Below are 98,948 nucleotides of genomic sequence, written 5' to 3'. Positions count from 1 at the left end.
TACACCTGCGCCTACTTCGAGCGCGACGACATGACGCTCGAAGAAGCTCAAATCGCGAAGTTCGACCTGGCGCTGGGAAAGCTGAACCTCGAGCCCGGGATGACGCTGCTGGACATCGGCTGCGGCTGGGGCGGCGCCCTGAAGCGGGCTGTCGAGAAGTACGACGTCAACGTCATCGGAATCACGCTGAGCCGCAATCAGTTCGAGTACAGCAAGAACAAGCTGGCCGCGTTGCCGACCGACCGCAACATCGAGGTGCGCCTACAAGGCTGGGAAGAGTTCGAAGACAAGGTCGACCGGATTGTCACGATCGGCGCCTTCGAAGCTTTCAAGATGGAGCGCTACTCGGCATTTTTCGAGCGCGCGTACGACATCCTTCCCGATGACGGCCGCATGCTGTTGCACACGATTTTGGCGTATTCCCAAAAGCAGCAGCATGAGCGCGGTGTTTCGATCACGATGAGCGATTTGCGCTTCATGCGATTCATCGGCCAGGAAATCTTCCCCGGCGGACAGCTGCCGGCGCAGGAGGATATCTTCAAGTTCGGTGAGGCTGCTGGCTTCTCGATCGAACGGGTGCAGTTGCTGCAGAAGCATTACGAGCGGACCCTCAACATATGGGCGGCCAATCTGGAAGCCAATAAGGACAAGGCGATCGCTGTCCAATCGCAAGAGGTCTACGACCGGTACATGCACTACCTGACGGGGTGCGAGAACTTCTTCCGCAAGGGCGTCTGCAATGTGGGGCAGTTCACGATGGTCAAGTAGGACAAAGCAATTCAGCCCCGAACGTGATTCGTTCGGGGCTGATTGCTCGTTGTGGTCCGGTTACTTTTCCAGCGTGAATTGATTGACGTCGGTGTATCCCTCACGGAACAGCTTCGCGCAGCCGGTCAGGTACTTCATGTACCGGTCGTAGACCTCGTGGGACTGGATCGCCAGGGCCTGCTCGCGATTGGCCTCGAGGGCTTCGGCCCACAGGTCCAGGGTTCTGGCGTAGTGCAATTGCAGCGACTGGACGCGGGTCAACTCGAAGCCCGTCGTCACCCCATACTCGCCGACGGTCTGCGGGGTCGGCAGCCAGCCGCCGGGGAAAATCTCGGCCAGAATGAATTGCGAGAACTGGACGATCTCGTGGGTCAGTGTCATGCCCTTGGCCCGGGCGTCCTTGAACGACGGACGAACGATGGTGTGCAGCAACATCACTCCGCCGGGCGGCAGCGCCTGGTAGGCCATCTTGAAGAAGCGGCCGTAGCGTTGCCGGCCGAAGTGCTCGAACGCGCCGATCGACACGATGCGGTCCACCGGCTCGTGGAACTTCTCCCAGCCTTCCAGCAGCACACGTCGGGTGCGGGAGGTATCCATCTGGTCGAAGGACTGCTGCACGTGCTCCGCCTGGTTCTCCGACAGCGTCAGGCCCACGACGTTGACGTCATATTTCTCGATGGCCCGCCGCAGCGTGGCGCCCCAGCCGCAACCGATGTCCAGCAGCGTCATCCCGGGCTCGAGCTTCAGCTTCCCCAGCGCCAGATCGATTTTCGCGATCTGCGCCTCCTCGAGCGTCATGTCGTCACGCTCGAAGTAGGCGCAACTGTAGGTCTGAGTGGGATCCAAGAACAGACGGAAGAAGTCGTCGGACAAGTCGTAATGGGCTTGCACATTTCCGAAATGCGGCGTGAGCTGCACAGACATGTCGACAAAAGCCTTTCTATATGCCGGGGACAAGGGGAGGCAGCCAAACGACAACCCGCGATATCCCCCGATACCCCCACTGCATGCTAATCGCTGCGACGGTCCGAGGCGCCCGCACACGGCGCGTCCCAGCCTCACACGGAACGGGTGAAATTCCCAAAAGCGCCTACCGGGCGCCGGGCCGTTTTAGAACGCGGACCCGTTGTCCAGCTCTCGGGGCGGCACGATCGGTGACGGGTGCGGCTCCTCGCGAAACTTCTCCAGCGAGCCGCCGACTTCGACGATTCCCTTGAGCGCATTCCAGCTCAGCATCGTCAGATAGTCGATCAACTCGTCGCGACTCATGCGCGGGTTCGACATCCAGGAATGGGTGGCCAACTGCACGCCGCCGACGATCAAATATGCCCACGGTTCGACGCCGCCGGTGTCCATCCCGGCATGCTGCATGCGGCGGCGCATCATCACCGCGAGCATGCGGGCGATGATCCGCTCGGAGTCGGCAAGGACCTTGCTCTTGCTGGCCGAGCTGTTGGCCATCACGAACCGGTAGGGCTCGGGCTCGTTGGCGACCGTTTCGACGTATACGCGGATGATTTCGCGGGCCAGGTCGAAGCCGTCGAGGTTAGAGGTAAGGGCCGCAGCCATGTTCGGAATCAGGGTGGTTTGGGTGAACCGCATCATCACGGCCGTCGTGAGGTCGTTCTTGTCGACGAAATAGCGGTACAGCACCGTTTTGGAGACCCCGATCTCGGCGGCGATCTCGTCCATGCTCAGCGCGCCGCCCAACCGGCGAATCGCGTCAATCGTGCCGTCGACCAGTTCGTTACGACGCTCCACTTTGTGTTGATGCCAGCGCCGCTTGCGCCCATCCATTTTGACGCTCACAGCCGTGATGTGCTCTGCCACTGTCGCCTAATTCCCATTCCCTAGACGCCCCTGATCTTACGGCGTGAGGGGGTGCGTTTCTCGCTCTGGCCGGGCGTGGGTGAGACGTCGCGAACAGTGTCGTACCCCGATTGCGGGGAAAGATAGATGATGGAGTGGTGTCACACAGAGCCTCGGTGCGAGGCGAAACGTCGGGCCCGCCGCGGGCGAGGCCCGATTCGGCGACGCCGTTGACTTCCCCGCGCGCGGGGCGCGCTTCCCTTGCCGAGACCTTCGCCGGCGCCGATCCCGAAGCCGACGCGCAGCGCCGGGTTGCGCTGCGCCGGATGAAGATGGTGGCACTGAGTTTCCTGATCGGTGCCACCGGCGTGTTCCTCGCCTGCCGGTGGGCCCAGGCGCATGCCAGCTTGGGGGCCTGGGTCGGATACGTCGGCGCCGCCGCCGAGGCCGGGATGGTGGGCGCCCTGGCGGACTGGTTCGCGGTGACCGCGCTTTTCCGGCACCCGCTGGGTATCCCCATCCCGCACACCGCGATCATCAAGCGGAAGAAAGACCAGCTGGGCGAGGGTCTGGGCACGTTTGTACGGGAGAACTTCCTATCGCCGGAAGTGGTCGAAACCAAACTGCGCGACGCCCAGGTGTCCGGCAGGCTCGGTAAGTGGCTGTCGGAAGCCGCACACGCCGAACGGGTGGTCAGCGAGACGGCCACGGTGCTGCGGGTGCTGGTGGAGTTGCTGCGCGACGAGGACGTCCAGCAGGTGATCGACCGGATGATCGTGCGCCGCATCGCCGAACCGCAGTGGGGCCCGCCGGTCGGGCGGGTGCTGGCCACCTTGCTGGCCGAGCACCGGCAGGAGGCGCTGATCCAGTTGCTGGCCGACCGGGCGTTTCAGTGGTCATTGAAGGCCGGTGAGGTCATTCAGCGCGTGGTCGAGCGCGATTCACCGACCTGGTCGCCGCGCTTCGTCGACCATCTGGTCGGCGACCGCATCCACCGCGAGCTGATGGATTTCACCGACAAGGTGCGCCGCAATCCGGACCACGAACTGCGCCGGTCGGCCACCCGTTTCCTGTTCGACTTCGCCGACGACCTGCAGCACGATCCGGACACCATCGCGCGCGCCGACGCGATCAAAGAGCAGCTGATGGCGCGTGACGAGATCGCGAACGCCGCCGCGACCGCGTGGAAGACCCTGAAACGACTGGTGCTCGAGGGTGTCGACGACCCGTCCAGCACGCTGCGCACCCGGATCGCCGACACGGTGGTGCGCATCGGGGAATCGCTACGCGACGACGCCGAACTGCGCGACAAGGTCGACAACTGGCTGGTCCGGGCGGCCCAGCATTTGGTCTCGCAGTATGGGGTGGAGATCACGGCGATCATCACCGACACGATCGAGCGCTGGGACGCCGAGGAGGCCAGCCGGCGCATCGAATTGCACGTGGGCCGTGACCTGCAATTTATCCGGATCAACGGAACCGTGGTCGGGTCCCTGGCGGGTTTGGTGATCTACGCCGTCGCGCAGTTGCTGATCTAGCGGATTTCTAGCAGTGCTAACAAGTGCTTGCAATAGCAAGCACTTGTTGTAGTCTGTGTGCGTCAACATCAGCCACTCGACCAGGAGCACGCCATGACACCCGAGGAGAAGCTCTCCGCCAAGGTGTCCAACGCTGCCTCCGACATGGCCTCCGACATCGGTAGTTTCATCCGCAGCCAGCGCGAACTCGCGCAGGTCTCGGTGCGTCAGCTCGCCGAGAAGTCCGGGGTCAGCAATCCATATCTGAGCCAGGTGGAGCGCGGATTGCGTAAGCCCTCTGCCGATGTCTTGAACCAGATCGCGAAGGCCCTCCGGGTTTCCGCCGAGGTTCTCTATGTGCGCGCCGGGATTCTCGAACCCAGTGACAAAAGTCAGGTGCGGGACGCGATCGTCACCGACACCGCGATCACCGAGCGCCAAAAGCAAATCCTGCTCGACATCTACTCATCGTTCGCCCAGCAGAACGAATCGATCCACGAGGAGTGTTCGACGGAATCCGACAACTGATCAGCCCGTTCGGCCCTGCACCGTAGCCAGCTGTGCCAGGGGATTCGCGCCACGAAGCGGGCTTTCCACCTCGCGGTAGCGAGTTGATGATGTATAGACGACCGGCCGTCGCGGTTACCCAACGGGGGAGGACCTAACCGGTTCCAGCTGAATTGCTGGGCTAACCACCCGGGCACTGGCGGCCCCAGTTGCAAAGGAGACTTTTGCACCTAACTTATCGACCAGACAACTGATAACACCGAAATAACCGAAGCGAGACCAAACACCATGAAAGGAACGACCATGGCGGAAAACACCAACATCGAAGACTTGCGGGCCCCGCTGCTCGCCGCCCTGGGTGCGGCCGACCTGGCGTTGGCCACCGTCAACGACCTGATCGCCGGCCTGCGGGAGCGCGCCGAAGAGACCCGCGTCGAGACCCGCACCCGGGTCGGGGAGCGCCGCGCTCGCCTCACCAAGCTTCAGGAGGACCTGCCCGAGCAGTTCACCGAGCTGCGCGACAGGTTCACCACCGACGAGCTGCGCAAGGCCGCCGAGGGCTACCTCGAGGCGGCTACCACCCGGTACAACGAGCTGGTGGAGCGCGGCGAGGCGGCCCTGCAGCGGCTGCGTAACCAGACCGCCTTCGAGGACGCCTCCGCGCGCGCCGAGGGCTATGTCGACCAGGCCGTGGAGCTGACGCAGGAAGCGCTCGGCACCGTCGCGTCGCAGACCCGCGCGGTCGGCGAGCGCGCCGCCAAGCTGGTCGGCATCGAGCTGCCCGGCAAGACCGAAGCGACCACCAAGAAGGCCCAGAAGGCCGTCGCCAAGAAGGCCCCGGCCAAGAAGGCTCCGGCCAAGAAGGCCCCCGCCAAGAAGGCTCCGGCCAAGAAGGTCACCCAGAAGTAAGCCAGGTGCACCACCACGTCCGGCTCCGAGTCGCCTTCGGGTGACTCGGAGTCGACGTTTTGGCGGACGCCCGCCTACGCTTAAGGCGTGAGCCACCTCGTGGGAACCGTCATGCTGGTCTTGCAGATCGCCGTCCTGGTCACGGCGATCTACGCGTTCGTGCATGCCGCGCTGCAACGACCCGACGCCTATACCGCCGCCGAGAAGCTGACCAAGCCGGTGTGGTTGCTGATCCTGGGAGGGGCGGTCGCCCTGACATCCATCTTGGGCTTCGTGTTCGGCGTGCTCGGCATGGCGATCGCGGCCTGTGCCGCCGGTGTCTACCTGGTTGACGTGCGGCCCAAACTGCTTGAGATTCAAGGTAAGTCGCGCTAGCGGAATGAAGGCCCTGCTGACGGCGCCGATAGCGGCGCTCGTCGCCCTGTCCTGCCCGGTGCCGCCCGCCGCCGCTGCGCCCGACCCGGGCGGCGGCGCCGCCGACCCCGCCGTCCCGCCGCCGCCGTACATCGACCACACGCGGTGGGCGCAGTGGCAGGGCCGAAGCAGCCTGCGGGTCTTCCCGTCGCCGGCCGGCCGGACCGCCTCGAGAATCCCCGCAACCACGGCCCTGGCCGACGAGGCCTGGGCCGAGGTGCTCGCCTTGTCCCCGGACGCCGACACCGCCGGCATGCGCGCGCAGTTCGTCTGTCACTGGCAGTTCGCCGAACTCGGTCAGCCCGGCAAGGTCAGCTGGAACCTGGAGCCGTGGCGACCCGTCGTCGACGAAGCCGACATGGTTGCCTCCGGCTGCAATCCCGGCGGTCCGGAAGAATCCTTCTGATGGCAACCCAACCCAGCCGCGCTCAGTTGGCGGCCTTCGTCGACCACACTCTGCTCAAACCCGAAGCAACCGAGGCCGACGTGGCCGCCCTGGTCGCCGAAGCGGCCGAATTGGGCGTCTACGCGGTGTGCGTCTCGCCTTCGCTGGTGCCCGTCGCCGTGCGGGCCGGCAGCGGTGTGCGGGTGGCCGCCGTGGCGGGTTTTCCGTCCGGCAAGCACCTCCCGGCGGTGAAGGCGCACGAAGCGGCCCTGGCCGTCGCCTCGGGTGCCGTCGAGATCGACATGGTCATCGATGTCGGGGCGGCGCTGGCCGGCGACATCGAGGCGGTGCGCTCCGACGTGCATGCCGTGCGCAGCGCGATCGGCGGCGCCGTCCTCAAGGTGATCGTCGAATCGGCGGCGCTGTTGGCCCTGGCGGGCGAACCCACGCTGGCGCAGGCATGCCGCGCCGCCGAAGACGCCGGCGCCGACTTCGTCAAGACGTCAACGGGGTTTCACCCGGCGGGCGGCGCATCCGTGCGCGCGGTGGCGCTGATGGCCGAGACCGTCGGTGGGCGCCTTGGGGTGAAGGCCAGCGGCGGCATCCGCACCGCCGCGGACGCGCTCGCGATGCTGGATGCCGGCGCCACCCGGCTGGGGCTGTCGGGGACCCGCGGGGTGCTCGACGGCCTCGGGTGAACGGACTGGACGCCTGCCGTCAGAGGTTGGCGAAGCAGGGGTCGTTGTTGTTCCCGGCGGGGATGGTGGCGTTCCGCGTGGAGAAGTGGCTGGTCACACCCTTATCGGTGACCTGCACGCTGTCGGCGTGGATGCCCAGCGGGTAGTTCTTCGTCAGGTTCGAGGTGAAGTCGTCCAGCGTCGACTGCACCGACTCCTTGGGCATGGTGAAACCGAGCGCGTTGAAGCTGACGATCTGCAGCTGCAACCCGGTGCCCGACACCACCGGCTTGGCCGTGATGTTGTCCAGCATGCCCTTCAACTCGATCGTGCCGTCGGCGGGATGAGTGGTCACGGTGTTGGTGACGAACGGGCCCAGCACCGGGATCGCGTTCTGCACCGACTGCTTGATGCCGTCACTGGTCCAGTCGATCGTGGCGTCCAGCGAGCCGAGGGTGCCCTTCGAGTTGCCCGTGTCCTTGAGCCGGACGTCGTTGATGTTGATCGAGAGCTTCATGCCCTTGGCGTCGCGGATGTTGTTGCCGGCGGTCTGCACCGAGATGTTGGTGTAGTGCTTGGTCGCCTGCTGCCACAGCATCAGGGGTGTCACCCCGAAGGACGCGGTGGCCTGGTCCTTGACCTCGCATGCCACCGCCTCGGCGACCTTGGAGTCCGCGACGTGGCGCACGTAGAGTTCGGCCCCGATCAGCGCGGCGATGATCAGCGCGAACACGATGATGAAGATCAGCAGGATGGACACCGGGTCGCGACCGAAGCGGCGCTTCTTTTTCCCGGGCGTCGCGTCATCGCCGGGGGGCGTCGTCAGCCGCTCCGTCGGACCCGCGGGCGGGGTCGGCGGAGGCGGGTAGCCAGGCTGCTGCATGTTCGGCTGGGGCGTCCCGAATCGCTCGGTCTGGCCCGGCGGGGGACCGGCAGCGGGAGGCGGCGGGGGTACGTGACCCTGGCCGCCGGTGCTAATCCGCTCGGTCGGCCGCTCCGTGGGCGGCTGGCCGAAGGGTCCCTGGTTGGCGGGACGGGCCCACTTCGACGGGTCCGGGTTCGGTGGTCCTTGTGGGTTCGTCACCCGACCGATTCTGCCCTATCAACCTGAGCAAAGTCCGAGCGGTTGCTGAGGACTGCGATGGTCTTGCGCGCGTCGGCGACCCTGCCGACGTCGATGTCGGCCATCACCAGCTGCGGTTGCGGGCCTGCCGACGCGACGACTTCGCCCAGCGGGGAGACGACCAGGCTGCCCCCGACGCCGGTCGGTGCCCCCGACCCGGATCCGTACGCGTCGGCGGGATCCGCCTGACCCGCCGCCGCGACGTAGCTCATCGAATCGAGCGCGCGGGCGCGGGCCAGCAGCGTCCACTGGTCGAGTTTGCCGGGGCCCGCGCCCCAGGATGCGCACACGGCGATCACCTGGGCCCCGCGGCGGGCCAGCTCGGTGTAGAGCGCGGGAAACCGAACGTCATAGCAAATGGTCAGCCCGATTCGGACGCCGTCGACCGTGATCACTACAGGGTCGTGTCCCGGCGCGACCGTGCGGGATTCGGTGAAGCCGAATGCGTCGTAGAGGTGGATCTTGTCGTAGTGGGCGTCGGGCGCGGCGGGATCGTCCAGCCCCACGGCGATCAGCGTGTTTTTCACCCGCCCGTCGCCGGCCGGGGTGAACATGCCGGCGACGACGGCGATGTTCACCTCGGCCGCGATGCGGCGCACCCCGTCGGCCCAGGGGCCGTCGACCGGCTCGGCGACCGGGCCCAGCGGCACGCCGAACCGGCACATGGTCGCCTCCGGGAACACCACCAGCTTCGCGCCCGAATCGGCGGCCCGGCGGCTGTATTCGTCCACCAGCTGCAGGTTTGCTGCCGGATCGGTGCCGCTGAGGATCTGCGCCAAGGCGATTCGCATGAGCGCCAGCTTAGGCCCGGCGACGACGCGGCCCGGGCCCGGCGACGCATCGGCCTCAGGCCGTATTGGAGATCCACTCCGTGGTGAAGCGCTGCTCGGCGGCGACCACTTCCGCCAGCCTGGTGCCGATGATGTTCTCCAACTTGCCGCCGATGATCGGGACGCGCACCTGCACCGTGGCGCGGAACGTCAACCTGGCGCCGCCGGTCTCTTCGACGGCCTCCAGGACGGCGGTGCCGGCTAGTTGCACCGGCGCATCCACGATCGAACCCACGACCGACCCCGTCGCGGCGCCGTCGGTGACCGGCCCCCACGTCTCCTCGCGCCGGATACACAGGTCGCCGTTGTGCAGCTGGGTGACCATTCCGGGCAGCTTGTGACTGCGGATCACCTGCAGCGTGACGACCTCGACGGTGTCCTCGACGCCGACCCGCAGCGACTCCAGCGTGGCGAGGTCGACACCGGACCCGGCCAGCCTGGCCCGCCAGTATTCCGCGTCGGTGAAGGCGCGATGCACCTCCTCAACGCTGCCGTCGTAGTCGGCCGACAAGTCGAATGAACGCGGCATAGCAGGTCAGGCTACCGTTACGGGCCATGAAATCCAGCGGTGCCGGATCGGAGTTCGGCGGTGCGTCGGTGGCCGACGCCGCGCCACTGGCGCCCCTGACCACGCTGCGGGTCGGACCGACCGCGCGCCGCCTGATCACCTGCACGACCAGCGAACAGGTGATCGCCGCCCTGCGGCGGCTGGACACCGAAACGCCTGGCGGACAACGCGGCCCGGTCCTGGTCTTCGCCGGCGGCTCCAACCTGGTGATTTCCGACACGTGCGCGGACCTGACCGCGGTGCGGCTGGCCAACGCCGGCATCACCGTCGAGGGCAACCTGGTCCGCGCCCAGGCGGGCGCGGTGTGGGACGACGTCGTGGTCGCGGCCATCGAGCACGGCCTCGGCGGGCTGGAATGCCTGTCCGGCATTCCCGGATCGGCCGGGGCGACCCCGGTGCAGAACGTCGGGGCCTACGGCGCCGAAGTCTCCGACACCATCACCCGGGTCCGGGTGCTGGATCGCCGCAGCGGCGAGGTGGGCTGGGTGCCGGGCGGCGAGCTGGGCTTCGGCTACCGCACCAGCGTGTTCAAACGCGGCGACGGTGAAACCCCTTCTGTCGTACTGGAAGTGGAGTTCGTGCTGGATCCGTCCGGGCGCAGCGCGCCGCTGCGCTACGGCGAGCTGGCCGCCGAGCTGGGCGTGGGCGCCGGCGAGCGCTCTGACCCGCAAGCCGTTCGCGACGCGGTGCTGGCCTTGCGGGCGCGCAAGGGCATGGTGCTCGACCCGGCCGATCACGACACCTGGAGCGTGGGTTCGTTCTTCACCAACCCGGTGGTCGCCCCGGACGTCTACAAGCGGCTGGCGGCGACCGTCGACGGGCCGGTCCCGCACTATCCGGCGCCCGACGGCGTCAAGCTGGCCGCCGGCTGGCTGGTGGAGCGGGCGGGCTTCGGCAAGGGCTACCCGGAGCCGGGCCCACGCGGTCTCGAACGGCCCTGCCGGTTGTCCACCAAGCACGCGCTGGCGCTGACCAACCGCGGCGGCGCCCGCTCCGAGGACGTGATAGCCCTGGCCCGCAGCATCCGCGACGGCGTGGAGGCTGTGTTTGGCATCACATTGGTCCCCGAACCCGTTCTGCTCGGCTGCAGGCTGTAGCGGCAAAATTTGCCGACGCGCTCCCGGCGCCGATTTGTCGTGGCCGGGGTGGCCGATTTTCCCCGGTATCTTTGATTTTCGTGACCCCGTCCCGCGCCCCGCGGCCGTTCAACCGGCGTGCCGCTCTGGCGACCCTTGGGCTGGGCGTGCTCGCCCCCAACGTGCTGGCCGCATGCGGCGGCCCGACCGCGAAACAGGCCGAGAAGAAAGAGCAGCCGGCGCCCCAGCTCAAGTACCAGCCGGCCAACGCGACCGACAACGTGGTGCCGATCGCTCCGGTCAGCGTCGAGGTCAACGAAGGCTGGTTCCAGCACGTCACGCTGGCCAATTCGTCGGGCAAGGCCGTCGCCGGCGCCTTCAATCAAGACCGCACCGTCTACACGACCACCGAGCCGCTGGGCTACGACCAGACCTACACCTGGAGCGGCTCGGCCGTCGGGCACGACGGCAAGGCGATCCCGGTGGCAGGCAAGTTCACCACCGTGTCGCCCACCAAGAAGATCGGTGGGGCATTCCAGCTCGCCGACGGCCAGACCGTCGGGGTCGCGGCGCCCATCATCATCCAGTTCGACGCGCCGATCAGCGACAAGGCCGCCGTCGAAAAGGCGCTGACCGTCACCACCAACCCGCCCGTCGAGGGCAGCTGGGCCTGGCTGCCCGACGAGGCGGCCGGCGCCCGGGCGCACTGGCGCACTCGCGAGTACTACCCGGCGGGCACCACGGTCAACGTCGAGGCCAAGCTCTACGGCCTGCCGTTCGGCGACAGCGCCTACGGTGCCGAGGACATCTCGCTGAACATCCAGATCGGTCGCCGGCAGGTGGTGAAGGCCGAGGTCTCGTCGCACCGCATCCAGGTGATCCGCGACGAGGGCGTCGTCATGGACTTCGCGTGCAGCTACGGCGAAGCCGACAAGGCGCGCAACGTCACCCGCAACGGCATCCACGTGGTCAGCGAGAAGTACGCCGACTTCTACATGTCCAACCCGGCCGCCGGCTACAGCCACGTGCACGAGCGCTGGGCGGTGCGGATCTCCAACAACGGCGAGTTCATCCACGCCAACCCGGCGAGCGCCGGCGCGCAGGGCAACACCAACGTCACCAACGGCTGCATCAACCTGTCGACCGGCGACGCCGAGCAGTACTTCCAATCGGCGATGTACGGCGACCCCGTCGAGGTGACCGGCAGCACGATCCAGCTGTCCTACTCCGACGGCGACATCTGGGACTGGGCCGTGGACTGGGACACCTGGGTGGCCATGTCCGCGCTGCCGCCCCCCACCGCGCGCCCGCCGTCGACGCAGATCCCGGTCACCGCACCGGTCACGCCATCCAACGCGCCGACCCTGTCGGGCACCCCGACCACGTCGACAACTCCCGCCAGCACCGGCCCGGCTACCCCCGGCGGTTAAACCGGGAGGCCGACGCCTGGTCGCGCGGCTTCATCACGATCAGGTCCAGATCGACGTGTGACGGTCGCGAGGCGACGAACCCGATCACCTCGGCCACATCGTCGGCCACCAGCGGAGTGATGCCGGTGTAGACGGCGTCCGCGCGTTGTTGGTCGCCGTCGAAGCGGACCAGTGAGAATTCCGTTTCGACCGCACCCGGGGCGATCTCGGTCAGCCGCACCGGTTTGCCCAACAGCTCGCCCCGCAGCGTGCGGTGCAGCGCTCCCTGGCCGTGCTTGGCCGCCGTGTACCCGGCGCCGCCGTCGTAAACCTCAAGTGCCGCAACGGAAGTGACGGTGATGATCAGCCCGTCGCCGGAATCGACCAGCTTGGGCAACAACGCCCGGGTGACCCGCAGCGTGCCGATCACATTGGTCTCCCACATCCACCGCCAATGCTCCAGGTCGGCATCGGCGACCGGCGCCAGCCCCCTGGCGCCGCCGGCGTTGTTAACCAACACGTCGACGCGGTCCACTTTGCTCGCCAATGTTTCGACCGCAGCGTCATCTGTGACATCGGCCACAATCGCGGTACCGCCGATTTCACTGGCCAGGGCCTGAATCCGGTCCGCCCGGCGCGCCACGGCGACGACGTGAAAGCCCTGCGCAGCCAGGATTCGGGCGGTTGCTGCGCCGATCCCCGAACTCGCCCCCGTGACTACTGCGACTCGTTTATTCCTGCCAGTTTTCACCATCGAAACAACCTTAATGAACGTGCTAGATTTTTCGTGTGCTCCACAGCGCCCTGTCCAACACCACGACCGCCGCGTGTCTTTGCGCGGCGGGTGCGTGTTGTTGCTGCGCACTTTGCCGCTCCTGACCCAGCCAGGTGTGGCCAAGACGGCCAGCAAAAATCGGACAAAGGACGCTCGTGCGCACGAATACCCTCACCCCTACCCATCATTCGCCCGGTCGTGCCGTCGGGCATCTGCTGCCCGGTCAAAAAGGCCACCGCTCGGTGCGCCGGCAGATCGTGCCGCCGGCACTGAACATCCCCGACTCGGCGGCCGCCTCCGTGTTCCGGGCCGTCCGGCTGCGTGGCCCCGTCGGCCGTGACGTCATCGCCGGCGTCACCTCACTGAGCATCGCCACGGTCAACCGCCAGGTCATCGCGCTCCTGGAAGCCGGCCTGCTGCGAGAGCGCGCCGATCTGGCCGTCTCCGGGGCGATCGGCCGCCCACGTGTGCCGGTGGAGGTCAACCACGAGCCGTTCGTGACGCTGGGCGTCCACATCGGTGCGCGAACCACCAGCATCGTGGCCACCGACCTGTTCGGCCGCACCCTCGACACGGTGGAAACCCCGACACCGCGAAACCCCGCCGGGCCCGCCCTCGCGTCGCTGGCCGACAGCGCCCGCCGCTACCTGCAGCGCTGGCATCGTCGGCGGCCGCTGTGGGTCGGGGTCGCCATCGGTGGCACCGTCGACAGCGCCACCGGCCAGGTCGACCACCCGCGACTGGGCTGGCGGCAGGCACCGGTCGGACAGGTGCTGGCCGACGCGCTGGGCCTGCCGGTATCGGTGGCCTCGCACGTCGACGCCATGGCCGGCGCCGAGCTGCTGCTGGGCATGCGGCGATTCCTGCCCAGCTCGCCGACCAGCTTGTACGTCTACGCCCGCGAGACCGTGGGCTATGCGCTGGTGATCGGGGGGCGGGTGCACGTCCCGGCCAGCGGCCCGGGCACCATCGCGACCTTGCCGGCCCACTCCGAGCTGCTCGGCGGCACCGGCCAGCTGGAAACCACGGTCAGCGACGAAGCCGTCGTGGCCGTCGCCCGCCAGCAGCGCATCCTGCCGTTTGCCCCCGCCAACCGCGCGAACGGGCCTGCTGCCGGTATCTCCGATCTGTTGCGGGTGGCGCGAGCCGGCAACCAGCAGGCCCGGGACCTGCTCGCCGAGCGGGGCCGCGTGCTCGGCGAGGCGGTGGCATTGCTGCGCGACATGCTCAACCCCGACGAATTGGTGGTGGGCGGCCAGGCATTCACCGAATACCCCGAGGCGATGGAGCAGGTGGAGGCCGCGTTCGCGGCACGGTCCGTGCTGGGGCCCCGCGACATACGCCTGACCGCCTTCGGCAACCGAGTGCAGGAGGCCGGGGCGGGAACCGTGTCGCTGTCCGGGTTGTACGCCGACCCGCTGGGCGCGATGCGGCGGGCGGGGGCCCTGGACGCCCGGCTGCATGACGTGGCTCGCGACGAGTCGTCCGCCTGACGCGGCTTCGTGTCCAGCGCGCTTGAGCTGGCCGGCGAGCCATCCTGTAAAGATGACAGGGTGCGCCACGACGACGTTTTCCGGCTGAATGAACCGCGCCGGGTCGCAGTATTGGCGGTCCATACCTCACCACTGGCCCAGCCCGGCACCGGCGACGCGGGCGGCATGAACGTCTACGTGCTGCAAACCGCGTTGCACCTGGCGCGGCGGGGCATCGAGGTGGAGATCTTCACGCGCGCGACCGCCTCCGCGGACCCGTCGGTCACGCGGGTCGCGCCCGGGGTGCTGGTCCGCAACGTGGTGGCGGGCCCGTTCGAGGGCCTGGACAAATACGATCTGCCCACCCAGCTGTGCGCGTTCGCGGCCGGGGTGTTGCGCGCCGAAGCATCGCATGAGCCGGGCTACTACGACATCGTGCACTCGCACTACTGGCTGTCCGGGCAGGTCGGCTGGCTGGCCCGCGACCGCTGGGCGGTGCCGCTGGTGCACACCGCGCACACGCTCGCCGCCGTGAAGAACGCGGCGCTGGCCGAGGGGGATGCGCCCGAGCCGCCGCTGCGCACGGTCGGCGAGCAACAGGTGGTCGACGAGGCGGACCGGCTGATCGTCAACACCGATGACGAAGCCAGGCAACTGATCTCGATTCACAGCGCCGACCCGGCGCGCATCGACGTCGTCCATCCCGGCGTGGACCTCGACGTGTTCCGCCCCGGCGACCGCGGCGCCGCCCGGGCGGCATTGGGGCTCCCGCTCGACGAGGACATCGTGGCATTCGTCGGCCGGATCCAGCCGTTGAAGGCGCCCGACATCGTGTTGCGCGCCGCCGCGCAATTGCCCGGGGTGCGCATCGTGGTGGCCGGCGGGCCCTCGGGTAGCGGGTTGGCCTCCCCGGACGGATTGGCCCGGCTGGCCGACGAGCTCGGCATCACCGACCGGGTGACGTTCCTGCCCCCGCAGTCGCGCCCCAACCTGGCCACGTTGTTCCAGGCGGCCAATCTGGTTGCGGTGCCGAGTTATTCGGAGTCGTTCGGTCTGGTCGCGCTCGAGGCGCAAGCGTGTGGCACGCCGGTGGCGGCGGCCGCGGTCGGCGGGCTGCCCGTGGCCGTGCGGGACGGGGTCACCGGCACGCTGGTGGCCGGGCACGACGTCGGGCAGTGGGCGGATGCTCTGAGCCGGCTGCTGCGCCTGCCCGCGCCGCAAGCCGACGCGATGGGCCGCGCGGCCGCCGCGCACGCCGCCACGTTCTCCTGGGATCACACCACCGACGCGCTGTTGGCCAGCTATCGGCGCGCGATCCGCGAGTACACCGCCGAGCGCAGAGGAGTGGGCGCATGACGGCCACCGCCGGCGACGATGCAGAGCGAAGCGATGCTGAGGAGCGGCGCATGACGGCCACCGCCGGCGACGATGCAGAGCGAAGCGATGCTGAGGAGCGGCGCATGACGACCACAGTGGAGCGCGTGATCGAGGACGCCCTGCAGGCCAGTGGGCTGAACTACTCGAAACATGCTGGGGCGCATGGTGGTCTGTCGGGTCTGGTGGTCGAACTGCCCGGCGAGCGCAAGCTCAAGACCAACACCATCCTCAGCGTCGGCGAGCACTCGGTGCGGGTCGAGGCCTTCGTGTGCCGCAAGCCCGACGAGAACCACGAAGGCGTCTACCGCTTCCTGCTCAAGCGCAACCGCCGCCTCTACGGCGTGGCCTACACGCTGGACAACGTCGGGGACATCTATCTGGTGGGCCGCATGTCGCTGGCCTCGGTGGACGCCGACGAGCTCGACCGGGTGCTCGGGCAGGTGCTCGAGGCGGTGGACTCGGACTTCAATACGTTGCTGGAGTTGGGTTTTCGCTCGTCGATCCAGAAGGAGTGGGAGTGGCGGGTCTCGCGCGGTGAGTCGCTGAAGAATCTGGAAGCCTTCGCCCACCTGATCGACGACGAAGACGACGATGACGATGACGACCGCTGAATGACTGCGTGAGAGACTGACCCGCATGGGTGACACCGCCACGCTGGTACTGCTTCGCCACGGCGAAAGCGAATGGAATTCGCTGAACCTCTTCACCGGTTGGGTCGACGTCGGCCTCACCGAAAAGGGCCGGACCGAAGCCGTCCGCAGCGGTGAGTTGCTGATCGAGAACAACCTGCTGCCCGACATCCTCTACACGTCGCTGCTGCGCCGGGCCATCTCCACCGCGCATCTGGCGCTGGACGCCGCCGACCGGCTGTGGATTCCGGTGCGCCGGACCTGGCGGCTCAACGAACGCCACTACGGGGCGCTGCAGGGGCTGGACAAGGCCGAGACGAAGTCCCGCTACGGCGAAGAGCAATTCATGGCCTGGCGGCGCAGCTATGACACGCCGCCCCCGCCGATCGAGAAGGGCAGCACCTACAGCCAGGACACCGATCCGCGGTACGCCGACATCGGCGGCGGCCCGCTCACCGAGTGCCTGGCCGACGTGGTCGTGCGCTTCCTGCCCTACTTCACCGACGTCATCATTCCGGACCTGCGCAGCGGCAAGACGGTGCTGATCGTGGCGCACGGCAACTCGCTGCGGGCCCTGGTCAAGCACCTCGATCAGGTGTCCGACGACGAGATCGCCGAATTGAACATCCCGACGGGCATCCCGCTGCGCTACGACCTGGACGCTGACCTGCGACCGGTGGTGCCCGGCGGTACCTATCTCGACCCGGAGGCGGCCGCCGCCGGGGCCGCCGCGGTTGCCAGCCAGGGGCGCGGCTGAGCTGGGCGCCCGCGCCATTCCTGCGCGTTAAAGGCCATTTAGCCAAACATCGCGTGAACGGGAGCGGAACACCTGTTGCGCAGGGTGTGACTTGTCCGATTTTGGCCTCGTTCCGCTAGGGCAGCGTTCAGGAAGATTTGTAGGATTTGCTATGTGACTGTGTTCTCGGCGCTGTTGCTGGCCGGGGTTTTGTCCGCGCTGGCGCTGGCCGCAGGTGTACTGGTCGGGACCCGGCTGACACCGCGGGCGGTGCAGCGTCGCCAGCGGGTCAGTACCGAATGGACCGGGATCACCGTCGCGCAGATGCTCCAACGCATCGTGGCGCTGATGCCGCTGGCCGCGGCGGTGGTGGACGCCCACCGCGACGTCGTGTACCTCAATGACCGGGCCAAGGAGCTGGGCCTGGTGCGCGACCGCCAGCTCGATGACCAGGCCTGGGATGCGGCGCGGCAGGCCCTGACCGGCATCGACGTCGAATTCGACCTGCGGCCGGCCAAACGGGCGGGCGGCCGCTCCGGGCTTTCGGTGCACGGGCAGGCCCGGTTGCTCAGCGAAGAAGACCGCCGGTTCGCCGTGGTCTTCGCCCATGACCAGTCCGACTATGCGCGGATGGAAGCGACCAGGCGCGACTTCGTGGCCAACGTCAGCCACGAGCTCAAGACCCCGGTGGGTGCCATGGCCCTGCTCGCCGAGGCCCTGCTGGCGTCCTCCGACGACTCCGAAACCGTGCGGCGGTTCGCCGAGAAGGTGCTCGTCGAAGCCAACCGGCTGGGTGACATGGTCGCCGAGCTGATCGAGCTGTCCCGGTTGCAGGGTGCCGAACGGCTGCCCAACGTCATCGAGGTCGATGTCGATAAGGTTGTGAGCGAAGCGATTTCGCGCCACAAGGTGGCGGCCGACAACGCCGATATCGAGGTCCGCACCGACGCGCCCAGCGGCTTGCGGGTGCTGGGTGACGAGACGCTGCTGGTCACCGCGCTGGCCAACCTGGTGTCCAACGCCATCGCCTATTCCCCGCCGGGTTCGCCGGTGTCGATCAGCCGCCGCCGCCGCGGCGACAATGTCGAGATCGCGGTGACCGACCGCGGCATCGGGATCGCCCTGGAAGACCAGGAACGGGTTTTCGAGCGGTTCTTCCGGGGGGACAAGGCGCGCTCACGCGCCACGGGAGGCAGCGGGCTGGGCCTGGCCATCGTCAAGCACGTCGCGGCCAATCACAACGGCAGCATCGGGGTGTGGAGCAAGCCCGGTACCGGATCGACCTTCACCCTTTCCATTCCGGCGGCCATCGCGTCCGATTCGGATGAGGGTGAAGTCGAGCAACCGCAGGGTCGCGAAGCGCGGCCCAACCGCTCACAACGAGAGGAAGAACTAAGTCGATGACCCGCGCGTATGACGATGCAAAGCGCAGCGATGAGGAGGACTCGCGCCGATGACCAGTGTGCTGATTGTGGAGGACGAGGAGTCGCTGGCCGATCCGCTGGCGTTCCTGCTCCGCAAGGAAGGTTTCGAGGCCACCGTGGTGACCGACGGTTCGGCCGCGCTTGCCGAGTTCGATCGGGGCGGCGCCGACATCGTGTTGCTCGACTTGATGCTGCCCGGAATGTCCGGCACCGACGTCTGCAAGCAGCTGCGTGCGCGTTCGAGCGTGCCGGTGATCATGGTGACCGCCCGGGACAGCGAGATCGACAAGGTCGTGGGCCTCGAGCTCGGCGCCGACGACTATGTCACCAAGCCGTATTCGGCGCGTGAGTTGATCGCGCGGATCCGGGCGGTGTTGCGCCGCGGTGGTGACGACGATTCCGAGATCAGCGACGGTGTGCTCGAATCCGGCCCCGTGCGGATGGACGTCGAACGCCATGTCGTTTCGGTCAACGGCGACACGATCACCTTGCCGCTCAAGGAATTCGACCTTCTCGAGTATCTGATGCGCAACAGCGGCCGAGTGCTCACCCGCGGGCAGTTGATCGACCGGGTGTGGGGTGCCGACTACGTCGGCGACACCAAGACGCTCGACGTCCACGTCAAGCGCCTGCGGTCCAAGATCGAAGCCGACCCGGCCAACCCGGTGCACCTGGTGACGGTGCGCGGGCTGGGCTACAAGCTCGAAGGCTAGTCCGAAGGCGCCGGCGACGGACTGTTGGTTTCGAAGACAGTCCGGCCATCGCCGTTGGCGCTCAACGTAATTCGGCGATGCATGTCCGCCGTCATCGGTGGAAGCTCATCAAGGTCGAACCACGCGGCGGCGGTGCTCTCGTCGTCGGCCGCAAAGGGCTCTCCGGACAGCCACTCCATTCGGAACACGTGATCCAGGTATTGGGCGTGGTCGCCATTGGCGTGCACGGTCGGCCGGGTTACGTGCACCCAGGCCAGGCCGGTGGCCCGCGCGCTGACCCCGGTTTCCTCGCGCACTTCCCGGGCCGCGCAGTCGGCCGGATTCTCGCCGGGCTCCACGATCCCCGTCACGGCCGTCCAGGCCCCGTTGTCGGATCGCTTGACCAGCAACACTTTTCGGTCGCGGATCGTGACGGCCGTAATACCGGGCAACCACAATGGCGCATGGCCGATGGCCCGTCGAAGCTCGACGATGAAATCGGGAACCGGCACCCCCCGTTCTTAACACACGACGTCGCGAGAGCTGCTCGGCGCGCAGTCACTCAGCGGGCGGCGTCGACGATGTGGTCGGCGACGCCCAGGGCGAGCGCCATGATCGACAGCTGAGGATTCACCTCCGGGCAGCTGGGCAGGATCGACGCGTCGGCCACCCAGACACCGCGCACGCCGCGCAGCCGGCCCGTCGGGTCGACCGGGCACAACTGCTCATCGGCGCCTGCCGCCGCGGTGCCGGTCGGGTGAAACGCCGCGACGTGCAGGCTTCTCGGGTCGGCGCGACGCAGTGCATCCTGTAGCGCGGGGAGCGACGTGACCGTCTTCGCATGCGGCAGGCCGGTGAGGACCTCGACGGCGCCCGCGGCGAACAGCAGGCGCCCCATGGCCTCCATCGCCGCAACCAGCTTGGCGGCGTCTCCCCTGTCGATCGGGTAGCGCAGCACGGTCTCGCCGCGAACCGACGACACCGAGCCGACGCCACGGTCGGCCACCATGGCGCCGAACGTCGCGACCTGGGGCGCGCGGTCGAGCCAGCCGAGTAGTTCAGCGCCGTAGCCCGGAAAGACCATCGATCCCATACCCGGCGGGGTGGACGTGGCTTCGATGAGCACGCCGTGCGACTCGTGCAGCTCGTGGACGGCGGCGCTCTGCAGCACGCCGTGCCAGGCCGCGACGTCGGAGTCGAAACGCCCGGCGAGCACCGTCGCGGGATGCAGCGCCAGGTTGCGGCCGGCCCGCGGATGCGAACCAATACCACTGCGCCGCAATAGGTTCGGGGTCTCCGTGGCCCCGGCGGCGACGATGACCGTGTCGGCGAGGATGTCCAGTGCGGTGCCGTCGGGACGGCGCGCGCGTACCCCGTAGGCGCGCCCGTGCTCGTGCAGCACCCGTTCCACGCGGGCGCGCGAGACGATCCGGGCGCCCGCCGCGCAGGCCTGCGGCAGCGCGTTGAGGTGCACCCCGAACTTGGCGTTGCGTGGGCAGCCGATGGCGCACTGGCAACAGCCCTCACAGCCGGGGGCGTTGCGCGGGATGGGCGCCCCCTGCCAGCCCAGCGCCGTGGCGGCGTCGAGCAGCAGGCGCCCGTTGCGGCCCATGATGTCCATCGGCACCGGCGCGACCCGCAGCGTGCGTTCGACGTCGTCGAGGTGGTTGGTCAGCCGGTCGTGGTCGGCCAGGCCGAGACCGAACGTGTCGCGCCAGCGCTGCGCGACGGCGGGCGGTGGCCGGTAGCAGGTGCCGGAGTTCACGACGGTGGTGCCGCCGACCGCGCGGCCGATCGGCAGCACCACCGACGGGCGTCCCAGCGCGATCGTGGCTCCGCCGCCGCGGTACAGCCCGGCGTAACGGTCGATCGGGTGGGTGGTGCGGAACTCCTCGACCGTCCAGCGGCGTCCCTCCTCGAGCACGACGGTGTCGAGACCCGACCGCGCCAGGGTTCGGGCCACCATCGCGCCGCCGGCGCCCGAGCCGACGATCACCGCGTCGGCGGTGACGACGGACGGGCAGTCGATCGAGGAGGTGATGGTCAGATCCGCATCGGGGCGCGCCACGTCGTGCTCGCGGGCGCGGGCGAAGAGTTCGGAGGCATAGGTGTCGGCGCCGTTGGCGAGCAACACGATCGCCTTGAGCGCCTCGAGGGCGGCGCCGGCCTCCGGGCCCAGCGATGCCACTCGGCGCAACACCCGCTCCCGGCCGTCGGGGCGCAGTCGCGACAGCGAGCGGCCGGTGGTGAGATAGCTTGCGGCGCTTACCGATGCGAATCCGGCGCGCACGCCCAGCCGGGATGTCGCCGGCAGCTGGGTGAGGTAGCGTTCGACGCGCGCGGCCAGCTCAGCCGGCGGTGGTCCGCCGTGTTCCTCGGGCAGCAGCGCGGTGCCGAACGACGTGGTCGCCCGGCCGGCCGCACGGCTCATGCCAGCAATCCGAACCGGCGACCCATTTTGATGAAGAACGGATAGGTCGCGAAGATGGCGGCCGCCGCCGCGTGCAGCGGCCAGCCCCCTTTTTCGGTCTTGACCCCGAAAACCCCGCTGTTCCACATGAAGTCGCGCCCGTTGCGGGCGCGGAACGGGCGCCACAGCAGTCCGAGCCCGGGCACGTTGTTGTAGAGGCCGAACGACCCGCCGAAGAAGATGCCGAGGACCGCGGCCTCGGCGACGTCTCGCCGCTCGGGCGGCACGTGCCGCTCGATGAGCGCGCCGCTGGCCATCAGCAGCGGCGGGTCGAGAAGGAAGCTCATGTCGGGATCCTTTCGTTGATGTCGGGCGCCTCGGCGCCGCGCAGGCCTACCTCGGCATGTCCGAGCACCGACCAACGGCGGTCACCGATTTCGACGTGGACATCGGCCTGTTCGGTGTTGGTGCACACCGCGGTGCCGCCGTCGGGGTCGGTGTAGCCCAGGCTCACGCAGCGGTCCGGCGGCTGGTCGACCCGGATGAGCACCCGGCGACCGCCGATGCGTCCCTCCAGCTGCCAGTGCCGCGGGCCGAGCGTGGTCCGCATCCGCAGGGACGGCAAAGTGCTTGCGGGCCAGTCTTTTCCGTCGAGACGGAAGCGCACGAACGCCAGCGGTGCGAGCCTGCGCAATCCCGGCTTGTGTGACACGGCGGTGACCACCTCGAGGACATCGCCGCCGCCGAGGTCGGCGTGGATCCACCCCCAGCGCTTGGCGTTTCCGTGTCCGTAGATATGGGCGACGCCGCCGCGCCACCCCTCGATGGGCGCGGCGGCGCCGGCCACGGTCAGTGAGCCGGCGAAGTCGGCGGTGGGGGCGAGGACGACCTGGGCGCCGGGCAGCAGCTCGCGCTCCCAGGTCAGGCGCGGGAACGTCCACAGCGGGCGGGCGGCGTCCCGCCAGGACAGGTCCCAGGCGAGCGACCCGGCCCGGCCGGCGAGCTGCCCGTCGGCCACCCGGACCCCGCCGGCGTCGAACCAGTCGGCGCCGGCCGCGGGCCGCACGGGCTCGGGCCCGAAGCGCCCGGTGCGGGGCGACCCCTCGGGCGGAAACCAGGTGGTCCAGCCGTGCGCGTAGGCCGCGCCCCGCAGCGGCGCCACGGTCTCGCAGTGGATCCACAAGCCCGCACGTGTCCGTGGGTCGGAGAGGGTGGCGTACCAAACCTCGAGGCGTCCCGCCTTGCCGCGCCAGCGCGGTGCCGCGGCCGACCGATTTTCGTCGTCCATGATTTGCTCCCGTCGCCGACGCCGTCCACTATATTGGTTGAGCCAATGAACCAGTCAAGTCCGATTCAGCCGCCGGATCGCCAGCGGGTGGATGAGCAGATCGCCGCCTCGATCGCCGACGCCATCCTCGACGGCGCATTTCCGCCCGGCTCCGCCTTGCCACCGGAGCGCGACCTGGCGGAGCAACTCGGCGTCAACCGCACGTCGCTACGGCAGGGGCTGGCCCGCCTGCAGCAGATGGGTCTCATCGAGGCCCGGCAAGGCAGCGGCAACCTGGTGCGCGATCCCCAGGCGCTCACCCATCCCGAGGTGGTCGAGGCGCTGGTCCGCCGATTGGGACCCGAGTTCTTGGTGGAGTTGCTCGAAATCCGGGCGGGGCTGGGGCCGTTGATCGGCCGGCTGGCGGCGCAGCGCAGCCTGCCCGAGGATGCCGAGGCGCTGCGCACCGCGCTGGCCGCGGTCCGGGACGCCGAGAGCGCGGCGGCGCGCCAGGCCGCCGACCTCGATTACTTCCGCGTGCTCATTCACAGCAGCCGCAACCGCGCGTTGGGACTGCTGTACCGCTGGGTCGAGCAAGCTTTCGGTGGCCGCGAACATGAACTCACCGCGGCCTATGACGACGCCGCGGCGGTGGTGGCCGAGCTGGGGGCCATCACCGAGGCGGTGCTGGCGCGCGACGCGGCGGCGGCCGGAGCCGCGGTCGAGGCCTACCTCAACGCCAGCGCCCTGCGGATGGTGGTGGCTTACCGCGCGGAAGCCTGAGGTACCCGGCTACTCGGCGATACGAGTCGCCGGATGCACCGCGATAAGCCCTAACTTGCTGCGGCGCTTGCACATTGCGGCCAGTTCCGAGTACGCCTTGCTGCCCAGCAGCTCGATGAGTTCGTCGGCCAGGCTTTCCCAGACCTGCTTGGCGCCGACATGAGCGGCCGGATCGCCGGTGCAGTACCAGTGCAGGTCGGCGCCGCCGGAACCCCAACCGCGACGGTCGTATTCGGTCACCCAGGTCTTGAGGATCTCGGTGCCGTCGGGCCGGGTCACCCACTCCTGGCTGCGCCGGATCGGCAACTGCCAGCAGACGTCGGGCTTCATGGTCAGCGGGGGCACGCCCAGCTTGAGGGCCTTGCTGTGCAGCGCGCAGCCGACACCGCCCGCGAAACCCGGCCGGTTCAGGAAGATGCACGCATCCTTGTGCTTGCGGGTGCGGTACTGCTTTTGGCCGTCATGTTCGTCGAGCTCGAGATATCCCTTGCGGCCCAAGCCTTTTTCGCGAAATTGCCAGTCGGCGTCGGTCAGCTTCTGCACCGCGTCGTCGAGCCGGGCGCGGTCGTCGTCGTCGGACAGGAACGCGCCGTGCGAGCAGCACCCGTCGTCCGGGCGGCCTTCGACGGTGCCCCGGCACGACGGGGTGCCGAACACACACGTCCACCGGGAAAGCAGCCAGGTCAGGTCCGCCGCGATCAGGTGCTCGGGGTTGTCGGGGTCGTAGAACTCCACCCATTCACGGGCGAAATCCAGCTCGACCTCTTGTCCCGGTTCCGGGTGCGAATTCGCCACGCAGTCCACGTTAGACCACGGTTCCGCCCATCCGAGCCGCTGACACTCGGGGCCCGTATGGCCGCGATCACGGCGGGTTGACCGGGTCGCGCAAAGCACCGCCGGCGAGGCTTCGTTAGTTTGTTTACGTGCGATTGGGCGTTCTCGACGTGGGTAGCAACACGGTGCATCTGCTGGTGGTCGATGCCCACCGGGGCGGTCACCCGACGCCGATGAGTTCGACCAAAGCCACTCTGCGCCTGGCGGAGGCCACCGACAGCGCGGGCAAGATCACCAAACGCGGTGCCGAGAAGCTGATCTCCACGATCGACGAATTCGCCAAGATCGCCGACAGCTCCGGCTGCGCGGAGCTGATGGCGTTCGCCACATCGGCGGTCCGGGACGCCGGCAACTCCGAGGACGTGCTGAGCCGGGTGCGCAAGGAGACCGGCGTCGAGTTGCGGGTGCTGACCGGAGTCGACGAGTCGCGGCTGACCTTTTTGGCGGTGCGCCGGTGGTACGGGTGGAGCGCGGGCCGCATCATCAACCTCGACATCGGGGGCGGCTCGCTGGAGATGTCCAGCGGTGTGGACGAGGAGCCCGAGGTCGCGCTGTCGCTGCCGCTGGGCGCCGGGCGGCTGACCCGCGAGTGGCTGCCCGACGACCCGCCCGGCCGGCGCCGGGTGGCGATGCTGCGGGACTGGCTGGACGCCGAACTCGCCGAAGCGAGCGTGAACATCCTCGAGACGGGTAGTCCGGATCTGACGGTGGCGACGTCGAAGACGTTCCGCTCGCTGGCGCGGCTCACCGGGGCGGCGCCGTCGGGCGCCGGGCCGCGGGTGAAACGGACGCTTACAGCGAACGGCCTCAGGCAACTCATATCTTTCATCTCTAGGATGACGACCGCTGACCGGGCAGAACTGGAAGGAGTGAGCGCCGAACGGGCCCCGCAGATTGTCGCGGGCGCTCTGGTGGCCGAGGCAAGCATGCGAGCGCTGTCGATCGAATCCGTGGATATCTGCCCGTGGGCATTACGGGAAGGTCTCATCTTGCGCAAACTCGACAGCGAAGCCGACGGATCGGCCCTCATGGAGCCTTCGGTGCGTAATGCTGGAGGGCAGGTAGTTGATCGGAACCAGCACCGATCGAGAGGCGACAAATCATGACCGGACCGGACCCCGAGACTGAAGGCCCCGGCACTCGGCCGATCTCGGTCGCCGAACTGCTGGCCAGGAACGGCACCATCGGCGCCCCGGCGGTCACCCGGCGGCGCCGCCGTCGGCGCGGCGACAACGACTCGGTGACCGTCGCCGAACTGACCGGCGAAATCCCGGTGGTCGGCGATGACGACGAAGCCGACCCCGGAGCCACCGACACGATCGACGTTGTCGAACCGCCCGCCGGCGCCGCTCAGCCGGTAACCGAAGACGAGCCCGAAGCCCCGTACTGGTCCGAGCCCGAGCCGCGCTGGCCCAAATCCCCGCCGCAGCCCAAGCGCGCGTCGGGGCCCGAGCGCAGCGAATACCCGCGGCCGTTGCCCGAGGCCGGCCGGTCGGGCTCGCTGGCCAACGGCACCGGGGGACAAGCCTCCGGGGCGGAGGACATGAGTCCCGACCCGATGGACCCTTACGCCGACATCCCCGTGGACGTCATGGACTCCGAAGTGCGCGAGGCCGAACCGGCGTTGGAGGACTCCGCCTACGTGCGCTCCTTCCTGCGGCCCGCGGACTCGGAGCTGGACGAAGACGAGGACGGCGAGGGATCGCTGACCGCCGGGGTGCTCGGCCACGAGGAGCGCCTCGATGGCGAGGGCGGTCGCGCGGACGCGGACTCCGATGGTCACCCGGGGCACGGCAGATTCGAGACGGTGTGGCGCGGCGGCGTGGTCGTGCTGCAGTCGATGCTGGCCGTCGCGTTCGGCGGCGGGCTGTTCGTGGCCTTCGACCAGCTGTGGCGCTGGAACAGCCTGGTGGCGCTGGTGCTGTCGGTGCTGGTCATCCTGGGCCTGGTGGCGGGGGTCCGGGTGGTTCGCAAAACCGAGGACATCGCCAGCACGTTGATCGCGGTCGCGGTGGGTGCGCTGATCACCCTGGGGCCCTTGGCGCTGTCGTTGCAGTCGGGCTAGCGGCACCGTAAACAGTGCGCCCAGCCATCAAAGTCGGCCTTTCCACGGCTTCGGTGTACCCGTTGCGGGCCGAGGCCGCCTTCGAGTACGCGGCCCGGCTCGGCTACGACGGCGTCGAGCTGATGGTGTGGGCCGAAACGGTCAGCCAGGACGTCGCCGCCGTCAAGAAGCTGTCGCGGCGCTACCGCGTCCCGGTGTTGTCCGTGCACGCACCCTGCCTGCTGATCTCGCAACGCGTGTGGGGCGCCAACCCGGTCCCCAAGCTGGACCGCAGCGTGCGCGCCGCCGAACAGCTGGGTGCGCAGACCGTGGTCGTGCACCCGCCGTTTCGCTGGCAGCGGCGCTATGCCGAGGGCTTCACCGAACAGGTGGCCGCGCTGGAAGCGTCGAGCGACGTGATGATCGCGGTGGAGAACATGTTCCCTTTCCGGGCGGACCGGTTCTTCGGGGCCGGCCAGTCGCTGGAACGGATGCGCAAGCGGGGTGGCGGCCCCGGCCCGGCGATCTCGGCGTTCGCGCCTTCCTACGACCCGCTCGACGGCAACCACGCGCACTACACGCTGGATCTGTCCCACACCGCCACCGCGGGCACCGACTCGCTGGACATGGCCGAGCGGATGGGGGCCGGCCTGGTGCACCTGCACCTGTGCGACGGCAACGGTCTGCCCGCCGACGAGCACCTGGTGCCCGGGCGCGGCACGCAACCCACCGCCGAGGTGTGCCAGATGCTGGCCGGCAGCCATTTCGCCGGGCACGTCATCCTGGAGGTGTCGACGTCCAGCGCGCGGTCCGCCAACGAGCGCGAGGCCATGCTCGCCGAATCGCTGCAGTTTGCCCGCACGCATCTGCTGCGCTGACATGCCAGGAGAAACACCAAACAACATGACTGCGTTATTCACCACCGCGATGACGTTGCGGGAGGTCGGTTCCGGCGTCTACGAAGGCGAGCTCGACAAGCGCTGGACCATCGGCCCCAAAGTGCACGGCGGCGCGATGCTGGCGCTCTGCGCCAACGCCGCCCGCACCGCCTGCGGCGGTCAGCCGGACGGGCTCGAATCCATCCAGCAGCCGGTCTCAGAACCGGTCGCGGTGTCGGCGAGCTTCCTGTGGGCACCCGATCCCGGCCAAGTGCAGTTGGTGACCTCGATCCGCAAGCGGGGCCGCCGGATCAGCGTCGTCGACGTCGAGCTCAACCAGGGCGACCGCACCGCGGTGCACGCCGTCGTCAACCTCGGCGAGCCCGAGCACTGGGATCCGGACGGTTCGGAAGGGTCAGCCAAGCCGCTGCTGTCGGCCAACCCGGTGCTGGACCTGATGGCACCCGAGCCGCCCGACGAGATCGAGCCGATCGGGCCCGGCCATCCGCTGGCCGGCCTCGTGCACCTGGGAGAGGGCTGCGACGTTCGGCCGGTGCTGTCCACGATGGCGCCCCGCGCCGACGGCCGCCCCCCGGTGATCCAGATGTGGGCCCGCCCCCGCGGGGTGGCCCCCGACGCGCTGTTTGCGCTCATGTGTGGCGATTTGTCGGCGCCGGTGACCTTCGCCGTGGACCGCACCGGCTGGGCGCCCACAATCCAGCTCACGGCCTTCTTGCGGGGCCTGCCGGCGGACGGCTGGCTGCGCATCATCGCGACCTGCACCGAGATCGGGCACGACTGGTTCGACGAGGACCACACCGTCGTCGACAGCCTGGGGCGCCTGGTGGTGCAGGCCCGCCAGTTGGCATTGGTCCCTGCCGCTCGCTAGTGCGCTGTGTCTGCGATGCTGTCCGGCATGGCAAGAATCGCGATCGTCGGTGGCGGCAGCATCGGGGAGGCACTGCTCTCGGGTCTGCTGCGGGCGGGCCGGCAGGTCAAGGACCTCGTGGTGGTCGAGCGGGTTCCCGAGCGCGCCAAGTATCTGGCCGACACCTATTCGGTGCGGATCGGCTCGGTGCCTGACGCGGTGGAGAACGCGTCCTTCGTCGTGGTCGCGGTGAAACCGGCCGACGTCGAGTCGGTGATGGCGGAGATCGCCCGCGCGGCGGGCACCGCCGAGAACGACACCGCCGAACAGGTTTTCGTCACGGTCGCCGCCGGGATCACCATCACCTACTTCGAAGCCAAACTGCCGGCCGGGACGCCGGTGGTGCGGGCTATGCCGAACGCGGCGGCCCTGGTCGGCGCCGGGGTCACGGCCCTGGCCAAGGGCAGGTTCGTCACCCCGCCGCAGCTCGAGGGCGTCTCGGCCCTGTTCGACTCCGTCGGCGGCGTCCTGACCGTCCCGGAAAGCCAGATGGACGCCGTCACCGCCCTGTCGGGCTCCGGGCCGGCCTATTTCTTCCTGATGGTCGAGGCGCTGATCGACGCGGGCGTCGCGGCGGGCCTGAGTCGCGAGGTGGCCGCCGACCTGATCGCGCAGACCATGGCCGGCTCGGCCGCCATGCTGCTCGAGCGCATGGACGACGATCGGCGGCGGGGTGAGGCCGAGGCGCCGGGACTGCGGGTGGACGCCACGGCGACGCAGCTGCGGGCGACGGTGACCTCACCCGGCGGTACCACCGCGGCCGGCCTGCGCGAGCTGGAACGGGGCGGCCTGCGAGCGGCCGTCGACGCGGCCGTTCAGGCCGCCAAAATGCGCTCTGAGCAGCTAAGAATTACATCAGAGTAATCCAAGTTTTTTGAACTGATTGTCCCCCACCAGTACCAGTAACCCCATTAGTCCCGCTATTCTCCTCTTGTAAGCACGTGTGGGTGCCAGCGGAGGGGAAGCCGCTGGCATGCGCGTGCCTGACACGATTGGGTTGCGATGACGTCTAGTAACGGGCCATCAGCGCGAGATGCTGCAGGTAAGCGGGACGCCAGTCCCGTGGACGGCCAGCAGGGCAGGACGCAGTTTCTCACCGTCGCCGAGGTGGCGGCGTTGATGAGGGTCTCCAAGATGACGGTGTACCGGTTGGTGCACAACGGCGAGCTGCCCGCGGTCCGGGTAGGCCGGTCCTTCAGGGTGCACGCCAAGGCTGTCCACGACATGCTGGAGACGTCGTACTTCGACGCCGGGTGACCTGAATCGGCGCCGCTCTCGTGGGCGGCGCCCAGGCTCCGCGGTTGCGCGGCGAGCGCCCGACGCCGGTTTGGTGTTCGGTGCGTTGCGCCGGGTAAAGTGTCCGGGTCAAGCTTTGAAGCAGGTCACGGTCAGATAGCGGAGTTCATGGGTTCAGTAATCAAGAAGCGGCGCAAGCGTATGTCCAAGAAGAAGCACCGCAAGCTGCTGCGTCGCACCCGGGTGCAGCGCAGAAAACTCGGCAAGTAACCCCGTCCGCGGCGTAGTGCCGCCATCTCGCCTGGCCGCTAGGCTGTCCGGGTGGATCCGTCGAATGGGGACAACGCCGGCCCGGGCGACACCGCCGGCAATACGGTGCATTACCCCAAAATCGTGCTGGTCACAGGTGCCTGCCGGTTCCTGGGCGGCTACCTGACGGCTCGGCTCGCGCAGAACCCGATGATCAAGGGGGTCATCGCGGTGGATGCGATAGCCCCGAGCAAGGACATGCTGCGTCGGATGGGGCGCGCCGAGTTCGTCCGGGCGGACATCCGTAATCCCTTCATAGCCAAGGTGATTCGCAACGGCGACGTCGATACGGTGGTGCATGCCGCGGCCGCGTCCTACGCGCCGCGATCCGGCGGCACCGCGGCGTTGAAAGAGATCAACGTGATGGGCGCGATGCAGCTGTTCGCGGCCTGTCAGAAGGCGCCCTCGGTACGCCGGGTGGTGCTCAAGTCGACGTCCGAGGTGTACGGCTCGAGTGCGCACGATCCGGTGATGTTCACCGAGGACAGCACCAGCCGCCGGCCGTTCCGCGGCGGTTTCGCCAAAGACAGCCTCGATATCGAGGCCTACGCGCGGGGATTGGGCCGGCGCCGGCCCGATATCGCCGTGACGATCCTGCGGCTGGCCAACATGATCGGCCCCGCGATGGACACCACGCTGTCACGGTATCTAGCTGGGCCTTTGGTGCCGACGATGTTCGGTCGCGACGCTCGGCTGCAGTTGCTGCACGAGCAGGATGCGCTGGGCGCGCTGGAGCGTGCGGCGATGGCCGGCAAGGCCGGAACGTTCAACGTCGGTGCCGACGGCATCATCATGCTGTCCCAGGCGATCCGGCGGGCCGGACGAATTCCCTTGCCAGTACCGGGTTTTGGAGTTTGGGCATTGGATTCTTTGCGACGTGCCAATCGCTACAACGAAATCAGTCGCGATCAGTTTGATTATTTGAGTTACGGCCGCGTCATGGACACCACGCGGATGCGCTCCGACCTTGGCTATCAGCCGAAATGGTCCACCGCGGACGCCTTTGACGACTACGTTCGGGGCCGAAGCTTGACTCCCATTATCGACCCACATCGGGTACGCTCCTGGGAAGGTCGCGCCATATCCCTGGCCCAGCGCTGGGGTAGCCGAAATCCAATTCCGTGGGGTGGGGTCAGGTAGGTATCGTGGCGGGTGAAACCAGAGCGAATGTCATTCCACTGCACACTAATCGGGGTCGGGTAGCAGCGCGTCGGAGAGCCGATCACAAAGCAGAGGCATCTCGCCAACATCCGTCGTTACTGTCTGATCCGAGCGGTCGCGCGTCGGCCGAGCAGATCGCCGCGGTGGTTCGCGAGATCGACCAGCACCGCCGTGCCGCGGGGGTATCGTCCGCCGACGCGCCGCTGAATGACTTGGCCCAGCGCGTCGCCTCGGTCGCCGGGTTTCTCCGGCAGCGCCTGACCGGCGATTACAGCGTCGACGAATTCGGCTTCGATCCGCACTTCAACAGCGCGATCGTCCGGCCTTTGCTGCGGCTGTTCTTCCGGTCCTGGTTCCGGGTCGAGGTGAGCGGGGTCGAGAACCTACCCGCCGAGGGCGCGGCGCTGGTGGTGGCCAACCACGCCGGCGTGCTGCCCTTCGACGGGCTGATGCTGTCGGTGGCCGTGCACGACGAGCACCCCGCGCATCGCGAGCTGCGGCTGCTGGCCGCCGACATGGTGTTCGACCTGCCCGTGGTGGGCGAGGCGGCCCGCAAGGCCGGCCACACCATGGCCTGCACGACCGACGCGCACCGGTTGCTCGCCGCCGGCGAGCTCACCGCCGTGTTCCCGGAGGGCTACAAGGGTCTTGGCAAGCGCTTCGAGGACCGCTACCGGCTGCAGCGGTTCGGCCGCGGCGGATTCGTCACGGCGGCGCTGCGGACCAAGGCGCCGATCATTCCCTGCTCGATCATCGGGTCCGAAGAGATCTACCCGATGCTGACCGACGTCAAGCTGCTGGCGCGGCTGTTCGGGCTGCCGTATTTCCCGGTCACGCCGCTGTTCCCGCTGGCCGGGCCCGTCGGCCTGGTGCCGCTGCCGTCGAAATGGCACATCGCGTTCGGGGAGCCGATCTACACCGACGACTACGCCGCCTCCGACGCCGAGGACCCGATGGTCACCTTCGAGCTGACCGACCAGGTGCGCGAGACCATCCAGCAGACGCTGTACCGGCTGCTCGCCAACCGTCGCAACATCTTCTTCGGCTGAGCCGCGCAAAAGGAAACGCCACCGCGGACGACTCCGTAATCCGCGATGGCGTTGACCTTTGAAAAAGCCGACTACTTGACCATCGTGAACTGGCAGACGTTCGTGTAGCCGTCCCGGAACAGGTCCGAGCAGCCCCGCAAGTACTTCAGGTAGATGTCGTACGTCTCCTGCCCCTTGAGGGCGATCGCCTCGTCCTTGTGCGCCTCGAGGGCATCCCCCCAGGCGGTCAGCGTCGGAACGTAGTTCTTGCCGATGAAGTGGTGGCGCTCGATCTTGAAACCCGCTTCAGTCGAGTACTTGTCGACCAGGTCGACCTGGGGCAATTTTCCGCCCGGGTAGATCTCCTTCAGGATGAAGCTGATGAACCGCAGCAGGGTCATGTTCACCTGCAAGCCCATCGCCTTGCCCTGTTCGGCGGAGGGCACCACGATCGAGTGCAGCAGCATGCGGCCGTCGTCGGGCAGCAGGTCGTAGTACTTCTTGAAGAAGGTGGCGTAGCGCTCGTATCCGGCGTCGCCCGCGCCGTCGGCGAAATGCTCGAAAGCGCCCAGCGACACGATGCGGTCGATCGGCTCGTCCGGGAATTCCTCCCAGCCCTGGATCCGCACCTCCTTGCGGCGGGGGCTGTCCATTTTTTCGAACTCCGCCATGCAGTGGGCGTGCTGGTTCTCGCTGAGCGTCAGGCCGATGACATTGACGTCGTACTCGGCCACTGCGTGCCGCATGGTCGAGCCCCAGCCGCTGCCGATGTCCAGCAGGGTCATGCCGGGCTCGAGGTTCAGCTTGTCCAGGGCGAGCTTGCGCTTGGCGTACTGGGCCTCTTCGAGCGTCTTGGTCAGATTCTGCGGGTCGGGGTTCTCGTCGAAGTAACCGCAGCTGTAGGTCATCGACGGGTCAAGCCAGAGCTTGAAGAACTCGTTCGACTTGTCGTAGTGCGACCGGACCTTCTCGACCGGCGGCTTCAGCTGCGTGCTTCCCGTTTCCCCCTGTGCAGACATAGATTCGAACCTACTTTCCCGCTGATATGGACGCGACTGCCGCGACGGTTGCTTCGTGGTCGGCTTCGTGGTTTGCGGCTTCCCCCAGCATCGTGACTGTACTGGTGATCACCGGTTTGCCCTCGGCGTCCGTGACCTCGCTGCGGATCTCTGTGATCACGGCGCCATGGGACTCAATGACGGAGTCTAGATAGGTGTCGAAGTAAAGCCTATCCCCGGCGACGATCGGCCGGTGGAACTTGAATTTCTGGTCGCGGTGCATGACCCGCGCGATGTTGATCGGAATGCTGAACTTGGTGAAGATCTCCAGCTGGACTCGGCGCCCTGCGATCGCGAGGAACGTCAGCGGCGCCACCATCGCCGGGTACCCCGCGTTTGCGGACTCATTCTCATCGAAGTGCGCCGGGTGGTCGTCCTTGATCGCCAGCGCGAACTCACGAATCTTCTCGCGACCGACCTCGAAGTAATCCGGCGCCCGGTAATGGCTGCCGATGAGCCCTTCGGCTCCTTTGGGGATTGTCATACCGCTGTCGTTCTCCGCTCGAATAGGTCTCAGCGGCGCAGCCTATCAGCGCGATTGCCGTCGAGAGGCCAGCGCAGCCAGCGCACCGCCCGCTGCGCCCAGCGCCAACGCCGACGGCACGCCGATCCGGGCCGCTTTCCGGGCGGTGCGGAAATCGCGGATTTCCCATCCGCGCTCCCGGGCCAGGGTGCGCAGCCGCGCATCCGGGTTGATGGCGACGGCGGTGCCCACCAGCGACAGCATGGGCACGTCGTTGTAGCTGTCCGAGTACGCGGTGCAGCGTTTCAGGTTGAGCCCCTCGCGAATTGCCAGCGACCGCACCGCATGTGCCTTGCCGGTGCCGTGCAGGATCTCGCCGACCAGCCGGCCGGTGAAGACGCCGTCGACCGATTCCGCGACAGTGCCCAGCGCGCCGGTCAGGCCGAGCCGTCGGGCGATGGTCGCGGCGAGTTCGTAGGGCGTGGCGGTGATCAGCCACACCTGCTGGCCTGCGTCCAGGTGCATCTGGGTGAGCTCGCGGGTGCCCGGCCAGATCTTGTCGGCGATGATCTCGTCGTAGATCTCCTCGCCCAGGGCGACCAGCTGTTCGACCGATCGGCCCTCGATGAAGGCGAGCGCCTTGCGCCGACCGGCCGCGACGTCGTTGCTGTTCTCCGTCCCCAGAATCTGGAACTTGGCCTGCGCGTAAATGAATCCGACCACATCGCGGTAGGTGAAGTAGTTGCGCGTGGCCAGCCCGCGCCCGAAGTGCACCGCCGACGAGCCCTGCACGAGTGTGTTGTCCACGTCGAAGAAGGCGGCTGCGGTCAGGTCGATCGGGGGCTGCGGGCGGTCCTCCGAGGCGGCGGCTTCCTGCATGCCCTCGATCGCCCGGGCGGCGCTGGCGTCCGCGGCCAGCGCCTCCAAGTCAACCCAACCGGTGTGGTCTGCGTTGACCGGGTCTGAGGAAGTCATTGCCTAACCTCCTGATCGCTGTGCTGCCTGGCGACCCAGTGGGTGCCCGATCTCCAACCCTATCGGGCAGATGGCGTGGGGGCGTTGACGTGTCCCAGGCTGTCGGGCGTGACGCTAGCGTCACGTTCGACGCCCAGTGTGACGCCGGCGTCACGTTCGGCCGATGAGTCGGGTCACACACCAGCGGCGCCATCTCTTCACGACCACATACCGAGATTCGTCGACATCGCACCGGTGTAGTTGCCGTGCGCGGTCGTGGCCACCTTCTCCAGTTGTGCCAGCGCTTCGCGCATCATCGCTTCGCCGCGCACCCAGTGCCGATGCGCCTCGGCATGAGCCGCGGCGGCATCGCCCGTCCAGGACGCGTGCAAACGCGTTACGCGAGAATCGATTTGGGCGATCATGTCTTCGGCGTAGCGTTGAAACGCCGCCATCCGCTGCACCGCCTCGGCCAACGCCTGCGGATCGACCCGAAACGCCTCAGCCACCACGCACCGCCCGCTCCGCCGCCGCGGAGGTGTCCTCGGTGCCCTGATACGCCCCGCCGGCCTGGCCCACCAGCTGCGCCAGCATCGACAGCCCGAGTTCGACCTCGCGGGCGCCCCGATGCCACAGCTCCCACGCCGATCCGTAGGCGGTCCCCGACGTGCCCTGCCAACCGCCGAGCAGCTGCCCCACCTGATCGTCGAGCTGGGACAGCTGGGCCGAAAGCTGTTCGGCCGCACCGCTCAGCGATACGGCGGCGCCCTGCATCACCACCGGGTCCACCCGCAGCGTTTCGTCGGCCACGGTCGGAACATAACGCCTGGTAGATGGGCCCACAAGTCACCGATGCCACACTGGTGCCCATGACTGAGGCGACCCGCCGGCCGCAGGTGGAGCTGTTGACCCGCGACGGGTGCACCATCTGCGAGCGCGTGCATGCCCGGCTGGCCGAGCTGGCCGCTGAGTTGGGCTTCGAGCTGTCGGTGACCGACGTCGACGCCGCCGCCGCGGCGGGCAACCCCGCGCTGCGGGCCGAGTTCGGTGACCGGCTGCCGGTGATCCTGCTCGACGGCCGCGAACACAGCTACTGGGAGATCGACGAACCCCGGCTGCGGGCCGATCTCGGCGGCTGACCCGTCAGCCGCCGCCCGGCCGGCCGCCGCCGGACAATTATTTGGTAGCCCAGCTGATAAACGTTTACCGTGGACAGCAGTTCAGTTACTGGAAGAAGCAAGGGAGCTGGCCAGGTGATGCTGCCGTGAGCGTCTTGCTCTTCGGGGTTTCGCACCGCAGTGCGCCGGTCTCCGTCCTGGAACAACTCAGCATCGACGAGTCCGATCAGGGCAAGATCGTCGACCGGGTGTTGCAGTCGCCGCTGGTGACCGAGGCGATGGTGCTGTCGACATGCAACCGGGTCGAGGTCTACGCGGTGGTCGACGCGTTCCACGGCGGTCTGGCGGTGATCGGGCAGGTGCTGTCGGACCACTCCGGGATGTCGATGGCCGACCTCACCAAATACGCGTACGTCCGGTACAGCGAGGCCGCCGTCGAGCATCTGTTCGCGGTGGCCAGCGGCCTGGATTCCGCCGTGATCGGCGAGCAACAGGTGCTCGGCCAGGTCCGTCGCGCCTATGCCGGCGCCGAGACCAATCGCACCGTCGGCCGGGTGCTGCACGAGTTGGCCCAGCGGGCGCTGTCGGTGGGCAAGCGGGTGCATTCCGAGACCGCCATCGACGCCGCCGGCGCCTCGGTGGTGTCGGTCGCCCTGAACATGGCCGAACGCCGGCTGGGCGGGCTGTCGGGCAAGACCGCGGTGCTGGTCGGCGCCGGCGCGATGGGCGCCCTGGCCGCGGCCCACCTCTCGCGTGCCGGCATCGGGCACATTTACGTACTCAACCGGTCGCTGTCGCGGGGCCAGCGGCTGGTCCGCAAGATCCGCGACGCCGGAGTGCAGGCCAACGCCCTGCCATTGGAGCGGCTCGCAGACACCCTGGCCGGGGCGGACGTCGTGGTCAGCTGTACCGGGGCGGTGACCCCGGTGGTCTCGCTGGCCGACGTGCACCACGCGCTGGCCGCCGCGCACCGCGACGAAGCGACCAACCCCCTGGTGATCTGCGACCTGGGCATGCCGCGCGACGTCGACCCGGCGGTGGCCGGACTACCCGGTGTCTGGGTCGTCGATGTGGACCGCGTGCAGCACGAGCCCTCGGCCCACGCCGCGGCCGCCGACGTCGACGCCGCCCGCAACATCGTCGCCACCGAAGTTGCTGCCTATCTGGCCGGACAGCGAATGGCCGAGGTCACGCCGACGGTCACGGCGTTGCGTCAGCGCGCCGCCGACGTGGTCGAAGCGGAGCTGCTGCGCCTCGACAACCGCCTGCCCGGACTCGAGAGCGCGCACCGCGACGAGGTGGCCCGCACCGTCCGGCGGGTGGTGGACAAGCTGCTGCACGCGCCGACCGTGCGGATCAAACAGCTCGCCAGCGCGCCCGGTGGTGACAGCTACGCCGAGGCGTTGCGCGAACTCTTCGAACTCGACCAGACCGCCGTTGACGCCGTGGCTGCGGGCGAATTGCCAGTCATCGCAAACGGATTCGACGCGGGTACTCCGCAGCAGACCGCCGAGTAGGCGATTGGCGAACGTGATCCGGATAGGCACCCGGGGCAGCCTGCTGGCCACCACCCAGGCCGGGGTCGTCAGAGACGCTTTGATCGCGCTGGGACACCCGGCGGAGCTGGTGACCATCAGCACCGCCGGGGACAAATCGTCGGCGCCGATCGAATCCCTCGGGGTGGGTGTCTTCACCACCGCATTGCGCGAGGCGATGGACGAGGGCCGTGTCGACGCCGCGGTGCACTCCCATAAGGACCTGCCCACCGCCGACGATCCAAGGTTTGCTGTGGCGGCCATACCGGTGCGCAACGACCCGCGCGACGCGGTGGTGGCGCGGGACGGACTGGTGCTCGCGGAGTTGCCACCCGGTTCGCTGGTGGGCACCTCCTCGCCGCGGCGGGCGGCGCAGCTTAGAGCATTGGGTCTCGGTTTGGAAATCCGCCCCCTACGAGGCAACCTAGATACCAGGTTGAACAGGGTAAGCAGTGGTGACCTCGACGCGATCGTGGTAGCCCGGGCGGGACTGGCCCGGCTCGGTCGCCTCGACGATGTCACCGAGACGCTAGAGCCGGTGCAGATGTTGCCAGCACCGGCTCAGGGTGCGCTCGCCGTCGAATGCCGCGCCGGTGATAGCCGGTTAGCGGCAGTGCTGGCGGAGCTGGACGACGCCGACACGCGTGCGTCGGTCACCGCCGAGCGAACCCTGCTGGCCGAACTGGAGGCCGGTTGCTCCGCACCGGTGGGCGCGATCGCGGAAGTGGTCGAGTCCATCGATGAGGAAGGCCGGATCTTCGAAGAGCTGTCGCTGCGCGGTTGCGTGGCGGCGCTGGACGGGTCCGACGTGATCCGCGCGTCCGGTATCGGCAGTCCCGGTCGGGCACGAGAGCTTGGGCTTTCGGTGGCCGCGGAGCTGTTCGAGCTGGGCGCGCGAGAGCTGATGAGCGAAGCGCGTCAAGACCCGGCGCGAGGAAATTAAATGCGAATTACGTGGGAGCGACAATGACGACGCGAGGCCGTAAGCCGACACCCGGCCGCATCACGTACGTGGGCTCCGGCCCGGGTGACCCGGGATTGCTGACGACCCGGGCCGCTACGGTGCTGGCGAACGCCGCTTTGGTGTTCACCGACCCTGACGTGCCCGAGCCGGTGCTGGCCCTGATCGGCAAAGATCTGCCACCGGTCTCCGGCCCGGCCCCGGCCGAGCCGGCCGCCACCAACGGCGACGGCGGTTCCGACCAGAACAAGGCGCAGCCGGCGGTGATGTCCGGCGGTCCCGATATCCGCCCGGCGCTGGGCGACCCCGCCGAGGTGGCCAAGACGCTGACCACCGAGGCGCGGACGGGCGCCGACGTGGTGCGGCTGGTGGCCGGCGACCCGCTGACGGTCGACGCGGTCATCACCGAGGTGAACGCCATCGCGCGCAGCCACCTGCACATCGAGATCGTCCCCGGACTGGCCCCCAGCGATGCCGTCCCGACGTACGCGGGGTTGCCGCTGGGCTCATCGCACACCGTCGCCGATGTGCGTGACCCGCATGTGGATTGGGAGGCGCTGGCGGCGGCGCCCGGTCCGCTGATTCTGCAGGCCACGTCGTCGCACCTGGCCGACGCGGCGCGCACCCTGATCGAGCACGGGCTCGCCGAGAACACCCCGTGCGTGGTGACCGCGCACGGCACCACCTGTCAGCAGCGGTCGATCGAAACCACGCTGCACGGCTTGACCGACTCGGCGGTGCTGGGCGGTACCGACCCCGCCGGCCCGCTGACCGGTCCGCTCGTGGTGACCATCGGCAAGACGGTGGCCAGCCGGGCGAAGCTGAACTGGTGGGAGAGCCGCGCGCTGTACGGCTGGACCGTGCTGGTGCCCCGCACCAAGGACCAGGCCGGCGAGATGAGCGAGCGCCTGACGTCCTACGGTGCATTGCCGATCGAGGTGCCGACCATTGCGGTCGAGCCGCCGCGCAGCCCGGCGCAAATGGAGCGGGCCGTCAAGGGATTGGTCGACGGCCGCTTCCAGTGGGTGGTGTTCACCTCCACCAACGCGGTGCGTGCGGTCTGGGAGAAGTTCGGCGAATTCGGCCTGGATGCGCGCGCGTTCTCCGGAGTCAAGATCGCGTGTGTGGGCGAGTCGACCGCCGACCGGGTCCGGGCGTTCGGGATCAGCCCGGAACTGGTGCCGGCCGGCGAGCAGTCGTCGTTGGGTCTGCTGGACGACTTCCCGGACTATGACAGCATTTTCGACCCGGTCAACCGGGTGCTGCTGCCGCGGGCCGACATCGCCACCGAGACGCTGGCCGAGGGTCTGCGCGAACGTGGTTGGGAGATCGAGGATGTCACCGCTTACCGGACGGTGCGGGCCGCTCCACCGCCGGCGGAAACGCGGGAAATGATCAAGACCGGCGGCTTCGACGCGGTGTGCTTCACGTCCAGCTCCACGGTGCGCAACCTGGTCGGCATCGCCGGCAAGCCGCACGCGCGGACGATCATCGCCTGCATCGGTCCGAAGACCGCCGAGACCGCGGCGGAATTCGGTCTGCGGGTGGACGTGCAGCCCGAGACCGCCGCTGTCGGTCCGCTGGTCGACGCTCTGGCCGAACACGCCGCGCGGTTGCGCGCCGAGGGTGCGCTGCCACCGCCGCGCAAAAAGAGCCGCAGGCGCTAGTGGCCTACCCGCGGCACCGTCCGCGCCGGCTTCGCACCACCCCGGCCCTGCGCCGGTTGGTGGCGCAAACATCTTTGGAGCCAAGACATTTGGTGCTGCCGATGTTCGTCGCCGACGGTATCGACGAACCACGGCCGATCACTTCCATGCCGGGCGTGGTGCAGCACACCCGCGATTCGTTGCGCAGCGCGGCCGCCGGTGCCGTCGCCGCGGGGGTGGGCGGGCTGATGCTGTTCGGCGTGCCCCGCGACGAGGACAAGGACTCGGTGGGGTCAGCCGGGACCGACCCCGACGGCATCCTCAATGTCGCGCTGCGGGACCTGGCCAAGGACCTCGGTGAGGCCACCGTGTTGATGGCCGACACCTGCCTGGACGAGTTCACCGACCACGGACACTGCGGCGTCCTCGACGACCGGGGTCGGGTCGACAACGATGCCACCGTGGCCCGCTATGTGGAACTCGCTGTGGCACAAGCTGAATCGGGCGCTCACGTGGTGGGCCCGAGTGGCATGATGGATGGTCAGGTGGGGGCGATTCGCGACGGATTGGACGCCGCGGGCTTCACCGACGTGGCCGTTCTGGCCTACGCCGCCAAGTTCGCCTCGGTGTTCTACGGCCCGTTCCGCGAAGCGGTCAGTTCCAGCCTGTCCGGGGACCGCCGCACCTACCAGCAGGAGGCGGGCAACGCCCGGGAGGCGCTTCGCGAGATCGAGCTCGATCTCGACGAGGGGGCCGACATCGTGATGATCAAACCGGCGATGAGTTATCTCGACGTGGTCGCGGCCGCGGCGGACGTCTCGCCCGTTCCCGTCGCCGCGTATCAGGTATCGGGGGAGTACGCGATGATTTGTGCTGCAGCCGCGAACAATTGGATCGACGAGCGCGCCGCGGCGCTGGAGTCGCTGACCAGCATCCGGCGCGCCGGAGCCGATATCGTTCTCACCTATTGGGCCGCCGATGCGGCAGGGTGGCTCTCGTGAGATGGGGCTTGCGATGACGACCGACAGCGATACCGCACAAAAGCCGTTGTTCTACGAACCCGGCGCCAGCTGGTGGTGGCTGGCGGCCGGCCCGGCCGCGGCGGTGGCCATGGTCCTGATCGAAATCTGGAGCGGTGCCCCGGTGTCGTTCGTGGTCCCCGCCATCTTCCTGGTGCTGGTATCTGCGTTCTTGGGGATACAGGTGAAGGCCGCGCGGATCCACGTCTCGGTCGAGCTCACCGAGGACGCGCTGCGCGAGGGCACCGAAACGATCCTGGTCCGCGAGATCGTCAAGGTGTATCCCGAGCCCGAGAATCACGAAGCCTCCGGGAAGGACCTGGCGCGCTGGCAGTCGTCGCGGGCGCTGGGCGAACTCGTCGGGGTGCCGCGCGGGCGCGTCGGCATCGGCCTCAAGCTCACCGGCGGGCGCACCGTCCAGGCGTGGGCGCGCCGTCATCGCCAACTGCGGGCCGCGTTGACCCCCCTGGTTCAGGAGCGGGTGGAGCCCGCCTCCTCCGAGGTCATCGACGGTGACTGGGACGACGACACCGGGACGGCGCCATGAACGCCCGCGCGCTGTTCGAGCTCGGTCTCGCCTGCGCCGCGCTGGTGTGCTCCGGACTGACCTGGCTGCACTCGCATCACACGGTGATCGTGGCGCCGATCGCGGACGGGCAGCCCTCCACCACATCGCTGGTGTATGACCCGCAGCTGCTACTGCTGACGCTGGTGCTGCTGACGAGCGCCGGCGTGCTGGCGGTCAACGGCACTGCCAGGCTGCGGCGGGCGCGCTCGGGCGCTAGGGCGTCTTCCTGACGAGCGGCAATGCCATCCGGCGGCGCAGCACGATGGCCTCGGCCCGATCCTGCAGCGCCTCGTGAACCGAGCGCATGATCGGGAAGCTGTCGTCATGACCGGTGTCATCCAGCACCCGAGTCACCGCTGAGCTGGTGACCAGGGTCCAATCCACCCCGGCGGCACGACAGTCGGCATCGAACGCATACAGCAGCGAGATACCCGCCTCAGCAAATTCGTCGACGTCGGCCACGTCGAGCACCACAGGGTTTTCTCCGAGCGTGAAACGCGCAATGTGGTCGCTGATGCGGTCCACGTTGTTGTCGTCGATTTCGCCGCGGATGTGCACCACCGTCGCCAGGTGGCGGTAGTGCGCCCGGACCTGGGCCCTGCCGCAGTCGAACACGCAGTTGTCGTGGCCGGTCGGGCTGCCTGCGATCGCCATGAGGACCCCTCACTCTCCGTGCCGCTCGCGCCGCCTCCGGGGGCGCCCCGAGACGCTCTCCGAAGGGGTGTCTGAAACGTTAGGCCGCAAGCCTAAGGAGACCGGAAGCCGCGTCTAACGCTTTGCTAAGAAGCGACCGTGGGGCCGTCCCGACGCCGGGCCTGAGCAAACGCCCAGCGGGGCCCTCGAGCCCATGGATTACCCCGGAAAGCCGTATGCCACACCACAACCGTCCACGCATGCGGGCGATTGCGCTGCTAGGCTGCCAAGGCTGCCGGTTGCTGGTCGGGGGGCTTGTGAAAAGGCGAGATCTCCCGCTCAACCGACGTAGCAGGAGAACGAAACGGCAGGATTCGGACGGGAAGAGCAGCGTGCGGGGCGGAGAGATCAGGGGCGAGATCACGGCCCTGACGGGGCTCCGCATCGTGGCCGCGCTCTGGGTGGTGCTGTTTCACTTCCGGCCGATGCTCGGCGACGTGTCGCCCGATTTCCGCGACGCCCTCGCGCCGGTGCTCAATTGCGGCGCCCAGGGCGTCGACCTCTTCTTCATTCTCAGCGGGTTCGTGCTGACGTACAACTATCTGGACCGCATGGGCCGGTCCTGGTCGACCCGCGCGACCCTGCATTTCCTGTGGCTGCGCCTGGCCCGGGTGTGGCCGGTGTACCTGGTCACCCTGCACCTCGCCGCCCTGTGGGTGATCTTCACCCTGCACGTCGGCCATGTGCCGTCGCCGGACGCCGCTTCGCTCACCGCGATCAGCTATGTGCGCCAGATCCTGTTGGTGCAGCTGTGGTTCGTGCCGTTCTTCGATGACTCGAGCTGGGACGGGCCGGCCTGGTCGATCAGCGCGGAATGGCTGGCCTATGTGCTCTTCGCCGTCCTGGTGCTGGTCCTGTTGCGGATGAAGCAGGCGACCAGGGCGCGCAGCCTGATGGTGCTGGCGTTCGCGGCATCGCTGCCGCCGGTGGTGATGCTGCTCGCCAGCGGACACTTCTACACACCGTGGAGCTGGCTGCCGCGAATCGTCACGCAGTTCACGGCCGGCGCGCTGGCCTGCGCCGCGGTGCGCAGGCTGCGGCTGAGCGATCGTGGCCGCCGCGTCGCCGGATACGTCTCCCTGCTGTTGCTGGCCGCCATGGTGGGTGTGCTGTATTGGTTTGGCGCGCACCCGATATCGGGGGTGGTGGAGAACGACAGCGGCGGCGTCGTCGACGTGTTGTTCGTTCCGCTGGTGATATCGCTGGCCATCGGGCTGGGCAGCCTGCCGCGGGTGTTGTCGACGCGGGTGCTGGTGTACGGCGGCAAGATCTCGTTCTGCCTGTACATGGTGCACGAGCTGGTGCACACCGCCTGGGGTTGGGCCGTGGAGCAATTCGAGCTCCCCACCCTGGACAACCCCTGGAAATGGAACGTCATCGCCCTGCTCGCGATCGCCCTGGGCGCCTCGGCGCTGCTGTATCACGGCGTCGAAGAGCCCGCCCGCCGTTGGATGCGCAAGATGGTCGATGTCAGAGCCGTCAGTGCCAGAAGCGATCCCGGCGAGTCGACCAGTAAGCTGCATCCGATCGACCGTCCGCTGGAAGCGGTTTCGGCCCGCGCGGTGTGATGGCCGCCTCAGCGGCCGGCCGCGAATCCCGGGGAATACTTGATGGGGGCGCGGCGGCACCCGACGATGCCGTTGACAGTGGAGGTGAGAGTGAGTCGTCTGGCCACCTTTCTCATTGGGGTGAGTTTTCTGGCGGGCGTAGGCATCGCATACCCGGCGCAGGTGCGCACCTACGAGACACTGACGCTCGACTTCAGGCTCAATCATGTTGCAGTGGTAGGGGATTCGTACACCACCGGTACCAATGAGGGCGGTCTGGGCTCCAGATCGTGGACGTCGCGCGCCTGGCAGGTGCTCGGTTCGCGGGGTTCGCGGATCTCCGGCAGTGTGGCGGCGGAAGGCAGAGCGGGTTATGCCGCGCTCGGTGACCACGGCAGCATCTTCGAGGATCTGACCGCCCGGGCGGTCCAGCCCGACGACGCGCTGGTGGTCTTCTTCGGCTCCCGCAACGACCAGGGTATCGATCCCGCGACGCTGACCGTAAAGACCCATGCCGCTTTGGATCTGGCGCGTCAACTTGCGCCGGCCGCGCGGTTGCTGGTGATCGGACCGCCCTGGCCCACCGCCGACGTTCCGCCGTCGATGTTTCTGATCCGCGACATCCTCGGCGGCGCGGCCGGGGCGGCCGGGGCAACGTTCATCGACCCGATCGCCGAGCACTGGTTCGTCGGCCGGCCCGACCTGATCGGTGCCGACGGGGTGCATCCGAATGACGCGGGGCACCAGTACATGGCGGACAAGATCGCGCCGCTCATCCGTACGCAGCTGTCGACCTGACTCAGGTGTGCCGCGCGGCTTCCCGGGCGAGCTGAACCCGTGACGACACAGCGAGTTTGGCGTAGACGTGCGTCAGATGGGTCTGCACGGTACGCGGAGAGACGAACAGCCGCGCCGCAATGTCCTTATTGGGCAACCCGGCGCTGACGAGCCGGACGACGTCCAGTTCGGTGGGCGTGAGCGACTCCCATCCGCTGGCCGGGCGGCCGCGGACACCGCGGCCTCGCCGCGCGTAGCCGATGGCCTCGTCGGTCGACAGCGCGTTGCCCTCCGACCATGCGGCATCAAAGGACGTCTCTCCCAAAGCGTTACGTACCGCCGCCAGCGATGCGTCGTAGTCCGCTTGAAAGACCGTGAAGCGCACCTCGCCGTGCCGCCGGCGCACGCCGTCGGCCGCACCCAACAGCCGCCCGGCGTGTTCGGGGTTGGTGTCGGCGGTGAGTGCGGCCAGGCGCTCGAGCATGTCCGGCAGGTGCAGGCGTCCGCCCGTGCGCGCGGCAACGTCGAGCGCGTCGTGCAGGTCGCGTTCGGCCTGCTGCGGCTCACCTTGCGCGCCGGCGACTCGGGCCCGCGCCGTCAGCACCAGCATCCGATAGCACCCCGGAACCACCGCGACGGCGTCGTCCGCCCAGCGGCGGGCGCCGACCAGGTCACCGCAGCACATGGTCGCCTCGGTCATCGGCACCAGGCTTCGCACGAACAATTCCTTCAGCGGCGAGGTCCACTGCAAGGCCGCATCGCATGCCTCCTTTGCCGCGGCGGCGTTACCACTTGCCAATTCGGCGTTCGCCAGCGCCACGTAGGCGGTGTCCTCGTGGAAACCGCCCATGGCGACACCGTTTTCGAGAGCGGCCCGCGCGGCGGCGCGGCCCGCCACGGCATCGCCGGTGAAGGTCAGGACCTGCGCGAGCGTCATCAGACCGAATGCTTCCATCGGGAGGTCTTGCGCGGCTCGCGCCTCCTCGACCAGCGCACGGGATACTTGCAGCGCCTCGGCGTACTTGCCCTGCATCGCCAGCGCGCCGGTGAGGAACACCCGGCTGTAGCGGGACATGAAACTGTCGCCGAGCTCGTCAGCGAGGGCCCGCCCCTCCTCGCCGGCGGCCTGCGAAGCGGCGGGGTCACCGCTGACGTTACCGACGAAGCATTGGTACGAGCGCACGTGGTACAGCGCGACGGGATCGCCCGCGTCGCGGGCCAGGTCGACCGCCGCTGCCAGGTACGGGCCGGCCAACTCGGGGGTGTTGATGGCGAGCATGCCGCACGTCGTCAGGCTGTGTACGACGAGTGCCTGGTCATCGAGGCGGCGCGCGGCGGCCAGGGCCTCCTCCGCCCGTTGCCCGCTGTCCGGCACGGAGCACCAAACCGCAAGCAGCCCACGGTCGCCCACCGCGCGGATCCAGATCTCGGGAGCGACGTCGTCGTCGCGGTACCGCTCGTCGCCGAATACGGCGTCGAACCCGGCCACGCCCTCGCGGAACCGCCCGCGCGTCACCCACAATCGCTGCAGCGATGACACGACCTGCAGCGCCGGCCCGAATTCCGCTGCGTCGCAACTCCACGCGTGCGCCGCCCGCAGGTTGGCCATCTCGATCTCGCCCCAGCGGACCAGGGCCGCCCCGTCGCCGCGCATCTGCGATTCCAGCGTCACCGCGGCGGCTGTGTAGTGGTCGCGGTGGCGGGTCCGCACCGCCTCGGCTTCGCCCGACTCGGCCAGCTTTTCCAGGCCGTACTGGCGCACGGTCTCCAGCAGGCGATATCGCATCAGGCCGTCGGTCTCCTCGGTGACGACCAGCGACTTGTCCACGAGCAGTCCGAGCAGATCGATGAGCTGAAACTGCTCCACGTCGGAGTCGGCGCCGACGGCGTGCGCGGCGTCCAGATCGAAACCGCCCATGAACACCGCCAGCCGGCGAAACAGAATGCGCTCCGGCTCGGTCAGCATCGCGTGGGACCAATCGATGGACGCGCGCAGCGTCTGCTGACGGCGAACGGCGGTGCGCGCGCCCCCGGCGAGCAGACGGAAGTTGTGATGCAGGCCGTCGACGATCTGGGTCAGCGACAGGGTGCGGGTGCGCGCGGCGGCGAGCTCGATCGCCAGCGGCATGCCGTCGAGTCGCCGGCAGATCTCGGCGACCGCGGGCGAATTGTCCTCGGTGAGGCGGAAATCCGGCCTCATTCGGCGGGCACGGTCGACAAACAATTCGACGGCTTCACCGTCCACCGACAGCGACGGCACCCGCCAGGTCAGCTCTCCGGCGATGCCGATCTGCTCGCGGCTCGTCGCCAGCACGGTGACATCCGGCCCGGCCTCGAGCAGCGCCATCACCAGGTCCGCGCTGGCGTCCAGCAGATGCTCGCAATTGTCGAGCACCAGCAACATCTTTCGGCTACGGATGAACTTCGTCAGCGTTTCCATGGTGGAGCGCCCCGGCTGGTCGGTGAGACCCAACGTGCGCGCCACGGTGACAGGCACGACCGGGGGATTGGTGACCGGGGCGAGGTCGACGAACCAGGCCCCTTCAGCGAATTCGCGGGCAACCTGGTCGGCGACCTGCACCGCCAACCGCGTCTTTCCGACGCCGCCCGCCCCGGTCAGCGTCACCAACCTGTTGTCGTTCAAAATCCTTGCAATGTCCTCGATTTGGGATCCGCGGCCGACGAATGTGGTCAACTGATTCGGAAGATGGCTTCCTGAAACGTCATTCGCCGTGCGTAACGGCGGGAAGTCGTTGCGCAGGCCGGGATGGTTGAGTTGCACGACCCGCTCCGGGCGCGGCAGATCGCGCAACGGGTGCTCGCCCAGGTCGGTCAGCCACGCATCGGCCGGTAACCGGTCGACCACCAAGGGTTCGGTGGCACCGGACAGCACGGTCTGCCCGCCGTGGGCGAGGTCGCGCAGCCGCGCGGTCCGATTGATGGTGATTCCGGCGTAGTTGCCGGCGTCGCGCAACTGGACCTCCCCGGTGTGTACACCCATGCGGATCCGGATCGGCGGCCGCACGGTTAGCTGTATCTGCAGCGCGCAGGCGACGGCATCGCTGGCGCGGGCGAACGCCAGCACGAAGCTGTCACCCTCGCCCTGCTCCACGGGCCGCACGCCACCGTATTCGGCGACCAGATCGTTCACGGCGCGATTGAGCTGCTCAAGCGCGGTTGCCATGACGTCTGACTGGGTTTCCCACAACCGCGTCGAGCCCTCGACGTCGGCGAGCAGCAACGTCACGGTCCCAGTGGGCAGCTCGCTCACGCTCTGCTCGCTCCAGTTCAGCAACGGCATGTCCGCCGGCGGATCAATTTTGATCATGTTAGCCAGCATGTCGGCATGGGCGAGGCGAAAACATCCGCACAATCGCGTAGAACCCGGCCGCGGGTACGCGGATATGCGCAAGCGGGGCCTTTGCTCAGCGCGGGTCAGTCGTCCGCGTGCCGCTCGTAGTCCCAGCGCTCCAGGCGGTCCTGGACGTGGAGGAAGCCGATTCCGGCGAAGGGCGCGGCTAGTGCGATGCAGACCAGCAACAGCGGGGACATGACCCTAAAACCTCCAAAAACCCTTCACTGATCTGACGTTGGTCAGCCACGAGAAGTTCATTGCCCTTCACCCACCAGGGCGCGGTCGGCCAGCGCACCCAGCAGCGGTGCCACCAACTGCGCGTACTGGGTCGTCACATGGTTGTCATCGCGGAACACCAGGGTGTTGCCGACGATGACGGGGCAGCGGTCGGCGGTGCAGAACATGTCGGTCAGGTCGGCATAGTGGCCGCCGCTGCCGGTCGTCGCCGCGCGCTCGGCGGCGATGCCGTCACCGTCGAGCGCCTCGGATCTCGTTGGCGTGCAGGCGCTCACGTCGTCGAGGTGCGCGGACAGGCACGTCGGCGCGGACGAATGCGGGTCGGGGGCGGGTCCGAGCACCAGGACGGTCGCGCCGGTGCCGCGCAACTGCGCCACCGTGCGCCCCAGGGTGTCGATCCACGCCGGGTCGTAGGAGGTGAAGCCGAAGTCCCCGCCGTAGCGCCGGCTCATGTCCAGGACGATCAGGCGCGGGTGTTCGGCGTTCATCCGGCCCATGATCTGGGCGCGCCACTGTTCGCATTCGGTGTACTCGCGGCCCAGATACGGGCTCACGATGTGCAGGTCCTGCAGCGGACAGGTCACCTTGGCCAGCGTCTCCAGTCGCCAGTGCCGCTGCTCGGCGAGCTGCTCGAAGGCGGGGTTCCACATGGCGGCGTGTGAGTCGCCGATCAGGGCGACCGTCGTCGGCGAGGCGGTGTCGCCCGTCGCGCACTCGCTTTGTCCGACGTCGCGCCAGGACCGCACGCAGCCGTTGACGAACACGGCGGCCTTGTCGGCCGGCGCCTTCGCCAGCGGCGGCTCCAGGTTCGACGGGACGGCCCGCAGGCCGGCGGCCGCCGCGAGCGCCACCCGCGCCTGCTCGAAGCCCTGACGAACCGCCGCCTCCTGGGGACTGACGGCCGGCGCGTTGGTCGGGGGCGTCGCAATGATGTTGGCCCGCGGGGCGGCCACCCCGTGGCCCACCGGCGCCGGAATCACGTTGAGCAGCAGCAGGCACGCGCACGCGGTGGCGGCACTGGCGCCGCCCGCCACGACCAAACTGACCCTCGCCGACCGGCGCAGCGCCGCGGCGAAGCGGCCGGGATTCTCCACCAGGTGCAGGGTGATGACGGCCAGCCCGGCCGAGACGGCCGTCGCGCTCAGCCTGGCCGGCAGCCCCGCCGGCTCGCCGAGCAGCGCCGGCATCAGCAGCAGCACCGGCCAGTGCCACAGGTACCACGAGTAGGAGATCCGGCCGATCGCGCGCATCGCCGGGCGGCACAGCAGGCGACCTGGCCCGAGCCCACCGGTGACGGCGCCCCCACCGATGATCAGCGCGGTGCCCAGCACCGGCAGCAGCGCCTCGGTGCCGGGATACGGGGTATGGGCGTTGAGCTGGGTGCAGGTCAGCAGGATCAACGCCAGACCGCCCCAGCCGGCGATCGACGCGGTCCGCAGCGACAACCGGCGCCACTGCTGAATCGACAGGGCCACCAGACCACCGGCGGCCAGTTCCCAGGCGCGGGTGGGCAGCGAGAAGAACGCCCACGACGGCGAGGTACGGGTCCACAGCGCGCCCGCCGTCAGCGACGCCGCGAGCACCACCGCGAGGGCCACCGCGTACGGGGTCGCGCGCGTCCCCGCCGCGCGAAGGCGCGGGATGCGCGGGACCGACCAGGCGATGGCGATGATCAGCACCGGCCACACCAGGTAGAACTGCTCTTCCACGCCCAGCGACCAGTAGTGCTGGAACGGCGACGGGGCGTCGGAGGTCAGATAGTCGGTGCCGCGCAGCGCGAACCGGTAGTTGCCGACATACAGTGCGCTGGCGATGCCGTCGAGAAACACGCTGCGCGCCTGCAGCGGTGGCAATACCGCGGCGGCGGCGATCGCGGTGATGGTGCCGACGATGGCCGCGGCGGGCAGCAGCCGCCGGGCGCGTGCACCGTAAAACCGGCCCAGTGCAACGGTATTCGTGGTGCTCGCCTCGCGGAAGAGCAGCCCGGTGATCAGGAAGCCGGAGATGACGAAGAAGACGTCCACTCCGATGTAGCCGCCGGTGATTCCCGGGATGCCGGCGTGGTAGAGCACCACGGCGATCACCGCGACGGCGCGCAGTCCCTCGATGTCGGGCCGGAATCCCCTTCGGGAAGTCTGCCGCGCAGGTGTGTGTGGGCTGCCGGCGACTGATTCTTCCCGAAGTGTCATCTGCGTGGGCTAGGTCGCCAACCAGGCCAGTTCACCGGACAATTGGCTTCGCCAATAGGCGACGTCGTGTCCGCCGAGGGAGAAGCTGCCCGCTGGTTGTGTTTTCAACTGGTACACGAATTGCTTTGTGGCGAAATAGAAGCGGTCGAAGTTGCCGCAATCCACCCGCAGCGGAATCGAATTCAGCGCCGGCAGGCCCATGACGCTGTTCTGCACAAAGTCGTCGTTGCTGTCGAAAGCCCCGGGCGCACTCAGCGGATACGAGGTGTACAACGCCGGGCTGATCGCACAGATGCCCGCGGTCCGTGCCGGCCCCAGCTTGGCACCCAGACGCAGCGCCCCGTACCCGCCCATCGACCACCCCATGAAACCCACCCGGGAGGTGTCGAAACCCATGGTGGACAGCATCGGCAGCAGCTCGTCGAGCACCATGGCGCCCGAGTCCTCGCCGGAAGTCCTTTTGTGCCAGTAGGTGTTGCCGCCGTCGACGCTGACGTCCGCGAACGGCGGCTTGCCTTCCTTGACCAGCTGGGCCAGCCCGTCCGGCACGCCCATGTCGAGCATCTGGTTGGCGTCGCCGTCCACGCCGTGCAGGGCGATCACGGGGCGCAGCGCGCCGGTCTGGCCCGGCGGCATGGCGATCACGTAGTTGGTCTTGATCCCGCCACGGGCCGCCGACACGAACGACCCGGTGAGCCGGGTCGGCAGGGTCTTGCCCGCCGTCGGCGGCTCGAACGGCGCGGGAGCCTGCGGCAGCGTCGCGGCGTGCGACCTGCCGGGAGCCAGCACGGAGCCGAAGGCGAGCACGCCGGCAGCCCCGAGGCTGGCACCGGCGCCCGTCCGGAGCACCGCTCGGCGTGTGAGGTCAGGCATGATCGCAATAATGCCGCGCTGAGCGGGGATCACCCGCCGAGCCACGCCGTATTGGAAGCATTGTGTGATCTGGTGTGACCTTCCGGTCACGAAGCGGTGACCTTTCCGGCCGTCCGGTGCGCGCAATGTCGGCGCTAAGTTGCGGCATCGGCCGGGATCGTAGTCATCGTAGCGCCGATTTCGCAGGTTGCCGCCGCCGGATTCATCTCGATCGTATTGCCTTCTGGGACAGGGGGAGACGCGAGCGTGCCGGCCACCCGTCCGGCACCGCGGCGACGCGCGCGGCGTGCGGTTGGCCGCCGCCATGGCGGTGCGCGGCCGGGATGCAATCTCGCAGGTTTCAACCCTCGCCCGCCGACGCCGATTTCAGCAGGATGGAGCCTTGCGTGTGCACAGGAGCGGAAGAGGATGGTGAATTGAGTCTCGCGTTTCATTGGTTTCTGCCGACCTACGGCGATTCGCGGAATCTGGTCGCGGGCGGGCACGGCACGGCAATGTCCGGTGACCGGCCGGCCACGCTGAAGTATCTGCACCAGATCTGTGCGGCCGCCGAAGACAACGGTTTCGAAGCAGTCCTGACGCCCACCGGATTGTGGTGTGAGGACGCGTGGTTGACGACGGCGATGCTGGTCGAGTCGACCGAGAGCCTCAAGTTTCTGGTCGCGTTCCGGCCCGGCATGCTCAGTCCGACCCTGGCCGCGCAGATGGCCGGGACGTTCCAGCGGCACTCGGAGGGACGGCTGCTGCTCAACGTCGTCACCGGCGGTGAACCGCACGAGCAACGGGCCTACGGGGACTTCCTGGACAAGGAGGCGCGGTACGTCCGCACCGCCGAGTTCTTGCATGTGGTGCGCCAGCTGTGGACCGCCAAGGAGCCGGTGAGCTTTGCCGGATCCCACATTCGGGTCGGGGACGCGCAGCTGAACAACCCGCCCGACCCGATACCGGCGGTGTTCTTCGGCGGCTCCTCGGCATCGGCCGGCCCGGTGGCGGCCAAGCACTCCGATGTGTATCTCACCTGGGGTGAACCGCTGACCGCGGTCGCCCAGAAGCTGGACTGGATCCGCGGGCTGGCCGTCGACGAGGGCCGAATCCTGCAGTACGGCTTGCGGATTCACGTGATCAGCCGCGATACGGCCGCCGAGGCATGGGCCGAGGCCGACCGGTTGCTGGCCGCGATCGACCCGGCGGACATCGAGCGGGTCCAGGCCAGCCTGGCGCGCAGCGAGTCCGAAGGCCAGCGCCGCATGCTGGACTTGCACGGCGGCAACAGCAGTAAATTGCTGGTCGCGCCCAACCTGTGGGCCGGCGTGGGCCTGGTCCGTGGGGGAGCGGGCACCGCCCTGGTCGGCTCGCACGCGGAGGTCGCCGAACGGCTGGCCGAATACGCCAAGCTGGGCATCAGCCACTTCATCTTGTCGGGGTATCCGCATCTGGAAGAGGCCTACCGGTTCGGCGAGGGCGTGTTGCCGCTGCTGGAGCGGATGGGCTTGTGGCGGCACCCCAATCGCCAGTCGCATCCGGCTGCGGCGACCCCGTTCGCGGTCGCTTCGGCGCACTGACGGCCATGGCAGCAACGTTGCCCGCGTCCGCAGCCGACGCCGGGATCGCGCCGGCGCCCGAGGCGGCTGACGAATCCGCCGAGCAGCAGCGACGGCGGCTGCGCATCGTCGTCGCCGCGAGCCTGCTGGGCACCACGGTCGAGTGGTACGACTTCTTCCTGTACGCCACCGCGGCGGGCCTGGTGTTCAACAAGGTGTTCTTCCCCAATGAGAGTTCTTTGGTGGGAACACTATTGGCGTTCGCGACTTTCGCCGTCGGGTTCGTCATGCGGCCCATCGGGGGCCTGGTGTTCGGCCATATCGGTGACCGGATCGGCCGCAAGCGCAGCCTGGCGTTGACCATGCTGATCATGGGCGGCGCGACGGCGCTGATCGGGGTCTTGCCGACATCCGCGCAGATCGGGGCGTGGGCACCGAGCCTGCTGCTGGTCCTGCGCGTGCTGCAGGGCTTTGCGCTCGGGGGCGAATGGGGCGGGGCGGTGCTGCTGGCCGTCGAACACAGCCCCGGCGACCGGCGCGGCCGCTTCGGGGCGATCCCGCAGATCGGGTTGGCGCTCGGCCTGGCCTTGGGCACCGGCATATTCGCGTTCCTGCAGATCGTTTTGGGGCCGGCGCGGTTCCTCTCCTACGGCTGGCGCATCGGCTTCCTGCTGAGCCTGCTGCTGGTCGTGATCGGCATCGTGGTCCGGTTGCGCGTCGACGAGACACCGGCGTTCCGGGAATTGCAGGACCTGCAGGCCGCATCCACCGTCCCGATCCGCGACATCGTCCGCGAGCCGCGGTCGCGGCGCAACACCGTGCTCGGACTGTTGTCGCGATGGGCCGAGGGCTCGGCCTTCAACACCTGGGGTGTCTTCGCCATCAGTTACGCCACCGGCGCCCTGGGACTGAACCGGGTGTCGGTGTTGGTGGTGGTGACCATTGCCGCACTGGTGATGGCGGTGCTGCTACCGATTTCGGGACGATTGACCGAGCGCTTCGGTGCGCGGCGGGTCTACCTGGCCGGCATCGCCTGCTACGGCCTGGCCGCCTTTCCGGCGTTCGCGCTGTTCGGTACCAGGAATCTGGTGTGGTTCGGGCTGGCGATGATCATCGTGTTCGGCGCCGTGCACGCGCTCTTCTACGGCGCCCAGGGCACGCTGTACTCGGCGCTGTATCCCACCAACACGCGCTATACGGGATTGTCGTTCGTCTACCAGGTCTCGGGCATCTACGCCTCCGGGGTCACCCCGATGATCTTGACCGCGCTGATCGCGGCGGTCGGCGGGGCGCCGTGGCTGGCGTGCGGGTATCTGGTTGCGACAGCGGCCATTAGCGTGGTCGCCACGGCCCTGATCCGCGACCGCGACCTGTACCTGTAGGCCGTTGTTGCTGCGGGCCGCGAAGCCCGATAGCGTCCGGGCATGCGGCGCACGCAACGCCAGGTGAGTTCCGGTCCCGCGGATGACGGCCCGCCGGCGCCGGACGGCGGCGCTACTCCGCAACTGCGCCAAGGACTGTCGCAGCGGCAGCTCAGCATGATCGCGCTGGGCGGGGTCATCGGCGCCGGACTGTTCGTCGGGTCCGGTGTGGTGATCAAGGACACCGGCCCGGCCGCGTTCCTCACCTACGCCCTCTGCGGTCTGCTCATCGTGCTGGTGATGCGGATGCTGGGCGAGATGGCGGCCGCGAACCCGTCCACCGGATCGTTCGCCGACTACGCGGCCAGCGCCCTGGGCGGCTGGGCGGGTTTCTCGGTCGCCTGGCTGTATTGGTACTTCTGGGTGATCGTGGTGGGCTTCGAGGCGGTCGCCGGCGGGAAGGTGCTCAACTACTGGTTCCATGCGCCGCTGTGGCTGCTGTCGCTGGGCCTGATGGTGTTGATGACGGCGACCAACCTCTTCTCGGTGTCATCCTTCGGGGAATTCGAATTCTGGTTCGCCGGAATCAAAGTCGCGACGATCGTGATCTTTCTGGTCGTGGGCACGGCGTATGCCCTGGGCTTGGTGCCGGGCCATCACGGAGGTCTTTCCAACCTGCACACACATGGCGGGTTCTTTCCGCACGGCGTGGGCGCGGTGTTCGCCGCCATCGTGGTGGTGATCTTCTCCATGGTGGGCGCCGAGATCGTCACCGTCGCCGCCGCGGAAAGTCGCGACCCCGAGCTGGCGGTCCAGAAGGCGACCAGGTCGGTGGTGGCGCGCATCGGGATCTTCTTCGTCGGTTCGGTCTTCCTGCTCGTGGTGCTGTTGCCCTGGGACTCCGTGGAACTCGGCGCCTCGCCGTACGTTGCCGCGCTCAAACACATGGGGCTTTCCGGCGCGGACCAGGTGATGAACGCCGTCGTGCTGACCGCGGTGCTGTCCTGCCTGAACTCCGGGCTCTACACCGCGTCGCGCATGTTGTTCGTCCTCGCCGAGCGCGGCGAGGCCCCAACGCAATTGGTCAAATTGAGTGGCCGCGGTGTTCCCCACTTCGCGATCTTGTGCTCGTCGGCGGTCGGGTTCGGTTGCGTCATCATGGCGCGGGTCTCACCCAACACGGTGTTCCTCTTCCTGCTGAACTCGTCGGGCGCCATCATCTTGTTCGTCTACTGGTTGATCGCCCTGTCGCAGATCATCCTGCGCCGCCGCACACCCGCCGAGAGACTGACGGTGAAAATGTGGTTCTATCCGGTGCTGTCCGTTCTCACGCTGACCGGAATCACCGCGGTGCTGGTCCAGATGGCGTTCGACCACACGGCGCGCAGCCAGCTCTGGCTCAGCCTGCTGTCCTGGGCGGTGGTGATCGGGCTGTATTTCGTCGCGCGAGTTCGCGGCCGTGTCGGCGCTGTCTCCGGAGAATAAATCTCTTTCAAAGGCGCTAGCAGATGCGCTATCGGATTGCGGACTCACACGATCGGGAACCCGGCGGGCGACCGGTTGCCGATTTCCGGCAGCGCCGGCTGCGTTCAGCCCCAGTGCCTTTCGATCGCCTTGACCACCGCGGTCAGCGTCGCGTTCACCGGCGCCGCGACACCGACCCGCGCGCCCTGGCGCGGGACCGCGCCGTTGATGACGTCGATCTCGCTGACCCGGTGCGCCTCGTGGTCCAGCAGCGCCGACGGTTTGGCGTCGGGCATCTGCGCGCCGAAGGCGCGAACGTGTTCGACCGCATCGGCGACGGCGACCGCGATGCCCGACGCCCGCGCGACGGTCCACGCCTCGGTGGCGGCCGCCCGGCTGACCGGCCCCATCTCCGGGTCGTCCATCACCTGGCCCACGGTCATGCCGGTCAGCGCGCACGGGGCGCTGTAGGCGGCGTTACAGATGAGCTTCTCCCACTGCATCGCGGCGATGTCGGTGACCGAGGCCGCATCGAATCCGGCATCGGCCCACGCGTGTGCGATCGCCTCGACCGTCGCCTGCGGCAGCGACGAGTAGGCGCCGAACCGCATCGCTTTCATGGCGTTGTGGCGGACATGGCCGGGGGCCACCGTCGCCGCGCCGAACCCGCTGGCGATTCCGACCGCGACCCGACCGTCGCCGACGATGCCGGCCACGGTCTCCGCCGATCCCAGGCCGTTCTGGATGGTCAGCACCGGCGTGGCCGCACCCAACATCGGAAGGGCTTGTCGCGCGCCGGTTGTCACGTCGGCCGCCTTCACGGCGAGCACGATCAGGTCCATCTCCTCGTCCGGTGCGGTGGTGCTCGCGCGCAGCTCGACCACCCGGTCATAGCCCGGACCGGTGACCCGCAGCCCATGCCTGCTGATCGCCTCGATGCCGGCCTGGTAGTGGTCGATGGCCAGCACCTCGTTGCCCGCGGCGGCCAGCCGGGCCGCATAGATGGAACCCATTGCGCCGCAACCGATTACCGCGATCTTCATCCGCCCGTTCTCCCGTCGGTCAGCTCGGCGATCAGTTCGGCCAGGCCGGTCTTCTGCTCCAGCCCGAACCCGGCGGCGTCGGTCGGCGCGATCCGTCCCGCCGACAGCGCACAGGCATCCGAGTAGCCGCCGAACGGCGCGAACACGCCGGGGTAAGCCTCACAGCCGCCCAGGCCCAGCCCGGCCGCGACGTGCAGGTTGATCAGATGACCGCCGTGCGGGAACGCACAACCGCGATCAAAACCATGGGCCGCCATGACGTCGAGCATCCGGATGTACTCGGTCAACCCATAGCTCAGGCCCGGATCCATTTGGAAGACATCATGATTGGGCCGCATGCCGCCGTAGCGCAGCAAATTGGTCACATCCGGCACCGAGAAGAGGTTCTCACCGGTGGCCACCATGTCCTCGTAGCACTCGGTCACCGCCCGGTTCAGCGCGTAATCCAGGGGATCGCCCGGCTCTTCGTACCAGCGCAGCCCGTAGCGGGCCAGCGCGGCCGCCCACCGGGTGGCCTCGGCCCGGTCGAACCGGCCGTTCGCGTCGACAGCGACCCGTCCCGCGTCGCCGACGACGTCGATGACGGCCTCGATGCGGGCCAGGTCCTCACCCAGGGCGGCGCCCCCGATCTTCATCTTGACCGCCTCATAGCCCGAATCGAGGTACCCGCGCATCTCCCGGCGCAGCTGATCGACCCCACGTTCGGCGTAGTAGTAGCCGCCGGCGGCATACACCGGCACCGACGGGGCGGGCGCCCGGCCGGCGTGACGGGCGATCGTCACGCAGGCCGGCTCGTCGCGCAACTTCGCGTTCAGGTCCCAGCAGGCCAGCTCCAGCGCTGCCGCGGCCGCCGCCCGGTCGCCATGACCGCCGGGCTTCTCGTCGGCGAGCGCGCACGCCGAAACCGCGGCGGGATCGAGGTATCCGGACGCATCCAGCAGTGCGTCGGGGGACGCCGCCAGCACCCGCGGGATCATCCGGTCGCGCAGGATGCCGCTCTGGGCGAACCGCCCGATCGAATCGAAGGCCACGCCCACCACCGGCCGTCCGTGCCGGATCACGTCGGTGATCACCGCGACCAGCGAGACCGTGTGGTGGGCGAACTTGACCACCGCATTGGCGGGCCCACCGCGCCCAAGACTGTCGAGACCGACCGCTTGCTCGGCTATCGCCGTGATTCGCATCACCCGGGGAGTCAGGAAGTCCGGGTGAGCAACACCGCCTGCTCGAACGGCAACCTGGCGAAAACCGTTCGCGCGCCGCGAGTTACGTGCGCGGCGGCCTCGGCCTTGGTGACCACGCGCGGATCGGCGATGCCGAAACTCTTGCCCTTGCTGCGCCGCCGGCCGCCTCCGGCCGCCTTCAGGTTCTTCAGCCAATCCCGGTCGGGGCCGTAGGTCAGCAGGATCGCCACCCCCGGTTTGCCGTCGACGTCGGTGCTGAACACATTCACCGGGGTGCGGTACGGCTTGCCCGAGCGCCGCCCGACATGCTCGATGATCCCGAACGGCGGTAGCCAACCGGCCCACATCCGTTGAATCGGGTTGGTGACGCGACGGTTGAACCGGGCAAGTCCTTGTGGGAACTGCATACCGCTATCCAACTCGCAGGCGCCGGGCGAGGACAACCCACTTTTTCCAGCGGATGCGACTACTGTCTTGGCATGGCCGATACACCCGGGAACGAGGCCGCCCGCCGCAGCCAGGAGTTGCTGCGCCGGGGGCGGGAACTCGCCGACGGGCACTCCATCACCGAGGCGGACGTGCGGCGCGCCGCCGAGCGTGCCGAGAGCGCCCATGCGCGTGACGAGGAAGCGCACCGCCGCGAGAGCCGTCGCCACTACGAGGCCGCCATCGCGCACGAGCGGGCCGCCGAAATCCAGGAACTCGCGGTCGCCGAGGGCCTCGGCGACGTCGACGCGCACAAACGGGCGGCGGAAAGAGAACGCGAAGCCGCCCGCCGCAACTTCGTCGCAGCTCAGGAAGCCGTCCACCCGGACGCCGATTAACCCCGCCACCGACGCCGCGCCACCTTCTGTTAGCCCCTTCTGCTACACCCTGTAGTGGAATGACCGGCGAGGGCTGGAACACTGGTCGTCATGGGAAGCAGTGATCAGGCGACCGCGCGCGTCGACGGGGGCCCCCGGCCCACGGCGGCGTCGGCCCGGTTGTTCGAGGATGCCTGCGCCGTCATTCCCGGTGGGGTGAACTCTCCGGTCCGCGCGTTCAGCGCGGTGGGCGGGACGCCGCCCTTCATCACCGAGGCGCGCGGCTGCCGGCTGACCGACGCCGACGGCAACCGGTACGTGGACCTGGTCTGCTCGTGGGGCCCGATGATCCTGGGTCATGCGCACCCGGCCGTCGTCGACGCCGTCGCCACGGCCGCCGCTTCGGGCCTGTCGTTCGGGGCGCCCACGCCGGCCGAAAGCGAACTGGCCGCCGAGATGATCGGCCGGGTGGCGCCGGTCGAGCGGATCCGGCTGGTCAACTCCGGCACCGAGGCCACCATGAGCGCGGTCCGGCTGGCCCGCGGCTTCACCGGCCGGGCCAAGGTGATCAAGTTCGCCGGCTGCTACCACGGCCATGTCGACGCGCTGCTCGCCGACGCCGGCTCCGGGGTGGCCACCCTCGGCCTGCCGTCCTCGCCGGGCGTCACCGGCGCGACGGCCGCCGACACAATCGTGTTGCCCTACAACGACATCGACGCCGTGCAACAGACCTTCGCCCGGTTCGGCGACCAGATCGCCGCGGTGATCACCGAGGCGAGCCCCGGCAACATGGGCGTGGTCCCACCCGCGCCCGGCTACAACGCGGCGCTGCGCACGATCACCGCCGAGCACGGCGCGCTGCTGATCATCGACGAGGTGATGACCGGTTTCCGGGTCAGCCGAAGTGGTTGGTACGGAATCGATCCCGTCGAGGCCGACCTGTTCACCTTCGGCAAGGTGATGAGCGGCGGCTTGCCGGCCGCCGCATTCGGCGGCCGGGCCGAGGTGATGGAGCGCCTCGCACCGCTGGGCCCGGTGTATCAGGCCGGCACCCTGTCGGGTAACCCGGTGGCGATGGCCGCCGGGCTGGCCACCCTGCGCAACGCCGACGCCGCCGCCTACGCCACCCTGGACGCCAACGCCGATCGGCTGGCCGGGCTGTTCGCCGACGCGCTCATGAATGCCGGTGTCGCGCACCAGATTCCGCGGGCCGGAAATATGCTCAGCGTGTTCTTCTCCGACACGCCGGTGACGGACTTCGCGTCCGCGCGCGCCACCCAGACGTGGCGTTACCCACCGTTCTTCCACGCGCTGCTGGACGCGGGCGTCTACCCGCCGTGCAGCGCATTCGAGGCGTGGTTCGTCTCAACCGCGCTGGACGACAGCGCGTTCGACCGGATCGCCGACGCCCTGCCGGCCGCGGCCCGGGCCGCCGCCGCAGCCGAGGAGGGGAAGTCCTGATGGCCGAGCACACCCGGGTGCACGTCATACGCCACGGCGAGGTGTACAACCCCAGCGGCATCCTCTACGGGCGGCTGCCCGGGTTTGCCCTCTCCGACAAGGGCCGGGCGCAAGCGGCCGCGGTGGCCGACGCGCTGGCCGACCGCGACATCGTCGCGCTGATCGCCTCGCCCCTGCAGCGGGCCCAGGAAACCGCCGCGCCCATCGCCGCCAAGCACGGCCTGGCCGTGGACACCGACCCGGACCTGATCGAATCCGCCAACTTCTTCGAGGGCAAACGGGTCAGCCCGGGCGACGGCGCCTGGCGCGACCCACGGGTGTGGTGGCAACTGCGCAACCCGTTCCGGCCGTCCTGGGGTGAGCCGTACGCCGAGATCGCCGCCCGGATGGAGACGGCGGTGGACAAGGCCCGCGCCCGCGGCGCCGGCCGCGAGGTGGTGTGCGTCAGCCACCAACTGCCGGTGTGGACGCTGCGGCTGCACGTGACGGGCCGGCGGCTGTGGCATGACCCGCGCCGGCGGGAGTGCGGCCTCGCATCGGTGACGACCCTGGTCTACGACGGCGACCGGCTGGTCGACGTCGAGTACAGCGAACCGGCGGCGCCTTGATCACCCGCCGACGGGCGATGACCGGGGCCGTGCTCGCGGCCCTGGTGCCTGCCCTGCTCGCCGGCTGCTCCTCGGGGCGCGACGCCGTCGCGCAGGGCGGCACCTTCGAATTCGTCTCGCCCGGCGGCAAGACCGACATTCACTACGACCCGCCGTCCGGCCGTGGCCGCCCCGGGCCGCTGGCCGGGCCCGACCTGGCCGACCCCGCGCACACGCTGTCGCTGGACGACCCGATCTTCGCGGGCCGGGTCGTCGTCATCAACATCTGGGGACAGTGGTGCGGGCCGTGCCGCGCCGAGGTCACCCAGCTGCAGCAGGTGTATGACGCCACGCGCGGCGCCGGGGTGTCTTTCCTCGGCATCGACGTCCGGGACAACAACCGGCAGGCCGCGCTGGACTTCGTCAACGACCGGCAGGTGACGTTCCCGTCCATCTACGATCCCGCGATGCGCACCCTGATCGCGTTCGGCGGCAAATACCCCACCACCGTGATCCCGTCCACGCTGGTCCTCGACCGTCAGCACCGCGTCGCGGCGGTCTTCCTGCGCGAACTGCTGGCGTCCGACCTGCGGCCCGTGGTGCAGCAGCTGGCCGGCGAGGCAGCCCCGGCGGGCCGGACGACCCCGGGACAGCAATGACCGGATTCACCCAGATCGCCGCCGCCGGACCGCTCTTGCTGGCCCTCGGCGTGTGCCTGCTGGCGGGCCTGGTGTCGTTCGCCTCGCCGTGCGTGGTGCCGCTGGTGCCCGGCTACCTGTCCTACCTGGCCGCCGTCGTGGGCGTGGACGAGCAGCCGCCGCAGGGCGCGATCAAGGCCCCGCCGGGCGCCCGCTGGCGGGTCGCGGGGTCCGCGGCCTTGTTCGTCGCCGGCTTCACCACGGTGTTCGTGCTCGGCACCGTCGCCGTCCTGGGAATGACGACCACCCTGATCACCAACCAACTGGTGCTGCAACGGGCCGGGGGAGTGCTGACCATCGTGATGGGGCTGGTGTTCGTGGGCCTGATCCCGGCGTTGCAGCGCCAGGCCCGATTCAGTCCACGACAGCTGACCACGGTCGCCGGGGCGCCGGTGCTGGGCGCGGTGTTCGCCCTGGGCTGGACGCCGTGCCTGGGGCCGACGCTGGCCGGCGTGATCACCGTCGCGTCGGCTACCGACGGCGCCAGCGTGGCGCGCGGAATCGCGTTGGTGATCGCGTACTGCCTGGGCCTGGGCATCCCGTTCGTGCTGCTGGCCTTCGGCTCGGCGGGCGCGGTGGGAGGCCTGGGCTGGCTGCGCCGGCACACCCGGGCCATCCAGGTCTTCGGCGGCGTGCTGCTGATCACCGTCGGCGCCCTGCTGGTCACCGGGGTGTGGAACGACTTCGTCTCCTGGCTGCGCGACGCGTTCGTGTCCGACGTGAGGCTGCCGATTTGAGGCAGCTTGTCGCCTGGACGCGCAACACCTGGCGCGCGCTGACCTCGATGGGCACCGCGCTGGTGCTGTTGTTCCTGCTCGCGCTCGGCGCGATACCGGGGGCGCTGTTGCCGCAGCGCAGCCTCAACGCCGGCAAGGTCGACGACTACCTGAAGGCCCACCCCGTGATCGGACCGTGGCTGGATCGGCTGCAGGCCTTCAACGTCTTCTCCAGCTTCTGGTTCACCGCCATCTACGTGCTGCTGTTCGTGTCGCTGGTCGGCTGCCTCACCCCGCGGATGATCGAGCACGTCCGCAGCCTGCGGTCCACCCCGGTGGCCGCCCCGCGCAACCTGGCCCGGCTCCCCAAACACGCCAGCCACCAGATCCAGGCCGACGCCGAACAGCTGAACGCCCTGGCCAACACGCTGACCGAACGGCTGCGCGGCTGGCGCACCGCCATCCGGCACCACCACGGCGGGCAGCCGGCGGACGCCCACGTCGTCGAGGTGTCCGCCGAGAAGGGCTACCTGCGCGAATTCGGCAACATCGTCTTCCACTTCTCGCTGCTGGGCCTGCTGGTCGCGGTGGCCGTCGGCAAGCTGTTCGGCTACGAGGGCAATGTCATCGTCATCGCCGACGGCGGACCCGGCTTCTGCTCGGCCTCACCCGCCGCGTTCGACTCGTTCCGGGCCGGCAACACCGTCGACGGCACCTCGCTGCACCCAATGTGCATCCGCGTCGACGACTTCGCGGCGCACTACCTGCCGTCCGGGCAGGCCACCTCGTTCGCCGCGAACATCGACTACCAGTCCGGCGACGACCTGAGCGCCAACAACTGGCGGCACTACCAGCTGGAGGTCAACCACCCGTTGCGGCTCGGCGGTGACCGGGTGTACCTGCAGGGGCACGGCTACGCGCCCACCTTCAGCGTCACCTTCCCGAACGGGCAGATCCGCACGGCGACCGTGCAGTGGCGACCCGACAATCCGCAAACCCTGCTCTCGTCGGGTGTGGTGCGCATCGATCCGCCCGCCGGCAGCTATCCCAACGCCGCGGAGCGCCGCAACCACGAGATCGCCATCCAGGGCCTGCTGGCGCCGACCGAGCAGCTGGAGGGCACGCTGCTGTCGTCGCGCTTCCCGGCCCTGGACGCCCCGGCGGTGGCCGTCGACATCTACCGCGGCGACACCGGGCTGGACACCGGCCGGCCCCAGTCGCTGTTCACCCTGGACCCGCGCCTGATCGAGCAGCACCGGCTGACCAAGGAGAAGCGGGTCAATCTGCGTTCCGGCCAGTCGGTCCGGATCGACCAGGGCCCGGCGGCGGGCACCGTGATCCGCTTCGACGGCGCCGTGCCGTTCGTCAACCTGCAGGTCTCGCACGACCCCGGCCAGACCTGGGTGCTCGTATTCGCCATCACCATGATGGGCGGTCTGGTGGTGTCGCTGGTGGTGCGCCGCCGCCGGGTGTGGGTCCGTCTGACGCCCGACGCCGGCGGGTCGCCCGGTACGGTGAACGTCGAACTGGGTGGCCTGGCGCGCACCGACAACTCCGGCTGGGGCGAGGAGTTCGAGCGGCTGTCCGAACGGCTGCTGACCGGGCTCGGCGACTTCGGCGCCGCTGGCGCCGCGAGGCCCCCCGCGTCGGACCGCGACGCGACACCCGCAGCGTCCAAAAGGAGTTCTGAGGTGGACGTCAAATGAATACGGTGCACGTCAACATCGAGCTGGCGCGCTACTCCGACTGGGCGTTCACGTCCGCCGTGGTGGCCCTGGTCATCGCGCTGCTGCTGTTGGCCTTCGAACTGGCGTACGCCGGCGGGCGCCGCGCGGAGCAGCGCGAACGGGTGCTGGCCGGCGCCGTCAGCGCCGACTCCGCCACCCCCGGGGTGGTCGACGAGGCAGCCCGGCGGCCGATCGACGAGCGGGCCGGCCGGGCCGGGCTGTCCGTGGTGTACCTGGGCATCGGGCTGCTGCTGGCCTGCCTGGTGCTGCGCGGCCTCGCGACCCTGCGCGTGCCGTGGGGCAACATGTACGAGTTCATCAACCTGACCTGCTTGTGCGGGTTGATCGCCGGGGCGGTCGTGCTGCGCCGCCCGCAATACCGCCCGCTGTGGGTGTTCTTGCTGCTGCCGGTGCTGATCCTGCTCACGGTGTCCGGGCGCTGGCTCTACACCAACGCCGCGCCGGTGATGCCCGCCCTGCAGTCCTATTGGCTGCCCATCCACGTGTCGGTGGTCAGTCTGGGATCCGGGGTGTTCATGGTCGCCGGCATCGCCAGCATCCTGTTCCTGCTGCGCACGTCGCCGCTCGGAGACCCAGAACACGCTCAGGACAGCGGGTTGAGCCGGCTGGTGCAGCGGTTCCCCGACGCGCAGACCCTGGACCGCATCGCGTATCGGACGACGATTTTCGCATTTCCGGTGTTCGGTTTCGGCGTCATTTTCGGGGCGATCTGGGCCGAAGAAGCCTGGGGCCGCTATTGGGGCTGGGACCCCAAAGAGACTGTGTCCTTTGTCGCCTGGGTGATTTACGCCGCGTACCTGCACGCCAGGTCGACCGCGGGATGGCGGGACAGGAAGGCCGCCTGGATCAATGTCGCGGGGTTTGTGGCCATGGTCTTCAACTTGTTCTTCGTTAACCTGGTCACTGTGGGCCTGCATTCTTATGCGGGCGTCGGGTGACGGTGCACAACCGGCCCGCGAAGCGCACAACACGGGAATAACGCACAACAAGGGGGAGTGCAGTGACCGAGCATCCAACGGCGGGCGTCGGGGCGCCCGAACAACCGACCACGCAGATACCCCAGCAGACGTCGCCGGCCGCAGACCAGCGGGACGCCGCCGAACCGCAGGCCGAGCCGGGTGGTGACGCCCCCACCCGCGCCTTCGCCGGGTTCCGCACCGAGCGCCGCGGCCCCGGCCCCGAGCGCCAGCAGGCCGCACCGCCCACCCCCGGCGGGATGCCACCGTGGGATCCCACGCCGATGACCGGCATCCCGCGCGTCGACCCGACGGCCTACGGCGCCTACTACACCGGCCCGGACGCGCCGCCCACCGAGGTGCACGGACCGCCGCCGCAACAGCGCCCGGAGCACCTGCCGCACACGCCGTATCCGGAGCTGTCCACCGGCATGCTGTTGCGACCGGTCGCGCCGCCGCCGTCGGACGGATGGCGCCTGCTGCTGTTCAAGCTGTCCGGCGGACTGATCAACCTGGGCGAGAGCCCGCGGGCCACCCGCTACAACAACCTCGTCGCCCAGGTGAACCGGCCCCTGCGGGGTTCCTATCGGGTGGCATTCCTGTCGCTGAAGGGCGGCGTCGGCAAGACCACGATCGCCGCGACGCTGGGCGCCACCTTCGCCTCCATCCGCGGTGACCGGGTGGTGGCCGTGGACGCCAACCCCGACCGCGGCACGCTGAGCCAGAAGATTCCGCTGGAGACGGCCGCGACGGTGCGTCAGCTGCTGCACGACGCCGGGACCATCGAGCGCTACAGCGACGTGCGCCGGTACACCTCCAAGGGGCCGAGCGGTCTGGAGGTGCTGGCGTCCGAAACGGATCCCGCCATCTCCGACGCGTTCAGCGCCGAGGACTACGCTCGTATCCTCGACATCCTGGAACGGTTCTACGGCCTGGTGCTGACCGACTGCGGGCCCGGACTGCTGCACTCGGTGATGAGCTCGGTGCTGGACAAGGCCGACGCCCTCGTCGTGGTCAGCTCGGCGTCCATCGACGGCGCGCGCAGCGCCTCGGCGACGCTGGACTGGCTGGATGCCCACGGCCACGAGGACCTGGTCCGCAACTCCATCGCGGTCATCAACGGGGTGAAGCCGCGCCCGGGCAAGGTCGACATGAACAAGGTGGTCGACCACTTCTCCCGGCGCTGCCGCGCTGTTCAGCTGGTGCCCTTCGATCCGCACCTCGAAGAGGGCGCTGAGATCGATCTGGACCGGTTGCGGCGCCGGACGCGCGAAGCGCTCACCGAGCTGGCCGCCATCGTCGCCGACGGGTTCCCCGGTGACCAGCACAACCCGGGCGTGCTCGGCTAGCTGCCCGCCTTGGGCGGCCGGCGGCCCGCCGCCGAACTAACGCGGGTTGTTGTCGCCGTGACCCAACCGCCGCAGGAAATCCGGATCGTCGTCGGGCCCGATGACGCGGGTCTTCGGCCGGTGGGCCTGCGATCGCGCCGCACGCCAGCCAACGTAGATCAGCGTCCCCAAAATCACGACGAGCAGCAGGTAGAGCACGCAACACCTCCTTTTGGCGAATATACCCGCGCCGTAGGCTCAGCCTGTGTCACAAGAAGCTAGCGACGACAGCACCGAACGCCCCGCCCCGGACGGGGGTACCGCCCAGCCCGGCGCGAACCGCGTCGCCGTCCACGTGGCGGTGTATATGGCGGCGCGGGTGCTGCTGGCGGTCGCGCTCACCGGCGTGATCTACGGTGTCGCGCGCTTGGCGGGCATCACGCAGTTCCCGATCGTGGTGGCCGTGCTGTTCGCCCTGATTATCGCGATGCCGCTGGGTATCTGGGTGTTCGCCCCGCTGCGCCGGCGGGCCACCGCCGCGCTCGCGATCGCCGGGGAACGACGCCGCCGGGAGCGCGAACTGCTCCAGGCCCGACTGCACGGGGATGTGCCGCCCGAGGCGACGCGCGGCGACGAGTGAGAGCGGCTCAGGCGTTCGGCAGCCGGACGACTTGCGCGGCATAGCTCAGGCCCGCGCCGTAGCCGAGCAGCAGGGCCAGATCGCCGGCCTTGGCCGCCCCGGTCGCCAGCACTTCGGCCATCGCCAGGGGGATGGATGCGGCCGAGGTGTTGCCGGTGTGTTCGATGTCGTTGGCGACGACCGCATCCGGACGCAGCTCGAGGCTCTTGGCCAGCACCTCGTTGATCCGGCTGTTGGCCTGGTGCGGCAGGAACACGTCGATCTCGTCGGGCCGGACGCCCGCCGCGTCCATGGCCTGCCGGCCGACTTTGCCCATTTCGAACGCCGCCCACCGGAACACCGCGCTGCCCTCGAGCCTCAGATACGGGCGCTCCCCGGTCGGGTTTTCGGTGTAGTCGATCCATTCGATGTCCTGGCGGATCGCGGTGGCCTGTGCCCCGTCGCTGCCCCACACGGTGGGGCCGATGCCCTGGTCGGGTGTCTCACCCACCACCACGCCGGCCGCGCCGTCGGCGAAGATGAAGCAGTTGCTGCGGTCTTGCATGTCCACGGTGGGGGACAGCTTCTCCGAACCGAGCACCAGGACCTTGGCGGCCGTCCCGCCGCGGATCATGTCGGCCGCCACACCGAGCGCGTAGCCGAACCCGGCGCACCCGGCCGAGACGTCGAAGGCCGGCACGCCGCCGGCGCCCACCGCCGTCGCGACCGCCGGGGCGCACGCCGGCGTCTGCAGGAAATGGGTGCTGGTGGCGACGATGACGCAATCGATGTCGGACGGCTCGAGGGAGGCCTTGGCGATCGCCTGCTGTCCGGCCGCGGTCGCCATCGAACTGGCGGATTCGTCGCGCCTGGCGAATCGGCGCGTCTTGATTCCGGTCCGCGAATAGATCCACTCGTCGGACGAGTCGATGTTCTCGCAGAGCTCGTCGTTGGTGACCACCCGCTCGGGGCGGTATGACCCGACGCTGAGCAAGCCGATGTTGGTGGGCCCGCTGGTCGCGGCAATCTGTTTCATTGCGGTCCTTCGCTGTCGCCCGAGCCGACGCAAAAGTACCCCAAACCGCTTGCCCGCAGGGGACCATTGCCTGTGCCTGCACCCAAGGTAACCCCTATGTCCCCAACGCCAGGGCCGCCGCCACCGCGATCGCCCACACCACCATCGCCAGCCCGGTGTCGCGCAGCACCGGGATGAGCTCCGGCCCGCCGCGCCCGGACCGCACCGGGGCCATGGCGCGCAGGGCCAGCGGCGTCGCCACCAGCCCCGCGACGCACCACGGTGTCGCCAGCATGAGCACCAGGGTCAGCACCCCGGCGGTCCCCAGCAGCGCCTGGTACAGGATCCGGGTGCGGGCATCGCCCAGCCGCACCGCCAGCGTGATCTTTCCCGAACGCGCGTCGGTCGGGATGTCCCGCAGGTTGTTGGCCACCAGCACCGACGAGGACAGCGCCCCGACCGACACGGCCAGCATCACGCCCACCCAGTCCACCCGTAGCGCCTGGGTGTACTGCGTGCCCAGCACGGCGACGAGCCCGAAGAACAGGAACACCGCGACCTCGCCAAAACCGGCGTAGCCGTAGGGCTTCGACCCGCCGGTGTACAGCCAGGCCCCGGCGATGCAGGCGGCGCCCACGGCGATCAGCCATGGCGCGCTGAACAACGCCAGCGCCAACCCGGCCAGCGCGCCGACCGTCAGGCTGGCGGCCGCGGCGGCCAGCACCGCGCGCGGCGCCGCCAGCCGCGAGCCGACCAGGCGCACCGGGCCGGCCCGGTCGTCGTCGGTGCCGCGGATGCCGTCGGAGTAGTCGTTGGCGTAGTTGACGCCGACGGTCAGTGCCAGCGCGACGGCCAGCGCCAGCAGCGCCTTCCACCACACCGCACAGTGCAGCCACGCCGCCGCGCCGGTGCCCGCGACGACGGGCGCCACCGCGTTGGGCAACGTCCGCGGCCGTGCACCCGAAATCCACTGCCCGAAACTGGCCACACGAACATCCTGCCAGGGTGCGGGCCTGCGATCCCCGTGCCCCGCAATCACCCCGGCGTCATGCACCACAATGGTCGAATGCTCGGAGTGATCGGCGGCAGCGGCTTCTACACGTTCTTCGGATCCGATGCGCACGACGTCGCCGTCGACACCCCGTACGGGCCGCCCAGCGCCCCGGTCACCGTCGGCGCCGTCGGCGACCACGAGGTGGCTTTCCTGCCGCGCCACGGCGCCAGGCACGAATTCTCCGCGCACACCGTGCCGTACCGGGCCAACATGTGGGCCCTGCGCAGCCTCGGTGTGCGGCGGGTGCTCGCGCCGTGCGCGGTCGGCAGCCTCAAGCCCGAACTCGGCCCGGGCGCGGTCGTGGTGCCCGACCAGCTGGTCGACCGGACCAGCGGACGCGCCGACACCTATTTCGACTCCGGCGGCATCCACGTCGACTTCGCCGACCCGTACTGCCCGACCCTGCGTGACGCGGTGACCGGCCTGCCCGACGTGGTCGACGGCGGCACCATGGTGGTGATCCAGGGGCCGCGCTTTTCCACCCGCGCCGAAAGCCAATGGTTCGCCTCCGTGGGGTTCTCTCTGGTCAACATGACCGGCTATCCGGAGGCCGTGCTCGCGCGCGAACTCGAAATGTGCTATGCGGCAATCGCTTTGGTGACCGATCTGGATGCCGGGGTGAGCGTCGGTGAGGGTGTGAAGGCCGTCGACGTGTTCGCCGAGTTCGAACGCAACATCGAGGTGTTCAAGAAGCTGGTGCGCCAGGCCATCGCCCGGATCGACGCCGACCGCAGCTGTACGCATTGCCTGCCGCACGCGGGAGTCACGTTGCCCATCGAGCTGCCGTGAGGGTGCTGCTGACCGGGGCGGCCGGCTTCATCGGTTCGCGGGTGGCCGCCGCGCTGCGGGCGGCCGGACACGAGGTGGTGGCCGTCGACGCGCTGCTGGCCGCCGCGCACGGCCCAAACCCGGTGCTGCCGAAGGGCTGTCACCGCGTGGACGTGCGCGACGCCGACGCGCTGGCCCCGCTGTTGGCCGGCGTGGACCTGGTGTGTCATCAGGCGGCGATGGTGGGTGCGGGCGTCGACGCCGCCGACGCCCCCGCCTATGGCGGCCACAACGACCTGGCTACCACCGTGCTGTTGGCGCAGATGTTCGCCGCCGGGGTGCGCCGCCTGGTGCTGGCTTCGTCGATGGTGGTCTACGGCCAGGGGCGCTATCACTGCCGGCGACACGGAGGCGTGGATCCGCTGCCGCGGCGGCGCGCGGACCTCGACGCCGGAACCTTCGAGCACCGTTGCCCGGTCGGCGGGGAGGAGCTGCACTGGCGCCTCGTCGACGAGGACGCCTGCCTGCGGCCGCGAAGTCTGTACGCCGCCAGTAAGACCGCGCAGGAGCATTACGCGCTGGCCTGGTCGGAGGCCACCGGCGGTTCGGTGGTGGCGCTGCGCTACCACAACGTCTACGGCCCCGGCATGCCCCGCGACACCCCGTATTCCGGGGTGGCGGCGATCTTCCGGTCGGCCCTGGAAAAGGGCGACCCGCCAAAGGTTTTCGAGGACGGCGGGCAGATGCGCGACTTCGTCCACGTCGACGACGTGGCCGCCGCCAACGTCGCGGCAGCACAGCGAGACGAGGGTTTTACCGCGCTCAACGTCTGCTCGGGACAACCGATTTCGATCCTGGAGGTGGCCGGCGCGCTGTGCGAGGCGCGCGGCGGTTCGCCATCCCCGGTGGTCACCGGGCAGTACCGCAGCGGCGACGTGCGCCACATCGTCGCCGACCCGTCCCGGGCCGCCGAGGTGCTGGGGTTCCGGGCGGCCATCGCACCCGTCGACGGGCTGCGCGAATTCGCGTTCGCGCCCCTGCGCTGAGCCTCAGCCCTGCGGTGGGCGGAAGATCTGGGGCTTCTGCGCGGGCATCTGCCGCGTCCCGGAGTCGTCACCGCGGAAGATCCGGGGCGCGTTGGCCAGCGGCGGTATCTCGGCGGTCGGCGGGTCGTTGTCCGCGCCGGCGGGGATGCGGGTGGTCGCGGCGGCCGACGGCCCGGCGCCCTGGCCGACCCGGACCCGGGTGGTGGGGGCCGCCGCATTCGCCGCCGCGGCGCGCCGCCCGCCGGCGCGGCGCTCCAGCCGTCGACCGCTCAGCTGTCCGGCGACGATTGCCGCCGCCAGGATGCCCAGCGCCAGGCCGCACAGCGTCACGTCGAAGGTGCTGGTGATCTGCTGAGCCAGGTTGTTGCCGTAGACCGGGTGCAGCGCAGGCGAATTGGGCGAGTCCGCGAACCGCGGCGCCAGTTCGACGCCGACGATGACGCGGGCGACGCTGAGCGTGGCGACCAGTCCGCACAGCGAGGTGACCATTCTCGCCGAGAGGGTGGGAAGCCTGCGGCGCAGCCAGATCGCCAGGACCGCGGTGCCCAGATCGAACGCGGCGAGCACGATGCTGGAGTACCGGGAGAACGGGTAGTTCAGAATCACGCCGACGACGAGGTCGGTGATCCTCATCAGCGTCGACCCCACGCACCAAACGGCGATGAGCAGCAACCCATTTCGGGTGGTTGCGCGCCACGCCGACTCCTCGGTCGGCGAGGCGTTGCGGTGGCCGAACAGCGCGCGCGGCGCGAACAGCGCCGCGCCGGCCGCCCACGCCAGGTAGCCCTCGAACCCGACCCCGGCGGTGGACGTGTTCTGCGCGATGCCGTGGAACGCGTCGAGGTCACGACCGACGGGCAGGAACCACACCAGGATCCCGGCGACCAGCGTCGACGCACCGAGCGCGACGATGGTCAACCGGCTTGCCCGGGCACTGCGCAGCAGCCACCGGGAGGCCACCAGGACCGCGACCAGCGCCACCACGCCGTACACCACCGCGGTCGCGATCACCGCGATGTTCTGCTTGCCGAATGCTTCGGCGCCGCCGGTGTTTTGCAGCGCGTACCGCATCCGCCAGTACAGGTTGACACCAAAGCTGAGCACCGCGGCGAGCATGGACAGCGAGCCGATGACCCGCGCCGATCGGTGCCAACCGGTGGATTCGTCGCCCGCCGGAATCGGTCCGGCGAGGGCGCCGGCCGGCACCGCCTGGGCGCTCAGCAGCGAGCCGGCGATCCCGGCCCAGGCCCCCGGGCCGACACCGCCCGGCACGTTGACCGTGCCGCCCAGGCGGACGGTTTCGTAGGCGTCGAACGCGACGAAGGCCAGCACCAGCAGGAGGTAGGGCACGTTGAGCGCAAGGCGCAGCCGGGCGGCCCGCGCGGGGTTGAACCGCGCGCCGGCCGACCGCCAGGAACCGGCGACGGCGACGGCGGCGACGGCCAGCACCGTCACCGCGATCAGCACGGCGAACAGGGTCGGGCTGCTGTTCGGGATCCCGACGCCGAAATAGAGATTCCACGGCAAGAACACCGCGAGAACGAGCAGTGCCAGCGCGGCCAGGTCGCCGAAGACCTGCCGGTGCCGCTTCGTCGCCGCGGCCTCCGGTCCGGCGCCGCCCGTGGCATGCGGGCGGATGATGCGGGGCGGCGGTGCTTGCTGAACCCCGCCGCTGATGGGGCCGGTAGGCGTGTCGTCGCTGCTCTGGCTCACCATGCCCCCCGGGATTCAAGGACCGATTTTTTTGGCGCAGTTTCGGGTGTTCGGCGAGGGATTACCCTGCCGAGCGGAATGCACTGCTCGCTTGCGAACATATTCTCCGTTCGGATGCCGTGGCAGTGGCTGATCGGCTGCCGGGGCGGAGATGATTCCGCGGTGAGGCGTCCTGTCGTTCGAAAAGCTGGTTACGCTGCGCTAGTAGACAAAGCATTCGCCTGAATGACTGATACTGCCAACGGTATCGCAAGTGTAATGATGCCGGGACATTGCCGGTTGCGGGGTAGCCGGGGTGAAGGAGAAGCGGGATGGACGTCGTTTTGGGGGTCGCGGTCACCGGACCCGTCGCCCGCTTGGCGCTCGTCGGGCCGGGTGCGCAGGGGGCCGACGTGATCGACCAATCCGTCGTCGATCTCGCCGACAATCCGATCGGGACGCTGACCGAGACCGTGGTTGGTACGAATCGGCTGCTGGCCGGCGAGAACCACCGCCTGGTCGGCACCCGGCTGTGCTGGACCGACCATCCCGCCGCCGACCAGCTGCGGCGGGCGCTGGAGGATTCCGGCGTCCACAACGTCGCGGTGCTCTCGGAATCGCAGGCGGTGGCCGCTCTGATGCGTGCGGCCGGTCGGCCCGGGGCGGCGCTGGTGATGGACGACGCGACCGCGACGCTGTCGATGGTGGGGTCTGCCGACGGCGATCCGGACGCGCCGCCGACCGTGTTGGCCTCCCAGCCGCTGGCGGGCGCCGCGGGCGGCGAAGCGACGGCCGCGTTCCACACGATGATGGCGAATCTGCGCGCCCACCCCGACGCCCCGCAGGATGTGTATCTGCTCGGTGCTTCCCCCGATCTGGATCGGGTCGCCGACGAGCTTCGCGACTCGTCGACCATGCGGGTGCGGGTCGCCGAGGACCCCACGTTCGCGCTCGCCCGCGGCGCCGCGATCGCCGCCGCGCCGGCGGCGGCGCTGCTGGCCGGGGACGCGACGGCCATGGCGCCGGCGGTCGGGCTGACCGGCGATGAGACCGCCATGGCGCCGGCGGCCGGGGACGCCACGGCGATGGTACCGGCGTTCGGGGAGGCCACGGCGATGGCGCCCGCGGCGGGGACCACCGGGGATGAGACGGCCTTCGTGCCGGCATCGGAGTTCGCGGACCCGAATGCCGAAGACCACCAGCTGGCCTATTCGATGGCCGACGAGGGCGAGCAGTACCCGGGCGAATTCGCCGAGTACGACCCCGAATTGGACGACTACGAGTACGGCGACGTCGACGAGGAGGCGCCGACGAAGCTGTCGCGGCGATCGCTGGTGATCGGCAACGCCGTCATCGCCTTCGCGGTCGTCGGGTTGGCGTCGCTGGCCACCGCGATCGCGGTCGCCGTCGAGCCGACCGCCAGCCAAAAGCCGGTGGTGGGAGTCCAAAACGGCACGCCGGGCAAGTTCATGCCGATCCTGCCGAGCCAGCAACTGGCGCCGCTGCCGCCGCCCCCGGTCGATCAGCCCAATGCCGGGTTCCAGGGCGGCACCGTCCCGGCTCCGAACAACCCGATTCCGCAGCAGGTCGCGCCGTCCGGCGGCGGCGTGCCGGCCGCTCCGGTTCCCCAGGCCCCGGTCAACCCGCCGAGCGTCGTGCCGAACCCCGAGCCCGGTTGGGCGCCTCGCCCCAATCCCATTGTGCCGATTCCGATTCCGATTCCCATCCCGATCCCGGGATGGGGGCCGAACTACCCGCCGTTCCACCCGCCGTACACCCCGCCCTCCACATCGCCGACCATCACGCCCTACACGCCGCCGACCAGCAGCCTCCAACCGCCGTCGACGACGACGTATTCGCCTCCGACGACCACGTATTCGCCGCCGAGCACCACCCACGAGGCGCCGACGACGACGTATTCGCCTCCGACAACCACGTATTCGCCGCCGAGCACCACGTACCAACCACCGACGAGCACGTACTCGCCACCGAGCACCAAGGCGACCACCCAGGCGCCGCAGCCGACGCACACCCAACAGACGGTGCCGCCGACGCATTCGCAGCCGCTGTTCCCGCAGGAGCCCCGCCCCCACCGTGGTTTCTGAGCGTGCCCGACACCGACAGTCTGGTCACGGTGATCCTGCCCTGCCTCAACGAAGAGGAGTCGCTGCCAGCGGTGCTGGCCGCCATCCCCGCCGACTACCGGGCGTTGGTGGTCGACAACAACAGCACCGATGACACCGCCGGGGTCGCGAGCCGGCACGGCGCCCGGGTCGTCGCCGAACCTCGGGCCGGGTACGGGTCGGCCGTCCACGCGGGTGTGATCGCCGCGACGACACCGATCGTGGCGGTCATCGACGCCGACGGGTCGATGGATGGCGGCGATCTGCCGCGGCTGGTCGCCGAGCTCGAAAAGGGCGCCGACTTGGTGACCGGGCGGCGCCGGCCGGTACCGGGGCTGCACTGGCCGTGGGTGGCCCGGGTGGGCACCGTCGTCATGAGCTGGCGACTGCGCACCCGGCACGGCCTGCCGGTGCACGACATCGCGCCGATGCGGGTGGCGCGGCGCGAAGCCCTGCTGCAGCTCGGCGTCGCCGACCGGCGATCGGGCTATCCGCTGGAATTGCTGGTGCGCGCCGCCGCGGCCGGCTGGCGCGTCGTCGAACTCGACGTCAGCTACGGCCCGCGGACGGGCGGCAGGTCGAAGGTCAGCGGCTCGCTGCGGGGCAGCATCACCGCGATTCTGGACTTCTGGAAGGTGATTTCGTGAGTGTCCTGCCGGTGACGCTCCTGGTGGTCGCCAAGGCCCCCGAGCCCGGCCGGGCCAAGACGCGGCTCGCCGCCACCGTCGGCGACCGCGTCGCCGCCGAAATCGCCGCCGCCGCACTGCTCGACACGCTCGATGCCGTGGCCGCCGCGCCGGTGGCGGCGCGGGTGGTGGCCCTCACCGGAGACCTGGACGCCGCCGCGAACGCCGACGAAATCCGGCAGCGGCTGGCGTCCTTCACCGTGATCGCCCAGCGCGGCGACGATTTCGCGGCACGGTTGGCCAACGCGCACACCGACGCGGCCGGCGGGCTTCCGGTGCTGCAGATCGGGATGGACACCCCCCAGGTGAGCGCCGATCTGTTGACCGGGTGCGCGCGCCGGCTGCTCGAGTCGCCGGCGGTACTCGGGTTGGCCCGTGACGGCGGCTGGTGGGCGCTCGGCGTCGGGGACGCAGCGCTGGCCCAGTGCCTGCGCACCGTTCCGATGTCCGTGCCCGACACCGGAGAGCTGACATTGAAGGCATTGCGCGACAGGGGAATTGACGTGTCGACCGTCCAGGAGCTGGCCGACGTGGACGTGGTCGACGATGTCGCGGTGGTGCGCGGCGCCTGCGCGCCCGCCAGTCGGTTCGCGCGCGTCACCCGCGCCGCCGGCCTCTAGCCGGGCGGTCGCCTACCAGTTCGTCAGGATGATCGTGTTGAGCGCGAGCGCGCCGGCGGCGTTGAGTGCCAACCAGATCCGGTGTGAGCGCACCGGCAGCAGCGCGGCCGCCGCGGTGAGCCAGATGGTGAACGGCAGCCAGATGCGTTCCACCTCGGCCTTGCTGAGCATGCTCAGGTCCGCGCACACGATGGCGGCCAGCATGCCCAGCAGCAGCAGGTGGAAACCGGAGCGGCGGCGGATGGCGGGCCAGTCGAACACCCTGCTGATGCCGGCGACACCACCCAACCCGATAGCGCACACCACGCACGCCAGGTTGGCCCAGCTCCAATACTGAAACGGCCGGAATTTGGCGATGCCCTGCCAATAGCGTTGCTGGACAAGGTTATAGCCGTCGAACCAGAAGAATCCCGCGACGGCGAAGGCCACCGCCACCGCGATCGCGGCCAGCGCCGCCGGACCCAGGGCCCGCAAGATGGCCCGCCAATCCGCCCAGCCTTTGTCCGGGTGCTGGGCGGCGGCCAGCACCGCCGCCGCCGGCAACCCCATCAGCATCAGGCCGTAGTTGCAGAACACGCCCCAGCCCAGCAGCAGACCCGCGCCCGCGGCCGTCAGCGCGGGGAAGCGAACGTCACGGTGCACCGCCACGGCCAGCAGCGCGATGCCCCACGCCGCCACCCCGGCGAAGTAGCCGTCGGCGGAGACCGCCACCCAGATCGCCGCCGGCGCCAGGGCGACGAACGGGGCGGCGCGCCGGGCGGTCGGCTCGTCGGCCAGCGCGCGCACGGCGATCACCACCGCAGCAGCCGCGCTCGAGCCGACCAGCAGGCACAGCAGCCCGGCCCAGGCGCCGCCGTGCAGGCCGAGCCGGTCCAGCCAGACGAATGTCAGCAGCGCACCGGGTGGATGCCCCGACACGTGGGTGGTCCACGAGTGCGGCTGGTAGTCCACGATCCGGCTCGCGAAGGTGCGCAGCGTGGCGGGGATGTCGGTGATGCTCGGCACCTGCGACAGGTACTCGTCGCGGGTGGTCAGCCGGCCGGCGAAGCCGCGCTGCCAGCCGTCGATCATCGCCAGCGCGAACGCCCACCCACACGCGGTGGCCCAACTGCCCAGCGTCAGCGCCCGCCACGAAAGGCGTTGCGCCAGAATCGGTCCCCACGCGACGACGGCGACCGCGATGGCGATGGCCGGCCCGGTTCCCCACCCGGCGTGGATCAGCCAATCGCCGAAGATCGGCGCGGCGCCGGCGTGGGTGGCGAACTTCTCGGGGCCGACATCGAGGCGTGGTCGCACCCCGATGTTCATCCGCGGCAGCACGAACGCCGCCACCACCAGCAGCAGCCCGACTGTGACCGCGACCGCCTCGCCCAGCGCCTCCCGTCTCGCGATCCTCACGGACGAACAGCCTATTGATCGCTCGCGCCGGCGAACCGGCGCATCAGCGCCGCCCGGTCGACCTTGCCGATGCCGCGGCGCGGCAGCGCGTCGACGATGTGCAGCTCGCGCGGCGCGGCGGTGGCGTCCAAGGTGCCCGCCACGTGCGCGCGCAGCGCCTCCAGGGTCGGCGCGGCGGATCCGTCGGCCACCACGATCGCGGCGACCACCCGCTGGCCCAGTCGGTCGTCGGCCACTCCGAACACGGCGCAATCGTCGACGGCGGGATGGGTGCACAGCGCCGCCTCGACCGGCTGCGGCAGCACGGTCAGCCCGCCGGTGCTGATCGCGTCGTCGGCGCGGCCCAGCACGGTCAGGACGCCCGCCTCGCTGACGGCGCCAAGATCGTCGGTCGCAAACCAGCCCGGCTCGGCGAAGGGATCCGGGTCGACCGGGTTGCGGTAGCCCTTGGCCAGGGTCGCGCCCCCGATGACGATGCGCCCGTCGACCGTCCGCACCCGCACCCCGTCCAGCGGGACACCGTCGTACACACAGCCTCCGGCCGTTTCGCTCATCCCGTAGGTGCGGACCACGGTGATGCCCGCCGCGGCCGCGGCGTCGAGGATCGGTCGCGGCGCCGGTCCGCCGCCGAGCAGCACGGCGTCGAGTTCGGCGAGGGCGGCCGCGGCCGCCGGGTCGCCGAGCGCCTTGGCCAGTTGCGCGGCCACCAGCGACGTGTAGCGCCGGCCCGAACCCAATGCCCTTATCGCGCTGGGTAATTCGGCGACGTCGAAGCCTTTGGTGACATCCATCTCGACCGGTGTCGAGCCGGCGAGCACGCTGCGTACCAGGACCTGCACGCCGGCGATGTGGTGGGGTGGCAGGGCGAGCAGCCAGCCGCCCGGCCCGCCGAGGCGGTCGTGGGTGGCCGCCGCGCTGGCCTTCAGGGCGACGGCGGTCAGCAACGCCCCCTTGGGAACCCCGGTGGTGCCCGACGTCGCCGCGACCAGGGCCACGTCGTCGTCGATGTCCTCGCCGACGCGCAGGCCCACCCGCAGCGCATCCGATTCGCGCTCGTCGCGTGCGGGCAGGGCGACCAGTGCGGGGTCGCGCCCCTCCAGCACGCGTTCCAGGGCGGGCAACAGCGACGAGGCCGCCGAGCCGGGCGGGACGTGCAGCGCGCGCAGTACGGCTATGCCGGATCCTCGGCCTCGTCGAACGGCCAACCCTGCGCCGCCAGCCGCACCCGCACCCGTTCGACATCGGACGGCGACGGCAGTTCGTCGGTGATCTGGGTGATCAGCACGCCGATGTCGACATCGTCGAACTCGCTGCGCCGGATCAGTTCGCAGGCCACGTCCTTGACCTCGTCGCCGGACAGCCGGCGGGCCAGCAACGCGAGCACCGGGAAGGTGTCCGTCGGCGGGACGCCTTCCGGATATCCCGCGCGCAGCCACGAGACAATCGAATTGAGGAATCCGTTCACGCTGTGACAACACCCCCCGGTGTGTGGCGTAGCAAATCGGTGGGCATCAACCGATGCTACTTGGGTTTGGCTCCGAGGAAAGCAGTGCCGGTGTGGTGGGCGATGAAGTCCCGGGAGATGTACAGCAGAGCGAAGGCGATCACCAGCAGCACCACGGCGTAGATCGCCCAGGCGATCGCCAGCATCGCCGGGTTCTTCTGCGGTGAGCTGCCGTCGGTGCTGACCTGTCCGGCGCCCACCGCGTGGAACCGCAGGCCCAGGGCGAACAGCCCCGGCAAGGCGGCCCCGGCCAGCATGGCGAAGACCAGGATTTTGAGGGAGGCCTCGTAGTTGAACCAGTCGCCGAAGTGACTCATCAAGCGTTCGCCTTCATCGTGGGGTCATCGGAGTCGTACCGGCGGGGGCTGCCGCCGAGGGTGGAGCCGGTGTCCGAGGGCGGGTGGCCGTGATCGTCGGCCTCTTCGAGCCCACTGGTCAGGTCGCCCTTCCATTCGGCGTTGACGTTGTTGTGGTCGACCTTGACCCTGCGCGACCGGATGTAGATGGTGGCCGAAACCGCGATCAGCAGCGCGAAGCCGACGATGGCGCCCGGGTACCCGCCGATCAGGTGCACGATCCAGTAGGTGAGCGCACCGACGAGCCCGGACAGCGGCAGCGTGACCAGCCACGCGACACCCATGCGACCGGCGACGCCCCAGCGGACCTCGCCGCCGGGCTTGCCCAGCCCGCTGCCCAGCACCGAGCCGGTGCAGACCTGGGTGGTGGACAGCGCGTAGCCGAAGTGGGCGGAGAGCAAAATCACTGCGGCCGAAGCGGATTCGGCTGCCATGCCCTGCGGCGACTGGATCTCCACCAGGCCCTTGCCCAGGGTGCGGATGATCCGCCAGCCGCCCAGATAGGTGCCGAGCGCCATCGACACCGCGCAGCCGACGATGACCCACAGCGGCGGCATGGCGGCGGTCTTGCTGACCGAGCCGTAGGACATCAGCGCCAAGAAGATGATGCCCATCGTCTTCTGCGCGTCGTTGGTGCCGTGCGCCAGCGAGACCAGCGACGCCGAGCCCCACTGGCCGTACCGGAAGCCGGACTCGGTGCGCTTGGTCGGGATGCCGCGGGTGATCCGGTAGACCAGCCAGGTGGCCACCGCGCCGACCGCGATGGCCAGGATCGCCGACACGACGGCCGGGATGATCGCCTTGGACACCACGCCCTTCCAGATCACCCCGTGCGCGCCGACGGCGGCGATGGTGGCGCCGACGATGCCACCGATCAGGGCGTGCGACGAACTCGAGGGGATACCGAGGAGCCAGGTGAGCAGGTTCCACACGATGCCGCCGACGAGGCCGGCGAAGACCAACTCCAGCGTCACGATGTGCCCGTCGATCAAGCCCTTGGCGATCGTCGCGGCGACGGCGGTGGACATGAACGCACCCACGAGGTTCAGCACCGCGGACAACGCGACAGCCACTTTGGGCTTGAGCGCGCCACTGGCGATCGAGGTCGCCATCGCGTTGCCGGTGTCGTGGAAGCCGTTCGTGAAATCGAAAGCCAATGCCGTGATTACGACAATGATCAAGAGGAACAATTGGATGTTCACAGCGCCTGATTCTGGTGGTAGGAGGATTCCATTGTCGAATGCTGGGGGAGCCGAATCGCGGGTGTACCTTGACTCGTCGCCAGATGTTACCTCTCAGTTAACCGCAATTTCCCTGTCATTCACCTCGGGTGTCACGCCGTAACGGGTGGTCGGAGGGGATTTCGAGGAAGATCAGCGTGATTCCGTCCGGGTCGATCACATGCATCTCGTACAGGCCCCATGGTTCCTGGCGGGCCTCGCGCGCGATCGCCACCCCGCGGCTGCGAAGTTCGGCCTGGGTCGCCTCGATGTCGCGGACCTGCAGCCACAGCGCGCCCGGGAAGGGGCCGTGGGAGTGGTCCGGGGAACCGTAACCGGCGAGCTCAAGCAGCGACTGCCCCGCGAAAAAGACTGTGCCGCCGCCGTATTCACGGGCTATCGCCAGGCCGATTTCGTCGCGGTAGAAGGTCAGCGACCGCTGATAGTCCGCCGGCCGGAGCAGCATCCGACTGGCCAGGATCTCCATAGCGTCGTGTCTATCACAATGCCCGCGTGAAAAGCCCCGGCGAGTGGGCCGGGTCAGCTGTCGCTGGCGCGGTTGGGCTGGATGCTCTGGCGCTGCATGACGGCGTTGACCCAGCGGGGCCCGAAGGTGTCCAGCGCCTTGGCGGCGATCGCCATCCGCGGTGCGATGCGCACCGGGCGGGTGCGGGCCGCGGTGATCATCCACTCGCCGGCCTCCTCCGACGTCAGCGCCGGCATCCCCTCGTAGGCCTTCGTCGGCGCGATCATCGGGGTGGCCACCAGCGGGTAGTAGAGCGTGGTGGAGTGCACCCCCTTGTCGCCCCACTCGGTCTCCACGACCCGGCTCACCGTCGACAGCGCGGCCTTCGAGGCGTTGTACACCGCGAACAGCGGCGAGGCCTCCGACAGCACCCCCCACGTCGAGACGTTGATGATGTGGCCGTCGCCGCGCTCGATCATCCCCGGCGCCAGCCCGCGGATCAGCCGCAGCGGCGCGTAGTAGTTGAGCACCATGGTCCGCTCGACGTCGTGCCAGCGTTCCAGCGACTCGGCCAGCGGCCGGCGGATGGACCGGCCGGCGTTGTTGATCAGGATGTCGATTCCGCCGAGACGTTTTTCGACGTCGGCGACCAGCTCGTCGACGGCGTCCATGTCCGAGACGTCGCACGGGATCGACAGCGCTTCGCCGCCCGCCGTGGTGATCCGCTCGGCGAGCGCGTCCAGCAGGTCTTGGCGGCGGGCGACGACGACCACCGTGGCGCCCGCCCGGGCGAACTGTTCGGCCGCGGCCTCACCGATGCCCGACGACGCCCCGGTGAGCAGGATGCGCTTGCCGGCCAATTCGATCGGCTTGATCAGCGGGCGGTTGACCAGTACCTGCGGCGCCATGGGGGGTCGCATGGTCGCCAGCACCAGCTGGTCGGCGATCCGGCGAAAAGGACTCTTGCTCACGTGGGGAGTCTAGGGGTGGCCTTGCATGCCACGAGCGTCACGCCAGCGTGACGTTGGCCGGCCGAGCGTCACGCCAGCGTGACCCGCTAGAAGTAACGGGGGAACCGGCTCCAGTCCGGGTCCCGCTTCTCCAGGAAGGCGTCGCGACCCTCGACGGCCTCGTCGGTCATGTAGGCCAGCCGGGTGGCCTCACCCGCGAACAGCTGCTGGCCCACCAGACCGTCGTCGAGCAGATTGAACGCGAACTTCAGCATGCGTTGCGCCTGTGGGGATTTGGCGTTGATCTCGCGCGCCCATCCGATAGCCTCCGATTCCAGTTCGGCGTGCTCGACGACGGCGTTGACCGCGCCCATGCGGTGCATCTGCTCGGCCGTGTAGGGCCGGCCCAGGAAGAAGATCTCGCGGGCGAACTTCTGGCCGACCTGACGCGCGAGGTAGGCGCTGCCGTAGCCGCCGTCGAAACTGCCGACGTCGGCGTCGGTCTGCTTGAAGCGGGCGTGCTCGCGGCTGGCCAGGGTGAGGTCGCAGACCACGTGCAGGCTGTGCCCGCCGCCGGCCGCCCACCCGTTGACCAGGCAGATGACCACCTTGGGCATGAACCGGATCAGCCGCTGCACCTCGAGGATGTGCAACCGGCCGGCGCGGGCGGTGTCGACGGTGTCGGCCGTCTCGCCGCTCGCGTACTGGTAACCGGACCGCCCGCGGATGCGTTGATCGCCGCCGGAGCAGAACGCCCAGCCGCCGTCCTTGGGCGACGGACCGTTGCCGGTCAGCAGCACCACGCCGACGTCCGGGGACATCCGGGCGTGATCGAGCACCCGGTACAGCTCGTCGACGGTGTGCGGCCGAAACGCGTTGCGCACCTCGGGCCGGTCGAACGCCACCCGCACCGTGGCGTCGTCGACGTGGCGGTGATAGGTGATGTCCGTCAGGTCGCCGAACCCGTCGACCGGACGCCAGGCTTGCGCATCAAAGGGGTTGTCACTCAATGTGTTTGAACTCCTATACCGGGTCCAGCCGGAATACCGGGCACACGCCGGCCAGCGCCTCGAATTCCTCGGGGCGTCCGTCCTTGACCAATCCCGAGCGTTTCATGAAGCCGACGCCGGTGGGCACCTCGGTGGGAAACGCCCGCAGGAACGGCCGCGCCGCGTCGGCGGGCAACTCCACCATCTGCACCCGCTCGGAGTGCCGGCCGCGGGCCAGCGTCGCGTAGCCGGCGGCGCGGACGTTGCGGATCCAATCCGCACCCGGAAATCCGCCCACCACATACCGTTTCCCGTCCACCGTCATCGGCGTCACCGGCGTCGACCGGGGTGTCCCGGACTTGCGGCCGGGCACGGTCAACACCACCGGGCTTTCCCCGCCGAAGCTCAGGCCGAGCCGCGACATCTGGATGAAGACTTTGTTCGCCGGCTTCAGCCACCACGGCGGCTTGATCGGTGTGCCGCTTCCCATAGGCAGCGACGTTACCTCTGAAAGCGGTCGACGCCATGGGGCTGGGGCTCGGTTGTACCGACGGCGTCCAGCCTTTCCAGCGCGTCGGCGCTCAGCGTGACGTCGGCGGCGCCGACGTTCTCTTCGAGGTGCGCCACGGATCGGGTGCCCGGAATCAGCAACGTGTTCGGGGCGTGAGCCAGGATCCAGGCCAGCCCGACCTGGGCGCCGGTGACGCCGAGTTCGCCGGCGACGTCGGCCACCGCCGGGTTGTCGGCGACCTTCGGGAACCCCGGGAACGCCGAGCCCAGCGGGAAGTACGGCACCCACGCGATGCCCTGGGCCTCGCACAGCCGCAGCGCGGCTTCCTGGGAGCGGTCCAGCAGGCTGTAGGCGTTCTGCACGCAGACGATTCCGGCGGGCAGCGCGCGCCGCACCACCTCGAGCGGCACCGCGCTGATGCCGATCCCGCCGATCTTGCCCTCGTCGCGCAGGGCGATCATCTCGGCCAGCTGGTCATCGAGCCCGACGATCTGGTCTCCCTCGGCGGCCACGCCGGGCCCGAGGTCCATGCGCCGAAGGTTGACCACCGGAACGCAGTCCAGACCCAGCTGGCGCAGATCGTCCTCGACCGCCGCACGCAACTCGGCGGGCTTCTGCGCGGCGGCCAGCGGTATCGGCTGTTCGCCGGTGTAACGCGCACCGACCTTGCTGACGATGACCAGGTCGTCGGGGTAAGGGTAGAGCGCCGCGCGGATCCGGCGGTTCACCTCGCCGGGGCCGTAGAACGACGCGGTGTCGATGTGGTTGACGCCGAGTTCGATTGCGCGGCGCAGCACCGCGGTCGCGTCGTCGACGGTCGGCGCCTCGAACAGTTGCATGGCGCCGAAGCCCATGCGGGCCACGGGCGTCGCGCCGAGAGTGCCGACGCCGCCGGGCCGGGGTTGGTCTGTCATGGTGCTCCCTGAAGGATCTGGTGCCACACTGGAGAAGCGGAGGGTCCTCCGCATTCACAGCGTAGCAGAAACGGAGGAGCCTCCGCTTTGGTCGAAAGGTCGGACGCCCGCCGCAACCGCGAACGGCTGCTCGCGGCGGCCACCGCCGCGTTCACCGCGCACGGCGCATCGGCGTCGCTGGAGTCGATCGCCCGCGACGCGGGTGTTGGAATCGGCACGCTCTACCGCCATTTCCCCAACCGGGAGGCGCTTGTGGAGGCGATCTACCGCGCCGAGCTCGCCGAGGTGGCGGCGGCGGCCGGGCAGCTGCTCGAGCGGCACCCGCCCAAGACCGCGCTGCGCCGCTGGATGGACCGCTACGCCGGATTCGTGGCCGCCAAGCGCGGCATGGCCGAGTCCTTGCAGGCGATGTTCGCTTCCGGCGCCATGGAGCCCAGCCAGACCCGCGACAGCATCGTCGGCGCCGTCGAATTGTTGTTGCGGGCCGGCGCCAACGATGCGAGCCTGCGCGCCGACGTGCAGGCCGACGACGTGGTGTCCAGCCTGATCGGCATCTTCCTGGCCAGCGGCTCGCCGGAGCAGACCGGCCGCATGCTCGACCTGCTGGTTGCCGGGGCGGCCCGCTAGCTAGCCCAAACGCCGAGCGTCACGCCAGCGTGGCGCACGAAGCGAAACTCAGCCGACGGCGCGCCCGGCGCCCTCCCAGAACTGCGCGCGCACGGCCTTCTTGTCGGGCTTGCCCAGCGCGGTCACCGGCACCGACTCGACGACGATCACCTGCTTGGGCGATTGCACCGAACCCTTGCGCTCCTTGACCGCGGACTGGATCTCGACGGTCACGCGCGCCACCGACTCCTCGTCGGAGGGGTGGTCGGGTCGCAGCACGATCACCGCGGTGACGGCTTCGCCCCACTTGTCGTCGGGCGTGCCGATCACGCACACCTGCGCGACGGCCGGGTGCTCGGCGACGACGTCCTCGACCTCGCGCGGGAACACGTTGAACCCGCCGGTGACGATCATGTCCTTGACCCGGTCGACGATGAACCAGAAGCCGTCGGAGTCCTCGCGGGCCATGTCGCCGGTGTGCAGCCACCCGTCTTTGAAAGTCTTGGCCGTCTCCTCCGGCAGGTTCCAGTACCCGCCGCTCAACAGCGGCCCCGACACACAGATCTCGCCGACCTCACCCTGCGGAACCGGGTTGCCTTCGGCGTCCAGCAGCGCGGTGCGGGCGAACAGGGTGGGCCGCCCGCAGGAGGTGAGCCGCTTCTCGTCGTGGTCCTTCTTGGCCAGGTACGAAATCACCATCGGGGCTTCGGACTGCCCGTAGTACTGGGCGAAGATCGGCCCGAAGCGGCGGATGGCCTCGGCCAGCCGCACCGGGTTCATCGCCGAGGCGCCGTAGTAAACCGTCTCCAGCGAGGACAGGTCGCGGGTGTGCGAATCGGGATGGTCCATCAGCGCGTAGATCATCGACGGCACCAGCATGGTGGCGGTGATCTTCTGTTCCTCGATCACTCGCAGCACCTCGGCCGGATCGAACTTGGTCAGCACCACCAGCTCGCCGCCCTTGATGATGGTCGGCACGAAGAACGCCGCCCCGGCGTGCGACAGCGGGGTGCACATCAGGAAGCGGGGGTTTTCCGGCCACTCCCACTCGGCGAGCTGGATCGTGGTCATCGTGGTGATCGACTGCGCGGTGCCCAGCACGCCCTTGGGCTTGCCGGTGGTGCCGCCGGTGTAGGCCATCCCGCCGATGTGATCGGGCGGAAGGTCGGCCGCCACCAACGGCTTTGGCGAATACTTCGCGGCTTCGGCCACCAGGTCCACCGCGGAATCGCCCAGCGCTTCGGGGACCGGGCCGATGGTCAGGACCTGCTTGAGGCCGGGCACCTTCTCCAGCAGGCCCAGCGCCCGCTCGACGAACATCGGGTTCGGGTCGATGATCAGCGACGTCACGCCGGCGTCGCCCAGCACGTACGCGTGGTCGTCCAGCGAGCCGAGGGGGTGTAGTGCCACGCGCCGGTAACCCTGGGTCTGCCCGGCGCCGATGATCATCAGCACCTCGGGCCGGTTCAGCGACAGCAGCCCGACGGTGGCGCCGGTGCCCGCACCGAGCGCCTCGAACGCCTGAATGTACTGGCTGATGCGCTCGGCGAGCTGACCGCCGGTCAGCGTGGTGTCGCCGAGATACAGCACCGGCTTGTTCTTATTGCGCTTGAGCGCACCGACGGTCAGGTGTCCGGAATGAATGGGATGGCGCAGCAGCTCGTCACTCATGTGGCCAGACTAGAACGTGTTGCAATTCGGGTCAGCCGCGCCCTTCGTCGGCGACCGCGGCAGACGTCTACGGGTCGGGCTGGGCCAATATGCGCTCCCACCGCTCACGCCCCCTTGGCGTGAGGCCGACGTCGCGAACATCGGGCCATTCCTCGATCTCAGTGATCGTCTGTTCGCACCATTCGATGAGGTCCCGATAGAACCCGGCGATGAACGTCGCTAGGGGTTCCACGAGGTGAAGCCGATTCGGGAAAGGGCCACCGGTGTGCAGCAGTTCCCCGATGAGCGCCTTGCCCTTGGCATGCAACTCGCGAGCCTCGCGCGCCGTGGCTTCCAGCGACTCGCGCAGGTCTTCGGCAGTCCCCTGATCCCCGAGGAACAACCGTAGAAACCCCTCGGCTTCGATCACCGGCGCGGCCGGCGGGCTGCCGAACCATTCCTCAAGTGCCGCACGGCCTTCGGGAGTGATGGTGTACAGGGTGCGTTGACGGCGAGGGCCCTCGACTATCTCGGCGCTGGCGTGACCGCGTTCGACAAGCCGCTTGAGCTCCGCATACAGGTGGGCCTCTGATCGCGGCCAGAAGAAGTGCACGCCGCGTTTGATCTGCGCGACGATCTCGTACGCCGTCCACGATCTGAGGCCCAGGAGGCCGAGAAGCGCGAAAGAGGTGGTGGTCGGTTTGGAGGCCATCTCTTGACAATACTCAAGTCTGGAGTACTTTTAAGCTCCATACTGGAGTATGGAGGGTCAGCATGAATGACACCGAATACATCGCGCTGGTCGAGACCACCCGAGACGAGCTACGGGATCGCATCGGGCGGGCGCGAGATCGCTTCGACCGGTTGGTCCGCACCGCCGACCCGCATGCCCCCGTTCCCGGCTTGGACTGGACTGTTCAGCAGGTCGTCGCTCACGTGCTGTCGGTGGCGCACCGCTACCAAGCGTTTGCTGAGGGACGGGACTTCCGCCGTGCCGCCTACCCGCGTGAGTTGGACGAAATCAACCGCGCCGAGCTCAATGCGTTGTTGGCGCCGGTCCGCGAAATCGCGGACCAAATCAGCGATCTCGCACCCGTCGTGGACGCGTTATTCGATACCTGCTCGAACGACCTTGTGTACGAGGCCCATTGCGGCGCCTTCGCGGACGGCATCACGCTGCAGACAAACTGGCTCGGTGAGTTGATCCTTCACGGGCGGGACGTCGCGAGGGCGACCAGGACGCCGTGGGAGGTTGAGGAACGCGACATGCTGCTCATCGCACGCGGTCTCATGCAGCTCGGCGAGGGGCCGGGATACGTGCGCGCGGGGTTGCCCGCCGGCATCGATGTCTGCGTCGCCTTCAAGCTCCCCGATGCGCGCCCGTATGTGATCCGTATTCACGACGGTGTCGCGGAAATGCGCGAGCGCCGGCCCGCTGATCGCCCCGACGCCGTACTCAGGATGCCCGCTTCGACATTGTGCGACATGCTTTACCAGCGCATCGGTCCGTTGACCGCTGCGCGCAGGGGACTGATGATCGTCGGCGGCCGCCGGCCGTGGAAGGCACTCAAGCTGCAGTCCTGTTTCGAACGCCTCTGACACGCCGGAGCACTAGCATCCCTGCACATGGCCGATGCAGACGTCGTCATCACCGGAACCATCCTGACCGTCGATGAGGCACGGCCCACGGCCGAGGCGCTTGCCGTCGCGGACGGCAGGATCGTCGCCGTCGGCACTCGGGCCGAGGTCGCCGGATTCGCCGGCCCCGACACCCATACCGTCGATGTCGGCGATGGCTGCGTCATGCCGGGCTTCGTTGAGGCACACGGGCATCCGCTGATGGAGGCCGTCGCGCTGTCGGACCGGCTCGTCGACGTCCGCCCGGTCACCATGCGCGGTGCCGACGAGGTCGTCGCGGCGGTCCGCTCCGAGGTCGCCAGACGCGGCTCCGACGGCGCCTACCTCAACGGCTGGGATCCGCTGCTGCAGAACGGACTTCCGGAACCCACGCTGAGCTGGCTCGACGACCTCGCGCCGGACAGCCCGCTGGTGATCATCCACAACTCCGGGCACAAGGCCTACTTCAATTCGCGCGCCGCCCAGCTGCACGGGCTGAACCGCGACACCCCGGACCCCAAGGGCGCCAAGTACGGCCGCGACGCCAACGGCGAACTCGACGGCACCGCCGAGGAGACCGGCGCGGTGTTCCCGCTGCTGGGCGGCGCCATCGACTTCGCCGATTACCCGCACATGCTGATGGCCGAGTGCGCCCGGCTCAACCGCGCCGGGCTGACCACCTGCTCGGAGATGGCGTTCGACCCGAACTTCCGGCCGGTGGTCGAGGAGCTGCGCGAGCGGCTCACGGTGCGGCTGCGCACCTACGAGATCTCCAACCCGCAGATGTCCACCGCCGCCACGCCCGGGCAGGGCGACGACATGCTGCGCCAGGTCGGCATCAAGATCTGGGTCGACGGTTCGCCGTGGATCGGCAACATCGACCTCTCGTTTCCCTACCTGGACACCGACGCCACCCGGACCATCGGCGTCACGCCGGGCTCGTGCGGATGCGCCAACTACACCGCCGAGCAGCTGCGCGAGATCGTCGGCGCCTACTTCCCACTGGGCTGGCCGATGGCCTGTCACGTGCAGGGCGACGCCGGCGTGGACACCATCCTCGACGTGTACGAGGAGGCGCTACGCCGCGATCCGCGCGACGATCACCGGTTGCGGCTCGAGCATGTCGGCGCGATCCGGCCCGAGCAGCTGCAGCGCGCCCACGACCTCGGCGTCACCTGCAGCATCTTCGTCGACCAGATCCACTACTGGGGCGACGTCATCGTCGACGGCCTGTTCGGCCAGGAGCGCGGATCACGTTGGATGCCGGCGGGATCCGCGGTGGCCACCGGGATGCGCATCTCGCTGCACAACGACCCGCCCGTCACACCCGAGGAGCCGCTGCGCAACATCAGCGTCGCCGTGACCCGGACCGCGCCGAGTGGCCGGGTGCTCGGACCCGAGGAGCGGTTGACGGTGGACCAGGCGATCCGAGCGCAAACCATCGATGCCGCCTGGCAGTTGTTCTCCGACGATGTGATCGGCTCGCTGGAAGTGGGCAAGTACGCCGACCTGGTGGTGCTCTCGGCCGATCCGCGGACCGTGCCGCCCGAGCAGATCGCCGACCTCGAGGTGTGGGCGACGTATCTGGCGGGCCGCCGGGTTTACCAACGGTGATGCCGACGCTCGAGGACCTGCTCGACCGCCTGCACGTGGTGTCGCTGCCCATGCGGGTGCGGTTTCGCGGCATCACCACCCGCGAGGTCGCGCTGATCGACGGCCCGGCGGGATGGGGCGAGTTCGGGGCGTTCGTCGAATACGGGCCGCCCGAGGCCGCGCATTGGCTGGCGTCGGGCATCGAGGCCGCCTATAAGCAGCCGCCGCCGATCCGCCGCGACCGCGTCCCCATCAACGCCACCGTGCCGGCCGTGCCCGCCGCGCAGGTGGGCGAGGTGCTGGCCCGCTTCCCGGGCGCGGGCACGGCCAAGGTGAAGGTCGCCGAGCCCGGCCAGACGCTGGACGACGACGTTGCGCGGGTCAACGCCGTGCGCGAACTGGTCCCCATCGTGCGGGTGGACGCCAACGGCGGCTGGGGCGTCGAGGAGGCGGGGGCAGCGGCCGCCGCGCTGACCGCCGACGGCCCGCTGGAATACCTCGAGCAGCCCTGCGCGACGGTCGCCGAACTCGCCGAGCTGCGCCGTCGGATCGACGTGCCGATCGCCGCCGACGAAAGCATCCGCAAGGCCGACGACCCGCTGGCCGTGGTCCGCGCCCAGGCCGCCGACATCGCCGTGCTGAAAGTGGCTCCGCTGGGCGGGATTTCGGCCATGCTCGAGATCGCCGCACAGATCGACATCCCGGTCGTGGTCTCCAGCGCGCTGGATTCGGCGGTGGGCATCGCCGCCGGGCTCACCGCAGCCGCGGCGCTGCCGCAGCTTCGCCACGCCTGCGGGCTGGGCACCGGCGGGCTGTTCGTCGAAGACGTGGCCGACGTCGCCGCGTCCGTCGACGGCTGCCTGCCGGTGGGGCCGGTCGCGCCCGATCCCGGGCGCCTGCACGCGCTGCGGGCCTTGCCGGAGCGGCGGCAGTGGTGGATCGACCGGGTCAAGGCCTGCCACCCGCTCCTTGTACCGTCGACCGAGTGATCAACCTGGCTTACGACGACCGCGGCACCGGCGAACCGGTGGTGTTCATCAGCGGCCACGGCGGTGCCGGTCGGACCTGGCACCCCTATCAGCTGCCCGTGTTCCTGGCGGCCGGCTACCGCGTCATCACCTTCGATAACCGCGGAATCGGCGCCACCGAGAACGCGCAGGGCTTCACGACGCAGACCATGGTGGCCGACACCGCGGCGCTGATCGAAGGGCTGAACGCCGCCCCGGCCCGCATCGTCGGGATGTCGATGGGCGCGTTCATCGCCCAGGAACTCATGCTCGCCCGGCCCGACCTGGTCAGCTCCGCGGTGCTGATGGGCACCCGCGGCCGCATGGACAAAACCCGCGAATTCTTCCGCGACGCCGAGGCCGAGCTGGCCGACGCCGGAGTCCAGATGCCGAGCTCGTACGAGGCGAAGATCCGTCTGCTGGAAAACTTTTCGCACAAGACCCTCAACGATGACGTCGCGGCCGCGGACTGGATCGCGATGTTTTCCATGTGGCCGGTCAAGTCGACCCCGGGAACGCGCTGCCAGCTGGACATCGCCCCGTATACCAACCGGTTGCCGGCTTACCGTGCCATCACGACGCGGGTGCTGGTGATCGGCTTCTCCGACGACGTGTTGACCCCGCCCTATCTGGGGCGTGAGGTCGCCGACGCGCTGCCCAACGGCCGTTACATGCAGATCCCCGACGCCGGCCATCTCGGCTTCTTCGAGCGGCCCGACGCCGTCAACGCCGCCATGCTCAAGTTCTTCGGCGACGCCACGGGCTGAGTAGCGCCTCACCAGCTGTGGCCGGATGGCCCGCTTCCTCATCCCGCCGCCGCGCGGCAGGCATCGCCGGCGGGCTGTGACACCCTGTAGGAGTGAACCCCTCGACGACACAGGCTCGCGTCGTCGTTGACGAGCTGATTCGCGGCGGCGTCCGCGACGTGGTGCTTTGCCCCGGGTCGCGCAACGCCCCGCTGGCCTTCGCGTTGCAGGACGCCGACCGGTCCGGCCGGGTGCGCCTGCACGTCCGCATCGACGAGCGCACCGCGGGGTATCTGGCCATCGGGCTGGCCATCGCCGCCGGCGCGCCGGTGTGCGTCGCGATGACGTCCGGCACCGCCGTCGCCAATCTCGGCCCGGCCGTGGTGGAGGCAAACTACGCCCGGGTGCCGCTGATCGTGCTGTCGGCCAACCGGCCCTACGAGCTGCTGGGCACCGGGGCCAACCAGACCATGGAGCAGCTGGGCTACTTCGGGACCCAGGTGCGGGCCACCATCAGCCTGGGCCTGGCCGAAGAAGGGCCTCTGGATTCCCTCAACGCCACCTGGCGATCGGCCACCTGCCGGGTGCTGGCCGCCGCCACCGGATCGCGTACCGCCAACGCCGGGCCGGTTCAGTTCGACATCCCGCTGCGCGAACCGCTGGTGCCCGATCCCGAGCCTCAAGCCGTGGCCCCGCAGGGCCGACCGGGCGGCCGGCCGTGGACCTACACGCCGCCGGTCACCTTCGACCAGCCGCTGGAGATCGACCTGTCACCCGACACGGTCGTCATCGCCGGGCACGGCGCGGGTGTGCAGCCCAACCTGGCGCAGCTGCCGACCGTGGCCGAACCCACGGCGCCGCCCGCGGCCAATCCGCTGCACCCGCTGGCGCTGAGCCTGCTGCGGCCCAAGCAGGTGATCATGCTCGGCCGCCCGACCCTGCACCGGCCGGTGTCGGCGTTGCTGGCCGACCCGAAGGTGCCGGTGTTCGCGCTGACCACCGGGCCGCGCTGGCCCGACGTCTCGGGCAATTCGCAGGCCACCGGCACCCGGGCGGTCACCACCGGGACGCCCAACCCGGCGTGGCTGCAGCGCTGCGCGGCGATGAACCAGCACGCGGTCGAGGCGGTCCGCGGGCAGCTCGCCGCACACCCCCTGACCACGGGCCTGCACGTCGCGGCGGCCGTGGCCGACGCGTTGGTGCCCGGCGATCAGCTGGTGCTCGGGGCGTCCAACCCGGTCCGCGACGCGGCGCTGGTCGGCCTGGACGCCCACGGCATCCGGGTCCGGTCCAACCGCGGGGTCGCCGGGATCGACGGGACGGTGTCCACGGCGATCGGGGCGGCCCTGGCACACGAACGACAGGGCGGTCCGGACGGCCCGGCGCGCACGGTCGCGCTGATCGGCGACCTGACGTTCGTGCACGACAGCTCCGGGTTGCTGATCGGCCCCACCGAGCCGACCCCGCGCCGGCTGACGATCGTGGTCTCCAACGACAACGGCGGCGGCATCTTCGAACTGCTCGAGCAGGGCGACCCGCGCTTCTCCGACGTGTCCTCGCGTATCTTCGGCACCCCCCACGACGTCGACGTGGGCGCGCTGTGTCGCGCGTATCACGTCGAGAGCCGGCAGATCGAGATCGGCGAATTGCCCGCGGCCCTAGACGAATCCGCAGCCGGGATGCGGGTGCTGGAGGTCAAGGCCGACCGCTCGTCACTGCGGCAATTGCACGCCGCGATCAGGGCCGCGCTGTGAGGCGCACGTAGATGGCGATGTCTCCAAAAGTGCTGCTGCGCATACTGATTCATGGGCGCAGTGACGAACGACCGAAAACGCGTGCCAGGATTGCGTTGCGCTGGGCGCGGATTGCGGTCCTGATCGTGGCCGGCCTGGTCACGTTGCAGTCGATGTTGCTGGTGGCCGGCGCCTGGCGCGACGACATCGCGATCACCCACAACATGGGCGTCGCGCAGGCCGAGGTGCTCAGTGCGGGACCGCGCCGCTCCACCATCGAGTTCGTCACCCCCGAGCGAGTCACCTATCGCCCCGAGCTCGGCGTGCTCTATCCGTCCCATTTGGCCACCGGGATGCGGATCTACGTCGAGTACAACAAGAACGATCCGAACCTGGTCCGCGTGCAGCACCGCAATGCCGGGCTGGCGATCATCCCGGCCGGATCGATCGCGGTGGTGGGCTGGCTGGGCGCGGCGGCGTTTTTGATCGTGCTGGCGCTGCTGGACAGGTGGCTCGACCGTCGTGACACACCCCGGAACGAACCGGACATCCCGGTCGCCAAAAGTGTCGGACCTGCAAATTTCGCGTGACATATACCCGCAGGCAACCTTGTCGACAGCCGACGCTGACACCGTAGTGGTGTGCGCGTTGCCATCGTCGCGGAATCCTTCCTCCCCGAAGTCAACGGTGTCAGCAACTCGGTGATCCGGGTGCTCGAGCATCTGCGCCGGACGGGGCACGAAGCCCTCGTCATCGCCCCCGACACGCCCCCGGGCCAGCCCCGGGCGGACCGCATCCACGACGGCATCCGCGTTCACCGGGTGCCGTCGCGGATGTTCCCGAAGGTGACCACCCTGCCGCTCGGTGTGCCCACGCCGCGGCTGGTGCAGGTGTTGCGCGGCTTCGATCCGCACGTGGTCCACCTCGCGTCCCCGGCGCTGCTGGGGTACGGCGGCGTGCGGGCCGCGCGGTGGCTGGGGGTGCCGACGGTGGCGGTCTATCAAACCGACGTCCCGGGCTTCGCGGCGAGCTACGGCATCCCGATGACCACGCGGGCCGCCTGGGCCTGGTTTCGTCATCTGCACGGTCTTGCCGACCGCACCCTGGCGCCATCCAGTGTGACGATGGAATCGCTTGTCGCTCATCGCTTTCCACGGGTGCATCGGTGGGCGCGCGGTGTCGACGTGCTGCGGTTCGCACCGTCCGCACGCAACGAGGCGCTCCGGCGGCAGTGGTCGCCGCAAGGCAAGCCGATCGTCGGATTCGTGGGCCGGCTCGCGCCCGAGAAGCACGTCGAGCGACTCATCGGGCTGACCGCGAACGACGCGGTTCAGCTCGTCATCGTGGGCGACGGTGTCGACCGCAACAAGCTGCAATCGGCGATGCCGACAGCGGTTTTCACGGGTGCGCTGTACGGCGACGACCTCGCCGCGGCGTACGCCAGCATGGACGTGTTCGTGCATCCCGGTGAGCACGAGACGTTTTGTCAGGTCGTGCAAGAAGCGCTGGCGTCGGGGTTGCCGGTGATCGCCCCCGACGCCGGCGGCCCACGTGACCTCGTCACCCCGTGGCGTACCGGTCTGCTGTTGGCCGTCAACGAATTCGAGTCCCGGCTGCCCGACGCGGTCGCACACCTGATCGCCGAACGGCCCCGTTACGCCCTGGCGGCGCGGCGCAGTGTGGTCGGCCGCAGCTGGCCGGTCATCTGCGACGAGCTGCTGGGCCACTACGAGGCGGTGCTCTCGCCGTTTGCCCGCAGGCGGATGTTCGCCAGGCGGTACGCACAGGGCGAGTGAGCCCGCGGCCCGTCCCCGCGCCGGTCGATAAGAATCAGGTATTGCCGTATCCGGGACAACCGGTCTGCGCGGCGTGATGATCAGATGTGGAAGGTCTTTCGTCGACCGCTGACGCCGCTTGCCGGCCGGGCAGCGACAGAAAGGAGCCGCAACGATGGTCACGACGCGAGCGCAAGCGGCGCAGTACGTCAGGGACGCCGGTGGATTGAAGCTCGTCGTCTTCGGAGCCGACGGGCATGAGGTGGCAGCGATGTTCGTGCAAGGATCGGTGACCTACAACCCGGAGGAGGCGACCTTCATTGCCGTCGCCGAGGACGGGCACGCGGTGGGCGAACTGTTCGTGGATGAATCGGTCGATTATGACGAGAACATCGATGCTTTCGTCATTCGCCCGCTGCGATAGCCGAGTTCACGAGACGGGGTCGAATTCGATTGGCAGCGTGGCCGGTCCGCTCAGCCCGGTGAGGGGCTTCCACGGGGCGGGCCCGGTGCGATGGGCGTTGGGCATGAGCCGTGTCATGGTCGCCAACGCTTCGGCGAGCTCGAGTCGGGCCAGGTTGGCGCCCAGGCAATAGTGCATGCCGGCGCCGAACGTTTGCATCGCCGGTGCCCCGGCGCGGGTGATGTCGAGTCGGTCGGGGTCGTCATAGACGGCGGGATCGCGGTTGGCGGCGGCGGTGTTCGCGATAACCAGTGTGCCCGTGGGGATTACCACGTCGGCGATCTCGACGTCCTCGAGAGCGATCCGCAAGGTGGCGGGTGCGATCGGTGAATGACGCATCGTCTCTTCAACCGCGCTGTTCGCGAGGCCGGGATGCTCGGCCAGTACCTTCCACTGGTCGGGACGGTCGCACAGCGCGTGCACGGAGGCGGCCAGCTGGTTGCGGGTGGTGTCGGTGCCGGCCATCAGCAGGCCCGCGGCGAGCATTCGGAGCTCGTCGGCGGAGAGGTGATCCCCGTCGTCCTCGGCACGGATCAGGTCGGAAATCAGGTCGTCGGTCAGCCTGTGGCGGCGCTGCGCGACCATGTCGTCGATGTAGGCGTCGAGTTCGTCCCACGCGGCCAAGATGGCCTGCTGGTGGGCGGCGACCTCCCAGCTGAAGGCCTTGAAGATGTCGTCCGTCCACTCCGAGAACAGCTTCCAATCCTGCGCCGGGGCGCCCAAAAGCGCACAGATGATCGGGATCGGATATTGACGGGCGATGTCGGTGACCACCTCGCAGCGCCCGGTTGTGGTGTGGCGGTTGACCAGTTCGGTGATCACCTCGACGATTGTCGTGCGCAACCGCGCCGTGGCTCGTGGCGTGAAGGCTTTGGACACCAGTCGGCGCAGCCGCTGGTGCTCGGCCCCGTCGAGGCTGATCAGGTTCGTGGCGACGCGTTCCCACAAGGGGCCAGAGGTGATGCCCTGGGAAGCAAGGAACATGCCCTGGGGAACGCGGAATCGCGGGTCGCGCAACACGGTTCGAACCAGTTCATAGGTCAGCAACTCCGGCCCATGCGGGCCGATCGCGATCGGCGCCTGTTGTCGCGCCTGACGAATGATCTCGTGGGCCGCGTCGATGCTCTGGCAAAGCTCATAATCGATCGTCGGAAGGCCGGCATCAAAGACGCTTGGGCAGATCGACGCGTCAACTGTAATGGTCATCTTGCACCCCGAAGCTGGTTGGTGAAGTACCTTCGCCACCAAGTCTTATCGGTGCGGGAACGCAGCACATGCGTAGCCGACTACCTGTCTTGCGGCATGAGTACTACGGAGCGCCAACGGGACAACCGGGCGTGAACCGGACCGGCATCGAGTGAATGCCGTTGATCAATGTCGATGTCATCCGCTCGACGGGCCCGGCCGGCTCGAGGTTCTTCATCCGCGCCAGCACCTCCGATATGAGCGCGGACGCCTCGACGCGAGCCAGGTTCGCGCCGAGACAGAAGTGCGTCCCGCCCCCGCCAAATGCCAGGTGGGGATTGGGGTTTCGAGTCAGATCGAGTCGGTCGGGATCGGCGAAGTGCGTCTCGTCCCGGTTGGCCGACGGGTAGAAGATCGCCACCCGGTCGCCCTGCCGCACCGGCACCCCGCGCAACTCGGTGTCCTTGATGGCCGTTCGGGTGAACGCAATCACCGGGCTGACGTAGCGCAGCAACTCCTCGACCGCCGTCGGCAACAGCGAAGAGTCGACCTCCAGCTTGGCCCGCTGCCCGGGGTTGTCCATCAGCACGCACATGCCGCCGGCGACCAGGTTGCGGGTCGTATCGCCGCCCGCATTGATCAGCAGCATGAAAAAGGTGTTGAATTCCAGATCGTTCAGGCGCCGGCCGTCGACCTCGGCATGCAGCAGCGATGTCACGATGTCATCGGCGGGATGCGCGCGCTTGCCGGCCATGAGTTCCGTGGAGTACGCCATCATCTCGAGTGCCGCCTGGGTGGTGTGCTGGTCGCCGAGCACGCCGGTGTTCATGATCTCGGTCAGCTCGTAAAGCCGGTAGCCGTCTTTCAGCGGAATCCCGAGCAGTTCGGCGATGACGTATGAGGGCAGCGCCCCGGCGACATCCTTGACGAAGTCGCACTCACCGCGCTCGATGACGGTGTCGACCACCTCGCCCGCCATGTCCGTGATCCGCGCGTTGAGTTTGGCGACCTGGCGCGGCGTGAAGCCCCTGCTGACCAACGCCCGCAGGGCGGTGTGCCGCGGGGGGTCCATCGTGATCATCATGACGCCCCGCGCGTCGAAAAGGTCGTCGGGGCTGGGCATGTCGAAAAACACCCCCGTCGCCTCCGAGGACCAGGTTGCGCTGTCGCGGGAGACGGCGTAAACCTCGTCGTAGCCGGTGAGCGCGAAAAAGCCCGGGCCGCCCTTATGCGGGTGCCACGCCACCGGCATGCGCTGCCGCAGCGCGCGGTAGGCCTCGTACGGTATCCCTTGGGCATAGGTGCGCGGATCGGCGAGATCGACGCCACCGATGCTGATTGCGTCTTCGGTCACGGTTTACCTCCGAGTGGTGACCGTCGGTCTCGGGCCGGCGCTGTGGAAACGGTGGGGGCACCACGGAATCGGCGCATGGCGCTACTCGTTTCACCCGGGCAAGCGCCGCAACCCGAGACCGACGGTGCCGCTTCAGGCGGCTTTGAAGATCTGGAACGACAGTAGGTATGCAATTCCGGAGTAGCCGCTGTCGGCCCGCGAGGAGAATGTGCAGAAAAGGCTCTGTCCCGCAGTGCCATTCCAGATCGCCGTGGTCGCTGCAGAGTCACTCGTGGTCGCACAGTAGGCGGTGGTTGTACCCCACGGACCGTACAGGCTCATTGTCTGCTGGTATCCGGAGAAGTTCACCACCACAATGTATGTCCCTGTTTGAGCGGGCTTGAATCGTGCATACGCTGCGGTGCCGTCCCATTCTCCCGGGGATGATCCGGTCTGGTGGATTGATTCCATGTAGACGAGGTCGCTCTCACAGTCCCACCGACCGGGCTGATAGAAGTCGGCGTATCCGGCGTCCGCGTAGGGGTGGCGTGCCGTCAGGTCGAGCACCTGGACCCCGAGGTTTTGGCCCACCGTCTCCATGGCGATCCCGTCGAGCCGGTTCATGGGCAGGCGGTTGATGTATCCGGGGCGGTAGACCACCCGGCCGCGCAGGTCGGACAGCGCCAGAACCTCCGGGTTGATTCCGACCGCCCGGTCGGTCTGGCGTACGTCGTGCAGGGTGCTGGTCATGGTTTCCTCCAGGATTGGGATCGATGAGCGAATCTGGACCAATCTTTCGCTGAAACCGACCGGATGTATCGGGTAGTCGACTACGCATTCACGATGCCGTCTCGGCCCGGGAATGGCGGGCGCGCCGCGACCCAAATCTGTTGGGTCGCGGACGGTACCGCGGGAACGATCCGACCGCCTATTCTTACGTTCGGGATCCGGATCGGCGGAGGGTCGGATGACGGCCATGACAGCGTGTCGGACGTGTGGCACACAGCCGCTTGAGAACGCGCGGTTCTGCCACGGCTGTGGTGCCCCAGTGCGCGACCGCGATACGCGGGCCGAGTACAAGCAGGTCACCGTCCTTTTCGCCGATGTGGTTCGTTCGATGGACATCGCCGCGGCCGTGGGTGCGGAGCGTCTGCGCGAGGTGATGACCAGCCTGGTGGACCGTGCGACCGCGGTGGTGCGCCGTTTCGGCGGCACGGTGGACAAGTTCACCGGCGACGGGATCATGGCCGTATTCGGGGCCCCGGTCGCGTTGGAGGACCACGCTATCCGCGCTTGCCTTGCGGCGCTGGGCATCCAAGAGGAGACCGCCCGCCTTGCCGCTGAGGTCAAGGACCATGACGGCGTCGAACTGGCGTTGCGGATCGGACTCAATTCCGGTCAGGTCATCGCCGGGGAGGTCGGGTCAACGTCGTTGCGGTACACCACGATCG

Annotated in this window: 102 protein-coding genes and 1 pseudogene (1 of these 103 only partly in view); 61 read left to right on the top strand and 42 right to left on the bottom strand. The window is 68.9% G+C overall.

Annotated elements, in window-relative coordinates:
* The coding region (locus A5688_RS25215; protein ID WP_068268145.1) for a cyclopropane mycolic acid synthase family methyltransferase at window positions 1-768 on the top strand (768 nt) is incomplete at its 5' end.
* A 60-nt stretch (window positions 769-828) separates the two neighbouring features.
* Here A5688_RS25215 and pcaA read toward each other — a convergent pair.
* Together pcaA and A5688_RS25205 are read right to left on the bottom strand one after the other, a co-directional pair.
* A complete protein-coding gene (gene pcaA, locus A5688_RS25210; RefSeq protein ID WP_068268302.1) occupies window positions 829-1,692 on the bottom strand; it encodes a cyclopropane mycolic acid synthase PcaA in 864 nt (287 codons plus the stop codon).
* A gap of 186 nt (window positions 1,693-1,878) precedes the next feature.
* On the bottom strand, window positions 1,879-2,598 hold the full coding sequence (locus tag A5688_RS25205) for a TetR/AcrR family transcriptional regulator (protein ID WP_067836909.1): 720 nt from the start codon (window positions 2,596-2,598) through the stop codon (window positions 1,879-1,881).
* Window positions 2,599-2,732: 134 nt separating this feature from the next.
* Here A5688_RS25205 and A5688_RS25200 point away from each other — a divergent pair, with 134 nt between their 5' ends.
* From A5688_RS25200 to deoC, 6 genes are all read left to right on the top strand, one after another.
* Window positions 2,733-4,115, top strand: a complete 1,383-nt coding sequence (locus A5688_RS25200; RefSeq protein ID WP_120312597.1) for a DUF445 domain-containing protein — start codon at window positions 2,733-2,735, stop codon at window positions 4,113-4,115.
* Window positions 4,116-4,208: 93 nt separating this feature from the next.
* Window positions 4,209-4,622, top strand: coding sequence for a helix-turn-helix domain-containing protein (locus A5688_RS25195; RefSeq protein ID WP_067836915.1), 414 nt, complete (start codon window positions 4,209-4,211; stop codon window positions 4,620-4,622).
* 282 nt (window positions 4,623-4,904) lie between these two features.
* Window positions 4,905-5,510, top strand: a complete 606-nt coding sequence (gene hbhA, locus A5688_RS25190) for a heparin-binding hemagglutinin HbhA (protein WP_067837292.1) — start codon at window positions 4,905-4,907, stop codon at window positions 5,508-5,510.
* Window positions 5,511-5,597: 87 nt separating this feature from the next.
* Window positions 5,598-5,885, top strand: a complete 288-nt coding sequence (locus tag A5688_RS25185) for a DUF2516 family protein (protein WP_067103121.1) — start codon at window positions 5,598-5,600, stop codon at window positions 5,883-5,885.
* Window positions 5,886-5,889: 4 nt separating this feature from the next.
* A complete protein-coding gene (locus tag A5688_RS25180; protein ID WP_067836918.1) occupies window positions 5,890-6,330 on the top strand; it encodes a DUF2599 domain-containing protein in 441 nt (146 codons plus the stop codon).
* The gene (deoC, locus tag A5688_RS25175) at window positions 6,330-7,007 is read left to right on the top strand and encodes a deoxyribose-phosphate aldolase (protein WP_067836920.1); all 678 of its coding nucleotides are present in this window, start codon (window positions 6,330-6,332) and stop codon (window positions 7,005-7,007) included. The genes A5688_RS25180 and deoC overlap by 1 nt, the downstream gene beginning before the upstream one ends.
* 19 nt (window positions 7,008-7,026) lie before the next feature.
* Here the strand turns inward: deoC and A5688_RS25170 are convergent, their stop codons facing one another.
* From A5688_RS25170 to A5688_RS25160, 3 genes are read right to left on the bottom strand one after another with little or no spacing between them, the layout of a single operon-like run.
* Window positions 7,027-8,070, bottom strand: coding sequence for an LmeA family phospholipid-binding protein (locus tag A5688_RS25170; RefSeq protein ID WP_207546739.1), 1,044 nt, complete (start codon window positions 8,068-8,070; stop codon window positions 7,027-7,029).
* Entirely contained in the window at window positions 8,067-8,900 is an 834-nt protein-coding gene (locus A5688_RS25165) for a carbon-nitrogen hydrolase family protein (protein ID WP_067836926.1), read from the bottom strand. The genes A5688_RS25170 and A5688_RS25165 overlap by 4 nt, the downstream gene beginning before the upstream one ends.
* Window positions 8,901-8,955: 55 nt before the next feature.
* On the bottom strand, window positions 8,956-9,468 hold the full coding sequence (locus tag A5688_RS25160) for a DUF2505 domain-containing protein (protein ID WP_067836929.1): 513 nt from the start codon (window positions 9,466-9,468) through the stop codon (window positions 8,956-8,958).
* A 26-nt stretch (window positions 9,469-9,494) separates the two neighbouring features.
* Between A5688_RS25160 and A5688_RS25155 the strand changes: the two genes are divergently transcribed.
* Entirely contained in the window at window positions 9,495-10,604 is a 1,110-nt protein-coding gene (locus A5688_RS25155) for a UDP-N-acetylmuramate dehydrogenase (protein WP_067909153.1), read from the top strand.
* 32 nt (window positions 10,605-10,636) lie between these two features.
* The gene (locus tag A5688_RS25150) at window positions 10,637-12,013 is read left to right on the top strand and encodes a L,D-transpeptidase (protein ID WP_207546743.1); all 1,377 of its coding nucleotides are present in this window, start codon (window positions 10,637-10,639) and stop codon (window positions 12,011-12,013) included.
* Here the strand turns inward: A5688_RS25150 and A5688_RS25145 are convergent.
* Window positions 11,997-12,746 carry an SDR family NAD(P)-dependent oxidoreductase gene (locus tag A5688_RS25145; RefSeq protein WP_067909156.1) on the bottom strand — a complete coding sequence of 250 codons (750 nt, stop codon included), beginning with the start codon at window positions 12,744-12,746 and terminating at the stop codon, window positions 11,997-11,999. The genes A5688_RS25150 and A5688_RS25145 overlap by 17 nt on opposite strands.
* 233 nt (window positions 12,747-12,979) lie before the next feature.
* On the opposite strand from A5688_RS25145, the gene A5688_RS25140 reads away from it, so the two are divergent.
* The 6 genes from A5688_RS25140 (at window position 12,980) to regX (ending at window position 19,118) form a co-directional block, all read left to right on the top strand.
* Complete coding sequence (locus A5688_RS25140; RefSeq protein ID WP_242660228.1) at window positions 12,980-14,260, top strand: ROK family protein; 1,281 nt, start codon at window positions 12,980-12,982, stop codon at window positions 14,258-14,260.
* A gap of 60 nt (window positions 14,261-14,320) precedes the next feature.
* Window positions 14,321-15,595: a D-inositol-3-phosphate glycosyltransferase gene (gene mshA / locus A5688_RS25135; RefSeq protein ID WP_067909159.1), complete on the top strand. Its 1,275-nt coding sequence runs from the start codon at window positions 14,321-14,323 to the stop codon at window positions 15,593-15,595.
* A 104-nt stretch (window positions 15,596-15,699) separates the two neighbouring features.
* Entirely contained in the window at window positions 15,700-16,227 is a 528-nt protein-coding gene (locus A5688_RS25130) for a YbjN domain-containing protein (RefSeq protein ID WP_067837294.1), read from the top strand.
* Between the two features lie 25 nt (window positions 16,228-16,252).
* Complete coding sequence (locus A5688_RS25125; protein WP_067836948.1) at window positions 16,253-17,002, top strand: phosphoglyceromutase; 750 nt, start codon at window positions 16,253-16,255, stop codon at window positions 17,000-17,002.
* 153 nt (window positions 17,003-17,155) lie between these two features.
* Window positions 17,156-18,385: a sensor histidine kinase gene (locus A5688_RS25120; RefSeq protein ID WP_120312345.1), complete on the top strand. Its 1,230-nt coding sequence runs from the start codon at window positions 17,156-17,158 to the stop codon at window positions 18,383-18,385.
* A gap of 49 nt (window positions 18,386-18,434) precedes the next feature.
* Window positions 18,435-19,118, top strand: a complete 684-nt coding sequence (regX, locus tag A5688_RS25115; RefSeq protein WP_007768263.1) for a two-component sensory transduction protein RegX — start codon at window positions 18,435-18,437, stop codon at window positions 19,116-19,118.
* Here the strand turns inward: regX and A5688_RS25110 are convergent.
* Genes A5688_RS25110 through A5688_RS25095 form a run of 4 tightly spaced genes read right to left on the bottom strand, consistent with a single transcriptional unit; the run spans window position 19,115 to window position 22,795 of the window.
* Window positions 19,115-19,609 carry an NUDIX hydrolase gene (locus A5688_RS25110; protein ID WP_067836953.1) on the bottom strand — a complete coding sequence of 165 codons (495 nt, stop codon included), beginning with the start codon at window positions 19,607-19,609 and terminating at the stop codon, window positions 19,115-19,117. The genes regX and A5688_RS25110 overlap by 4 nt on opposite strands.
* A gap of 50 nt (window positions 19,610-19,659) precedes the next feature.
* The gene (locus A5688_RS25105; RefSeq protein ID WP_067909161.1) at window positions 19,660-21,528 is read right to left on the bottom strand and encodes a GMC family oxidoreductase; all 1,869 of its coding nucleotides are present in this window, start codon (window positions 21,526-21,528) and stop codon (window positions 19,660-19,662) included.
* Window positions 21,525-21,854 (bottom strand): hypothetical protein, encoded by a 330-nt coding sequence (locus tag A5688_RS25100; protein WP_067836959.1) that lies wholly within the window; start codon window positions 21,852-21,854, stop codon window positions 21,525-21,527. Before A5688_RS25100 ends, A5688_RS25105 begins: the two co-directional genes overlap by 4 nt.
* The gene (locus A5688_RS25095) at window positions 21,851-22,795 is read right to left on the bottom strand and encodes a hypothetical protein (RefSeq protein WP_067909164.1); all 945 of its coding nucleotides are present in this window, start codon (window positions 22,793-22,795) and stop codon (window positions 21,851-21,853) included. Before A5688_RS25095 ends, A5688_RS25100 begins: the two co-directional genes overlap by 4 nt.
* A 45-nt stretch (window positions 22,796-22,840) precedes the next feature.
* On the opposite strand from A5688_RS25095, the gene A5688_RS25090 reads away from it, so the two are divergent.
* On the top strand, window positions 22,841-23,557 hold the full coding sequence (locus A5688_RS25090; protein WP_067909166.1) for a FadR/GntR family transcriptional regulator: 717 nt from the start codon (window positions 22,841-22,843) through the stop codon (window positions 23,555-23,557).
* Window positions 23,558-23,566: 9 nt separating this feature from the next.
* On the opposite strand, the gene A5688_RS25085 is transcribed toward A5688_RS25090, so the two are convergent.
* Window positions 23,567-24,361, bottom strand: coding sequence for a hypothetical protein (locus tag A5688_RS25085; RefSeq protein ID WP_067836967.1), 795 nt, complete (start codon window positions 24,359-24,361; stop codon window positions 23,567-23,569).
* A 119-nt stretch (window positions 24,362-24,480) separates the two neighbouring features.
* Here A5688_RS25085 and A5688_RS25080 point away from each other — a divergent pair, with 119 nt between their 5' ends.
* From A5688_RS25080 to A5688_RS25045, 9 genes are all read left to right on the top strand, one after another.
* Window positions 24,481-25,497, top strand: a complete 1,017-nt coding sequence (locus A5688_RS25080; RefSeq protein ID WP_067836970.1) for a Ppx/GppA phosphatase family protein — start codon at window positions 24,481-24,483, stop codon at window positions 25,495-25,497.
* Window positions 25,494-26,456, top strand: coding sequence for a hypothetical protein (locus A5688_RS25075; protein ID WP_067909169.1), 963 nt, complete (start codon window positions 25,494-25,496; stop codon window positions 26,454-26,456). The genes A5688_RS25080 and A5688_RS25075 overlap by 4 nt, the downstream gene beginning before the upstream one ends.
* Before the next feature lie 14 nt (window positions 26,457-26,470).
* Window positions 26,471-27,313 carry a sugar phosphate isomerase/epimerase family protein gene (locus tag A5688_RS25070; protein ID WP_067836975.1) on the top strand — a complete coding sequence of 281 codons (843 nt, stop codon included), beginning with the start codon at window positions 26,471-26,473 and terminating at the stop codon, window positions 27,311-27,313.
* Window positions 27,314-27,338: 25 nt separating this feature from the next.
* Window positions 27,339-28,202: a thioesterase family protein gene (locus A5688_RS25065; RefSeq protein ID WP_067909172.1), complete on the top strand. Its 864-nt coding sequence runs from the start codon at window positions 27,339-27,341 to the stop codon at window positions 28,200-28,202.
* A gap of 27 nt (window positions 28,203-28,229) precedes the next feature.
* Window positions 28,230-29,105, top strand: coding sequence for a pyrroline-5-carboxylate reductase (proC, locus tag A5688_RS25060; protein WP_207546738.1), 876 nt, complete (start codon window positions 28,230-28,232; stop codon window positions 29,103-29,105).
* Between the two features lie 138 nt (window positions 29,106-29,243).
* Window positions 29,244-29,498, top strand: coding sequence for a cell division/environmental response transcriptional regulator (locus A5688_RS25055; protein ID WP_067836986.1), 255 nt, complete (start codon window positions 29,244-29,246; stop codon window positions 29,496-29,498).
* 147 nt (window positions 29,499-29,645) lie between these two features.
* Complete coding sequence (locus A5688_RS27160; RefSeq protein ID WP_003402602.1) at window positions 29,646-29,747, top strand: 30S ribosomal protein bS22; 102 nt, start codon at window positions 29,646-29,648, stop codon at window positions 29,745-29,747.
* 51 nt (window positions 29,748-29,798) lie between these two features.
* Entirely contained in the window at window positions 29,799-30,926 is a 1,128-nt protein-coding gene (locus tag A5688_RS25050; RefSeq protein WP_067909178.1) for an SDR family oxidoreductase, read from the top strand.
* A complete protein-coding gene (locus A5688_RS25045) occupies window positions 30,908-31,996 on the top strand; it encodes a lysophospholipid acyltransferase family protein (RefSeq protein ID WP_207546737.1) in 1,089 nt (362 codons plus the stop codon). The genes A5688_RS25050 and A5688_RS25045 overlap by 19 nt, the downstream gene beginning before the upstream one ends.
* A 71-nt stretch (window positions 31,997-32,067) precedes the next feature.
* Here A5688_RS25045 and A5688_RS25040 read toward each other — a convergent pair whose 3' ends face one another.
* The 5 genes from A5688_RS25040 to A5688_RS25020 all read right to left on the bottom strand — a co-directional run bounded on the left by A5688_RS25040 (window position 32,068) and on the right by A5688_RS25020 (window position 35,260).
* Window positions 32,068-32,994, bottom strand: a complete 927-nt coding sequence (locus A5688_RS25040) for a cyclopropane mycolic acid synthase family methyltransferase (protein WP_067836994.1) — start codon at window positions 32,992-32,994, stop codon at window positions 32,068-32,070.
* Window positions 32,995-33,004: 10 nt separating this feature from the next.
* Window positions 33,005-33,517, bottom strand: coding sequence for an FAS1-like dehydratase domain-containing protein (locus tag A5688_RS25035; RefSeq protein WP_067836997.1), 513 nt, complete (start codon window positions 33,515-33,517; stop codon window positions 33,005-33,007).
* A 45-nt stretch (window positions 33,518-33,562) separates the two neighbouring features.
* Window positions 33,563-34,471 carry an HAD family hydrolase gene (locus A5688_RS25030; RefSeq protein WP_067836999.1) on the bottom strand — a complete coding sequence of 303 codons (909 nt, stop codon included), beginning with the start codon at window positions 34,469-34,471 and terminating at the stop codon, window positions 33,563-33,565.
* 197 nt (window positions 34,472-34,668) lie between these two features.
* Window positions 34,669-34,959: a WXG100 family type VII secretion target gene (locus A5688_RS25025; protein WP_067909289.1), complete on the bottom strand. Its 291-nt coding sequence runs from the start codon at window positions 34,957-34,959 to the stop codon at window positions 34,669-34,671.
* A complete protein-coding gene (locus tag A5688_RS25020) occupies window positions 34,952-35,260 on the bottom strand; it encodes a WXG100 family type VII secretion target (protein ID WP_067909181.1) in 309 nt (102 codons plus the stop codon). Before A5688_RS25020 ends, A5688_RS25025 begins: the two co-directional genes overlap by 8 nt.
* A 59-nt stretch (window positions 35,261-35,319) precedes the next feature.
* On the opposite strand from A5688_RS25020, the gene A5688_RS25015 reads away from it, so the two are divergent.
* The 7 genes from A5688_RS25015 to A5688_RS24985 all read left to right on the top strand — a co-directional run bounded on the left by A5688_RS25015 (window position 35,320) and on the right by A5688_RS24985 (window position 41,527).
* Window positions 35,320-35,589, top strand: a complete 270-nt coding sequence (locus tag A5688_RS25015; RefSeq protein ID WP_067837301.1) for a glutaredoxin family protein — start codon at window positions 35,320-35,322, stop codon at window positions 35,587-35,589.
* Between the two features lie 125 nt (window positions 35,590-35,714).
* On the top strand, window positions 35,715-37,085 hold the full coding sequence (locus A5688_RS25010; RefSeq protein WP_067837005.1) for a glutamyl-tRNA reductase: 1,371 nt from the start codon (window positions 35,715-35,717) through the stop codon (window positions 37,083-37,085).
* Window positions 37,086-37,098: 13 nt separating this feature from the next.
* The gene (gene hemC, locus A5688_RS25005; RefSeq protein ID WP_067837304.1) at window positions 37,099-38,046 is read left to right on the top strand and encodes a hydroxymethylbilane synthase; all 948 of its coding nucleotides are present in this window, start codon (window positions 37,099-37,101) and stop codon (window positions 38,044-38,046) included.
* Between the two features lie 23 nt (window positions 38,047-38,069).
* Window positions 38,070-39,731: a uroporphyrinogen-III synthase gene (locus A5688_RS25000; protein ID WP_067837008.1), complete on the top strand. Its 1,662-nt coding sequence runs from the start codon at window positions 38,070-38,072 to the stop codon at window positions 39,729-39,731.
* Window positions 39,731-40,711 (top strand): porphobilinogen synthase, encoded by a 981-nt coding sequence (hemB, locus tag A5688_RS24995; RefSeq protein WP_082955035.1) that lies wholly within the window; start codon window positions 39,731-39,733, stop codon window positions 40,709-40,711. The genes A5688_RS25000 and hemB overlap by 1 nt, the downstream gene beginning before the upstream one ends.
* A gap of 13 nt (window positions 40,712-40,724) precedes the next feature.
* The gene (locus tag A5688_RS24990; RefSeq protein WP_067909295.1) at window positions 40,725-41,276 is read left to right on the top strand and encodes a DUF3093 family protein; all 552 of its coding nucleotides are present in this window, start codon (window positions 40,725-40,727) and stop codon (window positions 41,274-41,276) included.
* Complete coding sequence (locus A5688_RS24985) at window positions 41,273-41,527, top strand: hypothetical protein (protein WP_067909184.1); 255 nt, start codon at window positions 41,273-41,275, stop codon at window positions 41,525-41,527. The genes A5688_RS24990 and A5688_RS24985 overlap by 4 nt, the downstream gene beginning before the upstream one ends.
* On the opposite strand, the gene A5688_RS24980 is transcribed toward A5688_RS24985, so the two are convergent.
* A complete protein-coding gene (locus A5688_RS24980) occupies window positions 41,511-41,951 on the bottom strand; it encodes an STAS domain-containing protein (RefSeq protein WP_067837014.1) in 441 nt (146 codons plus the stop codon). The genes A5688_RS24985 and A5688_RS24980 overlap by 17 nt on opposite strands.
* A gap of 371 nt (window positions 41,952-42,322) precedes the next feature.
* Here A5688_RS24980 and A5688_RS24975 point away from each other — a divergent pair, with 371 nt between their 5' ends.
* Together A5688_RS24975 and A5688_RS24970 are read left to right on the top strand one after the other, a co-directional pair.
* Window positions 42,323-43,558, top strand: coding sequence for an acyltransferase family protein (locus A5688_RS24975; RefSeq protein WP_067837016.1), 1,236 nt, complete (start codon window positions 42,323-42,325; stop codon window positions 43,556-43,558).
* 90 nt (window positions 43,559-43,648) lie between these two features.
* Complete coding sequence (locus A5688_RS24970; protein WP_067837019.1) at window positions 43,649-44,335, top strand: Rv0518 family GDSL lipase; 687 nt, start codon at window positions 43,649-43,651, stop codon at window positions 44,333-44,335.
* Between the two features lies 1 nt (window position 44,336).
* Here A5688_RS24970 and A5688_RS24965 read toward each other — a convergent pair whose 3' ends face one another.
* The 3 genes from A5688_RS24965 to A5688_RS24955 form a co-directional block, all read right to left on the bottom strand.
* Window positions 44,337-47,654 (bottom strand): helix-turn-helix transcriptional regulator, encoded by a 3,318-nt coding sequence (locus A5688_RS24965; RefSeq protein ID WP_067909187.1) that lies wholly within the window; start codon window positions 47,652-47,654, stop codon window positions 44,337-44,339.
* A gap of 269 nt (window positions 47,655-47,923) precedes the next feature.
* On the bottom strand, window positions 47,924-50,095 hold the full coding sequence (locus A5688_RS24960) for an acyltransferase family protein (RefSeq protein WP_067909190.1): 2,172 nt from the start codon (window positions 50,093-50,095) through the stop codon (window positions 47,924-47,926).
* Window positions 50,096-50,104: 9 nt separating this feature from the next.
* Window positions 50,105-50,968, bottom strand: coding sequence for an alpha/beta hydrolase (locus A5688_RS24955; RefSeq protein ID WP_068268300.1), 864 nt, complete (start codon window positions 50,966-50,968; stop codon window positions 50,105-50,107).
* A gap of 416 nt (window positions 50,969-51,384) precedes the next feature.
* On the opposite strand from A5688_RS24955, the gene A5688_RS24950 reads away from it, so the two are divergent.
* The 3 genes from A5688_RS24950 to A5688_RS24940 are packed head-to-tail and all read left to right on the top strand — an operon-like array spanning window position 51,385 to window position 55,355.
* Entirely contained in the window at window positions 51,385-52,530 is a 1,146-nt protein-coding gene (locus tag A5688_RS24950) for an LLM class flavin-dependent oxidoreductase (RefSeq protein ID WP_067909196.1), read from the top strand.
* A gap of 5 nt (window positions 52,531-52,535) precedes the next feature.
* Window positions 52,536-53,891: an MFS transporter gene (locus A5688_RS24945; protein ID WP_067909199.1), complete on the top strand. Its 1,356-nt coding sequence runs from the start codon at window positions 52,536-52,538 to the stop codon at window positions 53,889-53,891.
* 42 nt (window positions 53,892-53,933) lie between these two features.
* Window positions 53,934-55,355, top strand: coding sequence for an amino acid permease (locus A5688_RS24940; RefSeq protein WP_278184178.1), 1,422 nt, complete (start codon window positions 53,934-53,936; stop codon window positions 55,353-55,355).
* A gap of 104 nt (window positions 55,356-55,459) precedes the next feature.
* Here the strand turns inward: A5688_RS24940 and A5688_RS24935 are convergent, their stop codons facing one another.
* From A5688_RS24935 to A5688_RS24925, 3 genes are read right to left on the bottom strand one after another with little or no spacing between them, the layout of a single operon-like run.
* Window positions 55,460-56,377 (bottom strand): ketopantoate reductase family protein, encoded by a 918-nt coding sequence (locus A5688_RS24935; protein ID WP_067909202.1) that lies wholly within the window; start codon window positions 56,375-56,377, stop codon window positions 55,460-55,462.
* Window positions 56,374-57,561 (bottom strand): enolase C-terminal domain-like protein, encoded by a 1,188-nt coding sequence (locus A5688_RS24930; RefSeq protein WP_067909205.1) that lies wholly within the window; start codon window positions 57,559-57,561, stop codon window positions 56,374-56,376. Before A5688_RS24930 ends, A5688_RS24935 begins: the two co-directional genes overlap by 4 nt.
* Before the next feature lie 11 nt (window positions 57,562-57,572).
* The gene (locus A5688_RS24925; protein WP_067909208.1) at window positions 57,573-57,968 is read right to left on the bottom strand and encodes a nitroreductase family deazaflavin-dependent oxidoreductase; all 396 of its coding nucleotides are present in this window, start codon (window positions 57,966-57,968) and stop codon (window positions 57,573-57,575) included.
* Window positions 57,969-58,040: 72 nt separating this feature from the next.
* On the opposite strand from A5688_RS24925, the gene A5688_RS24920 reads away from it, so the two are divergent.
* The 8 genes from A5688_RS24920 (at window position 58,041) to A5688_RS24885 (ending at window position 65,879) form a co-directional block, all read left to right on the top strand.
* Window positions 58,041-58,385 carry a hypothetical protein gene (locus A5688_RS24920; RefSeq protein ID WP_067909211.1) on the top strand — a complete coding sequence of 115 codons (345 nt, stop codon included), beginning with the start codon at window positions 58,041-58,043 and terminating at the stop codon, window positions 58,383-58,385.
* A gap of 90 nt (window positions 58,386-58,475) precedes the next feature.
* The gene (hemL, locus tag A5688_RS24915; RefSeq protein ID WP_067909214.1) at window positions 58,476-59,825 is read left to right on the top strand and encodes a glutamate-1-semialdehyde 2,1-aminomutase; all 1,350 of its coding nucleotides are present in this window, start codon (window positions 58,476-58,478) and stop codon (window positions 59,823-59,825) included.
* Window positions 59,825-60,433: a histidine phosphatase family protein gene (locus A5688_RS24910; RefSeq protein ID WP_067837051.1), complete on the top strand. Its 609-nt coding sequence runs from the start codon at window positions 59,825-59,827 to the stop codon at window positions 60,431-60,433. Before hemL ends, A5688_RS24910 begins: the two co-directional genes overlap by 1 nt.
* A gap of 17 nt (window positions 60,434-60,450) precedes the next feature.
* Window positions 60,451-61,071 (top strand): TlpA disulfide reductase family protein, encoded by a 621-nt coding sequence (locus tag A5688_RS24905; RefSeq protein ID WP_067837318.1) that lies wholly within the window; start codon window positions 60,451-60,453, stop codon window positions 61,069-61,071.
* Window positions 61,068-61,847: a cytochrome c biogenesis CcdA family protein gene (locus A5688_RS24900; protein ID WP_067837054.1), complete on the top strand. Its 780-nt coding sequence runs from the start codon at window positions 61,068-61,070 to the stop codon at window positions 61,845-61,847. Before A5688_RS24905 ends, A5688_RS24900 begins: the two co-directional genes overlap by 4 nt.
* A gap of 47 nt (window positions 61,848-61,894) precedes the next feature.
* Window positions 61,895-63,532, top strand: a complete 1,638-nt coding sequence (locus tag A5688_RS24895; protein ID WP_067837315.1) for a cytochrome c biogenesis protein ResB — start codon at window positions 61,895-61,897, stop codon at window positions 63,530-63,532.
* Window positions 63,529-64,512, top strand: a complete 984-nt coding sequence (gene ccsB, locus A5688_RS24890; RefSeq protein ID WP_067837057.1) for a c-type cytochrome biogenesis protein CcsB — start codon at window positions 63,529-63,531, stop codon at window positions 64,510-64,512. The genes A5688_RS24895 and ccsB overlap by 4 nt, the downstream gene beginning before the upstream one ends.
* 62 nt (window positions 64,513-64,574) lie before the next feature.
* The gene (locus tag A5688_RS24885) at window positions 64,575-65,879 is read left to right on the top strand and encodes a MinD/ParA family ATP-binding protein (protein ID WP_067837060.1); all 1,305 of its coding nucleotides are present in this window, start codon (window positions 64,575-64,577) and stop codon (window positions 65,877-65,879) included.
* 36 nt (window positions 65,880-65,915) lie between these two features.
* On the opposite strand, the gene A5688_RS27490 is transcribed toward A5688_RS24885, so the two are convergent.
* Entirely contained in the window at window positions 65,916-66,077 is a 162-nt protein-coding gene (locus tag A5688_RS27490) for a hypothetical protein (RefSeq protein WP_085977768.1), read from the bottom strand.
* 46 nt (window positions 66,078-66,123) lie between these two features.
* Between A5688_RS27490 and A5688_RS24880 the strand changes: the two genes are divergently transcribed.
* Window positions 66,124-66,498 carry a DUF4229 domain-containing protein gene (locus tag A5688_RS24880; protein ID WP_067837062.1) on the top strand — a complete coding sequence of 125 codons (375 nt, stop codon included), beginning with the start codon at window positions 66,124-66,126 and terminating at the stop codon, window positions 66,496-66,498.
* Window positions 66,499-66,505: 7 nt separating this feature from the next.
* On the opposite strand, the gene A5688_RS24875 is transcribed toward A5688_RS24880, so the two are convergent.
* The gene (locus A5688_RS24875; protein WP_067837065.1) at window positions 66,506-67,513 is read right to left on the bottom strand and encodes a beta-ketoacyl-ACP synthase III; all 1,008 of its coding nucleotides are present in this window, start codon (window positions 67,511-67,513) and stop codon (window positions 66,506-66,508) included.
* A gap of 94 nt (window positions 67,514-67,607) precedes the next feature.
* Window positions 67,608-68,480 (bottom strand): 1,4-dihydroxy-2-naphthoate polyprenyltransferase, encoded by an 873-nt coding sequence (locus A5688_RS24870; RefSeq protein WP_067837068.1) that lies wholly within the window; start codon window positions 68,478-68,480, stop codon window positions 67,608-67,610.
* 78 nt (window positions 68,481-68,558) lie between these two features.
* Between A5688_RS24870 and A5688_RS24865 the strand changes: the two genes are divergently transcribed.
* The gene (locus A5688_RS24865; protein WP_067837321.1) at window positions 68,559-69,335 is read left to right on the top strand and encodes an S-methyl-5'-thioadenosine phosphorylase; all 777 of its coding nucleotides are present in this window, start codon (window positions 68,559-68,561) and stop codon (window positions 69,333-69,335) included.
* The gene (locus A5688_RS24860; protein WP_067837070.1) at window positions 69,332-70,360 is read left to right on the top strand and encodes an NAD-dependent epimerase/dehydratase family protein; all 1,029 of its coding nucleotides are present in this window, start codon (window positions 69,332-69,334) and stop codon (window positions 70,358-70,360) included. The genes A5688_RS24865 and A5688_RS24860 overlap by 4 nt, the downstream gene beginning before the upstream one ends.
* A 3-nt stretch (window positions 70,361-70,363) precedes the next feature.
* On the opposite strand, the gene A5688_RS24855 is transcribed toward A5688_RS24860, so the two are convergent.
* Window positions 70,364-72,076, bottom strand: coding sequence for a hypothetical protein (locus tag A5688_RS24855; protein WP_068268298.1), 1,713 nt, complete (start codon window positions 72,074-72,076; stop codon window positions 70,364-70,366).
* Window positions 72,077-72,384: 308 nt separating this feature from the next.
* Between A5688_RS24855 and A5688_RS24850 the strand changes: the two genes are divergently transcribed.
* Genes A5688_RS24850 through A5688_RS24840 form a run of 3 tightly spaced genes read left to right on the top strand, consistent with a single transcriptional unit; the run spans window position 72,385 to window position 75,481 of the window.
* Complete coding sequence (locus A5688_RS24850; protein WP_067837076.1) at window positions 72,385-74,157, top strand: hypothetical protein; 1,773 nt, start codon at window positions 72,385-72,387, stop codon at window positions 74,155-74,157.
* A 2-nt stretch (window positions 74,158-74,159) separates the two neighbouring features.
* Entirely contained in the window at window positions 74,160-74,822 is a 663-nt protein-coding gene (locus tag A5688_RS24845) for a glycosyltransferase family 2 protein (protein WP_082951295.1), read from the top strand.
* Window positions 74,819-75,481, top strand: a complete 663-nt coding sequence (locus tag A5688_RS24840; protein WP_067909220.1) for a TIGR04282 family arsenosugar biosynthesis glycosyltransferase — start codon at window positions 74,819-74,821, stop codon at window positions 75,479-75,481. Before A5688_RS24845 ends, A5688_RS24840 begins: the two co-directional genes overlap by 4 nt.
* A gap of 12 nt (window positions 75,482-75,493) precedes the next feature.
* On the opposite strand, the gene A5688_RS24835 is transcribed toward A5688_RS24840, so the two are convergent.
* From A5688_RS24835 to A5688_RS24790, 10 genes and pseudogenes are all read right to left on the bottom strand, one after another.
* Window positions 75,494-76,879: a hypothetical protein gene (locus A5688_RS24835; protein ID WP_067837082.1), complete on the bottom strand. Its 1,386-nt coding sequence runs from the start codon at window positions 76,877-76,879 to the stop codon at window positions 75,494-75,496.
* An 11-nt stretch (window positions 76,880-76,890) separates the two neighbouring features.
* Window positions 76,891-77,982: an o-succinylbenzoate--CoA ligase gene (gene menE, locus A5688_RS24830; RefSeq protein ID WP_067909298.1), complete on the bottom strand. Its 1,092-nt coding sequence runs from the start codon at window positions 77,980-77,982 to the stop codon at window positions 76,891-76,893.
* A 68-nt stretch (window positions 77,983-78,050) separates the two neighbouring features.
* Window positions 78,051-78,344 carry a DUF3349 domain-containing protein gene (locus tag A5688_RS24825; protein ID WP_067909224.1) on the bottom strand — a complete coding sequence of 98 codons (294 nt, stop codon included), beginning with the start codon at window positions 78,342-78,344 and terminating at the stop codon, window positions 78,051-78,053.
* 56 nt (window positions 78,345-78,400) lie between these two features.
* Complete coding sequence (locus tag A5688_RS24820) at window positions 78,401-78,700, bottom strand: hypothetical protein (protein WP_067837089.1); 300 nt, start codon at window positions 78,698-78,700, stop codon at window positions 78,401-78,403.
* 13 nt (window positions 78,701-78,713) lie between these two features.
* A pseudogene (locus A5688_RS24815) lies at window positions 78,714-79,941 on the bottom strand (inorganic phosphate transporter).
* A gap of 115 nt (window positions 79,942-80,056) precedes the next feature.
* Complete coding sequence (locus tag A5688_RS24810; RefSeq protein ID WP_067909227.1) at window positions 80,057-80,446, bottom strand: VOC family protein; 390 nt, start codon at window positions 80,444-80,446, stop codon at window positions 80,057-80,059.
* Window positions 80,447-80,499: 53 nt separating this feature from the next.
* Complete coding sequence (locus A5688_RS24805) at window positions 80,500-81,396, bottom strand: SDR family oxidoreductase (RefSeq protein WP_067837097.1); 897 nt, start codon at window positions 81,394-81,396, stop codon at window positions 80,500-80,502.
* A gap of 86 nt (window positions 81,397-81,482) precedes the next feature.
* Window positions 81,483-82,385, bottom strand: a complete 903-nt coding sequence (locus tag A5688_RS24800) for a 1,4-dihydroxy-2-naphthoyl-CoA synthase (protein ID WP_067837100.1) — start codon at window positions 82,383-82,385, stop codon at window positions 81,483-81,485.
* A 13-nt stretch (window positions 82,386-82,398) separates the two neighbouring features.
* Window positions 82,399-82,854: a nitroreductase family deazaflavin-dependent oxidoreductase gene (locus A5688_RS24795; RefSeq protein ID WP_067837103.1), complete on the bottom strand. Its 456-nt coding sequence runs from the start codon at window positions 82,852-82,854 to the stop codon at window positions 82,399-82,401.
* An 11-nt stretch (window positions 82,855-82,865) separates the two neighbouring features.
* Window positions 82,866-83,789 (bottom strand): aldo/keto reductase, encoded by a 924-nt coding sequence (locus A5688_RS24790; protein WP_067837105.1) that lies wholly within the window; start codon window positions 83,787-83,789, stop codon window positions 82,866-82,868.
* An 87-nt stretch (window positions 83,790-83,876) separates the two neighbouring features.
* On the opposite strand from A5688_RS24790, the gene A5688_RS24785 reads away from it, so the two are divergent.
* A complete protein-coding gene (locus A5688_RS24785; protein WP_067909231.1) occupies window positions 83,877-84,416 on the top strand; it encodes a TetR/AcrR family transcriptional regulator in 540 nt (179 codons plus the stop codon).
* A 48-nt stretch (window positions 84,417-84,464) separates the two neighbouring features.
* Here A5688_RS24785 and fadD8 read toward each other — a convergent pair whose 3' ends face one another.
* Together fadD8 and A5688_RS24775 are read right to left on the bottom strand one after the other, a co-directional pair.
* The gene (gene fadD8 / locus A5688_RS24780) at window positions 84,465-86,066 is read right to left on the bottom strand and encodes a fatty-acid--CoA ligase FadD8 (protein WP_067909234.1); all 1,602 of its coding nucleotides are present in this window, start codon (window positions 86,064-86,066) and stop codon (window positions 84,465-84,467) included.
* A 67-nt stretch (window positions 86,067-86,133) separates the two neighbouring features.
* Window positions 86,134-86,757 carry a PadR family transcriptional regulator gene (locus A5688_RS24775; protein WP_067909237.1) on the bottom strand — a complete coding sequence of 208 codons (624 nt, stop codon included), beginning with the start codon at window positions 86,755-86,757 and terminating at the stop codon, window positions 86,134-86,136.
* Window positions 86,758-86,819: 62 nt separating this feature from the next.
* On the opposite strand from A5688_RS24775, the gene A5688_RS24770 reads away from it, so the two are divergent.
* The 8 genes from A5688_RS24770 (at window position 86,820) to A5688_RS24735 (ending at window position 94,940) form a co-directional block, all read left to right on the top strand.
* Window positions 86,820-87,644, top strand: a complete 825-nt coding sequence (locus tag A5688_RS24770; RefSeq protein WP_067837148.1) for a maleylpyruvate isomerase N-terminal domain-containing protein — start codon at window positions 86,820-86,822, stop codon at window positions 87,642-87,644.
* A gap of 27 nt (window positions 87,645-87,671) precedes the next feature.
* Window positions 87,672-89,276, top strand: a complete 1,605-nt coding sequence (locus A5688_RS24765; protein WP_067909240.1) for an amidohydrolase — start codon at window positions 87,672-87,674, stop codon at window positions 89,274-89,276.
* Window positions 89,276-90,244, top strand: coding sequence for an o-succinylbenzoate synthase (locus tag A5688_RS24760; protein WP_120312594.1), 969 nt, complete (start codon window positions 89,276-89,278; stop codon window positions 90,242-90,244). The genes A5688_RS24765 and A5688_RS24760 overlap by 1 nt, the downstream gene beginning before the upstream one ends.
* Entirely contained in the window at window positions 90,241-91,029 is a 789-nt protein-coding gene (locus tag A5688_RS24755; RefSeq protein WP_067837156.1) for an alpha/beta fold hydrolase, read from the top strand. Before A5688_RS24760 ends, A5688_RS24755 begins: the two co-directional genes overlap by 4 nt.
* Before the next feature lie 92 nt (window positions 91,030-91,121).
* Window positions 91,122-92,762: a 2-succinyl-5-enolpyruvyl-6-hydroxy-3-cyclohexene-1-carboxylic-acid synthase gene (gene menD, locus A5688_RS24750; protein WP_067837159.1), complete on the top strand. Its 1,641-nt coding sequence runs from the start codon at window positions 91,122-91,124 to the stop codon at window positions 92,760-92,762.
* 11 nt (window positions 92,763-92,773) lie between these two features.
* A complete protein-coding gene (locus A5688_RS24745; RefSeq protein ID WP_242660224.1) occupies window positions 92,774-93,331 on the top strand; it encodes a DUF3592 domain-containing protein in 558 nt (185 codons plus the stop codon).
* A gap of 51 nt (window positions 93,332-93,382) precedes the next feature.
* A complete protein-coding gene (locus A5688_RS24740) occupies window positions 93,383-94,537 on the top strand; it encodes a glycosyltransferase family 4 protein (RefSeq protein ID WP_067837164.1) in 1,155 nt (384 codons plus the stop codon).
* A 154-nt stretch (window positions 94,538-94,691) separates the two neighbouring features.
* Window positions 94,692-94,940: a hypothetical protein gene (locus A5688_RS24735; protein WP_067837167.1), complete on the top strand. Its 249-nt coding sequence runs from the start codon at window positions 94,692-94,694 to the stop codon at window positions 94,938-94,940.
* A gap of 6 nt (window positions 94,941-94,946) precedes the next feature.
* Here the strand turns inward: A5688_RS24735 and A5688_RS24730 are convergent, their stop codons facing one another.
* From A5688_RS24730 to A5688_RS24720, 3 genes are all read right to left on the bottom strand, one after another.
* On the bottom strand, window positions 94,947-96,185 hold the full coding sequence (locus A5688_RS24730) for a cytochrome P450 (RefSeq protein WP_067837170.1): 1,239 nt from the start codon (window positions 96,183-96,185) through the stop codon (window positions 94,947-94,949).
* Window positions 96,186-96,288: 103 nt separating this feature from the next.
* A complete protein-coding gene (locus A5688_RS24725; RefSeq protein ID WP_082955037.1) occupies window positions 96,289-97,518 on the bottom strand; it encodes a cytochrome P450 in 1,230 nt (409 codons plus the stop codon).
* Between the two features lie 132 nt (window positions 97,519-97,650).
* The gene (locus A5688_RS24720) at window positions 97,651-98,247 is read right to left on the bottom strand and encodes a hypothetical protein (protein WP_067837173.1); all 597 of its coding nucleotides are present in this window, start codon (window positions 98,245-98,247) and stop codon (window positions 97,651-97,653) included.
* A gap of 217 nt (window positions 98,248-98,464) precedes the next feature.
* Here A5688_RS24720 and A5688_RS24715 point away from each other — a divergent pair, with 217 nt between their 5' ends.
* Window positions 98,465-98,948, top strand: the beginning of a protein-coding gene (locus tag A5688_RS24715; RefSeq protein WP_067909246.1) for an ATP-binding protein. It continues 2,690 nt past the right edge of the window; the window shows 484 of its 3,174 coding nt (coding positions 1-484); its start codon is at window positions 98,465-98,467; the stop codon falls past the right edge of the window.

It is taken from the genome of Mycobacterium mantenii (assembly GCF_001667865.1).
Classification (GTDB): Bacteria; Actinomycetota; Actinomycetes; order Mycobacteriales; family Mycobacteriaceae; genus Mycobacterium; species Mycobacterium mantenii_A.
This window is presented reverse-complemented; position numbering and strand designations above follow the sequence as displayed.

What these genes read in the sequence shown, in the direction of transcription:
- pcaA (WP_068268302.1), bottom strand. Translation starts at nt 1,692, where the DNA reads ATGTCTGTGCAGCTCACGCCGCATTTCGGAAATGTGCAAGCCCATTAC.
- A5688_RS25195 (WP_067836915.1), top strand. Translation starts at nt 4,209, where the DNA reads ATGACACCCGAGGAGAAGCTCTCCGCCAAGGTGTCCAACGCTGCCTCC.
- hbhA (WP_067837292.1), top strand. Translation starts at nt 4,905, where the DNA reads ATGGCGGAAAACACCAACATCGAAGACTTGCGGGCCCCGCTGCTCGCC.
- A5688_RS25180 (WP_067836918.1), top strand. Translation starts at nt 5,890, where the DNA reads ATGAAGGCCCTGCTGACGGCGCCGATAGCGGCGCTCGTCGCCCTGTCC.
- deoC (WP_067836920.1), top strand. Translation starts at nt 6,330, where the DNA reads ATGGCAACCCAACCCAGCCGCGCTCAGTTGGCGGCCTTCGTCGACCAC.
- A5688_RS25165 (WP_067836926.1), bottom strand. Translation starts at nt 8,900, where the DNA reads ATGCGAATCGCCTTGGCGCAGATCCTCAGCGGCACCGATCCGGCAGCA.
- A5688_RS25160 (WP_067836929.1), bottom strand. Translation starts at nt 9,468, where the DNA reads ATGCCGCGTTCATTCGACTTGTCGGCCGACTACGACGGCAGCGTTGAG.
- A5688_RS25155 (WP_067909153.1), top strand. Translation starts at nt 9,495, where the DNA reads ATGAAATCCAGCGGTGCCGGATCGGAGTTCGGCGGTGCGTCGGTGGCC.
- A5688_RS25145 (WP_067909156.1), bottom strand. Translation starts at nt 12,746, where the DNA reads ATGGTGAAAACTGGCAGGAATAAACGAGTCGCAGTAGTCACGGGGGCG.
- A5688_RS25130 (WP_067837294.1), top strand. Translation starts at nt 15,700, where the DNA reads ATGACGACCACAGTGGAGCGCGTGATCGAGGACGCCCTGCAGGCCAGT.
- A5688_RS25125 (WP_067836948.1), top strand. Translation starts at nt 16,253, where the DNA reads ATGGGTGACACCGCCACGCTGGTACTGCTTCGCCACGGCGAAAGCGAA.
- regX (WP_007768263.1), top strand. Translation starts at nt 18,435, where the DNA reads ATGACCAGTGTGCTGATTGTGGAGGACGAGGAGTCGCTGGCCGATCCG.
- A5688_RS25105 (WP_067909161.1), bottom strand. Translation starts at nt 21,528, where the DNA reads ATGAGCCGTGCGGCCGGCCGGGCGACCACGTCGTTCGGCACCGCGCTG.
- A5688_RS25100 (WP_067836959.1), bottom strand. Translation starts at nt 21,854, where the DNA reads ATGAGCTTCCTTCTCGACCCGCCGCTGCTGATGGCCAGCGGCGCGCTC.
- A5688_RS25095 (WP_067909164.1), bottom strand. Translation starts at nt 22,795, where the DNA reads ATGGACGACGAAAATCGGTCGGCCGCGGCACCGCGCTGGCGCGGCAAG.
- A5688_RS25090 (WP_067909166.1), top strand. Translation starts at nt 22,841, where the DNA reads ATGAACCAGTCAAGTCCGATTCAGCCGCCGGATCGCCAGCGGGTGGAT.
- A5688_RS25075 (WP_067909169.1), top strand. Translation starts at nt 25,494, where the DNA reads ATGACCGGACCGGACCCCGAGACTGAAGGCCCCGGCACTCGGCCGATC.
- A5688_RS25065 (WP_067909172.1), top strand. Translation starts at nt 27,339, where the DNA reads ATGACTGCGTTATTCACCACCGCGATGACGTTGCGGGAGGTCGGTTCC.
- proC (WP_207546738.1), top strand. Translation starts at nt 28,230, where the DNA reads ATGGCAAGAATCGCGATCGTCGGTGGCGGCAGCATCGGGGAGGCACTG.
- A5688_RS25055 (WP_067836986.1), top strand. Translation starts at nt 29,244, where the DNA reads ATGACGTCTAGTAACGGGCCATCAGCGCGAGATGCTGCAGGTAAGCGG.
- A5688_RS27160 (WP_003402602.1), top strand. Translation starts at nt 29,646, where the DNA reads ATGGGTTCAGTAATCAAGAAGCGGCGCAAGCGTATGTCCAAGAAGAAG.
- A5688_RS25040 (WP_067836994.1), bottom strand. Translation starts at nt 32,994, where the DNA reads ATGTCTGCACAGGGGGAAACGGGAAGCACGCAGCTGAAGCCGCCGGTC.
- A5688_RS25035 (WP_067836997.1), bottom strand. Translation starts at nt 33,517, where the DNA reads ATGACAATCCCCAAAGGAGCCGAAGGGCTCATCGGCAGCCATTACCGG.
- A5688_RS25030 (WP_067836999.1), bottom strand. Translation starts at nt 34,471, where the DNA reads ATGACTTCCTCAGACCCGGTCAACGCAGACCACACCGGTTGGGTTGAC.
- A5688_RS25015 (WP_067837301.1), top strand. Translation starts at nt 35,320, where the DNA reads ATGACTGAGGCGACCCGCCGGCCGCAGGTGGAGCTGTTGACCCGCGAC.
- A5688_RS25000 (WP_067837008.1), top strand. Translation starts at nt 38,070, where the DNA reads ATGACGACGCGAGGCCGTAAGCCGACACCCGGCCGCATCACGTACGTG.
- A5688_RS24990 (WP_067909295.1), top strand. Translation starts at nt 40,725, where the DNA reads ATGACGACCGACAGCGATACCGCACAAAAGCCGTTGTTCTACGAACCC.
- A5688_RS24985 (WP_067909184.1), top strand. Translation starts at nt 41,273, where the DNA reads ATGAACGCCCGCGCGCTGTTCGAGCTCGGTCTCGCCTGCGCCGCGCTG.
- A5688_RS24980 (WP_067837014.1), bottom strand. Translation starts at nt 41,951, where the DNA reads ATGGCGATCGCAGGCAGCCCGACCGGCCACGACAACTGCGTGTTCGAC.
- A5688_RS24965 (WP_067909187.1), bottom strand. Translation starts at nt 47,654, where the DNA reads ATGCTGGCTAACATGATCAAAATTGATCCGCCGGCGGACATGCCGTTG.
- A5688_RS24960 (WP_067909190.1), bottom strand. Translation starts at nt 50,095, where the DNA reads ATGACACTTCGGGAAGAATCAGTCGCCGGCAGCCCACACACACCTGCG.
- A5688_RS24955 (WP_068268300.1), bottom strand. Translation starts at nt 50,968, where the DNA reads ATGCCTGACCTCACACGCCGAGCGGTGCTCCGGACGGGCGCCGGTGCC.
- A5688_RS24945 (WP_067909199.1), top strand. Translation starts at nt 52,536, where the DNA reads ATGGCAGCAACGTTGCCCGCGTCCGCAGCCGACGCCGGGATCGCGCCG.
- A5688_RS24940 (WP_278184178.1), top strand. Translation starts at nt 53,934, where the DNA reads ATGCGGCGCACGCAACGCCAGGTGAGTTCCGGTCCCGCGGATGACGGC.
- A5688_RS24935 (WP_067909202.1), bottom strand. Translation starts at nt 56,377, where the DNA reads ATGAAGATCGCGGTAATCGGTTGCGGCGCAATGGGTTCCATCTATGCG.
- A5688_RS24930 (WP_067909205.1), bottom strand. Translation starts at nt 57,561, where the DNA reads ATGCGAATCACGGCGATAGCCGAGCAAGCGGTCGGTCTCGACAGTCTT.
- A5688_RS24925 (WP_067909208.1), bottom strand. Translation starts at nt 57,968, where the DNA reads ATGCAGTTCCCACAAGGACTTGCCCGGTTCAACCGTCGCGTCACCAAC.
- A5688_RS24920 (WP_067909211.1), top strand. Translation starts at nt 58,041, where the DNA reads ATGGCCGATACACCCGGGAACGAGGCCGCCCGCCGCAGCCAGGAGTTG.
- hemL (WP_067909214.1), top strand. Translation starts at nt 58,476, where the DNA reads ATGGGAAGCAGTGATCAGGCGACCGCGCGCGTCGACGGGGGCCCCCGG.
- A5688_RS24910 (WP_067837051.1), top strand. Translation starts at nt 59,825, where the DNA reads ATGGCCGAGCACACCCGGGTGCACGTCATACGCCACGGCGAGGTGTAC.
- A5688_RS24905 (WP_067837318.1), top strand. Translation starts at nt 60,451, where the DNA reads ATGACCGGGGCCGTGCTCGCGGCCCTGGTGCCTGCCCTGCTCGCCGGC.
- A5688_RS24900 (WP_067837054.1), top strand. Translation starts at nt 61,068, where the DNA reads ATGACCGGATTCACCCAGATCGCCGCCGCCGGACCGCTCTTGCTGGCC.
- A5688_RS24895 (WP_067837315.1), top strand. Translation starts at nt 61,895, where the DNA reads ATGGGCACCGCGCTGGTGCTGTTGTTCCTGCTCGCGCTCGGCGCGATA.
- ccsB (WP_067837057.1), top strand. Translation starts at nt 63,529, where the DNA reads ATGAATACGGTGCACGTCAACATCGAGCTGGCGCGCTACTCCGACTGG.
- A5688_RS24875 (WP_067837065.1), bottom strand. Translation starts at nt 67,513, where the DNA reads ATGAAACAGATTGCCGCGACCAGCGGGCCCACCAACATCGGCTTGCTC.
- A5688_RS24865 (WP_067837321.1), top strand. Translation starts at nt 68,559, where the DNA reads ATGCTCGGAGTGATCGGCGGCAGCGGCTTCTACACGTTCTTCGGATCC.
- A5688_RS24855 (WP_068268298.1), bottom strand. Translation starts at nt 72,076, where the DNA reads ATGGTGAGCCAGAGCAGCGACGACACGCCTACCGGCCCCATCAGCGGC.
- A5688_RS24850 (WP_067837076.1), top strand. Translation starts at nt 72,385, where the DNA reads ATGGACGTCGTTTTGGGGGTCGCGGTCACCGGACCCGTCGCCCGCTTG.
- A5688_RS24820 (WP_067837089.1), bottom strand. Translation starts at nt 78,700, where the DNA reads ATGAGTCACTTCGGCGACTGGTTCAACTACGAGGCCTCCCTCAAAATC.
- A5688_RS24810 (WP_067909227.1), bottom strand. Translation starts at nt 80,446, where the DNA reads ATGGAGATCCTGGCCAGTCGGATGCTGCTCCGGCCGGCGGACTATCAG.
- A5688_RS24795 (WP_067837103.1), bottom strand. Translation starts at nt 82,854, where the DNA reads ATGGGAAGCGGCACACCGATCAAGCCGCCGTGGTGGCTGAAGCCGGCG.
- A5688_RS24790 (WP_067837105.1), bottom strand. Translation starts at nt 83,789, where the DNA reads ATGACAGACCAACCCCGGCCCGGCGGCGTCGGCACTCTCGGCGCGACG.
- fadD8 (WP_067909234.1), bottom strand. Translation starts at nt 86,066, where the DNA reads ATGAGTGACGAGCTGCTGCGCCATCCCATTCATTCCGGACACCTGACC.
- A5688_RS24775 (WP_067909237.1), bottom strand. Translation starts at nt 86,757, where the DNA reads ATGGCCTCCAAACCGACCACCACCTCTTTCGCGCTTCTCGGCCTCCTG.
- A5688_RS24770 (WP_067837148.1), top strand. Translation starts at nt 86,820, where the DNA reads ATGAATGACACCGAATACATCGCGCTGGTCGAGACCACCCGAGACGAG.
- A5688_RS24765 (WP_067909240.1), top strand. Translation starts at nt 87,672, where the DNA reads ATGGCCGATGCAGACGTCGTCATCACCGGAACCATCCTGACCGTCGAT.
- A5688_RS24760 (WP_120312594.1), top strand. Translation starts at nt 89,276, where the DNA reads ATGCCGACGCTCGAGGACCTGCTCGACCGCCTGCACGTGGTGTCGCTG.
- A5688_RS24745 (WP_242660224.1), top strand. Translation starts at nt 92,774, where the DNA reads ATGGCGATGTCTCCAAAAGTGCTGCTGCGCATACTGATTCATGGGCGC.
- A5688_RS24735 (WP_067837167.1), top strand. Translation starts at nt 94,692, where the DNA reads ATGGTCACGACGCGAGCGCAAGCGGCGCAGTACGTCAGGGACGCCGGT.
- A5688_RS24730 (WP_067837170.1), bottom strand. Translation starts at nt 96,185, where the DNA reads ATGACCATTACAGTTGACGCGTCGATCTGCCCAAGCGTCTTTGATGCC.
- A5688_RS24720 (WP_067837173.1), bottom strand. Translation starts at nt 98,247, where the DNA reads ATGACCAGCACCCTGCACGACGTACGCCAGACCGACCGGGCGGTCGGA.